General features: G+C 72.0%; 94 protein-coding genes, 2 rRNA genes and 2 pseudogenes (1 of these 98 running past the window's edge). 65 read left to right on the forward strand and 33 right to left on the reverse strand.

The window, feature by feature from the left end; genetic code table 11:
- The 3 genes from HHX33_RS10670 to HHX33_RS10680 form a co-directional block, all read left to right on the forward strand.
- Window positions 1–747 (forward strand): 23S ribosomal RNA (locus HHX33_RS10670); the annotation flags it as partial.
- Between the two features lie 87 nt (window positions 748–834).
- Window positions 835–951: ribosomal RNA gene (rrf, locus tag HHX33_RS10675) — 5S ribosomal RNA — on the forward strand.
- A gap of 363 nt (window positions 952–1314) precedes the next feature.
- Complete coding sequence (locus HHX33_RS10680; RefSeq protein ID WP_182874453.1) at window positions 1315–4242, forward strand: hypothetical protein; 2928 nt, start codon at window positions 1315–1317, stop codon at window positions 4240–4242.
- Between the two features lie 70 nt (window positions 4243–4312).
- On the opposite strand, the gene HHX33_RS10685 is transcribed toward HHX33_RS10680, so the two are convergent.
- Window positions 4313–5239: an MBL fold metallo-hydrolase gene (locus HHX33_RS10685; protein ID WP_310741299.1), complete on the reverse strand. Its 927-nt coding sequence runs from the start codon at window positions 5237–5239 to the stop codon at window positions 4313–4315.
- A 102-nt stretch (window positions 5240–5341) separates the two neighbouring features.
- On the opposite strand from HHX33_RS10685, the gene HHX33_RS10690 reads away from it, so the two are divergent.
- Complete coding sequence (locus HHX33_RS10690; RefSeq protein ID WP_182874454.1) at window positions 5342–5782, forward strand: single-stranded DNA-binding protein; 441 nt, start codon at window positions 5342–5344, stop codon at window positions 5780–5782.
- A 75-nt stretch (window positions 5783–5857) separates the two neighbouring features.
- On the opposite strand, the gene HHX33_RS10695 is transcribed toward HHX33_RS10690, so the two are convergent.
- Window positions 5858–7084 (reverse strand): DUF1015 domain-containing protein, encoded by a 1227-nt coding sequence (locus HHX33_RS10695; protein ID WP_259402347.1) that lies wholly within the window; start codon window positions 7082–7084, stop codon window positions 5858–5860.
- 174 nt (window positions 7085–7258) lie between these two features.
- Between HHX33_RS10695 and HHX33_RS10700 the strand changes: the two genes are divergently transcribed.
- Together HHX33_RS10700 and HHX33_RS10705 are read left to right on the forward strand one after the other, a co-directional pair.
- Window positions 7259–7597: a tetratricopeptide repeat protein gene (locus HHX33_RS10700; protein WP_225311584.1), complete on the forward strand. Its 339-nt coding sequence runs from the start codon at window positions 7259–7261 to the stop codon at window positions 7595–7597.
- Between the two features lie 2 nt (window positions 7598–7599).
- The gene (locus HHX33_RS10705) at window positions 7600–8613 is read left to right on the forward strand and encodes an HAD-IIA family hydrolase (protein WP_182874456.1); all 1014 of its coding nucleotides are present in this window, start codon (window positions 7600–7602) and stop codon (window positions 8611–8613) included.
- A 203-nt stretch (window positions 8614–8816) separates the two neighbouring features.
- On the opposite strand, the gene HHX33_RS10710 is transcribed toward HHX33_RS10705, so the two are convergent.
- Complete coding sequence (locus HHX33_RS10710; protein ID WP_182874457.1) at window positions 8817–9164, reverse strand: SCP2 sterol-binding domain-containing protein; 348 nt, start codon at window positions 9162–9164, stop codon at window positions 8817–8819.
- 265 nt (window positions 9165–9429) lie between these two features.
- On the opposite strand from HHX33_RS10710, the gene HHX33_RS10715 reads away from it, so the two are divergent.
- The 13 genes from HHX33_RS10715 (at window position 9430) to HHX33_RS10775 (ending at window position 23549) form a co-directional block, all read left to right on the forward strand.
- Window positions 9430–9696 carry a hypothetical protein gene (locus HHX33_RS10715; protein ID WP_182874458.1) on the forward strand — a complete coding sequence of 89 codons (267 nt, stop codon included), beginning with the start codon at window positions 9430–9432 and terminating at the stop codon, window positions 9694–9696.
- A gap of 106 nt (window positions 9697–9802) precedes the next feature.
- Window positions 9803–10612, forward strand: a complete 810-nt coding sequence (locus tag HHX33_RS10720) for a TlyA family RNA methyltransferase (RefSeq protein WP_117410447.1) — start codon at window positions 9803–9805, stop codon at window positions 10610–10612.
- A gap of 122 nt (window positions 10613–10734) precedes the next feature.
- Window positions 10735–11655: an NAD kinase gene (locus HHX33_RS10725; RefSeq protein ID WP_182874653.1), complete on the forward strand. Its 921-nt coding sequence runs from the start codon at window positions 10735–10737 to the stop codon at window positions 11653–11655.
- 259 nt (window positions 11656–11914) lie between these two features.
- Window positions 11915–13687, forward strand: a complete 1773-nt coding sequence (recN, locus tag HHX33_RS10730) for a DNA repair protein RecN (RefSeq protein WP_182874459.1) — start codon at window positions 11915–11917, stop codon at window positions 13685–13687.
- Between the two features lie 273 nt (window positions 13688–13960).
- A complete protein-coding gene (gene steA, locus HHX33_RS10735) occupies window positions 13961–15157 on the forward strand; it encodes a putative cytokinetic ring protein SteA (protein WP_259402357.1) in 1197 nt (398 codons plus the stop codon).
- A complete protein-coding gene (locus HHX33_RS10740; protein WP_165900947.1) occupies window positions 15154–16137 on the forward strand; it encodes a copper transporter in 984 nt (327 codons plus the stop codon). The genes steA and HHX33_RS10740 overlap by 4 nt, the downstream gene beginning before the upstream one ends.
- Window positions 16138–16265: 128 nt before the next feature.
- A complete protein-coding gene (locus HHX33_RS10745) occupies window positions 16266–17234 on the forward strand; it encodes a hypothetical protein (protein ID WP_310741301.1) in 969 nt (322 codons plus the stop codon).
- A gap of 55 nt (window positions 17235–17289) precedes the next feature.
- Window positions 17290–19104, forward strand: coding sequence for a murein biosynthesis integral membrane protein MurJ (gene murJ, locus HHX33_RS10750; RefSeq protein ID WP_182874461.1), 1815 nt, complete (start codon window positions 17290–17292; stop codon window positions 19102–19104).
- The gene (locus HHX33_RS10755; RefSeq protein WP_310741302.1) at window positions 19101–20210 is read left to right on the forward strand and encodes a glycosyltransferase family 4 protein; all 1110 of its coding nucleotides are present in this window, start codon (window positions 19101–19103) and stop codon (window positions 20208–20210) included. Before murJ ends, HHX33_RS10755 begins: the two co-directional genes overlap by 4 nt.
- 290 nt (window positions 20211–20500) lie before the next feature.
- Window positions 20501–21514, forward strand: coding sequence for a TerC family protein (locus HHX33_RS10760; protein WP_182874462.1), 1014 nt, complete (start codon window positions 20501–20503; stop codon window positions 21512–21514).
- 125 nt (window positions 21515–21639) lie between these two features.
- Entirely contained in the window at window positions 21640–22314 is a 675-nt protein-coding gene (locus HHX33_RS10765; RefSeq protein WP_396776064.1) for a phosphatidylserine decarboxylase, read from the forward strand.
- On the forward strand, window positions 22301–23152 hold the full coding sequence (gene pssA / locus HHX33_RS10770) for a CDP-diacylglycerol--serine O-phosphatidyltransferase (RefSeq protein ID WP_182874463.1): 852 nt from the start codon (window positions 22301–22303) through the stop codon (window positions 23150–23152). The genes HHX33_RS10765 and pssA overlap by 14 nt, the downstream gene beginning before the upstream one ends.
- Window positions 23153–23252: 100 nt before the next feature.
- Window positions 23253–23549 (forward strand): hypothetical protein, encoded by a 297-nt coding sequence (locus HHX33_RS10775; RefSeq protein WP_150934603.1) that lies wholly within the window; start codon window positions 23253–23255, stop codon window positions 23547–23549.
- Between the two features lie 10 nt (window positions 23550–23559).
- On the opposite strand, the gene menC is transcribed toward HHX33_RS10775, so the two are convergent.
- From menC to HHX33_RS10795, 4 genes are all read right to left on the reverse strand, one after another.
- A complete protein-coding gene (menC, locus tag HHX33_RS10780) occupies window positions 23560–24660 on the reverse strand; it encodes an o-succinylbenzoate synthase (RefSeq protein WP_182874464.1) in 1101 nt (366 codons plus the stop codon).
- A gap of 64 nt (window positions 24661–24724) precedes the next feature.
- Complete coding sequence (locus HHX33_RS10785) at window positions 24725–26143, reverse strand: gluconate:H+ symporter (RefSeq protein ID WP_182874465.1); 1419 nt, start codon at window positions 26141–26143, stop codon at window positions 24725–24727.
- A 59-nt stretch (window positions 26144–26202) separates the two neighbouring features.
- Window positions 26203–26847 (reverse strand): MBL fold metallo-hydrolase, encoded by a 645-nt coding sequence (locus HHX33_RS10790; protein ID WP_111699341.1) that lies wholly within the window; start codon window positions 26845–26847, stop codon window positions 26203–26205.
- A gap of 12 nt (window positions 26848–26859) precedes the next feature.
- Window positions 26860–27684: a maleylpyruvate isomerase family mycothiol-dependent enzyme gene (locus tag HHX33_RS10795; RefSeq protein ID WP_182874466.1), complete on the reverse strand. Its 825-nt coding sequence runs from the start codon at window positions 27682–27684 to the stop codon at window positions 26860–26862.
- 268 nt (window positions 27685–27952) lie between these two features.
- On the opposite strand from HHX33_RS10795, the gene uvrA reads away from it, so the two are divergent.
- From uvrA to HHX33_RS10855, 12 genes and pseudogenes are all read left to right on the forward strand, one after another.
- Window positions 27953–30793: an excinuclease ABC subunit UvrA gene (gene uvrA / locus HHX33_RS10800; protein WP_182874467.1), complete on the forward strand. Its 2841-nt coding sequence runs from the start codon at window positions 27953–27955 to the stop codon at window positions 30791–30793.
- A gap of 178 nt (window positions 30794–30971) precedes the next feature.
- Window positions 30972–31397, forward strand: coding sequence for a Rieske (2Fe-2S) protein (locus tag HHX33_RS10805; RefSeq protein ID WP_182874468.1), 426 nt, complete (start codon window positions 30972–30974; stop codon window positions 31395–31397).
- A 151-nt stretch (window positions 31398–31548) separates the two neighbouring features.
- Window positions 31549–33666: pseudogene (gene uvrC, locus HHX33_RS10810) on the forward strand (excinuclease ABC subunit UvrC); the annotation flags it as partial.
- Window positions 33667–33933: 267 nt separating this feature from the next.
- Window positions 33934–34803 (forward strand): RNase adapter RapZ, encoded by an 870-nt coding sequence (gene rapZ, locus HHX33_RS10815; protein ID WP_111699337.1) that lies wholly within the window; start codon window positions 33934–33936, stop codon window positions 34801–34803.
- Window positions 34804–35040: 237 nt separating this feature from the next.
- Window positions 35041–36075, forward strand: a complete 1035-nt coding sequence (gene yvcK / locus HHX33_RS10820) for a gluconeogenesis factor YvcK family protein (RefSeq protein WP_111699336.1) — start codon at window positions 35041–35043, stop codon at window positions 36073–36075.
- A gap of 63 nt (window positions 36076–36138) precedes the next feature.
- A complete protein-coding gene (whiA, locus tag HHX33_RS10825) occupies window positions 36139–37119 on the forward strand; it encodes a DNA-binding protein WhiA (protein WP_111699335.1) in 981 nt (326 codons plus the stop codon).
- Between the two features lie 206 nt (window positions 37120–37325).
- Complete coding sequence (gene gap, locus HHX33_RS10830) at window positions 37326–38330, forward strand: type I glyceraldehyde-3-phosphate dehydrogenase (RefSeq protein WP_138461199.1); 1005 nt, start codon at window positions 37326–37328, stop codon at window positions 38328–38330.
- Window positions 38330–39517, forward strand: a complete 1188-nt coding sequence (locus HHX33_RS10835) for a phosphoglycerate kinase (RefSeq protein ID WP_182874469.1) — start codon at window positions 38330–38332, stop codon at window positions 39515–39517. Before gap ends, HHX33_RS10835 begins: the two co-directional genes overlap by 1 nt.
- The gene (gene tpiA, locus HHX33_RS10840) at window positions 39518–40297 is read left to right on the forward strand and encodes a triose-phosphate isomerase (protein WP_111699332.1); all 780 of its coding nucleotides are present in this window, start codon (window positions 39518–39520) and stop codon (window positions 40295–40297) included. It begins immediately after the preceding gene.
- A gap of 147 nt (window positions 40298–40444) precedes the next feature.
- Complete coding sequence (gene secG / locus HHX33_RS10845) at window positions 40445–40675, forward strand: preprotein translocase subunit SecG (RefSeq protein WP_182874470.1); 231 nt, start codon at window positions 40445–40447, stop codon at window positions 40673–40675.
- Window positions 40676–40749: 74 nt separating this feature from the next.
- Window positions 40750–41097, forward strand: a complete 348-nt coding sequence (locus tag HHX33_RS10850) for an RNA polymerase-binding protein RbpA (protein WP_111699330.1) — start codon at window positions 40750–40752, stop codon at window positions 41095–41097.
- A gap of 304 nt (window positions 41098–41401) precedes the next feature.
- The gene (locus HHX33_RS10855; protein WP_182874471.1) at window positions 41402–42172 is read left to right on the forward strand and encodes an SDR family NAD(P)-dependent oxidoreductase; all 771 of its coding nucleotides are present in this window, start codon (window positions 41402–41404) and stop codon (window positions 42170–42172) included.
- A gap of 7 nt (window positions 42173–42179) precedes the next feature.
- On the opposite strand, the gene HHX33_RS10860 is transcribed toward HHX33_RS10855, so the two are convergent.
- Together HHX33_RS10860 and HHX33_RS10865 are read right to left on the reverse strand one after the other, a co-directional pair.
- Window positions 42180–43784: an amidohydrolase gene (locus HHX33_RS10860; RefSeq protein ID WP_182874472.1), complete on the reverse strand. Its 1605-nt coding sequence runs from the start codon at window positions 43782–43784 to the stop codon at window positions 42180–42182.
- A gap of 49 nt (window positions 43785–43833) precedes the next feature.
- Entirely contained in the window at window positions 43834–45231 is a 1398-nt protein-coding gene (locus HHX33_RS10865; RefSeq protein ID WP_182874473.1) for an NAD(P)/FAD-dependent oxidoreductase, read from the reverse strand.
- 195 nt (window positions 45232–45426) lie between these two features.
- Here HHX33_RS10865 and HHX33_RS10870 point away from each other — a divergent pair, with 195 nt between their 5' ends.
- From HHX33_RS10870 to HHX33_RS10880, 3 genes are all read left to right on the forward strand, one after another.
- Window positions 45427–46491 (forward strand): GNAT family N-acetyltransferase, encoded by a 1065-nt coding sequence (locus HHX33_RS10870; RefSeq protein ID WP_182874474.1) that lies wholly within the window; start codon window positions 45427–45429, stop codon window positions 46489–46491.
- Between the two features lie 421 nt (window positions 46492–46912).
- On the forward strand, window positions 46913–48394 hold the full coding sequence (locus HHX33_RS10875; protein ID WP_220501708.1) for an SMP-30/gluconolactonase/LRE family protein: 1482 nt from the start codon (window positions 46913–46915) through the stop codon (window positions 48392–48394).
- Window positions 48395–48486: 92 nt separating this feature from the next.
- Window positions 48487–49368 carry a transposase gene (locus HHX33_RS10880; RefSeq protein ID WP_182874475.1) on the forward strand — a complete coding sequence of 294 codons (882 nt, stop codon included), beginning with the start codon at window positions 48487–48489 and terminating at the stop codon, window positions 49366–49368.
- Window positions 49369–49422: 54 nt separating this feature from the next.
- Here HHX33_RS10880 and HHX33_RS10885 read toward each other — a convergent pair whose 3' ends face one another.
- The 9 genes from HHX33_RS10885 to tkt all read right to left on the reverse strand — a co-directional run bounded on the left by HHX33_RS10885 (window position 49423) and on the right by tkt (window position 65128).
- Window positions 49423–50655, reverse strand: a complete 1233-nt coding sequence (locus HHX33_RS10885) for an ROK family transcriptional regulator (RefSeq protein ID WP_111699324.1) — start codon at window positions 50653–50655, stop codon at window positions 49423–49425.
- Between the two features lie 115 nt (window positions 50656–50770).
- On the reverse strand, window positions 50771–51445 hold the full coding sequence (locus HHX33_RS10890) for an SLATT domain-containing protein (RefSeq protein WP_182874476.1): 675 nt from the start codon (window positions 51443–51445) through the stop codon (window positions 50771–50773).
- A gap of 3 nt (window positions 51446–51448) precedes the next feature.
- Window positions 51449–56620, reverse strand: a complete 5172-nt coding sequence (locus HHX33_RS37125; protein WP_182874477.1) for a pentapeptide repeat-containing protein — start codon at window positions 56618–56620, stop codon at window positions 51449–51451.
- A 164-nt stretch (window positions 56621–56784) separates the two neighbouring features.
- Complete coding sequence (gene pgl / locus HHX33_RS10900; RefSeq protein WP_138461195.1) at window positions 56785–57564, reverse strand: 6-phosphogluconolactonase; 780 nt, start codon at window positions 57562–57564, stop codon at window positions 56785–56787.
- A complete protein-coding gene (locus HHX33_RS10905; protein WP_182874478.1) occupies window positions 57561–58508 on the reverse strand; it encodes a glucose-6-phosphate dehydrogenase assembly protein OpcA in 948 nt (315 codons plus the stop codon). The genes pgl and HHX33_RS10905 overlap by 4 nt, the downstream gene beginning before the upstream one ends.
- Window positions 58505–60025: a glucose-6-phosphate dehydrogenase gene (gene zwf, locus HHX33_RS10910; RefSeq protein WP_220499091.1), complete on the reverse strand. Its 1521-nt coding sequence runs from the start codon at window positions 60023–60025 to the stop codon at window positions 58505–58507. The genes HHX33_RS10905 and zwf overlap by 4 nt, the downstream gene beginning before the upstream one ends.
- Before the next feature lie 214 nt (window positions 60026–60239).
- Window positions 60240–61865: a glucose-6-phosphate isomerase gene (locus tag HHX33_RS10915; protein WP_111699319.1), complete on the reverse strand. Its 1626-nt coding sequence runs from the start codon at window positions 61863–61865 to the stop codon at window positions 60240–60242.
- A gap of 7 nt (window positions 61866–61872) precedes the next feature.
- Complete coding sequence (tal, locus tag HHX33_RS10920; RefSeq protein WP_111699318.1) at window positions 61873–62976, reverse strand: transaldolase; 1104 nt, start codon at window positions 62974–62976, stop codon at window positions 61873–61875.
- Between the two features lie 10 nt (window positions 62977–62986).
- On the reverse strand, window positions 62987–65128 hold the full coding sequence (gene tkt, locus HHX33_RS10925) for a transketolase (protein WP_182874480.1): 2142 nt from the start codon (window positions 65126–65128) through the stop codon (window positions 62987–62989).
- A 198-nt stretch (window positions 65129–65326) separates the two neighbouring features.
- Between tkt and HHX33_RS10930 the strand changes: the two genes are divergently transcribed.
- Window positions 65327–66280 carry a heme o synthase gene (locus tag HHX33_RS10930; RefSeq protein WP_182874481.1) on the forward strand — a complete coding sequence of 318 codons (954 nt, stop codon included), beginning with the start codon at window positions 65327–65329 and terminating at the stop codon, window positions 66278–66280.
- A gap of 8 nt (window positions 66281–66288) precedes the next feature.
- On the opposite strand, the gene HHX33_RS10935 is transcribed toward HHX33_RS10930, so the two are convergent.
- Window positions 66289–67845, reverse strand: a complete 1557-nt coding sequence (locus tag HHX33_RS10935) for a N,N-dimethylformamidase beta subunit family domain-containing protein (RefSeq protein WP_182874482.1) — start codon at window positions 67843–67845, stop codon at window positions 66289–66291.
- A gap of 149 nt (window positions 67846–67994) precedes the next feature.
- Between HHX33_RS10935 and HHX33_RS10940 the strand changes: the two are divergent.
- The 3 genes and pseudogenes from HHX33_RS10940 to HHX33_RS10950 form a co-directional block, all read left to right on the forward strand.
- Window positions 67995–69212: pseudogene (locus HHX33_RS10940) on the forward strand (RNA-guided endonuclease InsQ/TnpB family protein); the annotation flags it as partial.
- Window positions 69213–69391: 179 nt separating this feature from the next.
- Window positions 69392–70756 carry a PrsW family intramembrane metalloprotease gene (locus HHX33_RS37130; protein ID WP_310741303.1) on the forward strand — a complete coding sequence of 455 codons (1365 nt, stop codon included), beginning with the start codon at window positions 69392–69394 and terminating at the stop codon, window positions 70754–70756.
- A 180-nt stretch (window positions 70757–70936) separates the two neighbouring features.
- Window positions 70937–72064: a lytic polysaccharide monooxygenase auxiliary activity family 9 protein gene (locus HHX33_RS10950; RefSeq protein ID WP_310741304.1), complete on the forward strand. Its 1128-nt coding sequence runs from the start codon at window positions 70937–70939 to the stop codon at window positions 72062–72064.
- Between the two features lie 368 nt (window positions 72065–72432).
- Here the strand turns inward: HHX33_RS10950 and HHX33_RS10955 are convergent, their stop codons facing one another.
- Together HHX33_RS10955 and HHX33_RS10960 are read right to left on the reverse strand one after the other, a co-directional pair.
- Window positions 72433–73152, reverse strand: a complete 720-nt coding sequence (locus tag HHX33_RS10955) for a SanA/YdcF family protein (protein ID WP_310741305.1) — start codon at window positions 73150–73152, stop codon at window positions 72433–72435.
- A 5-nt stretch (window positions 73153–73157) separates the two neighbouring features.
- Window positions 73158–74165, reverse strand: coding sequence for a COX15/CtaA family protein (locus HHX33_RS10960; RefSeq protein WP_182874486.1), 1008 nt, complete (start codon window positions 74163–74165; stop codon window positions 73158–73160).
- Window positions 74166–74338: 173 nt separating this feature from the next.
- Between HHX33_RS10960 and HHX33_RS10965 the strand changes: the two genes are divergently transcribed.
- Entirely contained in the window at window positions 74339–75049 is a 711-nt protein-coding gene (locus tag HHX33_RS10965; protein WP_182874487.1) for a GntR family transcriptional regulator, read from the forward strand.
- Between the two features lie 21 nt (window positions 75050–75070).
- On the opposite strand, the gene HHX33_RS10970 is transcribed toward HHX33_RS10965, so the two are convergent.
- From HHX33_RS10970 to HHX33_RS10980, 3 genes are all read right to left on the reverse strand, one after another.
- Window positions 75071–75982, reverse strand: coding sequence for an EamA family transporter (locus HHX33_RS10970; RefSeq protein WP_182874488.1), 912 nt, complete (start codon window positions 75980–75982; stop codon window positions 75071–75073).
- 90 nt (window positions 75983–76072) lie between these two features.
- Window positions 76073–76789, reverse strand: a complete 717-nt coding sequence (locus HHX33_RS10975) for an ABC transporter permease (RefSeq protein WP_182874660.1) — start codon at window positions 76787–76789, stop codon at window positions 76073–76075.
- A 56-nt stretch (window positions 76790–76845) separates the two neighbouring features.
- The gene (locus HHX33_RS10980; RefSeq protein ID WP_310741306.1) at window positions 76846–77775 is read right to left on the reverse strand and encodes an ABC transporter ATP-binding protein; all 930 of its coding nucleotides are present in this window, start codon (window positions 77773–77775) and stop codon (window positions 76846–76848) included.
- A gap of 313 nt (window positions 77776–78088) precedes the next feature.
- On the opposite strand from HHX33_RS10980, the gene HHX33_RS10985 reads away from it, so the two are divergent.
- The 9 genes from HHX33_RS10985 to HHX33_RS11025 all read left to right on the forward strand — a co-directional run bounded on the left by HHX33_RS10985 (window position 78089) and on the right by HHX33_RS11025 (window position 86648).
- Window positions 78089–78934, forward strand: a complete 846-nt coding sequence (locus tag HHX33_RS10985; protein ID WP_310738074.1) for a metalloregulator ArsR/SmtB family transcription factor — start codon at window positions 78089–78091, stop codon at window positions 78932–78934.
- Window positions 78931–80343 (forward strand): Fe-S cluster assembly protein SufB, encoded by a 1413-nt coding sequence (gene sufB, locus HHX33_RS10990; protein WP_182874490.1) that lies wholly within the window; start codon window positions 78931–78933, stop codon window positions 80341–80343. Before HHX33_RS10985 ends, sufB begins: the two co-directional genes overlap by 4 nt.
- Entirely contained in the window at window positions 80343–81467 is a 1125-nt protein-coding gene (gene sufD / locus HHX33_RS10995) for a Fe-S cluster assembly protein SufD (RefSeq protein WP_182874491.1), read from the forward strand. Before sufB ends, sufD begins: the two co-directional genes overlap by 1 nt.
- The gene (locus HHX33_RS11000) at window positions 81464–81790 is read left to right on the forward strand and encodes a non-heme iron oxygenase ferredoxin subunit (RefSeq protein WP_182874492.1); all 327 of its coding nucleotides are present in this window, start codon (window positions 81464–81466) and stop codon (window positions 81788–81790) included. Before sufD ends, HHX33_RS11000 begins: the two co-directional genes overlap by 4 nt.
- A 6-nt stretch (window positions 81791–81796) precedes the next feature.
- Window positions 81797–82549 carry a Fe-S cluster assembly ATPase SufC gene (gene sufC / locus HHX33_RS11005; protein WP_182874493.1) on the forward strand — a complete coding sequence of 251 codons (753 nt, stop codon included), beginning with the start codon at window positions 81797–81799 and terminating at the stop codon, window positions 82547–82549.
- A complete protein-coding gene (locus HHX33_RS11010; RefSeq protein WP_182874494.1) occupies window positions 82549–83814 on the forward strand; it encodes a cysteine desulfurase in 1266 nt (421 codons plus the stop codon). The genes sufC and HHX33_RS11010 overlap by 1 nt, the downstream gene beginning before the upstream one ends.
- Window positions 83815–83816: 2 nt before the next feature.
- The gene (gene sufU / locus HHX33_RS11015) at window positions 83817–84254 is read left to right on the forward strand and encodes a Fe-S cluster assembly sulfur transfer protein SufU (RefSeq protein ID WP_117410045.1); all 438 of its coding nucleotides are present in this window, start codon (window positions 83817–83819) and stop codon (window positions 84252–84254) included.
- 73 nt (window positions 84255–84327) lie between these two features.
- Window positions 84328–84720, forward strand: a complete 393-nt coding sequence (locus HHX33_RS11020; protein WP_396776039.1) for a metal-sulfur cluster assembly factor — start codon at window positions 84328–84330, stop codon at window positions 84718–84720.
- Between the two features lie 401 nt (window positions 84721–85121).
- A complete protein-coding gene (locus tag HHX33_RS11025) occupies window positions 85122–86648 on the forward strand; it encodes a DEAD/DEAH box helicase (RefSeq protein WP_182874662.1) in 1527 nt (508 codons plus the stop codon).
- A 144-nt stretch (window positions 86649–86792) separates the two neighbouring features.
- On the opposite strand, the gene HHX33_RS11030 is transcribed toward HHX33_RS11025, so the two are convergent.
- From HHX33_RS11030 to HHX33_RS11040, 3 genes are all read right to left on the reverse strand, one after another.
- Window positions 86793–87689 (reverse strand): carbohydrate ABC transporter permease, encoded by an 897-nt coding sequence (locus HHX33_RS11030; RefSeq protein WP_182874495.1) that lies wholly within the window; start codon window positions 87687–87689, stop codon window positions 86793–86795.
- Entirely contained in the window at window positions 87689–88603 is a 915-nt protein-coding gene (locus HHX33_RS11035; protein WP_182874496.1) for a carbohydrate ABC transporter permease, read from the reverse strand. The genes HHX33_RS11030 and HHX33_RS11035 overlap by 1 nt, the downstream gene beginning before the upstream one ends.
- 123 nt (window positions 88604–88726) lie before the next feature.
- Window positions 88727–89992, reverse strand: a complete 1266-nt coding sequence (locus HHX33_RS11040; protein ID WP_182874497.1) for an extracellular solute-binding protein — start codon at window positions 89990–89992, stop codon at window positions 88727–88729.
- Window positions 89993–90313: 321 nt separating this feature from the next.
- On the opposite strand from HHX33_RS11040, the gene HHX33_RS11045 reads away from it, so the two are divergent.
- The 7 genes from HHX33_RS11045 to HHX33_RS11075 all read left to right on the forward strand — a co-directional run bounded on the left by HHX33_RS11045 (window position 90314) and on the right by HHX33_RS11075 (window position 96110).
- Entirely contained in the window at window positions 90314–91279 is a 966-nt protein-coding gene (locus tag HHX33_RS11045; RefSeq protein WP_117410041.1) for an acetylxylan esterase, read from the forward strand.
- A 131-nt stretch (window positions 91280–91410) separates the two neighbouring features.
- A complete protein-coding gene (locus HHX33_RS11050; RefSeq protein ID WP_117410040.1) occupies window positions 91411–91674 on the forward strand; it encodes a phosphoribosyl-ATP diphosphatase in 264 nt (87 codons plus the stop codon).
- 67 nt (window positions 91675–91741) lie between these two features.
- The gene (hisG, locus tag HHX33_RS11055; protein WP_138461186.1) at window positions 91742–92587 is read left to right on the forward strand and encodes an ATP phosphoribosyltransferase; all 846 of its coding nucleotides are present in this window, start codon (window positions 91742–91744) and stop codon (window positions 92585–92587) included.
- Between the two features lie 95 nt (window positions 92588–92682).
- Complete coding sequence (locus HHX33_RS11060) at window positions 92683–93567, forward strand: ABC transporter ATP-binding protein (RefSeq protein WP_117410038.1); 885 nt, start codon at window positions 92683–92685, stop codon at window positions 93565–93567.
- Window positions 93568–93569: 2 nt separating this feature from the next.
- Complete coding sequence (locus HHX33_RS11065; protein WP_182874498.1) at window positions 93570–94307, forward strand: ABC transporter permease; 738 nt, start codon at window positions 93570–93572, stop codon at window positions 94305–94307.
- A 19-nt stretch (window positions 94308–94326) separates the two neighbouring features.
- Window positions 94327–95508, forward strand: a complete 1182-nt coding sequence (locus tag HHX33_RS11070; RefSeq protein WP_220501709.1) for a sensor histidine kinase — start codon at window positions 94327–94329, stop codon at window positions 95506–95508.
- A complete protein-coding gene (locus HHX33_RS11075) occupies window positions 95505–96110 on the forward strand; it encodes a response regulator transcription factor (protein WP_117410035.1) in 606 nt (201 codons plus the stop codon). The genes HHX33_RS11070 and HHX33_RS11075 overlap by 4 nt, the downstream gene beginning before the upstream one ends.
- Before the next feature lie 10 nt (window positions 96111–96120).
- Here HHX33_RS11075 and HHX33_RS11080 read toward each other — a convergent pair whose 3' ends face one another.
- The gene (locus tag HHX33_RS11080; RefSeq protein WP_310741307.1) at window positions 96121–97497 is read right to left on the reverse strand and encodes an EAL domain-containing protein; all 1377 of its coding nucleotides are present in this window, start codon (window positions 97495–97497) and stop codon (window positions 96121–96123) included.
- A 119-nt stretch (window positions 97498–97616) separates the two neighbouring features.
- Between HHX33_RS11080 and HHX33_RS11085 the strand changes: the two genes are divergently transcribed.
- The 5 genes from HHX33_RS11085 to HHX33_RS11105 all read left to right on the forward strand — a co-directional run bounded on the left by HHX33_RS11085 (window position 97617) and on the right by HHX33_RS11105 (window position 103453).
- On the forward strand, window positions 97617–98291 hold the full coding sequence (locus HHX33_RS11085; protein ID WP_182874499.1) for an acVLRF1 family peptidyl-tRNA hydrolase: 675 nt from the start codon (window positions 97617–97619) through the stop codon (window positions 98289–98291).
- A 134-nt stretch (window positions 98292–98425) separates the two neighbouring features.
- Window positions 98426–100024 carry an ABC-F family ATP-binding cassette domain-containing protein gene (locus tag HHX33_RS11090; RefSeq protein ID WP_182874500.1) on the forward strand — a complete coding sequence of 533 codons (1599 nt, stop codon included), beginning with the start codon at window positions 98426–98428 and terminating at the stop codon, window positions 100022–100024.
- Window positions 100025–100139: 115 nt separating this feature from the next.
- Window positions 100140–100355 carry a helix-turn-helix domain-containing protein gene (locus HHX33_RS11095; protein WP_030904785.1) on the forward strand — a complete coding sequence of 72 codons (216 nt, stop codon included), beginning with the start codon at window positions 100140–100142 and terminating at the stop codon, window positions 100353–100355.
- A gap of 198 nt (window positions 100356–100553) precedes the next feature.
- Entirely contained in the window at window positions 100554–101408 is an 855-nt protein-coding gene (locus HHX33_RS11100; RefSeq protein WP_182874501.1) for an enoyl-CoA hydratase/isomerase family protein, read from the forward strand.
- Between the two features lie 104 nt (window positions 101409–101512).
- Entirely contained in the window at window positions 101513–103453 is a 1941-nt protein-coding gene (locus tag HHX33_RS11105; protein ID WP_182874502.1) for an ABC transporter ATP-binding protein, read from the forward strand.
- Here HHX33_RS11105 and HHX33_RS11110 read toward each other — a convergent pair.
- The gene (locus HHX33_RS11110) at window positions 103450–104328 is read right to left on the reverse strand and encodes a sulfotransferase family protein (RefSeq protein WP_182874503.1); all 879 of its coding nucleotides are present in this window, start codon (window positions 104326–104328) and stop codon (window positions 103450–103452) included. The two genes, HHX33_RS11105 and HHX33_RS11110, sit on opposite strands and share 4 nt — an antisense overlap.
- 31 nt (window positions 104329–104359) lie before the next feature.
- On the opposite strand from HHX33_RS11110, the gene HHX33_RS11115 reads away from it, so the two are divergent.
- From HHX33_RS11115 to HHX33_RS11125, 3 genes are all read left to right on the forward strand, one after another.
- Window positions 104360–105322 (forward strand): S66 peptidase family protein, encoded by a 963-nt coding sequence (locus HHX33_RS11115; protein WP_244301985.1) that lies wholly within the window; start codon window positions 104360–104362, stop codon window positions 105320–105322.
- 52 nt (window positions 105323–105374) lie between these two features.
- A complete protein-coding gene (locus tag HHX33_RS11120; protein WP_259402348.1) occupies window positions 105375–106271 on the forward strand; it encodes a hypothetical protein in 897 nt (298 codons plus the stop codon).
- A gap of 75 nt (window positions 106272–106346) precedes the next feature.
- Complete coding sequence (locus HHX33_RS11125; protein ID WP_182874504.1) at window positions 106347–107336, forward strand: pirin family protein; 990 nt, start codon at window positions 106347–106349, stop codon at window positions 107334–107336.
- 3 nt (window positions 107337–107339) lie between these two features.
- Here the strand turns inward: HHX33_RS11125 and HHX33_RS11130 are convergent, their stop codons facing one another.
- The 4 genes from HHX33_RS11130 to HHX33_RS11145 all read right to left on the reverse strand — a co-directional run bounded on the left by HHX33_RS11130 (window position 107340) and on the right by HHX33_RS11145 (window position 112359).
- On the reverse strand, window positions 107340–109112 hold the full coding sequence (locus HHX33_RS11130) for a glycoside hydrolase family 15 protein (protein WP_182874505.1): 1773 nt from the start codon (window positions 109110–109112) through the stop codon (window positions 107340–107342).
- 28 nt (window positions 109113–109140) lie between these two features.
- Complete coding sequence (locus tag HHX33_RS11135) at window positions 109141–109728, reverse strand: snapalysin family zinc-dependent metalloprotease (RefSeq protein WP_182874506.1); 588 nt, start codon at window positions 109726–109728, stop codon at window positions 109141–109143.
- A 132-nt stretch (window positions 109729–109860) separates the two neighbouring features.
- The gene (locus tag HHX33_RS11140; RefSeq protein WP_182874507.1) at window positions 109861–111696 is read right to left on the reverse strand and encodes a glycoside hydrolase family 15 protein; all 1836 of its coding nucleotides are present in this window, start codon (window positions 111694–111696) and stop codon (window positions 109861–109863) included.
- Window positions 111697–111720: 24 nt separating this feature from the next.
- The gene (locus HHX33_RS11145; protein WP_111698739.1) at window positions 111721–112359 is read right to left on the reverse strand and encodes a YczE/YyaS/YitT family protein; all 639 of its coding nucleotides are present in this window, start codon (window positions 112357–112359) and stop codon (window positions 111721–111723) included.
- Between the two features lie 64 nt (window positions 112360–112423).
- Between HHX33_RS11145 and HHX33_RS11150 the strand changes: the two genes are divergently transcribed.
- Together HHX33_RS11150 and HHX33_RS11155 are read left to right on the forward strand one after the other, a co-directional pair.
- The gene (locus HHX33_RS11150; RefSeq protein ID WP_182874508.1) at window positions 112424–113905 is read left to right on the forward strand and encodes a PLP-dependent aminotransferase family protein; all 1482 of its coding nucleotides are present in this window, start codon (window positions 112424–112426) and stop codon (window positions 113903–113905) included.
- 651 nt (window positions 113906–114556) lie between these two features.
- Window positions 114557–115343 carry the 5' portion of an HNH endonuclease signature motif containing protein gene (locus tag HHX33_RS11155; RefSeq protein WP_182874509.1) on the forward strand. The gene runs 1076 nt beyond the window's last position, so only the first 787 of its 1863 coding nucleotides appear in the window; its start codon is at window positions 114557–114559; its stop codon lies off the right edge, out of view.

A 115343-nucleotide genomic window follows, 5' to 3' on the forward strand; every position in this document is an offset into this window, starting at 1 on the left:
GTGGAGTCATTGGTGAAATACCACTCTGGTCGTTTTGGACGTCTAACCCGCGCCCGTGAATCCGGGTGGGGGACAGTGTCTGGTGGGTAGTTTAACTGGGGCGGTTGCCTCCTAAAAGGTAACGGAGGCGCCCAAAGGTTCCCTCAGCCTGGTTGGCAATCAGGTGTCGAGTGTAAGTGCACAAGGGAGCTTGACTGTGAGACTGACGGGTCGAGCAGGAGCGAAAGCTGGGACTAGTGATCCGGCATCGGCGTGTGGAAGCGGTGTCGCTCAACGGCTAAAAGGTACCCCGGGGATAACAGGCTGATCTTCCCCAAGAGTCCATATCGACGGGATGGTTTGGCACCTCGATGTCGGCTCGTCGCATCCTGGGGCTGGAGTAGGTCCCAAGGGTTGGGCTGTTCGCCCATTAAAGCGGTACGCGAGCTGGGTTTAGAACGTCGCGAGACAGTTCGGTCCCTATCCGCTGCGCGCGCAGGAGACTTGCGAGGGGCTGTCCCTAGTACGAGAGGACCGGGACGGACGAACCTCTGGTGTGCCAGTTGTTCCGCCAGGAGCACGGCTGGTTGGCTACGTTCGGTAGGGATAACCGCTGAAAGCATCTAAGCGGGAAGCTCGCCTCAAGATGAGGTCTCCCACCACGAGAGTGGGTAAGGCTCCCTATAGACGATGGGGTTGATAGGCCGGAAGTGGAAGCGTAGTAATGCGTGGAGCTGACCGGTACTAATAGGCCGAGGACTTGACCATATTATGCTCGCGTTCACTATGTGATCTCAGAGACAGCAACCGGCACACACCCGTAAAGGTGTGGTGTGGTTGTGTGTTTCATGGGGTTACGGCGGTTATAGCGGTGGGGAAACACCCGGTTACATTCCGAACCCGGAAGTTAAGCCTACCAGCGCCGATGGTACTGCACCGGGGACGGTGTGGGAGAGTAGGACGCCGCCGGACAATTTTTTGAGGGGGGTCATCCCGTATGGGATGACCCCCCTTTTTTTGGTTTCCCGAACTTGAGTCCTCGTCGGCGGAGGTCTCACCGGATGAGGAAAGCTCCCGTCGGGGCTCATGCGGTGGTACCGGCGCGCTAGGCTGGCAGGTGCCGGGCCACCCACCACGCGGTGGCCTTCGTCGCGTAGAACGAGAACCGAAGGCTGCGGCGGACAGCGGTCTCAGCGGAGTCGCGACAGACATGACGTCTTCCCTGGAACTCCTCGGGTACAGGACGAAGCCCCAGAAGTCAGTCAGGACACAAGGGAAGACAGGAGCCCTGCGGCCGGCGAACCGGACGCGGTGAGCAAGCAACAGAGGACAGAAGTGAACAGAGAAGACGGGCGCGACGGCGCGGGCCGTGGCGGAGACAACCGCGAAGAGAACAGAGACCGGGCGGAGCGCACCGGAGGTTTCCGCGGCGACAGGGGGAGCGGAGGCTTCGGTGGCCGCTCCACGGAGCGGCGAGAAGGCTTCCGCAACGACCGCAACGACCGCAACGACCGCAACGACCGTGAGGACCGCGGGGGTCGCACCGAGCGGACTGACCGCGGAGAGCGCAGTGACCGCGGTGAGCGCCCGTTCCGTTCTGACAGGCAGGGTTACCGCCCCCAGGGCAGGCCGTCCGGTGGGCGGTTCGAGTCGCGTGGCCGGGATGACCGGCCCACTGGTTCCTACGGCGACCGCGACAGGCGCGGCGGCTATCGCGATCGCGACGACAGGAACGATCGCGACCGTCGCCCCTTCGGCGCCGGCGACAGTGCGGGCGGCCGTGGCGGGGACCGCGGCGGTTACCGCGACCGCGATGGGGGCCGTGACTTCGGGCGCGGCCGGGCAGAGCAGGGCGGAGAGGGCATCCGCCGGACCGAGGGCGTCGAGGGGCGCCAGGGCGGCCGTACCTACCAGGACCGGGACTCCTTCCGCACGGACAAGCCCAGGCGCTCGTACGGCGATCGTGACGACGCCCGAGGCGGATATGGCGCCCGGGAGCGTGACGAACGGGGTGGCCGGCCGTTCCGCTCCGATGACCGTGGCAGCAGGCCGTACGGAGAACGCCGCCCTGACCGCCGTGAGGGCGGCGGATATCAGGACCGTCCGCAGCGTCAAGGCGGCGGATATCAGGACCGTCCGCAGCGCCAGGGTGGCGGTTACCAGGACCGGCCGCAGCGCCAGGGCGGCGGCTTCGGGGGACGCTACGGCTTCCGCGACCGTGACTCCTCCGAGAACCGGGACAACCGTGGAGGCCGGCCGTTCGCACCTCGCAGTGATCGCGACGAGCGCGGCGGATACGATGCCCGGCCGCCGCGCCGTTCCGACGACCACGGCCGGCAGGAAGGTCGCCAGGAGAGCCGTCCGGGAGGCCGCGAGGACAGGGGCGCGGGCGGCTATCAGCGGCCGGACCGCCCCCGGCGTCCCTACGGAGAGGATCGTCCGCGACGTCCGTACGGTGAGGACCGGCCTCGGCGCTCTTTCGGCGACCGGGACCGGGGCGACGCCGGCGGCCAGGACAGGCCCAGGCGTCCGTACGAGAGCCGGCAGGAGGGTGGCGACGGTCCCCGGTACCGCGACCGCGACTCCTTCGGTGGCCGGCCACCGCGCCGCCCGGCGGAGGACCGGAACGCGGGGTCCTTCAGGGACCGCGACGACAGGCGCTCCGGCCGTGACCGTGAGGAGGGCGGACGGACGTTCCGCGGACGCGGGCCGGGCTCCGGCTCCGGCTCTGGCTCCTTCTCCGGCTCCGGCGATCGGGCGCGGCCTCCGTTCCGAGGCGAGCGGAGTGGTCCCCGCCCCTTCAGCAGGGACCGCGACGAGTCGCGGCCGTCCGGCGGCGACCGGGGCGAGGCGCGGCCGTTCAGCAGGGACGGCCGGGACGACCGGGGCGGCAGCCGCACCCGGTACGGCCGGCCGGACGACGAGAGGGAGAACACGCCGCGTGAGCAGCTGCCCGCGCTGGACCCGGACATCACGCCTGACGAACTCGACCGGGAGGCGCGTGCGGAGCTCGGCTCACTGCCGAACGACCTCGCCGACCTCGTGGCCAGTCACCTCGTCGCGGCCGCCCGCGCGCTGAGCGCGGAGGACCCCGAGAAGGCGTACGAGCACGCCAAGGTGGCCCGGCGGTTCGCGGGCAGGATCGGGGTGGTCCGCGAGGCGACGGGGATCGCCGCCTACCACGCGGGGCAGTACGCCGAGGCGCTCGGCGACCTGCGCGCCGCCCGCCGGATGACCGGCTCCGACGAATATCTGCCGATCATGGCTGACTGCGAACGGGGTCTCGGGCGGCCGGAACGGGCGCTCGACCTCGTCCGCTCCAGTGAGGCCGAACGGCTGGACCGCGCGGGCAGGATCGAGCTCGCGATCGTGGAGTCGGGAGCGCGCCGCGACCTCGGCCAGCACGACGCGGCCGTGATCACGTTGCAGCGTGTTCCCGAGTTGCGCGACCCCCAGCCGAAGCCGTGGTCGGCGCGGCTGGCCTTCGCCTATGCCGACGCCCTCGCGGAGGCCGGGCACGAGCAGGCGGCCACCGACTGGTTCGCCCGCGCGATGGGCTTCGACGAGGACGGCGAGACCGACGCGGCCGAGCGGTACGCGGAGCTGACCGGAGGACTCATCGAGGACCTGGAGGAGGACTACGACGAGTCCGACGAGTCCGAGTCCGACTCGGAGTCCGGCTCCGGCGAGCACGGCGGTCTCCCCGAGGACGAGGAGATCCGGGAGGCGGTCAAGGACGAGGACGACGAGGCGAGTCTTCCGGAGAACCTTGCCGACGAGAACCTCGCCGACGAGGCCGACGAGGACGTTCCGGACGACGACCTCGTCGCGGGCGACTCGGAGAAGGGCGACTCGGAGAAGGGCGACCTCGCGGAGCAGGATCTCGCGGCGGACGACATCGTGAAGAGCGAGGGCGTGAAGAGCGAGATCGTGGAGAGCGACGTCCCGGGTGACGACCGGCCAGGCGCCGATCTCTCCGACGACGGTTCTCCCTCCGCGCCGGGAACGACCACTGTGCCGGGGACGACCACTGCGGCGGGAACCACCACTGCGGCGGATGGGACGGCCACGGGGGCGGCCACAGCCGCCGGCGAGGCGGCCGTACCACCGGCCGGGCAGGGGCAGGGCGGTGCCGAGCCGGGTGAGCGGTCCGTGAGGGAGAACAGGGGCGAGGTCTCTGCCTTCGGCCCCGCCTTCATCGAGCCCGACTTCGGGGACGTGCTCGACGGCCCGGAGGACTCCGGGGAGCACGGCAAGCGCTGATCGTCCGTACGACGGGCGTCGTCGCCGGGGTAGGGCCCCGGGCGGCGGCGCCCGTCATACGCGTGGACGCTCATCGCGCAGGGCGCTCCAGCCAGTGGATGATTCCCGCCACGTTCGAGGCCGCCTCGCTCAGCAGTTCGAACCGTTCCGCGGTGGCGTCGTCGGCGCGCAGCGCGGCGTACCGCTCGCGTGTCCGGTCACGCACCATCGCCACGGCGTGATCGAACTCCATGCCGTCGGCGTGGGCGCGCCTGGTGAGATCCACCCAGACACGCAGTTCCTCCGCGGACCTCTCCAGAATCGACGGAACGTCCTCCACGGGGCCGTAGTGACTGAACAGCAGTCGCTGCGGCGTGAGAGCAGAGAACAACGCGATCGAGTCGAGCGCGACATCCAGGTCGAAATCCGGCGGCGGCGTGGCGGGCCGCAGGTCTCCGGTCTCGGGCAGGTAGACGCCCGCCGCGTCGCCCACGTAGAGGTCGCCGGTGAGTGAGTCCAGCAGGCCCACGTGGTGTTTGGCGTGGCCGGGAGAGTAGTGGCTGGCCAGGGTGCGGCCACCGCCGAGGTCGATCGTTCCGGTGTCGCCCAGCGCCCTGATGCGTGCCGCGTCGGTGGGCGTCAGGGCGCCGAACAACACGTCGAGCTTGTCACCCCACACCATCTTCGCGCTCGCCATCAGCCGGGACGGATCGGCGAGGTGGCGGGCCCCCTTCTCGTGTACGACGATCTCGGCCGAGGGATAGTAGGCCGCGATGTCCCCCACCCCGCCGGCGTGGTCGAGGTGGATGTGCGTCACGACGACGGTCGCGAGGTCGTCCGGCCCGACGCCGAGGGAGGACAGCGCATCCCGCACCACGGGAGCCGAGGTCGAGGTCCCCGTCTCGACCAGGCAGGGCCGGTCGCCGAGGATCAGGTAACCCGCCGTGATGCCCGAATAACCGGCCATCCGGGTGTCGATCTCGTAGACCTCGCCGCCGAGCGGAGTGACGTTGTCCACAGCTACCCCCCGGAACTGGAACCGATATTCACAGAACGACGTTCAGGTCCTCGTGGGCCCAGCCTAATCTCGCACAGTGATCCCTGACAGAGAGGAGATCACATGCACCGCAACGAGGTGGTGCTGGCCGGGCGGCTGTCCATGGAGCCGGCGCACCGCGAACTGCCGAGCGGGACCCTGCTGACCCAGTGGCGGCTCGCGGTTCGCAGGCCGGGTGGCGGGCCGGGCTACCAGCGCTCCGACGCGATCGAATGCGCGACGTTCGACGACGGGGTGCGGGACTCGGTGATCGGCTGGCGACTCGATGATCTGGTCGAGGTGGAGGGCGCCCTGCGTCGCCGCTGGTGGCGTGGCGGCAGCCGCTACGAGATCGAGGTCCGTACGGCGCGCCGCCTCCAGCCGGCGCCTCCGCGGAACAGGTCCCGCGCGGAGGCCGGGCCTCGGGATCCCGGCGCGGGTATCGAATCGGCTGCCGCCGGTGCCGGAGCCGGGCCCGATGGTCCAGGCGCGGGAGCCGAGCGTGACAGTCGCGGTGCGGGCTGACCCGGTCGCCGGGCCTCGGGGTCCGACCGCTGGGACCGGGAGCGTCCGGCCCCGAGCCGGCGGACGGCGACGGGGTCAGTCGGCGGCGAAGGTCCGCATGACCAGCCCCGTCCGGGGCTTGGGACCGAACGAGGTCGACTTGCGTGGCACGCGTTCGCCCTGCGTCGCGACAGTGAGCACGTCGTCGGTGGCCAGCGGATTGAGCAGCACCGCCGTGCCGCCGAGGCGGCGGGCCTTCTCCACGGCGGCGAGCGGGTCGTGATGCACGACCATCACCGACTGCTCGCTGTCGGTGATCCCCCACACCTTCGGCAGGAGGAACATCGTGAGCACCGAGGTGTCGAGCGCCCGCCACCGCGCGGACCGCTCGGCCGGCATGGCGTGCTCGACCTGCAGCGGGTCCGGGTCCGTCAGCAGATGGGCGGGGCCCTCGCCGGCGAGCACGAAGGCGGGCCCGGTCGCCCTGGCGAGCCCCGCGAGGGCGTCCTCGACGGAGGCGAACTCGTGAACCTGCCACGCGCCCTTGGCCCGTGCGGCCGCCTCCTGCAGAGGCAGCCCGGGAACGACCCGGTGGATGGCCCGCAGATCGGGCGGATACACCGTGGAGTCGACCAGGTAGGCCAGGCCGTAGTCCCAGGGGCCGGGCCCGAGGTGATCCTTCCGCAGGGCCTCGTACGTCGCGTAACGGTGGTGGCCGTCGGCGATCAGCGCCTGGCGCTCGCGCAGGTCCTCGGCGACGGCCTCGATCTCGTTCGGGTCGGTCACCGCCCACAGACGGTGGTGCACGCCCTCGCGGGTCCGGACGTCCATCGACGGGAAGCGCTGGGTCGCCACGTCGTCGACCAGCCGGGAGGCGGTGCCGCCACCCTCGTACAGCAGGAAGATCGGCTCCAGGTTGGCCTGGGTCGCCCGCATCAGCGCGAGGCGGTCGGCGACCGGCTCGGGCAGCACGTTCTCGTGCGGGAGGATGGCGGGCGACCCGACGCCCACCGCGCCGATCAGGCCCCGCTGCAGGAAGCCGACGCCGCTCTGCTCGTACACGTACAAGCCGGGCGGGGTGTCCACCGTCAGCACTCCGTCGGCCAGCCAGGCGGTCAGCGCCGCGCTCGCCTCGCCGTAGTGGCTGACTCCGGGAAGGATCAGCCGCACCACGTTGTTCGGATGACGACCGAGCAGTTCCCGCAGTTCCTCAGGGGAGATGAGATCGTACGGAGGCGAGGTGACGGCGGCCAGGTCGTCCACCGCGTAACGGACGCCGTGGAACGGACGCAGCACCAGTCCCGCCCGTTCAGAACTCTCCATACCGGGCATGTTGCCATAAGGCCCGGACTCCTCGACGCTGCGGTGCCCGGTTCATACGAAACGGAGTGCAGGAAGGCTTACCCGATGATCGAAGGACGAAACGAGTCCTATGCTTCTTCCAATGATCCGGGCGGTGCGCCTTCAGGCGGCGTCTACGAGTGGTTCAGGCGTGGCATGAAACTGCTCGAGGAGGGGAGCCCGGCCGCCGCGGCGGCCATCCTGGAGCACGCCGCCCAGGCCGAGCCCGGCTCGCGCAGCATCCGCGAGGCGCTCGCCAGGGCCCAGTTCAACTCCCGCCGGTACGACGAGGCCGCCGGAAGCTTCCGCTGGATCGTCGACGCCAACCCGACGGAGGACTACGCCTACTTCGGTCTCGGCATGGCGCTGTGGCGCAGCGGCGACATCGAGGCGGCACAGGAGCCGCTCGCGATGGCGGTCGCGATGCGGCCTCTGCGGCACTACGTCTCGGCGCTCAAGCAGGTCCGGGCGACGCTGCGGGCGAGGCGGGCGTGACGATGACCACCTCTTCCCCCACGTCCGGCGTGCTCGTCGACGACTACGACACGCTCCTGCTCGATCTCGACGGCGTCGTCTATCTCGGCAGGCACGCGGTCCCCGGCGCGCCGGAGGCCTTGCGCGAGGCCCGGGACCTCGGCGTACGGCTCGCGTACGTGACGAACAACGCGTCGCGCACGCCCGGCGCGATCGCCCAGCACCTGAGTCACCTGGGCGCTCCCGCCACCGCGGAGGACGTCGTGACGTCCGCGCAGGCGGCCGCCCGGCTGGTGGCGGAGCATGTGCCGGCGGGCGCGGCCGTCCTGGTGGTCGGCGGAATGGGACTGCGGATGGCGCTGCGTGAGCATGGGCTGCGCCCGGTGACGACGGCCCTCGACGAGCCCGCCGCCGTGGTGCAGGGCTTCGCCGACAACCTGTCCTACGGCTTGCTGGCGGAGGGAGCGCTCGCCGTCGGCCGTGGCGCCTGGTTCGTCGCGGCCAACAGGGACACCACCATGCCCACGGACCGGGGCAAGCTCCCGGGCAACGGCTCGCTGAGCCGCGTGATCGCCACTGCCACCGGCGTCGAACCCACCGTGGCGGGCAAGCCGGAGCCGCCGCTGCACCGCGAGTCCATGATCCGGACCCGGGCACAGCGGCCGCTCGTCGTGGGCGACAGGCTCGACACCGACATCGAGGGCGCGAACCGGGCCGGCGTCGACAGCCTGCTGGTGCTCACCGGCGTCGCCGGTCCTCTCGACGTGCTCACCGCCGCGCCCCACCACCGTCCGACGCACATCGCCGCCGACCTGTCGGGGCTGCACCGGCCCCCGGCCGGCGTGCGGCGCGGGACGACCGGGTGGACCTGCGGCGGCTGGACGGCCGCGTGGGAGGACGGGAGGCTCGCGCTCACCGGGGAGGGCGACTCCGTCGACGGCCTGCGGGCGGCGTGCGCCGCCACCTGGGAGGCGGTGGGCGACGGCCAGGCGGACGAGGACGCCGTGAAGGGGGCGCTGACGGCACTCGGCAGGTGACCCCGGAAGCGTCCGTCCGAGACCGCTGAGCGGGCAAAGACCGCCTTCCGGACGGCGCCGCCGGGTTCGGCCCAGGCGACGCCGGTTCGCGAAGACCGGAGTCCGCGAAGAGCGGGCCCGGGCGACGCCGGTCCGAGAAGAGCAAAATCCGAGAAGACCGGAGTCCGGGAAGAGCGGGGCCTGGGAAGGGAGCGCCGGAGGCGTCAGAGGAGCTTGCGGAGACGGAGGAGGTCGCCGAGGCTGGCGTCGATCTTGACACGGCCGCCGAGCAGCGCACGGCCCATGTCGAGCTCGCCGTTCACCATGGAGATCAGGTCCTCGCTCTTCAGCGTGAGCTTGACCTCGGCGGGCCTGCCGTCCTCCGGCGGCACCTCCTTGAACGGGTCGAGGCCGTTCCGGTGGAGGCGGCCGAAGAAGGTCACGCCGAGGTCGGAGATGCGGCAGGCGAGCCGGCGTTCGACGACGTGTTTGGCCCGGTCCTCCGCGCTTATGCCGTCGAACTGCTCGACGAGCTTGTCCAGCGCCGCCCGGCACTCCTCGACGGTCGCCATGCGCCTGCCTTTCTCCTCACGGACCGTGTTCTCCCGCGGGCCGCGTGCGGGCCACGGGTCGCTGATGCGATTCCTCCTACCACCGACAGTAGGCCCTCCACCGGCCACCCGCGCGGAATCGAGGCCGAGTCGCCGGTCGGCGGCACCGCGAAGTCTCCGAGGGACGGCCGGATGGGACGCGATCGTCGGCCGGGTCCGATAGCGTCGGGACGACCGGCAGCCGCAGGCGGCGGTGACGGGCAGCCGAGCGGAGCAGGAAGGGACCATGACGGACAGCGATATCGCGCCGGGGGAGCCACCCGCCTCGGGCACCGACGGCGTGCGGGCCGCGTTGTCGCCCCTCGGAGAGCTGGCGCAGACGCCGGTGTCCGTGCACGTGGGCGTCTTCGAACGGGTTCTCACCGGCCTTGAGACGGTGCTCGCGTCCGTCGAGGACTCCAACGGAGGGGAATCCGGCAGAGCGGACTCCCGCGTGGGGGGCCTGGGCGGGCAGCCGGCCGAGGCCGGGACGCCACGGGAGAGCCACCGGTGAGGGCGATCCAGGTGCCGGCGTCCGGCGGTGGCCGGAAGCCCGCCGTGTGTTCGAGCGCCATGCGTCTGCCCGCCGCACGGCGGGGCGCCGTGCCGGGGCGAGCCGGGTGAAGCGCGTCCGGCTGGACAGCGAGCTCGTGCGCCGCGGGCTCGCCCGGTCCCGCGAGCAGGCGGCGCAGCTCATCGACGCTGGCCGGGTGAGTGTGAGCGGACGTGTCGCGGGCAAGGCGGCCACCCAGGTGGACACCGCCGCGCCCATCGTCGTGGCGGAGACGCCGGAGGGCCCGGACTACGTGTCCAGAGGGGCGCACAAGCTGCTCGGCGCGCTGCGCGCCTTCGCGGGCCTGAGCGCCGAGGGGCGCCGCTGCCTCGACGCCGGCGCCTCGACCGGCGGGTTCACCGACGTGCTGCTCCGGCACGGTGCCGCGCACGTCCTCGCGGTCGACGTGGGGTACGGCCAGCTCGCCTGGTCGTTGCGTACCGACCCGAGGGTGACGGTGATGGAGCGGGTGAACGTCCGTGATCTGACCCCGGAGATGGTCGGCGAGCCCCCGACGCTGGTCGTCGGAGACCTGTCCTTCATCTCCCTGCGCCTGGTCCTGCCCGCGCTGGCGGCCTGCGCGGCCGCGGTGGCGGACTTCGCGATGCTGGTCAAACCCCAGTTCGAGGTGGGCAAGGACCGCGTGGGCGCGGGCGGCGTCGTACGCGACCCCGCTCTGCGGGCCGAGGCGGTGCGGGACGTCGCGGTCGCCGCCCGGTCGCTGGGCCTGACCGTCAAGGGAGTGACGGCGAGCCCGCTGCCCGGGCCGTCGGGCAACGTGGAATACCTGCTGTGGCTGGGGAAGGGACCGGGACACGACCCGGTCCCCGACCTCGACGCGGCCATCGGTACGGCGGTCGCGGAGGGCCCCCAGTGAGCGCGGGCGGCGAGAGCGGGCGCGGGCCGGAGAGCGGGCGCGGGCGGCGAGGCGTGGGGACGACGAGCACGGTGAGCGGCACGGTCAGCGGTACGGGGGGCACAGGAGGCACGGGAGACGTGGTGGACGACCGGGCGGACGCCAAGAGGACCGTCCTGGTCACGGCGCACACGGGCCGGGAGGCGGCGGTGCGCAGCGCCCGGCTGGTCATGGAACGGCTGATCTCGGCGGGTGTCAACGTCCGGGTGCTGGACGACGAGGCCGAGGAGCTCGGCTGCGCCCTGGCCGAGGTGGTCCCCGAGAACGGGGCCGCGTCGCAGGAGGCCGAGCTGATCATCGTCCTGGGCGGTGACGGCACCCTGCTGCGGGCCGCGGAACTGGCGCGCCCGGCCGGGGTGCCGCTGCTGGGGGTGAACCTCGGCCATGTGGGCTTCCTCGCGGAGGCCGAGATGGAGGACCTCGCGTCCGTGGTGGACCGGGTGGCGGAGGGGCGCTACGAGGTCGAGGAACGCATGACGATCGAGGTCGTCGTGCGCCTGAACGGCTCGGTGCTCGCGCGGACCTGGGCGCTCAACGAGGCGTCGGTGGAGAAGAAGGACCGCATGCTGGAGGTCGTGGCGGAGATCGACGGCCGGCCGCTGTCCCGATGGGGCTGCGACGGCGTGATCTGCGCGACGCCCACGGGGTCGACGGCGTACGCGTTCTCGGCGGGCGGGCCGGTCGTCTGGCCCGAGGTGGAGGCGCTGCTGCTGGTGCCCAACAGCGCCCACGCGCTGTTCGCCCGGCCGATGGTGGTGTCTCCCAGATCCACGCTGGCGGTGGAGATCCTGCCCGACACCAGCGCCGGGGTGCTGTGGTGCGACGGCCGCCGCCGCTTCGACGTGCCGCCCGGCGCCCGGGTGGAGGTCCGCAGGGCCGACGTGCCCGTACGGCTCGCCCGGCTGCTCGGCGTGGAGACCACCGGCGCGCCCTTCACCGACCGCCTGGTCGCGAAGTTCGACCTGCCCGTCCAGGGCTGGCGCGGCCGGGTGCGCTCCGGCTGACCACGACCGGCCGACCAAGACCGGCCGACCACGACCGGCCGGCCGCGGAACGGGTGACCACGGAACGGCCGGCCGCGGAACGGGTGACCACAGATCGGCGACGGAGTCGCGGCGGTTGATGGTGATTTGCCCGTTGACCAGCGGTTCCTTGTCCACAGATTCTCGTTCGGTTCGCGGTCCCGACTCGCCGTCCTCGAAAATCTTGACGAGTTACGCGTAGGATCTCTGGCGGGTTCGGTCGGCATTACGGGAGGGACCAGTGCGGCCACGGGTCGAGGAGGTCCGCATCCAGGGGCTCGGCGTGATCGACGAGGCCGTTCTGGAGCTGTCACCCGGATTCACCGTCGTCACGGGTGAGACGGGCGCGGGCAAGACGATGGTCGTGACCGGCCTCGGCCTGCTGTTCGGGGGGCGGGCCGACCCCGCCAGGGTGCGCCCGGGCGCCGACAAGGCGCTCATCGAGGGCACCCTCGTGATCGAGGCCGAGGGGCGGGTGGCCCAGCAGGTCGGCGACGTCGGCGGCGAGGTCGAGGACGGGCAGCTCATCATCTCCCGGTCGGTCTCGGCCGAGGGCCGCTCCCGCGCCTGGCTCGGCGGCCGTGCCGTACCGGTCGGGACCCTGACCTACATCGCCGACGACCTCGTGGCCGTGCATGGGCAGATGGACCAGCAGCGGCTGCTGCAGCCGGGCAGGCAGCGCGCGGCGCTCGACCGTTACGCCGGAGACGAGCTGGTCAAGCCGCTGCGCGCCTACGAGCAGGCGTACAAGCGGCACAAGCAGGTGGGCGACCTGCTCCGCGAGCTGACCGAGAAGGCCAGGGAGCGGGCGCAGGAGGCCGACGTGCTGCGGTTCGGCCTGGAGGAGATCGAGAAGGCCGAGCCGAGGCAGGGGGAGGACGTCGAGCTCAAGGAGGAGGCCGAGCGGCTCTCCCACGCCGACGCGCTGCGCACCGCCGCGACGACCGCCCACGCGGCGCTGCTCGGCGACCCCATGACGACCGCGCAGGACGTGCAGGACGCCGTGTCGCTGCTCGGCCACGCGAGGACGGCCGTGGAGTCCGTGCGCGACTTCGACCCCGCGCTCGCCGGGCTGGGCGAACGGCTGGCCGAGGCCGGTTATCTGGTCTCCGACGTGGCGACCGAGCTGGCGGCGTACGCCGAGTCGGTCGAGGCCGACCCGGCACGGCTCGCCGCGGTGCAGGAGCGCAGAGCCACGCTGAACGGCCTCATGCGCAAGTACGGTGAGGACGTCTCCGCCGTGCTCGCCTGGGCGCAGCGGGCCGCTGAGCGGCTGACGGAGCTCGACGGCGACGACGACCGCATCGAGGAGCTGACCCGGGAGCACGGGGAGCTCGGCGGGCGGCTCGCAGAGCTGGCCGGAGAGCTGACCGCCATCCGGACCGCCGCGGCCGAGCGTTTCGGCGAGGCGGTCACCAAGGAGCTGACGGCTCTCGCCATGCCGCACGCGCGGGTGAGCGTCGCCATCACCGCCGTCGGCGAGTTCGGGCCGCACGGCGTCGACGAGGTCGAGCTCCGCCTGGCCTCCCATCCCGGCGCGCCACCGCTGCCGCTGACGAAGGGGGCCTCGGGCGGTGAGCTGAGCCGGGTGATGCTGGCGATCGAGGTGGTCTTCGCGGGAGCCGACCCCGTCCCGACGTTCGTCTTCGACGAGGTCGACGCGGGCGTGGGCGGCAAGGCGGCCGTGGAGATCGGCAGGCGGCTGGCCAAGCTGGCCCGCACCGCCCAGGTGATCGTGGTCACCCATCTCCCGCAGGTCGCGGCGTTCGCCGACCAGCACCTCGTGGTCGAGAAGGCGAGCGACGGCCGGGTGGTCCGCAGCGGCGTGGTGGCGCTCGACCGGGAGGGCCGCGAGCGGGAGCTGTCGCGGATGCTGGCCGGCCTGGAGGACTCCGAGCTCGGGCGGGCGCACGCGGCGGAACTGCTGTCCATCGCCGCCGCCGACAAGGGCGCCTGGGAGAAGGAGGCGGCGAAGCCGGCCCGGGGCTCCGGCCGGCGGGCCGCCACCGGCTGACCTGGCATCCCGTACGCGCTGACCTGGCCGTTCCCGTACACTCGGCGGGGCGCGCCGGGGGTGGCGTTTGGATCAGGGCGCGCCGGGAAGCAGTCAAGCCCCGGGGCACGAGGGGGCGGAGGAACGGGGGACGGACGTCGTCACGAGACAGGTGCGCGGGCCAGGACGCCCCCGGTTCCGCACCTCGGCAACATCCCTGACTTGCGGTGACAATTCAGACGAGCCTTGGGGTGTGGAAGCGTGGCGGTCTCCGCCTCTGGCAGGATGGTCATGATGAAGGTCCCGAGCTTGAGCGTTCCGGGCCTCCGCCGCAGGAAGGTCGAGGGCCTTCCCGGGGTGTCGGCAGTGGCGAGAATCGACAGACGGACGAAGAGGCTGACCAAGCGCCTCCGGCCCGGTGAAATCGCGATTATCGATCACGTCGACATCGACCGGGTCAGCGGGGAGGCTCTCGTCGCGTGCGGCGTGGCCGCCGTGGTGAACGCGGCCGCCAGTATCAGCGGCCGCTATCCCAACCTCGGGCCGCAGATCCTGATCGACGCCGGCGTCCCGCTGATCGACAACGCGTCGCCGGAGCTGTTCGAGCGGATCGCCGACGGCGACGTGATCCGCGTCCACGACGGCATGGTCTACCTCGGCGACGAACTGGTCGGCAAGGGGGAGCCGCAGACCGCCGAGAGCATTGAAGCGGCGATGACCGAGGCCCGGGCGGGCCTCGCCGTCCAGATCGAGGCGTTCGCCGCGAACACGATGGAGTACGTCCGGCGCGAGCGCGACCTGCTCATCGACGGGGTCGGCGTCCCGGACATCCGCACCACCCTGGAGAACCGTCACGCCCTCATCGTGGTGCGCGGTTACCACTACAAGGAGGACATCGCGACGCTCCGGCCGTACATCCGCGAGTACCGGCCCGTGCTCATCGGTGTGGACGGCGGCGCGGACGCCCTCCTGGAGGCGGGCTACATCCCCGACATCATCGTCGGCGACTTCGACTCGGTCTCGGAGAAGGCGCTGCGCTGCGGCGCCGAGCTGGTCGTCCACGCCTACCGGGACGGCCGGGCGCCGGGGCTGGAGCGGGTGCACCGGCTGGGCCAGGAGGCGGTCGTGTTCCCCGCGACCGGGACCAGCGAGGACATCGCGATGCTCCTGGCCGACGACAAGGGCGCCACGCTGATCGTCGCGGTCGGCACGCACTGGACGCTCGACGAGTTCCTCGACAAGGGCAGGTCGGGCGCGGCGAGCACCTTCCTGACCCGGCTGCGGGTGGGCAGCAAGCTCGTGGACGCCAAGGGCGTGAGCCGGCTCTACCGCAGCCGGATCTCGACCCCCTCCCTGCTGCTGCTCGTGGCCACCACACTGGTCACGATCGGTGTGGTGATCTCGGTTTCGCCGATCGGCCAGGTGTGGCTGAACGGCCTTCGCGTGGCCTGGAACGGCTTCATCTTCTGGTTGGTCGGACTCTTCTCGTGATCGATTTCCGTTATCACCTCGTCTCCATCGTGGCGATCTTCCTCGCGCTCACGGTCGGGATCGTGCTGGGCAGCACCGTGCTGGAGCCCATGTTCTTCAAGTCGGCCGAGGAGATGACCGCGTCCCTGCGGAAGGCCAACGAGAGCAACCTGGCCCAGATCTCGCAGCTGCAGAGCCGCGAGGAGGGCTCGGACTCGCTGATCACCGCGCACCTGACCGACCTCGTACGCGGCCAGCTTCTCGGGGAGCACGTCCTGCTCGTCGAGGCGCCGGGCGCGCCGGCCGCGATGCGCGACGCCGTCGAGAAGCTCGTGACCGGCGCGGGCGGCGTCTACAGCGGCAGGATCAGCCTCACCGAGAAGTTCATCGAGGCGGACCAGGCGAGCCTCGTCGACGGGCTGGCGGCCACCCTCGCCCCGCCCGGCACGACGTTCCCCGACGGCGCCTCGCCGTACGACAAGGCCGCCGCGATACTCGCGAGCGCGGTCGTGACCAACGACCGCGGGCAGGCGGGCCGGACCAACGCGGCGGCCGCCGGAGTCCTGGAGGCGTTCCAGTCCGGCGACTTCCTCACGGTGAGCGGCAAACCCGAGGAGCGGGCGACGATGGCCATCGTGCTCGCGCCGGCCCAGCCGTACGACGGGGAGGACGCCGAGCGGGAGACGAACGCCGTCGTCTCGGTCGCGGCCGGCCTCGACAGCGGCGCTCTCGGCACCGTCCTCGCGGGCACCGCCAACGCCTCCGCCGCGGGCGGGGTCATCGAGGCCCTGCACGACACGGGAGGCGTGGCCTCCGCCGTCTCGACCGTCGACACTCTCGATTTCGCCGCGGGCCGGGTCGTGGTGGTCTACGCTCTGCGGGAGCAACTGACCGGCCGCTCGGGCGCGTACGGGATCGGCAGCGGGGCCACGGCGTTCGAACCTTCGGTGACGCCGCCCAGCCAGAGCCCGACCCCCACCCCGGCGGGCAGCCGGGGCTGAACCGCCACCCACGCGCCGTCCGTACGCCGGGCGGGCGAGGACGGAAGCCCGACCGGCCGGCACGACTTGAGTACGAAGCACAAACGGCACGACCAGCACGACCCAGTACGCAGAGAAGGGGAACAGCCGTGGCCATACGTCCCCAGGCCGGCACCCGCGCCGCCGCGGCGGCGGGCGCCGCCGTCGGTGCGGTGCTCGGCGCCGTCGCGGCCCGCGCGGCCTTCGCCGCCTTCCGGCGCAGGCCGCCCATCGGCGACGAGAAGACCGCCGACGAGTACTGGACGCGGGTCAACCACCGGGGAGAGCCGGTCACGCTGCTGGAGGGCCCGGCGTTCGCGGCCGGCGCCGTCGCCGCGGCCGCTCTCGCCCCCGGCCTGTCCATGCGGGCCCGCGCGGCGGTGGTGCTGGCCGGGGCGGGCAGCGGGGTCCTCGGTGCCTACGACGACCTGTTCGGCACGAACTCGTCCAAGGGCTTCAAGGGACACCTGACCGCCCTCGCGCGGGGCGAGGTGACCAGCGGCGCCGTCAAGATCCTCGGGATCGGCGCCACCGGCCTCGCGGCGGCGGCGCTCGCCCCGTCCCACGAAGACGTCCCGGCACGCTCCAGGCGGGGAGCGCTGGGATGGTCCGCCGACACGCTCGTCGACGGGGCGCTGATCGCGGGCAGCGCCAACCTGGCGAACCTGTTCGACCTGCGGCCCGGCCGCGCCGTCAAGGTGGGTCTGCTCGCCGGGGTCCCGCTGCTGGCCGCGTCGATCGCCGCGCCGTACGGCCCGCGCTCCCGGCAGGCCGCCGCGCTGACCGCGGTGCCGCTCGGCGCGGCGGTGGCGCTGCTGCCGGAGGACCTGGGCGAGCGGGCGATGCTCGGCGACGCCGGGGCGAACGCGCTCGGCGCGCTGCTCGGGCTCGCCGCCACGGCCCGGCTGAACCGGCCCGCGCGCCTGGCCGCCCTCGCCGCCGTCGCCGGGCTCACCGCCGCGTCCGAGAAGATCAGCTTCACCAAGGTCATCGCGGGCAACCCGGTGCTCAACCGCCTGGACATGCTCGGCCGCCGCGCTCCGCAGCCCGCTCCCGGCACGCCGAGGCCGCTCGGGTGACCTGGAGCTCCACCCATCGGCCAGGCCGTCAGGCGCGACGTACGGCGACCGAGCCGTGAGCAGACGGCTCGGAGCGGGGATCGCGGGGGCCGCGATCCTCATCGGGGTCATCACGGTCCTGGCGCGGGTGACGGGGTTCGCCAAGCAACTGGCCTTCGCGCGCACGGTCGGCACGAACTGCCTGGCCAGCGCGTACTACACGGCCAACAACGTGCCCAACATCATCTTCGAGGTCGTCGTGGGCGGCGCGCTCGCGGGCATGGTGGTGCCCGTGCTCGCCGGAGCGGCGGCCCGCGCCGCCGGCGACGGCACCGTGGCCAGCCCTGTGGTCAGCCCGGCAGGCGGCCCGGCCACCGCGGCCGGAGCCACGGCGATCGGCAACGCCACGGTGACCGGCAGGGCGGGCGGCGGAGCGACTGTCACGACGACCGGCACGGCGATCGGACCGGGCCGGGACCGGGCCCGCGACGAGGCCGGGTGGATCGCCTCGGCGCTGATGTCCTGGGTGCTGGTGCTGCTCGTGCCCCTGGGCGTGCTGACGGCGCTGGTCGCCGGGCCGGTGGCGGGGCTGCTCGCCCGGGTGCAGGGGTGCGACGCCGGTCAGGTCGCCGCCGTCGCCGCGCGCATGCTCGTCGTCTTCGCCCCGCAGATCCCGCTGTACGGCATGGCCGTCGTCCTGTACGGGGTGTTGCAGGCGCATCGCCGCTTCTCGGGCCCGGCGCTGGCGCCGCTGGTGTCGAGCGTGGTGGTGATCATCGCCTACCTGGCCTTCGGGCCGCTCAGCGGCGGCCACCGGGAGCCCGCCACCGTGCCCCGCCCGGCCGAGATCGCGCTGTCGGCGGGAACGACGCTCGGCGTGCTCGCCCTCGTCCTCACCGTGGTGTGGCCCACCTGGCGGCTCGGCCTGCGATGGCGGCCCACCCTCCGCTTCCCCGAGGGCGTCGCCGCGCAGGTGCGGCGGCTGGCCCTCGCCGGGCTGAGCGCGCTGGTCGCCCAGCAGGTCGCCGCGCTGATCGTGATCCCGCTGGCCAACCGGATCGGCGGGGGCGCCCTGCCCGCGTACAACTACGCCTGGGCCGTCTACCAGGTGCCGTACGCCGTGCTCGCGGTGCCCATCGCGACCAGCGCGTTCCCCGCGCTCGCCGCCCGGGCCCACGGCGGGGGCGAGGGCTTCGCGGCGCTGTCCGCGCGCACGACCCGGGCGGTCGTGCTGGTCTGCGGACTCGCGGCCGGCGCGCTCGCCGCGGTCGCCGAGCCGGTCGCGCACGTGTTCCTCGCCCGCGCCGACGCCGCCGTCGGCGCGGCGGAGTTCGCCCGGGGCATCGCGCTGTTCGCGCCCGGCCTGATCGGGTACGGGCTGACGGCCCATCTGAGCAGGGTCCTGTACGCCACGGGACAGGGCAGGGCGGCCGCCCGGGGGACGGTCACCGGGTGGCTGCTCGTGGCCGTGGCCCAGGTGGCGCTGGTCTTCCTGCTGCCACGGGGCTGGGGGCTGGGGGCGCTGGCGCTCGGCCAGGCGGCGGGCATCACGGTGGGCGCCGCGCTGCTGCTCGCCTCGGTCGTGCGGGCCCGCGGCCCGGAGGCCGTACGCGGAGTCGCCCGGGCCGGTCTCGCGGCCCTGCTGGGCGGGGGCGCGGGCTTCCTCGCCGGAGCGGCGGCCGCCCGGCTTCCCCTGGGCGACGGCGGGCCGTGGGGCGGCCTGCTGACGGCGGTTCCGGCGGGCCTCGCGGCGGTGGCCGCGGGGGTAGCCGTCGCCGCGCTCGTGGACCGCGCCGACGTGACCGCCGCCCTGTCGGCGGTGCGCCGGCGCGGGACGGACCGCGACCAAGACGCTCACCCGGGCGCCCATCAGGGGGAGGACACGACGTGAGCCGCATCGTTCTCGTGCTGGGATCGAGCGCCGGGGGTGTGGCCCGGCACGTGCGGATGCTCGCCGCGGGCCTGGTCACGCGGGGGCACCGGGTGCTGGTGGCGGGGCCGCTCGACACCGAGAAGGCCTTCGGCTTCACCGGAGGCGGAGCGGACTTCGCCGAGGTCCGGATCTCCGACCGGCCGCACCCCGCCCGCGACCCGCGGACCGTCCTCCGCCTGCGCGGGCTGACGCGCGGCGCGGACGTCGTGCACGCCCACGGCCTGCGGGCCGGCGCGCTGTCCGCGCTCGCCCTGACCGGCTCGCGGGGCTGGCCCCGCCTGGTGGTCACCCTGCACAACGCCGTCACGGCGGGGGGCGCGATCGGAGGGGTCTACCGGGTCCTCGAACGGATCGTCGCCCGCCGGGCCCACCGCGTCCTCGTGGTGTCACCCGACATCGGCGAGCGCATGCGGGCCGGGGGAGCCGCGCGGGTGGACCCGGCGGTGGTGCCCGCGCCGCCGCTCGCCGAGCCCGGCCGGACTCCCGGGGAGGTACGGGCCGAGATCGCCGCCCGCCTCCCGGCCGACGTGGCCGACCCGGCGCTGCGGCCGATCCTGCTCACCGTCGCCCGGCTGGCCCAGCAGAAGGGCCTGGAGACGCTGCTCGACGCGGCGGCCGGGCCGTACAAGGGCGACCCGGTCTTCGTCGTCGCGGGCGACGGGCCGCTGCGCGAGGAACTCCAGGCGCGGGTGGACGCCGAGCAACTGCCCGTCGTCCTCTACGGGTGGGCCGCGCCGGCCGACCTGCTCCAGGTCGCGACGGCGGTGATCGTGCCCAGCCGGTGGGAGGGCCAGCCGCTCAGCGTGCAGGAGGCGCTTCGGGCGGGACGGCCGGTCATCGCCACCCGCGTCGGCGGGGTGCCGGAGATGGTCGGCGACGCCGCTCTCCTGGTGCCCCCGCAGGACGCGGGCGCGCTGAGCCGGGAGATCGGCCGCCTGCTCGGCGACCCCGCGCTGGCCGCCCGCCTCGCGCAGGCGTCCGTACGGCGGGGACGGGAACTGCCCGACGAGGACGCGGCGCTCCGGTCGGTCCTCACGGCCTACGGGCTGCCGCCGGCGGAGTAGCCGGCCCGCCTTCGCGGCCTGGGGTGGCGCCGGGGTGAGACCTTCCTGGCCCGGCAGCCAGGGGAGACAGGCCCGGATGTGAGGAGGGCGTCTCCCCGGCGGCCACGGCGATGCGGACAAGGATTAGGCGCGGCCAAGGCTGATTCATATACTGGACCGGTTGGGGGGGAGTATCCCTTCGCGGCGGTTCCGTCATCACGGTGTATGCACCCGGGGCCGTCGGTCCGCTGAGCGCGTGCGGGCGGGAGAGACCTCCGGCAGTGTGTTCAGCGCGCGTGCCGGAGGTTGATGTGGTACATGCTCCTTGGTGGTTGTGGGCCCTGGTCATCGTGGGTCTGCTCGTCGTGATCGCCGTCGACCTGTGGATCGTCGACCGTGGTGAACCCCGCGAGTTCTCGATGCGCCAGGCCGGGATCTGGGTGGGCTTCTACGTATCCCTGGCGGTGCTGTTCGGCATCGGCCTGACGGTGTGGGCCGGCGCCGGCACCGGAGGTGAGTTCTTCGCGGGCTATCTGACGGAATACAGCCTCAGCGTGGACAACCTGTTCATCTTCTACGTGATCATGACCCGGTTCGGGGTGCCCCGTATCTACCAGCACAAGGTGCTGCTGGTCGGCATCGTCCTCGCGCTCGTGATGCGCGGGATCTTCATCGCCGTCGGCGCCGCCGCCCTCGACCGGTTCGGCTGGCTGCTCTACGCGTTCGGGGCCTTCCTCATCTACACCGCGTACACGCTGCTCAGGGATCACAACAAGAACGACGAGGAGTTCAACGAGAACATCCTGCTGCGCTGGGCGCGCCGGGTGTTCCCCACGACCTCCGACTACGTCGGCTCCCGGGTGACGGTGCGGGTGGACGGCAGGCGCATGGTGACGCCCATGCTGATCGTGATGATCGCCATCGGCACCACGGACCTGTTGTTCGCCCTCGACTCGATTCCGGCGATCTTCGGCCTCACGAAGGCGGCCTTCATCGTCTTCTCCGCGAACGCGTTCGCCCTGATGGGACTGCGTCAGCTCTACTTCCTGCTCGGCGGGCTGCTCCAGCGACTGGTCTACATCAGCTATGGTTTGGCGTTCATCCTCGGTTTCATCGGGGTTAAGCTGATTCTTGAAGCGCTCCATGAGAACGAGGTCTCCTGGGCTCCGCAGATCCCCATCTGGGTGTCTCTGGCGGTCATCTGCGTGACGATGGCCGTGACCACTCTCGCCAGTCTGGTCAAGGCCCGTCGCGATGAGAAAGCGGTACCTCCGGCGGCAGGCTCCCCGGCGGAGGCCTCCCAGGCGGAGGCCCCCCAGGGCTAGCGAAACGGGTACATAACCCTGTTTGCTTGTTCTCGTTGTGCCGCATATTGACCGCCGGATCGGTAATATCGATCGTTAGCTCGCACGCCGGTTCATAGTCGCCTGGAAGAGTACAAAGGTCACCTGTGTCCAACGAATCGTTGCCCCGCGGCCCTGTATCCGGGACCGCGGACAGTCCCCGCGGCCGGGTCCGGCTCGCCCGCGGGGTGTCCCCGTGGCTGGCTCCGACCGCCGCGGCGGCGGCCGTCACCGCCGTTCTCACCCGCAGGTCGCCCCGCTGGGCGCTGGCGGCGGCGCCGCTGGCCGCGCTCACCGGCGGAATGCTGTGGTTCTTCCGCGACCCCGAGCGCGCGCCGGGCGAGGGGCGGCTCATCTCGCCCGCCGACGGCGTCGTGCAGAGCATCGATCCCTGGCCCGACGGCCGTACCCGGGTCGCGATCTTCATGAGCCCGCTGAACGTCCACGTCAACCGGGCGCCCGCGGCCGGCACGATCACCTCGGTCGAGCACGTGCCCGGCGGGTTCGTGCCCGCGTTCAACAAGGACAGCGACAAGAACGAGCGCGTCGTCTGGCACTTCGACACCGCTCTGGGCGACATCGAGATGGTGCAGATCGCCGGCGCCGTCGCCCGCCGCATCGTGCCGTACCTGTTCGCGGGCGCGAAGGTCGTCCAGGGCGAGCGGGTGGGGCTGATCCGTTTCGGCTCCCGGGTGGACCTCTACCTGCCCGAGGGCATCGCGCCGGCGGTCACCGTCGGCACCCGAACCGTCGCGGGGGTGACTCGCATTGACAACGTCTGATCTCGGGTCCGGATTCGGCGCCGGAGCCGCGTGGCCGGTGGAGGAGGTGGACGACGAGCCGCGCGGGCCCGTCGGCAAGGCCTTCCGCCTGTCCGCCGCCGACTCCCTGTCGCTGGGCAACGCGCTCAGCGGCTTCCTGGCCGTCTGCGTGCTCGCCTGGTCGGCGATCAGCAGCCTGCAGGCCAACGTGAAGTTCGCCCCCGACCCCCGCTTCTTCGGCACGGCCGTCGTGCTGCTGCTCGTCGGCGCGACCTGCGACCTGTTCGACGGCCTGGTGGCCCGGAAGTTCCGCGCGTCCGCGATGGGCGCCGAACTGGACAACCTCGCCGACGTGATCAGCTTCGGCTTCGCGCCCGCCTTCATGGTGATGATCTGGGCCGGTTTCTCCGGGAAGCTCCCGCTGTGGCTGGTGCTGGTCGCAGCCGGCTCGGTCCTGCTCGCCGGCGTCGTACGGCTGGCCCGCTTCGCCTGCGTGAAGACCAAGAGCGGCGACTTCATGGGCCTGCCCATCCCCATGGGCGCCATGACCGTGGTGTCGATCGTGCTGCTCTTCCAGCCCAACTACCTCACGATCGCGGGCATCATGGCGGTGGCCTGGCTCATGGTCAGCCGCATCGAGTATCCCAAGCCGAAGGGCAACCTGGCCGCCGTCGTGCTGGCCTGGATGCTGATCAACGTGGCCTGCCTGACGATCTGGGCCGCCCAGCTCGCCGGGGGCGACCAGCTCATCAGGGTCGGCGCGACCATGCAGATCGCGATCGTGTCCGCCATCCCGCTTCGCGTCCTCATGTTCAAACACAAGCGGCGCAGGGAACGACGCTCGGTGAACGCGGGCTGACGTCGTCGCACGAACAGGGGCCCCGGTCGGCTGGGGCCCTTTCATCCGGGCCCGGCCAATCACGTGGATACAACGCCTATTCCATTGGAGCCCGGTCGCCATGCCTCGTGAGCACACCCGCACGTACTTCCTCGGCAAGCTGGCCAGGGAGCTGGAACTACGCGGGCTGGAGGCGTCCCTGCGCCCCGATCCGCCGTCGTTGAAGGTCCGGGACCCCGACGCGGCGCTGTTCTCCGAGACCGTGGACTGCGTCGCCATGCCGGACGGCTGGTTCTACCGCTGGTCGTGGGGCGACGTGGTGGAGAGCGCGGAGGAGCCCGCCCTCGCGGCCGACCGCATCGTGAAGGTGTTCACCACCGGCGAGCCGAGGCCGCACCCGGCCCTGGGCGACGCCTGAGAACCGCCGATCAGAACGGGATCCACTCCGTCGCGGTGGTGACCTCGTTGAGGACGTCCGGGATGGGCTCCACGCCCAGGCCCGCGCCGGCCGGCACGTCGAGGTGCCCGCCGCTCAGCTCGAACGGCGGGGTGACGTCGGTGCCGAAGTAGCGGCGGGACGCGGAGGTGTCCCCGGGCAGGGTGAACCCCGGCAGCGCCGCCAGCGCCACGTTGGCCGCCCGGCCGATCCCGGTCTCCAGCATCCCCCCGCACCAGACCGCGACGCCGTGGGCGCGGCACAGGTCGTGAATCCGCCGCGCCTCCAGGTAGCCGCCCACCCGGCCCGGCTTGATGTTGACCACCGAGCACGCGCCGAGGGTGATCGCCGCCGCCGCGTGGGCCGCCGACTCGATGGACTCGTCCAGGCAGATCGGCGTACGGAGGGTGCGGGCCAGCCGGGCGTGCTGCACGAGGTCGTCGTCGGCGAGCGGCTGCTCGATCAGCAGCAGGTCGAAGGCGTCCAGCCGGGCGAGGTGGCGGGCGTCCGCCAGCGTGTAGGCCGCGTTGGCGTCGACCTGGAGCAGCAGGTCCTCCCCGAAACGCTCCCTGACCGCGCGGACCGGCGTCACGTCCCAGCCCGGCCCGATCTTCAGCTTGACCCGTACGTATCCCTCCTCCACGTACGCCGCGACGGTGTCGAGGAGGTCGGCGACCGACCCGGTGATCCCGACCGAGACTCCGCAGGGGACCCGGTCACGGGTGGCGCCGAGGTAGTGGCCGAAGGACTCGCCGGTGATCCGCAGCGAGGCGTCGAGCACGGCCGCCTCCAGCGCCGCCTTGGCCATGCGGTGCCCCCGGATCGGCGCGAGGGCCGGGCCGACGGCCTGCGGGTCCGCCGTGCGGGGCAGCGCCGGGATCAGGAAGCGCCGCATCACGTCGGCCGCGCCGTCCACGTACTCGGAGGAGTACAGCGGTTCGGACATCGCCACGCACTCGCCCCAGCCCTCGGCGTCCGGGGTCACGACCCGGACCAGCAGGACGTCGCGGGTGGTCTCGGTGCCGAACGAGGTGCGGAACGGCGCGACGAGCGGCATCGCGATCCGGCGCAGCTCGATTCCGGTGATCTGCATGTGGGCCCGGCTCCAGGGGATGGACGGTGTGCGCCGACCACTATACGGACGCGCCGGAGAGGGCTCAGACGACCAGGCCGAGCAGGAGCACGCAGCAGAACGCCACCACGGAGATGATCGTCTCCATGATCGACCAGGTGCGTATCGTCTGGCCGACGGACATGCCCAGGTACTCCTTGACCAGCCAGAAACCGGCGTCGTTGACGTGGGAGAAGAACAGCGACCCCGCGCCGATGGCGAGCACGAGCAGCGCGACGTGCGCGGGGGAGAGCCCGGCGGCGAGCGGGGCGGCGATCCCGGCCGCGGATATGGTCGCGACCGTGGCCGATCCGGTGGCCAGCCGGATGCCGACGGCGATCAGCCAGCCGAGCACCAGCACGGGCACGTTCGCGCCCTGCGCGGCCTCGCCGATGACCTTGCCCACCCCGGAGTCGACCAGGGTCTGCTTGAACCCGCCGCCGGCGCCGACGATGAGCAGGATCCCGGCGATCGGCGGGAGCGAGTCGGCGATCGTCGAGGAGACGCCGCCGCGGCCGAGGCCCGCCGGGCGGCCGAGCGTGAACATCGCCACGATCACCGCGATCAGCAGGGCGATCAGCGGGGTGCCGAGGACCTCCAGCGCGGTGCGCACGGCGTCGCCCTTCGGCAGGACGATCTCCGCGACGGCCCGGCCGAGCATCAGCACGACCGGCAGCAGGATCGTGGCCACCGTGACGCCGAAGGACGGCCTGCCGCGCTCCCCGTCCCCGGGCCCGGGGGTCTGCTCGCGTTCGAGGCGCTCGGGCGGCGCGGGCTCCACCCATCGGGCGGCGAACCGGGCGAACAGCGGACCGGCCACGATCACGGTCGGGATCGCGACCAGCAGCCCCAGCCCGAGCGTGAGCCCGAGGTCGGCCTTGAGTGTGTCGATCGCGACCAGCGGCCCGGGATGCGGAGGCACCAGGCCGTGCAGCACGGACAGCCCGGCCAGTGCGGGAACCGCGATCAGCAGCAGCGGGCGCGAGCTTCGCCGGGCCACCAGCAGGATCACCGGGATCAGCAGGACCAGCCCGATCTCGAAGAACATGGGCAGCCCGATGAGCACCGCGATCAGCGTCATCGCCCAGGGCAGGGCGCGGTCGCCGGTGCGGCGGAGGATCCCGTCGACGATCTCGTCGGCTCCGCCCGAGTCGGCCAGCAGCTTGCCCAGCATGGCTCCGAGCGCGATCAGCACACCGACCCCGGCCACGGTGGAGCCGAGACCCGCGGAGAAGCTGTCGATCAGCTTCTGCGGCGCCATGCCCGCCACCAGCCCCAGCGTCCCGGAACCGATCGCGAGGGCGAGGAACGGATGCGCGCGCAGCTTAGTGATCAGCAGCACGATGACCGCGATGCCGGCCAGGGCGGCGAGGATCAGGCGGGTGTCGTGGCCGGTCCACGCGGCCGCGCCCGGCAGGGTCGCCTCAAGAGGGGTGGACGCGAGGCTGGTTATCGGGGAAGTCATCGGGGGCTCCTCAGACGGTCCGTGCGGTCACCGCTGCCCCGCAGGAGCCCCCCGAATCATCACCAGCCGCGGGCCCGCCACTCGGGCAGGTGCGGCCGCTCGGCGCCGAGCGTGGTGTCGCGGCCGTGACCGGGGTAGACCCACGTCTCGTCCGGCAGGCGGTCGAAGACCCGTTCCACCACGTCCGTGAACAGCTGCTCGAACCGCGCCGGGTCCTTCTGGGTGTTGCCGACGCCGCCCGGGAAGAGGGAGTCGCCGGTGAACAGGTGGCGGTCCTGGTAGAGCAGCGCGATCGAGCCGGGCGTGTGGCCGCGCAGGTGGATGACGTCCAGCGTCACGACCCCGACGGTCACCCGGTCGCCGTGCCCGACCTCCAGGGTCGTCTCCACCGGCAGTTCGGGGGCGTCGAGCGGGTGGGCGACGGTCTGCGCGCCGGTGGCACGGGCGACCTCCTCCAGCGCACCCCAGTGGTCGGGGTGCCGGTGGGTGGTCACGATGGAGCTGATCGGCATGTCGCCGATCAGGCCGAGCAGCCGGTCCGGTTCGGCCGCCGCGTCGATCAGCAGCCCGTCGCCCGTGTCCGTGCAGCGCAGCAGGTACGCGTTGTTGCCGAAGTCGCCGACCTCGATCTTGGAGATGGTCAGTCCGGGGACCTCGCGCACATCGGCGGCCCCGCCCTTGGTGACGTTTCCCGTGTAGCTCATCGTCGCTCCCTTCTATCGGGCCGGCGGCCAGGTGGCCGGCGGCTCGGCGGGCAGTCCCTCCGGGGCGGACTTCGGCCAGGGCGGCGCGGCCGGCGGGCTCCCGTCCGGGACCTGCCCCGGCAGCGCGCCGTCCTCTCCGGGGAGAGTGCCGGCCGGGGCGAGCCGCAGCCGCTCGCCGGTGGTCCTTCCCGCGAGCCAGGCGAGCAGTTCGCGGGGCGATCCCTCCACCGAGGGGCCGTCGCCGAGGTCCGTCCACACACCCGCGATCACGCCGGTCTCCGGTTCCCGCGCGACGACCACGCCCACCGGGCAGGTTCCGCCGAGCCAGCGCAGCGTGTCGTGGAGCTCCCGGCGCACGTACGTCTCGGGCCAGTCGGCCCATCCGTAGCCTGCCCCGAGGTCGGCGTGGTGCACCTCGATCTCCCTGAGCCGGCGGACGGGGACGTACCACGCGGGATGCTCGGGCGGCGTCATGGCGGAGACCGGCGCGGCCCAGGCGGCGGCGGGCATGCCCTTGACCGCCGCGGCGAACCGCTCGGCGCTGTCCCGCAGATCGGCGACCTGCTCCCCGGCCGGGCGCGCGGCGCCCGCCTCGATGCCGGCGTCGCGCGCCGCCGCGGAGGGGTACTGCGGCGTGCGGACCCCCGTACGCGCCCAGGTGAGCAGATTGACGCAGCTGTCGGCGTTGCGGGCGACGTGGGTGAGCACGTGCCCCCGGGTCCAGCCGGGCAGCAGCGACGGCGCGCGGAGATCCTCGTCGGTGAGGCGGGCGGCGGTCGCCAGCAGGCGCTCCGTCGCGTCGGCCAGCTCTCGCTCGATTTCATCGATGACGGACATGGAGGAAATCATGCCCCCGGCGCCTCCTGCCGTTCCGCACGGCCCGCCCGGGAAGAGCGGGGCGTCTCCGGCGGTTGTATGAACAGGGGTTTCGCGCGGAACGCGGGCGGGGGTTTGACGAAGCTCATACCCTGGTGACGGAGCGTGTCCCTGGACAGCACCCGGGACCGCCCCCTCCGGCCGCCGGACGACGTCCCCTGGAATTGTCGGTGGCTCTGGATAGCCTGCCCGTGCACCTCCATCAACTCATCGACTTATCGGGACCACCGTGGCTGACCGCCTGATCGTGCGTGGCGCACGCGAACACAACCTGAAGGACGTCTCGCTCGACCTCCCGCGAGACGCTCTGATCGTATTCACCGGGCTCTCGGGCTCCGGCAAGTCCAGCCTGGCCTTCGACACGATCTTCGCCGAGGGGCAGCGGCGGTACGTGGAGTCCCTGTCCGCCTACGCGCGGCAGTTCCTGGGCCAGATGGACAAGCCCGACGTGGACTTCATCGAGGGCCTGTCGCCGGCCGTCTCCATCGACCAGAAGTCGACCAGCCGCAACCCCCGCTCCACCGTCGGCACGATCACCGAGGTCTACGACTACCTGCGGCTGCTGTGGGCCCGCATCGGCAAGCCGCACTGTCCCCAGTGCGCCCGCCCGATCGCCCGCCAGACCCCCCAGCAGATCGTCGACCGCGTGCTCGAACTGGAGGAGGGCACCCGGTTTCAGGTGCTCGCCCCGATCGTGCGCGGGCGCAAGGGGGAGTACGCCGAGCTGTTCCGCGAGCTGCAGACCAAGGGATACGCGCGGGCCCGCGTCGACGGCACGATCGTGCGGCTGGAGGAGCCGCCGACGCTCAAGAAGTACGAGAAGCACGACATCGAGGTCATCGTCGACCGGCTCTCGGTCAAGGAGGGCGCGCGGCGCCGGCTGACCGACTCCGTCGAGACCGCGCTGCAGCTGTCCGGCGGCACGATCACCCTCGACTTCGTCGACCTCCCGGACGACGACCCCAACCGCGAGCGCTTCTACTCCGAGCACCTCTACTGCCCCTACGACGACCTGTCGTTCGAGGAGCTGGAGCCGCGGTCGTTCTCGTTCAACTCGCCGTTCGGCGCCTGCCCCGAGTGCACCGGCCTCGGCACCCGCATGGAGGTCGACCCCGACCTCCTCGTGCCCGACCCCGAGCGCACGCTCGGCGACGGCGCGATCAGCCCGTGGGCGAACGGCCACACCAGCGACTACTTCGTCCGCCTGATCGAGGCGCTCGGCAACGCGCTGGGCTTCGACCTCGACACCCCGTGGGAGCGGCTGACGAAGAAGGCGCGCAAGGCGATCCTGCACGGTCACGACGAGCAGGTGCACATCCGCTACAGCAACCGGTACGGCAGGCAGCGCTCCTACTACACCGACTTCGAGGGCGTCATCCCCTGGGTGCAGCGCCGGCACGCCGAGTCGGAGAGCGACGCCAGCCGGGAGCGGTTCGAGGGCTTCATGCGCGAGGTGCCGTGCCCGGCCTGCCAGGGCCGCCGCCTGAAGCCGGTCTCGCTCGCCGTGACCGTCGGGGACACCTCCATCGCCGAGCTCTCGGCGATGTCGATCGCCGAGTGCGCGCGGTTCCTGACCGGCCTGCGCCTCTCCGAGCGTGACATGCACATCGCCGAGCGGGTGGTCAAGGAGATCAACGCGCGGCTGGGCTTCCTGCTCGACGTCGGCCTCGACTACCTGACGCTCGACCGCGCCGCCGGCACGCTGGCGGGCGGCGAGGCGCAGCGGATCCGGCTGGCCACCCAGATCGGGTCGGGCCTGGTCGGCGTGCTGTACGTGCTGGACGAGCCGTCCATCGGCCTGCACCAGCGCGACAACCAGCGCCTGCTGGAGACGCTGATCCGGCTGCGTGACATGGGCAACACGCTGATCGTGGTCGAGCACGACGAGGACACCATCGCCGCCGCCGACTGGGTGGTCGACATCGGCCCCGGCGCGGGCGAGCACGGCGGCCAGGTCGTCGTGTCCGGCACGGTGCCGGAACTGCTCGCCAGCGAGGAGTCGCTGACCGGGGCGTACCTGTCGGGCCGCAAGGCGATCACCATGCCGGAGATCCGGCGCCCGCGCGACCGCAAGCGGCAGCTCGTCGTGAAGGGCGCCCGCGAGCACAACCTGAAGGGCGTCGACGTCGAGTTCCCGCTGGGCGTGTTCACCGCGGTCACCGGCGTCTCGGGCTCGGGCAAGTCGACGCTGGTCAACGACATCCTGTACGCCGCGCTGGCCAAGGAGCTGAACGGCGCGAAGACCGTGCCAGGACGGCACTCCCGGGTGGCCGGCACCGACCTGGTCGACAAGGTCGTCCACGTCGACCAGTCGCCGATCGGCCGGACGCCGAGGTCCAACCCCGCGACGTACACCGGCGTCTTCGACCACGTGCGCAAGCTGTTCGCGGCCACGGCCGAGGCGAAGGTCCGCGGTTACCTGCAGGGCCGGTTCAGCTTCAACGTCAAGGGCGGGCGCTGCGAGGCGTGCTCCGGCGACGGCACCATCAAGATCGAGATGAACTTCCTGCCGGACGTCTACGTCCCCTGTGAGGTCTGCCACGGCGCCCGGTACAACCGGGAGACCCTGGAGGTCCACTACAAGGGCAAGACGATCTCCGAGGTCCTCGACATGCCGATCGAGGAGGCGCTGGAGTTCTTCGAGGCGATCCCCGCCATCCGCCGCCACCTGCAGACGCTGAACGACGTCGGGCTCGGGTACGTACGGCTGGGCCAGCCGGCCACGACGCTGTCCGGCGGTGAGGCGCAGCGGGTCAAGCTCGCCTCCGAACTGCAGCGGCGCTCGACCGGCCGCACCGTGTACGTGCTGGACGAGCCCACCACCGGTCTCCACTTCGAGGACATCCGGCGGCTGCTCGGGGTGCTCAACCGGCTCGTGGACGCGGGCAACACGGTCATCGTCATCGAACACAACCTCGACGTCATCAAGACCGCCGACTGGATCGTCGACATGGGCCCCGAGGGCGGCTCCGGGGGCGGCACCGTCGTCGCCACCGGCACCCCCGAGGAGGTCGCGAAGGTCGAGGAGAGCCACACCGGCGCGTTCCTCAGGAAAATCCTGGGTGTATGAGAGTTCGTCTCATGATTCCTCCCTACTCTTTCCGCTCGGACGACGTCCCCCTGGAACGACCCGCTGAACCGGCCACGGGGTGAGGGCCGTACCTGGACACACAGGGGTGACGCGTCACGCAAGGGGAGAACCCGGGACGGACATCCGTCCCGGGCCGCGGTACGAGGGAAGGAAAAGCATGACGGATTCGACACGCCGGGCCGTGATCTTCAGTGCCGGAGGGGCCGGGCTGGCGGCGGTCCTGAGCGCGTGCTCGGGCGGCGACAGCACGGCCACGTCCGAGGCGGCTCCGGCGGACGGCCAGGCCGCGGCGGGCGGCGGGGAGATCGCGAAGACCTCCGACATCCCGGTCGGGGGCGGCAAGGTCTTCAAGGACCAGGACGTCGTCGTCACCCAGCCGGAGGCCGGCACGTTCAAGGCGTTCAGCGCGACCTGCACCCACAAGAGCTGCCCGGTCGGGAGCGTCGCGAACAACGAGATCGTCTGCCCGTGTCACGGCAGCAGGTTCAGCGCCAAGGACGGGTCCGTGACCAACCCGCCGGCGAACAAGCCCCTCGCCGAGAAGAAGATCACGGTGAGCGGCGACAGCATCACCCTCGCCTGAGCCGCGTGCGGGCCGGTGGCGGCCGTCGCGCGGGATCGCGACGGCCGCCGCGGCTCATGGCACCCCTGGGTGAACGCACCCCGCGAGGATGTTGATCTACAACGTAAAGGCAGCCTGCCGGAACGCCGCAGGGATCGCCGGGGCGGCGGGAATGTCGGTCGGGGCCAGTAGTCTTTGGAATGTGGCGGACCCGGCAACCTACCGACCGGCGCCCGGATCGATCCCCGAATCGCCAGGCGTCTATCGCTTCCGTGACCCGGACGGCCGGGTCGTCTACGTGGGCAAGGCGAAGAGCCTTCGACAGCGGCTCAACTCCTACTTCGCGGACTTCGCCGGCCTGCACCCCCGGACGCAGACCATGCTCACGACCGCGGCCTCGGTGGACTGGACCGTGGTCGGCAACGAGGTCGAGGCGCTCCAGCTCGAATACTCCTGGATCAAGGAGTTCGACCCGCGGTTCAACGTCAAGTACCGCGACGACAAGTCGTACCCCTTCCTGGCCGTGACGATGGGGGAGGACTTCCCCCGGGTGCAGGTGCTGCGGGGGGCGAAGAGGAAGGGCACCCGCTACTTCGGCCCCTACTCGCACGCGTGGGCCATCCGGGAGACCGTCGACCTGCTGCTGCGGGTCTTCCCCGTACGCACCTGCTCGGCGGGCGTGTTCAAACGGGCCGGGCAGATCGGGCGGCCGTGCCTGCTCGGATACATCGACAAGTGCTCCGCGCCGTGCGTCGGCCGGGTCACCCCCGAGGAACACCGCGCGCTCGCCGAGGACTTCTGCGACTTCATGGCCGGCAACACCGGGCGGTTCATCAAGCGGCTTGAGCGTGAGATGCGCGACGCCGCCGCCGTGGAGGAGTACGAGCGGGCCGCCCGGCTGCGCGACGACGTCCAGGCGTTGCAGCGGGCACTGGAGAAACAGACGGTGGTGCTCGGCGACGGCACCGACTGCGACGTGATCGCCCTCGCGGAGGACCCGCTCGAGGCGGCGGTCCAGGTCTTCTACGTGCGCGGCGGGCGCATCCGCGGCCAGCGCGGCTGGGTGGTCGACAAGGTCGAGGAGACCACCCCCGGCGAACTGGTCGAGCAGTTCCTGCTGCAGATGTACGGCGAGGCGACGATCCCCCGCGAGATCCTCGTGCCGGCCCGGCCGCCGGACGAGGCCGCGCTGGCCGAACTGCTGAGCGAGCAGCGGGGCTCCCGGGTGGACCTGCGCGTCCCCCAGCGGGGCGACAAGAAGAGCCTCATGGAGACCGTGGAGCGCAACGCGAAGGAGTCGCTGGCCCAGCACAAGCTGCGCCGGGCGAGCGACCTGACCACGCGCAGCCGGGCCCTCCAGGAGATCGCCGACGCCCTCGACCTCGACCAGGTGCCGCTGCGGATCGAGTGCTACGACGTGTCGCACATCCAGGGTGAGAACGTGGTCGCCTCGATGGTGGTCTTCGAGGACGGCCTCGTCCGCAAGAGCGAGTACCGCCGCTTCTCGATCAGGAGCGGCGAGGGCGACGTGGCCTCGATCTACGAGGTCATCTGCCGCAGGTTCAAGCGCTACCTGGAAGAGCGGGTGGCGACCGGGGAACTGGACACCGAGCCGGCTCCGGGGCCGACCCCAGGGCTGGGCGCGGCGCCGGCCGAGGACGCGACGGCGGGGCCGGGCGCGGAGGCGGACGGGGTAGAGGCGGACGGGGTGGAGGCGGCCGGGGTGGAAGCGGACGCCGACGCCGGCTTCGACGACGGCGCGCGCGAACCGGTCGTCGGGACGCCGATCGACCCGGAGACCGGCCGTCCCCGCAAGTTCGCCTATCCCCCCAACCTCGTCGTGGTGGACGGCGGCCCGGCGCAGGCCGCGGCCGCCCGGCGGGCGCTGGACGAACTCGGCGTCGACGACGTCGCGGTCTGCGGCCTGGCCAAGCGGCTGGAGGAGGTCTGGCTGCCCGGCGACGACCAGCCGGTGATCCTGCCGCGCAGCAGCGAGGGACTGTACCTGTTGCAGCGCGTCCGCGACGAGGCGCACCGGTTCGCCATCACCTACCATCGATCGAAGAGGTCGAAATCGCTCCGGGAGAGCGCGCTCGACCAGGTGCCGGGCCTGGGCCCGGCGCGACGGCAGGCACTGCTGCGTCACTTCGGCTCGGTGAAGCGGCTGCGAGAGGCCGGCGCGGAGGAGATCCAGGAGGTCCCCGGCATCGGCCCGGCGACCGCCGAGGCCATCGTCGCGGCGCTCCGCGGGCAGAGCCCCTCGCCCGCCGGACAGGGCCCCTCGCCCGCCGGACCGGGATCGTGAGCGGGCCGGGGACCGTCAGCGGGCGGAGGACCGCGACGGAGACCCGGCTGCTGGGAGCGCGACCGATCACAGAGTCGATTACGGGGCCGATTACAGGGCCGGATGCGGGGCCCGACAGGGGGTCGACCATGGGCCGGCGGTGCGGCACGGGCGGGCGGCGCCGGGGTGAGTCGCGGGTGCGTCGCGGGGCGCCGTGGTCCGGCCGGTTGATAGGTTGGGCTGGACATCGGGCGGCAGGGCGGTGAGCGGGCGATGAGCACGACTGAGCCGGCATTCGTGGTGATCACGGGAATGTCGGGGGCGGGGCGCAGCACCGCTGCGAAGGCCCTGGAAGACCTCGGCTGGTTCGTCATCGACAACCTGCCGCCGGGTCTGCTGTCCTCGCTCGCCGAGGAGGCGGGCCGGGTGAACATGGCCACCGACCGGGTCGCGGCCGTGGTCGACGTGCGCAGCCTCGCCTTCACCACCGACCTCAACGCCGCGATCAAGGAGCTCGACGGGCGCGGCGTCGGCGTCCGGGTGGTGTTCCTCGAAGCAAGCGACGAGGAGCTGGTCCGCAGGTTCGAGAACGTGCGGCGTCCGCACCCCCTGCAGGGCGACGGGCGGCTCGTCGACGGCATCGACCGCGAGCGCGGCATCCTCCGCGAGATCCGCGCCAACGCCGACCTGGTCATCGACACGTCCCTGCTGAACGTCCACGAGCTGCGCAAGAAGATCGTCTCGTTCTTCGGCGGTGAGGACCGCCCCGGGCTCAAGGTGAACGTGGTGTCCTTCGGCTACAAGTACGGCCTGCCGGTCGACGCCGACCTCGTGGTGGACTGCCGGTTCCTGCCCAACCCCCACTGGGTGCCGGAGCTCCGGCCGATGAACGGCCTCGACGCGCCCGTGCGCGACTACGTGCTCGGCCAGCCCGGCGCCAAGGAGTTCCTCGACGGCTACGAGGAGGTCTTCGGCGTGGTGGCCGCCGGATACACGCGCGAGGGCAAGAGCTACGCCACGCTCGCCGTCGGCTGCACCGGCGGCAAGCACCGCAGCGTGGCGATGTCCGAGCAGCTCGGCGCCCGGCTCCGGGAGCGCGGCATGGACGTCCAGGTCAGCCACCGGGACGTGGGCCGAGAGTGACCCCTCCCGGTCGCCGGCGTGCCGGGGACGTGCCCGAGACGGGCATCGCGAAGGCCGGGTGACAGCGGCCGGCCCGCTCCGGCGGCACCGGGACGATCGGGCGGGCGGGCGGCGCCGCGGAGGGCGTACGGTGGCGGGATGCGGCCCGAGCCGGATTCGGTTCGGCGCAGAGCGTGACCGATCAGCACGAACGCCGCGGCTCCGCGAGGCGGTGCCCGCGACGAGGTGAGGAGGACGATGAAGGACCCCGTCCCGGAACCGGCCGATCCCTCCGACCCCGATCACCCCCGTGATTCCCCCGCGTACGGCAGCACTCCCCGGAGCGGCGCGGCACCCGCGAGCAACGGACCCAAGGTCGTCGCGCTCGGCGGCGGCCACGGTCTGTACGCCTCCCTGTCGGCTCTCAGGACCGTCACCGACGATCTGTCGGCCGTGGTGACCGTCGCCGACGACGGCGGCTCCAGCGGCCGTCTCAGGCGCGAGCTCGGCGTCCTGCCCCCCGGCGACCTGCGGATGGCGCTCGCGGCCCTGTGCGGCGACGACGAGTGGGGCAGGACCTGGAGCGAGGTCGTCCAGCACCGTTTCCGCAGCGAGGGAGACCTGCACGGGCACGCCGTCGGCAACCTGCTCATCGTCGCCCTGTGGGAACTCCTTGAGGACCCCGTGGTCGGCCTGGAATGGGTGGGCCGGCTCCTCGGCGCCCACGGCCGGGTGCTGCCGATGGCGTCGGTGCCGCTCGACATCCAGGCGGAGGTGGAGCTGGACGGCGCCGTCACGACGGTGCGCGGGCAGGTCGCCTGCGCGCTGACGCCCGGCCGGGTGCGCTCCATCTCGCTGCTGCCGCCCGACCCGCCCGCCTGCCCCCAGGCGATCGAGGCCATCGAGGCCGCCGACTGGGTGGTCTTCGGGCCGGGTTCGTGGTTCACCAGCGTGCTGCCGCACCTCAAGGTGCCCGAGCTGGCCCGGGCGCTGCACGAGAGCAGCGCGCGGCGGCTGTTGATCCTCAACCTGGTGCCACAGGCCGGCGAGACCGACGGTTTCTCCCCGGAACGGCACCTGGAGGTGCTCAGGGAGCACGCCCCCGCCCTGCTCCTCGACGCGGTGGTGGCGGACGGTGCGGTGGTGAGCGACGCGAGGGCGCTGGAGAAGGCCGCGGGGGCGATGGGCGCCCGGGTGGTTCTGGCCGATGTGGCAGCGTCTGACGGATCTGCCCGGCACGACGGACCACGACTTGCCGCTGTCCTGGCCGAGATTTTCCGCGCGAAGCGGTGATTGCCTGCTCCCAAGGTGCGAGAGACTGACGGGCAGAGTCTGTTTGGGGGAGGACACGCGCAGATGGCCATGACGGGCGTGGTGAAAGACGAGCTGAGCCGCCTTCCGGTGCTCAAGCCCTGCTGCCGCAAGGCGGAGGTGTCGACGCTGCTGCGGTTCGCCAGCGGGCTGCACCTCGTGGGCGGGCGGATCGTGATCGAGGCCGAGCTCGACACCAACGCCACCGCCCGCCGGCTCATCAAGGACATCGGGGAGGTCTTCGGCCACAAGGCCGAGGTCCTCGTGCTGGCCCCCGCAGGGCTGCGCAAGGGCTCACGCTACGTCGTACGGGTCTACAAGGACGGCGAGGCGCTCGCCCGGCAGACCGGTCTCATCGACAACCACGGCCGGCCGGTGCGCGGCCTGCCCCGGCAGGTCGTGTCCGGCGCCACCTGCGACGCCGAGGCGGCCTGGCGGGGAGCCTTCCTCGCCCACGGCTCGCTGACCGAGCCGGGCCGGTCGATGTCGCTGGAGGTGACCTGCCCCGGGCCGGAGGCGGCGCTGGCCCTGGTCGGCTCCGCCCGGCGTCTGAAGATCCACGCCAAGGCCCGTGAGGTGCGCGGGGTCGACCGGGTGGTCGTGCGCGACGGCGACGCGATCAGCGCGCTGCTGACCCGGCTCGGCGCGCACGACAGCGTGCTGGCCTGGGAGGAGCGGCGGATGCGCCGGGAGGTGCGGGCCACCGCCAACCGCCTGGCCAACTTCGACGACGCCAACCTCCGCAGGTCCGCCCGGGCCGCCGTGGCGGCGGGGGCGAGGGTCCAGCGCGCGCTGGAGATCCTCGGCGAGGACGCCCCCGAGCACCTGGTGATCGCGGGCCGGCTCCGGGTGGAGCACAAGCAGGCGTCCCTGGAGGAGCTGGGCCAGATCGCCGACCCGCCGCTGACCAAGGACGCCATCGCGGGGCGCATCCGGCGGCTGCTCGCCATGGCCGACAAGCGCGCCCAGGACCTCGGCATCGCCAACACCGAGGCCAATCTCACCGCGGACATGCTCGCGCACTGACCCGCTCCCGGTCGCTTCACCGGGAGCGTTCCCCGGGCCGCCGCCTGCGGGAACGGAGCCGCTCACCGGCTGACAAGGGGGGGACACGCCGCCAAAACGCGGCCCCGTGGTCTACACCAATTTGGGTCCGATAAGGTCTGTCATTGAGGTTTAACACAGTCCTCGCGCCGGTACACCGGCGCACGACGTACGAGGAGATCGGATCCGTGAGCATCCGCGTAGGCGTCAACGGCTTCGGCCGTATCGGCCGCAACTTCTGGCGCGCTGTGGCGGCCAGCGGCAAGGACATCGAGGTCGTCGCCGTCAACGACCTCACCGACAACGCCACGCTGGCCCACCTGCTGAAGTACGACAGCATCCTGGGCCGCCTGCCGTACGAGGTCAAGTCCTCGGCTGACGAGATCACCGTCGACGGCAAGGCGATCAAGGCCTTCGCCGAGCGTGACCCCGCCAAGCTGCCCTGGGGCGACCTGGGCGTCGACGTCGTCGTCGAGTCGACCGGCCTGTTCACCGACGCCGCCAAGGCCAAGGTGCACGCCGACAACGGCGCGAAGAAGGTCATCATCTCCGCTCCGGCGAAGAACGAAGACGTGACGATCGTCATGGGCGTGAACCACGAGAAGTACGACGCGGCCGCGCACACGATCATCTCGAACGCCTCCTGCACCACCAACTGCCTGGCCCCGATGGCCAAGGTCATCAACGACACCTTCGGTATCGAGAAGGGTCTGATGACCACCGTCCACGCCTACACGCAGGACCAGAACCTGCAGGACGGCCCGCACAAGGACCTGCGCCGCGCCCGCGCCGCCGCGCTGAACATCGTCCCGACCTCCACCGGCGCCGCCAAGGCCATCGGCCTGGTCCTGCCCGAGCTCAAGGGCAAGCTCGACGGCTACGCGCTGCGTGTGCCGATCCCGACGGGCTCGGCCACCGACCTGACCGTCGAGGTCGGCCGCGAGACCTCCGTCGAAGAGGTCAACGCCGCGCTGAAGGCCGCCGCCGAGGGCCCGCTCAAGGGCTACCTCAGCTACACCGAGGACGAGATCGTCTCCAGCGACATCGTCACCGACCCGTCGTCCTGCATCTTCGACGCCGGCCTCACCAAGGTCATCGGCAACCAGGTCAAGGTCGTCGGCTGGTACGACAACGAGTGGGGTTACTCCAACCGCCTCGCCGACCTCATCGAGTACGTGGGCGCCTCCCTCTGATGATCGGAATCGACGAGCTCGACGTGAAGGGCCGGCGCGTGTTCGTGCGCGCCGACCTCAACGTCCCCCTCGACGGGGAGACGATCACCGACGACGGCCGCATCCGCGCGTCGGTGCCCACGATCAGGAAGCTGCTGGAGCGCGGCGCGAAGGTCGTCGTCGCGGCGCACCTCGGCCGGCCCAAGGGCTCCGTCACGCCGAAGTACTCGCTCGCCCCGGTCTCCCGGCGGCTGGCCGAGCTGCTCGGCGAGGACGTGGCGTTCGCCGCCGACACGGTCGGCGAGTCGGCCCAGAGCGTGGTCGCCGGCCTCCAGGACGGGCAGGTCGCCCTGCTGGAGAACCTGCGCTTCGAGCCGGGCGAGGAGTCCAAGGACGACGCGGTCAGGGGTGAGTTCGCGGAGCGGCTGGCCGCCCTCGCCGACGTCTACGTCGGCGACGGCTTCGGCGCCGTGCACCGCAAGCACGCCAGCGTCTACGACCTGCCCAAGCGGCTGCCGCACGCGGCGGGCGACCTGGTCCTCGCCGAGGTCGACGTGCTGCGCAGGCTCACCGAGGACCCGGCCAGGCCGTACGTCGTCGTCCTGGGCGGCGCGAAGGTCTCCGACAAGCTCGGCGTGATCGCCAACCTGCTGGCCAAGGTGGACCGCCTGCTCATCGGCGGCGGCATGGCCTACACCTTCCTCAAGGCCCAGGGCCACGAGGTGGGCAAGTCTCTGCTGCAGGAAGACCAGATCGACCAGGTGAAGGGCTTCCTCGACGAGGCGGCCTCCCGCGGGGTCGAGCTGGTGCTGCCGGTCGACGTGCTGGCCGCGACCGAGTTCGGGGCCGACGCCCCGCACGACGTCGTGGAGGCCACGGCGATCCCGGCCGACCGCGAGGGCCTCGACATCGGCCCGCGCACCCGTGAGCTGTTCGCCGCCAAGCTGGCCGACGCGCGGACCGTGTTCTGGAACGGCCCGATGGGCGTGTTCGAGTTCGACGCGTTCTCCGGCGGCACCCGCGCGGTGGCCGAGGCGCTCGTGGCGTCGGAGGCGTTCACCGTGGTCGGCGGCGGCGACTCGGCCGCGGCCGTACGCAGGCTCGGGCTGCCCGAGGACGGCTTCTCGCACATTTCCACCGGTGGCGGCGCCAGCCTCGAGTACCTCGAGGGCAAGACGCTGCCCGGACTCGCGGCGCTGGAGGAGTAGATGGCGCGCAAGCCGCTTTTCGCCGGCAACTGGAAGATGAACCTCAACCACCTCGAGGCCATCAACCTGGTGCAGAAGCTGGCGTTCTCGCTGAACGACCGCGACCACGACAGGGCGGAGGTGGCGGTCATCCCGCCGTTCACCGACCTGCGCAGCGTGCAGACGCTGGTGGACGCCGACAAGCTGCGCATCGCCTACGGCGCGCAGGACCTGTCCGCGCAGGACTCCGGGGCGTACACCGGGGAGATCTCCGGGGCGATGCTGGGCAAGCTCGGCTGCGCCTACGTCCTCGTGGGCCACTCGGAGCGGCGGCAGTACCACGGCGAGGACGACGCGCTGTGCAACGCCAAGGTCAAGGCCGCCTACCGGCACTCGCTGACGCCCATCCTGTGCGTGGGCGAGGGGCTGCCGGTGCGCCAGGAGGGCCGCCAGGTCGAGCACACGCTGGCGCAGCTCGACGGCGCGCTCGACGGCGTGCCCGCCGACCAGGTGAAGTCGATCGTGGTCGCGTACGAGCCGGTCTGGGCGATCGGCACCGGCGAGGTCGCCACCCCGAAGGACGCGCAGGAGGTGTGCGGCGCCATCAGGACGCGACTCGCCGAGCTGTACGGTGACGATGTGGCCGCCGCTGTCCGTATCCTTTACGGTGGCTCGGTGAAGTCGGACAACGTCGCCGGGATCATGGCGGAAGCCGACATCGACGGCGCCCTCGTCGGAGGGGCCAGCCTCGATGCGGGGGAGTACGTCAAGATCTGCCGTTTCGGCGAAGTCTCCGGCTAGCTGTGCCGTTCGGGGGGTGCGACTTGACAACAAGTCGTACCCTCGAAGGACACAAATGAATCGTCACGCTGATGGCGTCGTGCATCCGCACGTTGATGACGCCGTGCACTCGCGTCGTGCACGCCCGGATATAGGAACAGGTCTACGGTGATAATCGGAATCTCCATCGCCCTCATCCTGGCGAGCTCCTTGATGGTGCTGCTCGTGCTGCTTCACAAGGGCAAGGGCGGCGGCCTGTCCGACCTGTTCGGCGGCGGCTTCTCGTCGTCCTTCGGCGGATCGTCGGTGGTCGAGCGCAACCTCGACCGCCTGACCATCATCACGGGCACCGTCTGGTTCGTCTGCATCATCGCGCTGGGCCTGCTGCTCAAGCCGTAGCGACGGTCTCCGGCCACGCGTGACAGAGATTCACCTCCCCCCGTCCGCGGGGCGATCGAGCAAGGAGTTCATCGGTGGGTAGTGGCAACGCGATCCGTGGCAGCCGAGTCGGCGCCGGCCCCATGGGAGAGGCCGAACGCGGCGAGGCCGCCCCCCGTGTGCGGGTCCCGTTCTGGTGCGCCAACATGCACGAGACGCGCCCGAGCTTCGCCAGCGACGCGGCCGTCCCCGAGTTCTGGGACTGCCCGCGGTGCGGGCTGCCGGCCGGGCAGGACCAGTCGAACCCTCCGGCTCCGCCGCGCAACGAGCCCTACAAGACGCACCTCGCGTACGTGAAGGAGCGCCGCAGCGACAAGGACGGCGCGCAGATCCTCGCCGAGGCGCTGGAGCGGCTGCGCTCCTCCTCCCGTCCGATCTACTGACCGCCGAGTTCGCCCGGACGGCGTCGCCGGGGATCACCGATCCGCCAGCGACGGAGAAGTAGCCGGGTGTCCGGGGCCGCGAGAGCGGTCCCGGCGACCTGAGCAGGCCCGGAGCCTTCCACGGCTCCGGGCTTTCGCGTTCCCGCCAGGATCTTTCCGGCGAGACAGGAACCGCTTCCCGGGGGTCGGCCCAAGAAGACCACCGCGTGGATATCCGATGCCCCCGGCTCCGCACAGAATGTGGGGGATACCCGAGACGGCGCGCAGCCGTGAAACATGCCACCGGCCCGCTCCGGAGGAGATCATGGACATTCGCGGGAAGACGGTCCTCGTCGCCGGCGGCACCTCCGGGCTCGGTGAGGGAGTCGCACGACATTTCTCCGCCCGGGGCGCGAACGTCGTCATCGTCGGCCGGCGCGGCGCGCTCGCCGCCCGGATCGCCGACGATCTCGGTGTGAACGCCCTCGGGATCGGCGCCGACATCGGCGACGCCGAGGCGGTCGCCGCCGTCGTGGCCGCCACCCTGGACAGGTTCGGAACGATCGACGTCAACGTCAACACCGCCGGCATCCTCGCCCCCGTCGTCCTCGTCACCGAGGCCGGGCGGCCCAGCGACACGACCGTGCTGACGCGGCTCGTGAGCACCAATCTCATCGGCACCTTCAACGTCATGAGCCATGCGGCGGCCGTGATGCTGGGCAACGCCCCCGATGAGGACGGCGAGCGGGGCGTCATCATCAACACCTCCTCCGTCGCCGCCCGTGAGGCCACCACCGGACTGATCGGGTACGCCGCGACGAAGGCCGCCATCGAGGGCATGACCCTGCCCGCCGCCCGCGAGTTCGCCGGGCGCGGAATACGCGTCAACACCATCGTCCCCGGGGGCTTCGACACCCCCATGGTCGACGACTATGTCGACGAGGACACGAAGGCGGAGGGGGTCAGACAGTTCCTCAACCCTCGCCGGCTCGGAACCCCGGACGAATTCGCGGCGTTCGCCGCCCACATCGTCGAGAACAGGTATTTCAACGCCGCCAGTCCCAGGCTCGACGCGGGTTATCGCATGCCACCGTGACCATACTTCAGCCGTGCACCTGTTCGCCGTCGAGGAAGGTCATGATGACCTTGGTCGTCCAGATGTCCTTCCGGTCGAGGGCGAAGGGGTCGCGGTCGAGGACGACGAGGTCGGCCGGGCGGCCCGCCTCGATCACACCGGCGGGGGAGCGGTTGATCCAGGCCGATCCCTCGGTGTAGGCGGTCATGACCGTCCTCAGGTCGAGGCTCTGCTCCGGCAGGAACGGCGTCTGCGCGGTGGGGTACGTCGCGTGGACCGAGCTGCCGGGTTCGGTCCGGTTGACCGCCACGTGCATCGCCGCCAGCGGGTCGGCCGAGGAGACGGGCCAGTCGGAGCCCCCGGCGAGGCGGGTGCCGTGCCGTACCAGGTCGGCGAAGGGGTACTGCCAGGACGCCCGCTCCTCGCCCAGGTAGGGGATGCACAGCTCGTCCATCTGCAGGTGGTGGGTCGCCCAGAGCGGCTGGAGGTTGGCCGTCACACCAAGTTCGGCGAAGCGCGGCACGTCCTGCGGCGTGATGATCTGCACGTGCGCGATGTGGTGGCGGTTGCCGGGGTCGGTCCCGGTCAGCGCGTCGAGCGCCTCGCGTACGGCCCGCTCGCCGATGGCGTGGAAGTGCACCTGGAAGCCCTGGGCGTCCAGTTCCTTGACGTACCCGCCGAGCAGGGCGGGGTCGACGTACGAAAGGCCGGTTCCGCCGCAGCGGCAGTAGGGCTCGATGACGGCGGCGGTGAAGTTCTCCGGGATGCCGTCCTGCATGATCTTCACGGAGGTCGCCCGGAACCGGTCCAGGCCCTCGGCCATGGCCCGCCGCTCGACCAGGCCGGGAATCTGCTCGGCCCCGCGGGCGCGGTCCCACCACAGGGCGCCGACCACCCGCGCCCTGAGCCGCCCGGAGGAGGCCGCGGACAGGTAGGCGGGCAACTGGTCGTCCGACCCCGCGTACGAGCCGACGATGGCGTCCTGCCAGCCGGTGATGCCGAGGGAGAACAGGTGGGCCTGCGCGTCCATCAGGGCGGCGTCGACGTCGGCCGGGGTCGGGCGGGGGGTGAGCAGGCCGACGAGGTCCATCGCGCCCTCGTGCAGCACGCCGCTCGGCGTCCCGTCGGGGTCGCGCTCGATGCGGCCGTCGGCGGGGTCGGGGGTGTCGCCGGTGATCCCGGCGAGCTCCAGGGCCCGCGTGTTGACCCACGCCGCGTGGTGGTCGCGCTGGACGAAGTACGCCGGCCGGTCGAGGAAGTCGAGCTGGGACCGGTGGGGGAGACCACCGGGGAAGGCGGCCATGTCCCAGCCGCCGCCGTCGATCCACTCCTTCTCCGGATTTTTCGCGGCATAGGCGGCTATCTCGGCTTTGTAGGCGTCGAGGCCGTACACCTCGGACAGGTCGCACTTGGCCCGCTCCAGCCCGGCCTGCACCGGGTGGATGTGGGCGTCGGTGAACCCCGGCGTCAGCAGTCCGCCGCCGAGGTCGACCGGCTCGGCGTCCGGAGCCAGCCGTACGAGGTCGGCCTCGGCGCCGACGGCGGCGATGACTCCGTCGCGGACGAGGACCGCCTCGGCGAAGCCGTCCGGGGTGAAGGCGCGGCCGCCGCGGAAGAGGAGGGTGGAACTCACGGGTGTCGTGTCCTTCTTTCTGGTGAACAGACGTACGGGCGGAACGTGGTCAGTGGCCGGTGATCCTGTCGGCGATCCGGGCCAGCACGGACGTCCTGGTCATGCCCCCGCTCTCGCGGGCGTCGGCGAGCCGGTAGAGACGGTACATCGAGTGGACGCCGAGCCAGCGCAGCGGCTCGGGCTCCCAGGCGCGCACCCGCCGGTCCACCCACGGCATCCGGGTCAGGCCGGTGTCGCGGCGCAGCACGAGGTCGCGCAGCGTGCGCCCGGCGAGGTTGGTGGTGGTCACGCCGTGGCCCGTGTAGCCGCCGGCCCAGCCGAGGCCGGTCGCCGGGTCCAGGTGGACGGCCGAGCACCAGTCGCGCGGCACGCCGAGCACGCCCGACCAGGCGTGCGCCACCCGCGAGCGGGCGACGGCGGGGAAGAACGCGACCAGCAGGTCCCACAGGGCGTCCACGGTCCAGGCGTGGGTGTGCCCGCGCTCGTCGATCCGCGATCCGTAGAGGTACGGCCTGCCCCGCCCGCCGAAGGCGATCCGGTCGTCGGCCGTCCGCTGGGCGTACATGTAGTAGTGGGCCATGTCGCCGAGCAGTTCGCGGCCCCGCCAGCCGATCTCGTCCCAGACCTCCGCCGGCAGCGGCTCGGTGACGATCAGGGAGCTGTTCATCGGCAGCCAGTCGCGGTGGTGGCCGTCGATGCCGGCGGTGAACCCCTCGGTGCAGCGCAGCACGTGGTCCGCCCACACGGTGCCGTACGGGGTGACCGCCCGGCCCGGCGCGATGGCGGTCACCGGGGTTCCCTCGTAGACGTCCACGCCGAGGTTCCGTACGGCCGCGGCCAGCCCGCGGGCGAGCTTGGCGGGCTGGATCCGGGCGCAGTGGGGGGTCCAGGTCGCGGCGAGCGCGTCCGCGACCCTGAGCCGGTCGTCCATCTCGTCGCCGGACAGCAGCCGGACGTCCTCGGGGCCCCAGCCCCACTCGCGCTGACCGGCCAGTTCCTCGCGCAGCCGCAGCGCCTGCGCCGGGCCGCGCGCGACGGTGAGCAGGCCGCCCTTGACGATGTCGGCGTCGATGCCCTCCTCGCCGGCGACCCGGATCACCTCGTCGATCGCCTCGAACATCGCGCGTTGCAGCCGCCGGGCGCCGTCCGCGCCGTGGGTCTTCGCGTAACGCTCGGGAGAGCCGGCCAGCGCGCCGGTCAGCCAGCCCCCGTTGCGCCCCGAGGCTCCGAAACCGGCGAACTCCTTCTCCAGCACGACGACCCGCAGCGAGGGGTCGGCCTTCTTCAGGTAGTAGGCGGTCCACAGGCCGGTGTAGCCCGCGCCGACCACGGCCACGTCGGCCCGCGTGTTGCCGTCCAGGCGCTCGCCGGGCGCCGGGACCCCGGACGACCGGTACCAGAACGACACCTCACCGTTGACGAACTCAGGAGACAGGGGAGCGCTCATGCAGGACATCCTGCTATATCCGTTCTCTTGTCGCCATTCGACAACGGATGTCGTGGCAGATCCGGAGGAGTGGTGCGGATAACCATGGTCGTAACGTGCCATACCAAAAGGAAACGATCGGCTCACCGCCGTGTAGCAAGCGTGTAACAGCTCTCCGGCAGGCTGAGGGTCAGCGCAACGGAGGGAGCGGCACCGATGGGGTTCTTCCGGATCCGTACGACCGTGGACGAGCGGCCAGGACGGCTGGCGTCGCTGACGGCGGCCCTGGCCGACAGAGGCGGCAACATACTCGGTCTCTCGGTGCAGCCCGACACGGACGGCACGGTCGACGAGTTCGTCACGGAGATCCCGGCGTCCCCCGAGGCCGTACGCGAGGCGCTGGAGGCGGCCGGAGGGCGGCGCGTGCGGATCGTGCCCGCCACCGCGCACGAACTGACCGACGAGCCGACCCGTACGCTGCTGCTCGCCGCCCGGCTGCGGTCGGCGCCCTGGCGCCTGCCGGAGATCCTGGGCGAGCTGCTGCGCGCCGACGACGCCCGCTGGGTGTACGGCGCGGCCGCGGCGCGTCCCGGCGACCGGAACGAGGGGGAGACGCCGGAGCTTCCCGACCCCACGCTGCTGGTGGTGCCCGTGGCGCCGCGCCGGTCGATCCGGTTGCGCCGCGCCGGGCTCCCGTTCACCCTGACGGAGGCGGCCCGCGCCGCCGCGATGGTGAGGCTGGCGCAGCCGCCGGCCGAGCCGTCCGCGGCCGAGGGGCCGGTGCGGCTCGCCGACGGCGCGGAGGTGCAGGTCAAGCCGTTGACCCCGTTGTACCGCGAGGCGCTACGCGACCTGCACGAACGCTGCTCGCCCGAGACGCGCAGGTTCCGCTACTTCACCTCCAACCCCAACCTGCCGCCGCGCATGCTCGACCGGCTGTGCGACCGCGCCCGCGGGCAGTCGCTCGTCGCCGGTCACGACGGTCAGGTGGTGGCCCTCGCCAGCCTGCTGTTCACCGCGGACCCGGGCATCGCGGAGATCGCGCTGCTGGTGGAGGACCGCTGGCAGGGGAGGGGCCTCGGCGGCACGCTCGCCCGCATGCTCCTCACCCAGGCGCGGGACCTCGGCTTCGCCGAGGTGCGGGTCACCCTGCTCTTCGACAACATGCGCCTGCGCAGACTGCTGAGCTCCCTCGGCGCGTCGCTCACCCACACCGAGGACCCCGGTGTGATGGAGGGGCGGATCGCCGTGGGCGTGATGGCGGCGGCATCCCCGAGCTGACGTCCTCACGGGTGGTCCTCCTGGTCCGGTGTTGCTCAGGGCACCGGACCAGGACGGTCGCCGCCGCCGGCCGTGTGGCGGATCAGCCGCTTCCGGGCACCTCGCCGGACCGCTCGGGTCACACTGGCGCCCGTCCCGGCGCGCCCGGCGCGGGCTGAACGTTTCAGCGCCGTGGCCTGGGCGCCCTCCGGCCGCCGATCGGCTCGCCCGGTGCGAAGGCGGCCGCGTTCGCGCAGGCTGAGGGGGCCGCCGGTGCCGCGCGTGACCGGCCGCCGCGACAAAGACAACCACACCTCGTCTCACAGGGCGAACGCCCCACCGGGCGGCCGATCGCGACCGCCTGCTCAGTCGCTTAATTTCGGGACGGCACTCTGACACGCGGGCGGCAGCCGCCCGTCGCCGTTCCCGAAAGGACTTCCCTATGAGACGAAGTCTCGCCACCGTCGCGGCCACCGGGCTGGCCGCCGCGCTTGTCGCCGGTGGAGTCGCGACGGTGACGACGCCGGCCGCGGCCGCCGCCGGATGCAAGGTGACCTACAAGATCGTCAGCCAGTGGGGCGGGGGCTTCCAGGGCGACGTGGCCATCACCAACCTCGGTGACCCGGTCAGCAGCTGGAAGCTGGAGTTCGACTTCCCCGACTCCGGCCAGAAGATCACGTCCGGCTGGAACGCCACCTGGACGCAGTCCGGCACGCGCGTGGCCGCCACCAGCCTGTCGTACAACGGTTCCATCGCCACGAACGGCACGGCCAGCGGGATGGGGTTCACCGCGAGCATCACCGGCGGCAACCCGATACCCAACACCTTCTGGCTCAACGGCGTCATGTGCAGCGGGCCCGTGACCCTCAGCCCGACCCCCACGCCGACGGTCACGCCCACGGTCACGCCCACCGTCACGCCCTCGGCCACCCCCACGCCTTCGCCGACCCCGACCCCGACGCCTTCGCCGAGCGTCACCCCCACGGGCACGCCGCGCCCCGGCGTCGGACCGTGCACGCCGGGCGCGACCTACCCCAACCCGCTGCCGTCGTCGTCGGTGACCGCCACCAAGATCCGGGACGGGTTCAACTTCCTGGAAGGCCCGGTCTGGGACTCCGCCACCCAGACCCTGCTGCTGTCGCTCATGCGTGACGGCACCGGGTCGGAGAACGTCCAGCCCTCGGACGTGCTGCGGTTCACCGAGCCGAACACCTTCCAGACCTTCATTCCCAACTCCGGCAGCAACGGCCTCGCCCTCACCCGGGACGGCGGCACCCTGCTGGCCGCGACCCACGACCAGCGCAGCGTCTCCTCCTTCCACCTGCCCGACCGGAGTCGGGGGGTGGTCGCCAACTCCTACCAGGGCCGGGCCTTCAACTCGCCCAACGACCTCACCGTCGGCCCGGACGGCACCGTCTACTTCACCGACCCCGACTTCCAGCGCGCCAACCGGGCCGACCAGATGTCCGGCCGCACCGGCGTGTTCCGGGTGAAGAACAACGTCGTCTCGCTGATCGACGACACCATCCGGGAGCCGAACGGCGTCGCGCTCTCCCCTGACGGCAAGACGCTCTACGTCGGCGGCAACGGCACGGGCCGGATCTACAAGTGGCCCGTCAACTCCGACGGCAGCGTCGGCACCCGCTCCGACTTCGCGTCCCTGAACGGTTCGGACGGCGTGACCATCGACTGCGCCGGCAACCTGTACCAGGCCTCCTTCAACGACGGCAAGGTCCACGTGTACGCGCCGTCCGGTGTGCAGCTCGGCACCATCTCCGCCGGGCAGAACACCACCAACGTCGCCTTCGGCGGCCCCGACGGCCAGACGCTGTACATCACCTCGGGCACGCCCTCCCGCGGCGGGAACACCGGCAACTTCGGCCTCTACCGCGTCCGGCTGAACGTCCCCGGCTGGCCGTACTGACAGTCCCGGTGTGAGGCGTCCGGCCCCGGCCGGCGCCTCACACCGGAGGCGACACCTTTGAACGCCGGGGGGAACTGAGGTACACGTGGTCTGTGGACCTCGACGAGGCGGCGGACCGGCTCTACGGCATGGTGCCCGGGGAGTTCACCACGGCCCGGGACGCCCTGGCGAAGGAGACGAAGGCCGCCGGTGACGCCGCGCTGGCCAAGCAGATCAAGGCGCTGCGCAGGCCGGCCGTCGTCGCCTGGGCGGTCAACCAGGCAGCCCGGCGGGAGGGGCTGCTCGATCCGCTGCTCGACCTGGGGCGGCGGCTGCGCGAGGCGTGGCGCGCCCAGGACGCCGAGGCGCTCGCGGAGGCGGGCCGCGAACGCACCCCGCTCATCGCCCGCACCGTCCGGTCCGTACGGGAGAACGCCGAGGCGGCCGGGCATCCGCTGGCCCCGGGGGCCGACCTGGAGATCGAGCAGACCCTCGACGCCGCCGTGGTGGACGAGGACGCGGCCGAGCAGGTGCGCCGGGGCAGGCTGACCCGCCCCCTCAGCCACAGCGGCTTCACCCCGGCCCCCGTACGCCCGGCCGGGAGGGCCGGCCGCGCGGGCGAGAGCCGGGAGGCGGGGAGGAAGCCTCTGGAGGCGGAACGGCGGCGCGGGGAGGCGGAACGCGAGCGACGGGTCAGGGACCTCGAACGCGCGCTCGCCGAGGCCGAGAAGGCGGCGGCCGAGGCGGAGCGGAGCCGCGCCGACCGGGCGGCCGAGCACGCCGACGCCGTACGCGAGCACGGACGGCGCGCGGAGAGGGTGGAGACGCTGACGGCGAAGCTCGCCAGGGCGAAGGACAAGCTGGAGGCCGCCTCCCACCGGCTCGACGCCGCCCGGCGCGAGGAGGCGGGCGCGGAACGCGCCGCCCGCGCGGCCCGTCTCAGCGCCGACGAGGCACGCGAAGCACTCGACGCCGCACGGTCCGCCGAGGACTGAGACGACCCGGCATGCGCGCGGGTGCGGGTCGCGGTCCGCCGCCGCGGCCCGGCGTCATCGCAGGTGGGCGAGCGCCTCCAGCGGACTGGTCATGAGGGAGGAGAACGCCAGCTCGGCGGCGCCGATCAGCGTCGCGTCGTCCCCGAGCGCCGAGACGCGCAGCCGCACCCGCTCCCGCGAGATGAGCAGCACGTTGGCCTCCACCCGGCGGCGGACATGCTCCGCCGAGCCGGGGTAGACGTCCCGGAGCATGCCCCCGAAGATCACCAGGCCGGGGTTGAAGAGGTTGATCAGGTTGGCCACCCCGATGCCCAGCCAGTCGCCGATCCGTTCCAGCGCCTCCGCGGCCGCCTCGTCACCGCGCCCGGCCGCCGCCACCACGGCCCGCACCCCTTCGCGTCCGGTGAGCTCGCCGGACCGGCCGGCGGCGTCGATCAGGGCGTGCTCGCCGACCTCCGCCTCCAGGCAGCCGCGCGAGCCGCACATGCAGGGCCGCCCGTCGTACGGGTTGACCACCATGTGCCCAAGCTCGCAGCCGTAGCCGCCGTCGCCGCCGAGCAGCCTGCCACCGACGATGATCCCGCCGCCCACCCCGACGTCGCCGTGCAGGTAGACGAGGTTGTCGAAGCCCACGCCGGCCCCGCGCTCGTGCTCGGCCAGCGCGCCCAGATGGGCCTCGTTGCCCACCGCGACCGGCAGCCCGAGCCCGGCCGCGAGCTCGTCGCCGAACGCCTGGTCGACCCAGCCCATGTAGGGCCCGTACCGGACGGTGCCGTCGGCGGGCCGGATCATGCCGCAGTAGGCCGCGCCGACACCGGCGCACACCGAGCCCGGATCGGCCTCGCGCCGCAGTTCCCGGCCGAACTCCGCCAGCACGCCGACGACGTCGTCGAGATCGGCGTCGGCCTGTCGCCGCCTGACCGCCTCCCTGCGGTCGAGGATGACGCCGCCGAGCCCCACCCTGGCGGCGACCAGCCGGTCCACCCGGACGTCGAACGCCAGGACGTACACCCGGCCCGACTCGGGCCGCACCACCAGCGACGGCCGGCCCGCCCGGCGGGTGTCGGCGGGGAGCTCCTCGCGGACCAGGCCCGCGGCGGTGAGCTCGGCGGTCAGCGCCATGATCGTGCTGCGGTTCAGGCCCATCCGGCCGGCGAGCGCGGAGCGGGAGACCGGGCCGTTCAGGTGGACGTGCCGCAGCAGGGCGCCGAGGTTGCTGCGGCGGATCTCCTCCTGGGTCCGGCCGCCTCTCGGTGTCGGCGGACCCTGTGGGCTCCCGGCCCTCATCGGGCCGCGCCGCGGAGACGCAGGGCGGAGGCGCCCGTCGCCCCCGCCTCACCGAACCCTGCCACCCCGTGAGGTTACCAATCGGGGTCCCGCTCAGGAATATCCCCAAGCCGGCTCAGCGGTCGCCGGAGTGGTTGGTGAGCTGGGCCACCGCGCTCTGGAACTCGTTCACCCACTCGGAGGTCTCCTCCTGGGTGATCGAGGAGATGTCGGAGAGGAACGCCCGCAGCAACGCGAGGTAGTCGTGCACCGGGACCGGCCCCTGACCCACGGCGTCCCGGGCGTTGAGGTCGGCCCAGTCGAACTGGAAGTCCACCAGCCGCTGCTGGATCTTCTGCGCGGTCGTGATGTCGCGCATCCACCGCGACGACAGGCCGAGTATGCGGTCGAGGGCGACGCAGACGCCCGCGCCGGCCAGCAGGACGTATCCCCAGGCGAGGTTGCCGCCGCCGAGCTGCGCGCCCGCCGTCCCGCCCGCGGCCGCCGCGAGGGGCTGCAGGCCACCGGCCGCCGCCAGCAGGATGGCCAGCCCGCGCAGGACCTGCGAGGCCAGCCGCATGCGCACCCGGTCGTCCAGGTACCAGTCGGCGGTCTCCATCGCCCGGGCCTGCGCGCTCTCGTACATCCGCCGCAGCGCGCCACCGGGCTCACGCCACTCCTCCGGCGTCAGCAGCGGGAACGGGCGCGTGCCCAGGTCACGCTGCCTGCGCCGGGCGAGCGGGCCCGGCGGCCGCTCCGGCCGCAGGCCTCCTGGCCGGTCCCGGTCCGGGCCGGTCGTCTCGTCGGGCACGGCTCATCCCTTCCCGTACGGCTTCGCGAGCGCGGTCAGCGGGGTGTCGTCGTCCACCCGTCGCAACTCCGGGACGAACTCGTCGAGTTCCCCCGGCGCGAACGTGCACAGGCCGACGGCCCACCAGAACGCGCCGCCGGGAGTGCCGCGATACTTGTACGTCAGGCCGTCCGGGCTGAAGGCCGCCCACCCGTCCTGCAGCGCCAGCAGCGTCGCCACGGCCTCGCCCGCGACGGCGTCCCAGATCCGGATCGTGCCGTCGCTCCCGGCGCTGGCCACCTGCCTGCCGTCGGGACTGTGGCTGACGGACAGCACGAACCCCTGGTGGCCGCGGAGCACGTGCAGGAGATCGCCGGACTCCGCGTCCCACACCCGCACCGTACGGTCGTCACCCGCGCTGACCAGGCGCCTGCCGTCGGGGCTGAAGGTCATGGTCCGCACCTGGTCGTCATGTCCCTTCAGGAGGCACAACGGCTCCCCGGTCTCGGCGTTCCAGATTCCGATGACATGGTTGTTGCCGCTGCTGGCCAGCCGGGTGCCGTCGGGACTGTAGGCGATGGGAGCGACCACCCTGCCGGCGAGGCCGCCGAACGCGCGGAGCAGGCGCCCCGTCGCGCTGTCCCAGACGCATACCGGCTGGGCGTTTCCGGACACGGCCAGGCGACTGCCGTCGGGGCTGTAGGCGAGCGTCCTCCAGACGCCGGAGTGAGGGTCACCCGGCAGGGTGCGGACGAGTTCCCCGGTCGTGGTGTTCCACACGCGGACCGTGCCACCCGTGGCCACGGCGAGATGGAGGCCGTCGGCACTGTAGGCCAGGGCCTGCACCCACCTCGACTCCGCTCCGATCACCCGCACGCGGCGGCCGGCCGCGACGTCCCAGATGATCGTGACGCCGTCCAGGCCGCCCACGGCGATATGGGTGCCGTCGGGACTGTAGGCGAGGGCCACGATGTCCGAGTCGCCCGGGAGAACCCGGGTGAGGCGGCCCGTCGCGGTGTCCCAGAGGCGCAGAAGACCGTCGTCTCCGGTGGCCGCCAGCTGAGCGCCGTCGCGACTGTGGGCGACGGCGCGCATCCACGGGAGGGAGAAGTCCAGCGTGTCGGAGACGCCGGTGGCGGAGTCCCAGACACGGACGGCTCCGCTGTCGTCGCCGCTGGCGAACGCGGCGCCGTCCGGGCTGTGGGCGAGGGCCGTCACATTTCCAGAGTGTCCTTCGAGGACCAGACGGGTCTCGCCGGTCCTCGTGTCCCACACGCGGAGGGTCCCGGCGTCGCCGCCGCTCACCAGCCTCGCGCTGTCGGGACTGTACAGCAGGGCGTTCACCTGCCCGCCGTGCCCTTCCGCCGTCCACACGAGGGCGCCGGTCCGCACATCCCACACGTAGACCACGCCGTCGAACCCCCCGGCGGCGAGATACGTCCCGTCGGGGCTGTAGGCGACGGCGTTCAGCAACCTCGGGACGCGTTCCCACGAGCGGGCGAGCTTCCCCGTGGCGAGGTGCCATTCGCGGACGACGGGGTCGTCGCCGGCGGCGGCCAGGCTCGTGCCGTCGGGACTGTAGGCCATCGCGCACAGGCGATTGGGGGAGGTGAGGGTGCGAAGCAGCTCACCACTGGTCGTGTCCCAGACGCGGATGATCCTGTCCCATCCTCCGGTCGCGAGCCTGGTCCCGTCGGGGCTGTAGGCGACGGCGCTCACCCGGAGGGTGTGGCCGTCCAGCGAACGGATCGGCATCGCGGTGGTGACGTCCCAGATTCTGACGCTGCCGTCCTCTCCGCCCGTGGCCAGATGCGGACGCACCGGGCTGATCGCGATCGCCCGTGTGCCGCCGACGTGGCCCTCGAGGCCGCGGGTCGGCTGTCCGGTGGAAGCGTCCCAGACGGGGATCGCCCTGTCGGCCCGTCCGGCGACGAGGATGTCGCCGGACGGGCCGCCCCAGTCCATATCGGTGATCACGCTGCGTACGGGACCGAACTGGAGGGAGGGCGGCGGCTGTCCCGGAAGAGCCGCATCCGGATGGGCCCGGGCCATCTCCTCGGGCGCGTCCAGACGGGCGCCGACGAGCGCCGTGCGCCACCACCTGACATCGTCGACCGCCGCGCCCCTCAGATCGGCGCCGAGGAGCCGGGCGCGCGACAGGTTCGCGGTGCCGAGATGGGCCTCCACCAGCCGCACGCCCCTGCCGGAGACGCCGGTGAGGTCGGCCCCGATCAGGTTCGCCCCGCCGAGGTCGGCGCCGTCGAGACGGGCGCCCTCCAGGTTCGCGCCGAAGAGCTTGGCGCCACGCAGGTCCGTTCCGCTGAGGTCGAGACCCCGCAGGTCGGCCCCCGGCAGGTAGACCTTCGACCTGCCGTCGCTGACCGGGACGCGCAGCCTTCTCAGCAGGGTCAGGGCGTTCACCTTGGCGATCCCGACCGGGAAGTCGCTCTCGGCGAGAGTCTCGCGGGCCCAGGCGACCGATCGCCGGTGACCGGCGAGGGTGGCGACGAAGTCGGCCATGAGGTCGGAGACCAGGCGGGTGCTCATCTCTCCGGGTTCGTCGCCGTCGCGAAGGGTCTTGGCGACATGGTCGGCGACCAGCCACTCCATGACCGACCGGTGGACGAACGCGAACCGTTCGCCCTCCGTGCGCACCAGCAGTGTGCCCGAGCCGATCATGTGCGAGGCCTGCTCCGGGCTGATCTGCAGGTCCGCGAGGTGTCCGAGAGTGCTGGCGGCGCCGCCAAGCTCCGCCAGCCCCAGCGTGTCCTCGCCGGACTCCCAGAGCCGGAGCGCGAGTGTGCGTACGGCGTTCCAGCGGTCGGCGACCGACAACGCCCGCATCGCGCCGCGCGGCTGGGCCCGCTCGAACTCGAACTCCAGCCACCGCTGGAGCAGCTCGCGGTAGAGCCGGGCCGCGCTGATCTCTCCCTCGTGGTCGCGGATCTCACGCAACCGGTCCTCGTCCAGGCGTGCGATGAAGCTCAGCATCCGGGGGTTGCGCGACAGTCCCAGCAGGTCGCGGACGTCGCCCAGGAGGTCGAGACGGGCGCGGGCCCGCTCCTCGTCCCCTCCCATCTGCCGGGTGAGGAACTCCAGGATCTGCCCGTCGTCGAACTCCAGCAGCTTGACCAGGCGATGGCCGGGCACCCCGGAGAGCTGGGCGGACAACGCGGTCTCCACCTGCCGCTCGGACAGGAAGTGCTGGGTCCGGCTGGTCAGCACCACCTTCGCGCGTCCCCGCGCCGCCTGCACCAGCGACTTCAGGTGCTCGGCCGCCTGGTCGTAGGTGATCCGCAGGGCCAGTTCGTCGAAGCCGTCGAACAACAGCAGCACGCGGCCCTCCTCGATGAGGTAGCGCAGCCGCTGGAGGTCGATCACCTCCTCGCCTCCGGCCGTCAGGTGGGCGGCCAGCAGCTCGTCCAGGCTGTGTGCCTTCTCCAGCTCCCGGAGCTGGATCAGGATCGGGATCACCGGAGGCCGGCCCTCCTCCTGCACCAGCCGAGTCAGCTCGCGTAACAGGAACGTCTTGCCGTATCCGAAGTCGCCCAGGACGACGACGAACCTGCCCTCGTGGTCCGCGACCCACTCACGCAGCCGCGTCAGCAGGTCGACCGCCGGTTCGGCCGGCCCCGGCGTCGCGGCGGACCCGCCGCGCACGACCACGAAGCGCTGGGGTACGAACAGCCTCGACGGATAGACGTCACTTCCGGCCAGCCGCCTGGCCTGACGGCCGGCGTACGGGCGCAGCGCGTCCATGCCCTGGAACCTCGGCAGGTTCTGCAGCTGGAGCCCGCGCAGTTCCGCCCACCGGCGCAGCTCTCCCGGCACGGGCTCGCCGTCGTAGACGAGGAACGACGTCAGGTACGGGTCACCGGCCCGGTAGAGGGCGTCGACCTCGTCGTGGAACGCCCGGACCTCCTCCCAGCCGGGGCATCCCGTGTACACACCGACCGGGAACATGGACACGCGGTATCCGTCGAACCGGGAGACGCGCAGGTATGTCCGGGTCGTACCGTTGCGGACCTCGTCCACCTCGGCATCGGGGTGGCGCAACTCGCACACGCGGCGCACCCGTGAGAGCAGGTCGTCACGCCGCGGGAACTGCTCGAGGAACCGACGGCTGGCGTACGAGGTGCCGTCGTCCGGTCCGGGTCCGTCCCGCTCGGGGTCGGGGAAGGCGGCGTGCGCCTGCCGCAACGGCCGGTCGACGGCGAGCACGGACTGGTCGGGGTCGCGTCCGATCGCGGTGTCGGCCTCCCAGCGCAGCCGGTCGGGGTTGTAGCGCCGGCCGTGGACCCGCAGCCCGGACCGGGTGATCTCGACGAGCTGGTACTGGTTGGGCACGTCGTCCGGCCGGGCGCTCTGCCGCACGCCGGCGCTGCCGGAGCAGAGCACGGGCAGGAAGTCGGGCCCGAAACCCTCCACCCGGCCCTGGTGGGTGTGGCCGTGCAGCAGCATGTGCAGGCGAGGCGCGAGGATCTCGCGGAAGGCCGCCCGGTCCCGGAGGAAGGCGTCGTCCCTCTCGTTGTCGATGACCGGGTTGTGGTGCATCACGCCGATCCGCAGCCAGCCCTCCCGCTCGAAGGCGGACAGCAGCTCGGCGAACGCCCACAGTTGCGCCTCGCCGCAGTAGCCGTAGTGGTCCTCGTCGCGGTGGCTCTCGGCCATGGTCGAGTTGAGCCCGGCGATCACGGTCTTCAGTTCCGGCACCTCGAACAGCGTCCACGGCTGGTCACGGGCGAAGGAGACCCCCAGGACACCGTCGTAGAACCGGGTGAACATCTGGGCGTACGGCTCCCATTTAGGCCAGTACGGCGGGACCGGCTCGGTGCCGTCGCCCTGACAGTTCAGGAAATACGCCTCGCACTTCTTCCAGTTGACGTCGTGGTTTCCGGGCACCATGGCCACGCGCGACCGGCTCAGTCCGAGCCCGGAGGCGAGTTCGGTCAGAAAGTCATAAAACTGGTCGAATTCGGCCGGGCGTGCCCATTCCGCGAGGTCGCCAGAGGCGACGACGAGATCGGGGGAGACGCCGCGCTCCTCGCGCAAGCGCTTGACGTCGGCGAGAAGCCGTGCCGCGAGCGAGGAGTACGTCCGGTCCTGCTCGGTGACGCCCTCGGCGCCGTGCCGGTGGTGGGCGCCGAACTGGGTGTCCGACACGTGCAGCACCGTTATCGCGCGCCGCTCCGTCACCACACCTCCTGATGCGCGAATCGCTACCGGGCGGAAATTCTAACCACAATTGTCCCGCTGGCGGTGAGACTCCATAAATGAGGATTCGCGCCATCAGTTGCGCAAAAAGAAACGACCGGGCGGGGTAGGATACCCGGCCCGGCCGCTCTTTCGCGGATCAGGATTCAGGGTGAGGCGATCCGGCCGAGGCCCGGCGGGATCTTGGCGGCGGCGGCGCGGTCGAGCAGGAACAGCGTGCGCTGCCGCCCGCGCGCCCCGGCGGCGGGCACCTGGAAGGGCCCCGCGCCGGACAGGGCGAGATGGACGGCCTGTGCCTTGTCCTCGCCGGCCACCACGACCCAGGTCTCCCTGGCGGCCCTGAGCGCGGGGAACGTCAGCGACAGCCGGGTCGGCGGCGGCTTGGGGGAGCCGTGCACGGCCACCACCGAGCGCTCCTCCTCGTACACCGCGGGCTTGTCGGGGAACAGCGAGGCGACGTGGCCGTCCGGGCCCATGCCCAGCAGCAGCACGTCGAACGACGGCACCGGCCCGTGGTCCTCCGGCCTGGCCGCCTTGGCGAGCTCCACCGCGTACGCCTCGGCGGCCTCCTCGGCGGTCATCCCCGAGTCGGGGCCGGGCATGACGTGCACCCGCTCCGGGTCCACGTCCACGTGGTCGAGCAGCGCCTGCCGTGCCCCCGTCTCGTTGCGCTCCGGGTGGCCGGTCGGCAGGAACCGCTCGTCGCCCCACCAGATGTCGAGCGCCCGCCAGTCGATCGCGTCGTGCGCGGCCGTGGCCGCCAGTGCCGCGAGCGTCGCGATCCCCACGGTGCCGCCGGTCAGCACCAGGTGCGCCGAGCCGCGGGCGGCCTGCGTGTCCACCAGCCTCGTGATGAGGCGGGCGGACACGGCCTGGGCCAGCACCGTGGCGTCGCGGTGGACGATGACCCCGGGTACGGCGGTCACGCCCGCCCGCCCTTCTTCGCCCGACGATCCGCCTGCTCGTTCGTCTGGGCCAGGCGGCGGATCGTGGCGGCGTAGATGTCGTCCGGGTCGAGCCGGCGCAACTCCTCGGCGAGCAGTTCCGAGGTGGGGCGGCGGGCGAGGGCGACCCGGCGGTCCGGGTGCCCCGGCCGCGACAGCGTGGCCAGCCGGGCGTCGCCCCGGCTCACCGTCATCTCGCCGCCGCCCTCGATCAGCAGCCGTACCCCGGTCAGCCCCGGGCCGCCGGAGTCGGCGACCTCGATCGGCGCCTCCAGACGGTCGCAGAGCCAGGCGGCCAGCAGCGGCGCGCTGGGGTTGCCCGGCGAGGCCTCCACGACGCCTCTCTCGATCTTCCCGACGGGCTGGTCGAAGGCGGCGGCCAGGAGGCTCCGCCACGGCGTCAGCCGGGTCCAGGCGAGGTCCGTGTCGCCCGGGACGTAGCTGGCGTCCCGGGAGGCGACGGCGGCCACGGCGTCCTGGGCCGACCGGGCGTCGGTGATCCGGCGGTTGGCCAGGTGCCCGATGGGGTTCTTCGCGGGAACCTCGGGGCAGCCGCCCGGCCACCACGCCACCACCGGCGTGTCGGTGAGCAGCAGCGGCATGATCACGGAGTCGCCGTGCTCGGTCAGCTCGCCGTACAGGCGCAGCAGCACGACCTCACCCGGCGCCGACTCGCCGACGCGGATCTCGGCGTCCAGCCGGTTGGGCTCGGCGGGATCGCGGTTGATCACGATCAGGATGCGCGAGGGGTGCTCGCGCGCGGCGTCGGTGGCGGCGCGCAGGGCGTCGTACTGCCCGGCCTCGTCGACCACCACGACGAGCGTCAGCACCATGCCGACGGCGGGCGCGCCCATCTGGTGCCGCAGCCGGGTCAGCGTCGAAGAGATCTTCGACGCGGTCGTCTCGGTCAGGTTGAACGTCGTCACAGCCGCCTCCAGGCGCGTCCGTCCCTGGCCAGCATCGCATCGGCCGAGGCGGGGCCCCAGGAGCCCGACTCGTACCCCTCCGGCCTGCCCTGGGAGGCCCAGAACTCCTCGATCGGGTCGAGGATGCTCCAGGACAGCTCCACCTCCCGCTGGTGCGGGAACAGCGGCGGGTCGCCGATGAGCACGTCGAGCAGCAGCCGCTCGTACGCCTCGGGGGAGGACTCCATGAACGACTCGCCGTAGGCGAAGTCCATGTTGACGTCCCTGACCTCCATCGCGGTGCCGGGCACCTTCGAGCCGAAGCGCACCGTGATGCCCTCGTCCGGCTGCACCCTAATGACCAGCGCGTTGTGACCGAGGATCTCGGTGTCGTCCTGGCTGAACGGCAGGTGCGGAGCCCGCTGGAAGACCACCGCCACCTCGGTCATCCGGCGGCTGAGCCGCTTGCCGGTACGCAGGTAGAACGGCACCCCCGCCCACCGGCGGTTGGCCACCTCCAGCTTCACCGCGGCGTACGTCTCGGTGGTGGACTCGGGCGAGATGCCCTGCTCCTCCAGGTAGCCGACGACGGGTTCGCCGCCCTGCCACCCGCCGTCGTACTGCCCGCGGGCCGTGCCGGTGGACAGGTCGGCGGGCAGCCTGACGGCCCGCAGCACCTTCTCCTTCTCCCGGCGCAGCGCGTCGGCGTCGAAGGACGTGGGGTCCTCCATCGCGACGAGAGCCAGGAGTTGCAGCAGGTGGTTCTGGATCACGTCGCGGGCCGCGCCGATGCCGTCGTAGTAGCCGGCCCGGCCGCCGATGCCGATGTCCTCGGCCATCGTGATCTGCACGTGGTCGACGTAGCCGCGGTTCCAGATCGGCTCGTACAGGGTGTTGGCGAACCGGAGCGCCAGGATGTTCTGGACGGTCTCCTTGCCGAGGTAGTGGTCGATCCGGAAGACCGAGCTCTCCGGGAACACCGCGCTGGTGATCTCGTTGAGCTCGCGGGCGCTCTTCAGGTCGTGCCCGAACGGCTTCTCGATGACCACCCGGCGCCAGGACCCGTCGGGGGCCTTGGCGAGGTCGGTCCGCTTGAGCTGCTCGACGACGACCGGGAAGAACTTCGGCGGCACCGACAGGTAGAAGGCGTAGTTGCCGCCCGTGCCCCGGGTCTCGTCGATCTCCTTGAGCATCATGGAGAGCACGTCGAACGCGCCGTCGTCGCCGAACTCGCCGGGGCAGAAGTGGATGCCCTCACTGAGCTGCTTCCAGACCTCCTCGCGGAACGGCGTCCGCGCGTGCTCCTTGACCGCCTCGTACGTGACCTGCGCGAAGTCCTCGTGCGCCCAGTCGCGGCGGGCGAAGCCGACCAGGGAGAAGCCCGGGGGCAGCAGCCCCCGGTTCCCCAGGTCGTAGATCGCCGGCAGCAGCTTGCGCTTGGCGAGGTCCCCGGTGACGCCGAACAGCACCAGCACGCAGGGCCCGGCGACCCGCGGCAGCCGCCGGTCGCGCGGGTCGCGCAGCGGGTTGACCTCCATGGTCAGGTCGGTCGTGGCGGTGGTGGTGGCGGCCTGCGCGGCGGTCACCGCCGCGTGCTCCGCCACCGGCAGCGCCACGTCGTGGACCTGCTCGACGGCCCGGTCCTCCTGACCCGGCGCCGCGCCGCGGCCGTCGTCGCCGGCCCGGGGCTCCTGTTGCTCCGTCATGTCTCCTCCCGGGGGACGGGCCCGTCGCCGGTAACGCATCGCATGGTCAGAGCTCCTCGGCCACGGAGAGCAGGTGCCTGACTCCGGCGACACGGTCGGTCAGATGCAGGCGTACGGCCGGCCTGCCCCGGGAGGTCAGGGCCCCCAGGTCGCCCAGCGCCTGCGCGAGCTGGAGCCTGCCCAGAGTGTACGGCTTGCCCGGAACCTCGATGTCGTCGGTCACGGCACCGGTGACCTGGAGGAACACCCCGGCCGACGGCCCGCCCTTGTGGTACTGGCCGGTCGAGTGCAGGAAGCGCGGTCCCCAGCCGAACGTGACGGCGTGGTCGGTCCGGTAGTCGAGCAGCGCCCGGAGGGTGGCGACGTCGGCGCCGGCCCACGTCTCCGTCATCTCCTCGAAGGACGCCTCGCCGACGACCGCCGCGTCGAACGCCGCCTCCCGGTCGAGGTAGGCCATGATCGCCAGGTAGCCGCGCTCGGGGATCGACCGCAGCAGCCAGGTGAGGACGTCGGCCAGATTCTTCAGGTCGCCGGGCACGTCGCCGTACACCTCGACCGGGCCGTCGGTGAGCATCGGAGTGCCGGTCGGCAGGGGGCCGTCTCCGGCCTCCTCCAGGATCCGGGTCGTGTTCTCCTTCGACTCGGCGACGTTCGGCTGGTCGAACGGGTTGATCCCGAGCACCCGGCCCGCGACCGCCGTGGCGTACTCCCAGACCAGGAACTGCGCGCCGAGCGGCCCGTCGACGGTCGTCCCGCTGTCGGGCCCGATCGAGACGAGGAACTGGTCGTCGGCCTCGGCCGCCTCCGCGCCGACGACGGGCAGGACGCCCTTGCCCTCCTTGCCGGTCGACTCGGCGATGAGCTGCTCGATCCAGTCGGGCAGGCCGGTGATGTCGGACATCGCGTCCCGCAGGATCAGCTTGTCGCGCCCGCGCAGGGCCTGCGCGCCGAGCAGCGCGCCGAGGTCGAGGCCGGGGTTGCCCTCGTCCTGGGCGAGCAGCGGCGCCACGGCGGCGGCGTCGTCGAGCAGCTTCGCCACGTCCGCGCCCGCCAGGGCGCTCGGCACCAGGCCGAACGCGGTGAGCGCGCTGTAACGGCCGCCGACGTTCGGGTCGGCGAGGACCACCGGGTAGCCGGCCTCGTTGGCCGCCCGCTCCAGCGGCGAGCCCGGGTCGGTGACGACCACGATCCGCTCGGCCGGGTCGATGCCCGCGTCGCGGAACGCCTGCTCGTAGACGCGCCGGTGGCTGTCGGTCTCGACCGTGCCGCCGCTCTTGCTCGCCACCACCACGACCGTGCGGTCGAGCCGGTCGGCGAGCGCCCGCCGCACCTGGTGCGGGTCGGTGGTGTCGAGGACGGTCAGCGGGACGTCCTCGGTGGCGCAGATCACCTCGGGGGCGAGGGAGGAGCCGCCCATCCCGGCCAGCACGACGTGGTCCAGGCCCGCGGCGCGGGCCCGCTCCACCAGCTTCGCGATCTCCGGCAGCAGCTCCCGGCTCGTGTTCGGCAGGCCGAGCCAGCCCAGCCGGATGGCGGCCTCGGGCTGCGCCTGCGGCCCCCAGAGGGCGGGGTCGCCCGCGGCGAGAGCCGCGGGCACCCCCTCGGCCACGAGCTTGTCCCTCACAGCGGCGACGGCGTCCGCCTCGTCGCCGAGGGTCACCTCGATAGTCATATGAAGATCAGGCCTTCCGCAGCTCGCCGTCGACGGTCTCCAGCAGCTCGCCCCAGGACGTCTCGAACTTCTCGAGGCCCTCCTCCTCCAGCGCGCGGACCACGTCGTCGTAGTCGATGCCGGCCTGCTTGAGCGAGGCCATGACGTCCCACGCCTGCTGGTAGAAGGGGCGGATGGTGTCGCCGGAGATCCGGCCGTGGTCGGCCGACGCGTCCAGCGTCTTCTCGGGCATCGTGTTCACCACTCCCGCGGTGACCAGTTGCTCGACGTACAGGGTGTCGGGGAAGTCGGGGTTCTTCACGCCCGTGGACGCCCACAGCGGACGCTGCGGGTGCGCGCCCGCCGCGCGCAGCGCCTGCCAGCGCGGGGAGTTCATGACCTCCTCGTACGCGGCGTACGCCAGGCGGGCGTTGGCCACCGCGGCCCGGCCCTTCAGCTCCGCCGCCTCCGGCGTGCCGATCTTGTCGAGGCGGGAGTCGATCTCGGTGTCCACGCGGCTGACGAAGAACGACGCGACCGACTCGATCGTGGCCAGGTCGAGGCCGTTGGCCTTCGCCTTCTCCAGCCCGCTCAGCCAGGCGTCGATCACCTGGCGGTACCGCTCCAGCGAGAAGATCAGCGTGACGTTGACGCTGATGCCCTCGGAGATCGCCTGCGTGATGGCCGGCAGGCCCTCGACCGTCGCCGGGATCTTGATGTGCACGTTCGGCCGGTCGACCAGCCACCACAGCGCGCGGGCCTCGGCGATGGTCGCCTCGGTCCGGCGGGCCATGCGCGGGTCCACCTCGATCGACACCCGGCCGTCGACGCCGCGGGTGGCGTCGAAGACCGGCCGCAGCACGTCGGCCGCCCATCGGATGTCGAACGTGGTGATCGCCCGTACGGCCTCCTCGACCGTCACCCCGCGCGTGGCGAGGTCGCGCATCTGCGCGTCGTAGGCGTCGCCCTTGCTGAGCGCGGAGGCGAAGATCGTGGGGTTTGAGGTGACCCCGGTCACGTTCTTGTCGCGGATCAGGGCGGAGAGGTTGCCGGAGCGCAGCCGCTCCCGGCTGATGTCGTCGAGCCAGATGGAGACTCCGGCGTCGGACAGCCGCTTCAGGTTCTCATTCATCCTTCGTCCCTCAGTTTCCGGTCGTCTCGCCCTTGTCGGCGCCCGTCTTGGCCAGGCTGGCCTTGGCGGCGGCGACGACGCGGTCGGCGGTGAGGCCGAACTGCTCGTAGATCGTCTTGTACGGCGCGGAGGCGCCGAAGTGGTCGAGACCGAGGACCTCGCCCGCGTCACCCACGAACTCGCGCCAGCCGAGCGGGATTCCCGCCTCGACGGCGACCCTGGCACGCACGGCGGGGGGCAGCACGGTCTGCTTGTAGGCCGGGTCCTGCGCCTGGAACCACTCCACGCACGGCATCGAGACGACACGGGTCGGGATGCCCTGCGACTCCAGGATCGTGCGGGCCTCGACGGCGAGCTGGACCTCGCTGCCGGTGCCGATGATCACCACGGCCGGCTGGCCGTCCGACGCGTCCTGCAGCACGTAGCCGCCCTTCGCGACGGCGTCGGGGTCGCCCGCGCCTTCCAGGGTCGGGACGTTCTGCCGGGTCAGGGCGAGGCCCGCCGGCCGGTCGTCGTGCTCCAGGATCGCCTTCCAGGCGGCCGCGGTCTCGTTGGCGTCCGCCGGGCGGACGACGTCGAGGCCGGGGATCGCGCGCAGCGCCCACAGGTGCTCGACCGGCTGGTGGGTCGGGCCGTCCTCGCCGAGGCCGATCGAGTCGTGCGTCCAGACGTAGGTCACCGGCAGCTTCATCAGCGCGGCGAGCCGCACCGACGGGCGCATGTAGTCGCTGAACACGAGGAACGTGCCGCCGTACGGGCGGGTGCCGTTGTGCAGCGCGATGCCGTTGAGGATCGCGCCCATGCCGTGCTCGCGGATGCCGAAGTGGAGCGTCCGGCCGTACCTGCCGCCGGGGAACTCCTTGGTCTGGTACTCGTCCGGGATGAAGGACGGCTCGCCCTTCATCGTGGTGTTGTTGGACTCCGCCAGGTCGGCCGAGCCGCCCCACAGCTCCGGCAGCACCGGCGCGAGCGCGCTCAGCACCTCGCCGGACGCCTTGCGGGTGGCCACCTGCGAGCCGATCTCGAACGTCGGCAGCGCCTTGTCCCAGCCCTCGGGCAGCTTCCGGCCGGAGATGCGGTCGAACAGCTCCGCCCGCTCGGGGTTGGCCGCACGCCAGCTCTGGTACGCCTCGTCCCACTCGGCGCGCAGCGCCCGGCCGCGCTGGACGACCTCGCGGGCGTGCTCCAGCACCTCGCCGGGGACGTCGAAGCTCTTCTCCGGGTCCATGCCGAGGACGCGCTTGGTCGCGGCGACCTCGTCGGCGCCCAGGGCCGAGCCGTGGATCTTGCCGGTGTTCTGCTTGTTCGGCGCCGGCCAGCCGATGACCGTGCGGAGCTTGATGAAGGTGGGCCGCTCGGTCTCCGCGCGGGCCGCTTCCATCGCCGCGTACAGCGCCTGGACGTCCTCCTCGTACTCCCCGGTGGCGGTCCAGTCGACCTCCAGGACGTGCCAGCCGTACGCCTCGTAGCGCTTGGCGATGTCCTCGGAGAGGGCGATCTGGGTGTCGTCCTCGATAGAGATGTGGTTGGAGTCGAAGACCACGGCGAGGTTGCCGAGCTTCTGGTGGCCGGCGAGCGCGCTGACCTCGTGGCTGATGCCCTCCTCCAGGTCGCCCTCGGAGGCGAAGCACCAGATCATGTGGTCGAACGGCGACGCGCCCTCGGCCGCGTCGGGGTCGAACAGGCCGCGCTCGCGGCGGGCGGCCATGGCCATGCCGACCGCGTTGCCGATGCCCTGTCCGAGCGGACCCGTCGTGGTCTCCACGCCGAGGGTGTGGCCGTACTCCGGGTGACCCGGGGTGAGGCTGCCCCACTGACGCAGCGACTTCAGGTCGTCCAGGGTCAGGCCATAGCCGGACAGGTAGAGCTGGATGTAAAGCGTCAGGCTCGAATGCCCGCAGGAGAGGACGAATCTGTCACGTCCCGCCCACTTGGGATCCGAGGGGTCGTGCCGCAGGACCCGCTGGAAGAGAAGGTAGGCGGCGGGGGCGAGGCTCATCGCGGTGCCGGGGTGACCCGATCCGGCCTTCTCCACGGCGTCCATCGCCAGGGCACGTACGACGTCGACCGTCTGCCGGTCAAGGTCACTCCACTCAAGGCTTGCGCTGCTCAACTGCTCGATCCCCTCTGGTTTTCGCGCCGGTTCTGGCATTTCCCGCCCACACCGGACCCTAACGGGTCGGCAGTAATACCGTTTGGTAGGCACCTCCGGTACACGCCCGCGACTTCGCCCCCGGTTCGGGGACCACCCGCTCCGGCGACTACAGTGATTGCTCAAGTGCCGGCCGCTGCCCGGAGATCCGCCCTAATCAGAAGGTTACGCGTTGACCTCGCACGTGTTGGAAGCGCCTTGACGGTCCTGACGAACAAGCAGGCGGTGGCCCCCCTCGGGCCCACCGCGACGGCCACGGCTCCCCGCTCCGCCGGGGCGCTCGTGAAGGCCTACGTGGCGCTCACCAAGCCGCGGATCATCGAACTGCTGCTGATCACGACCCTGCCGGTCATGTTCCTGGCGGCGCGCGGGCTGCCCGACCTGTGGACGGCCACCGCCACGATGATCTTCGGCACGCTCTCGGCGGGCAGCGCGAACGTGCTGAACTGCTACATCGACCGGGACATCGACCGCACGATGCGGCGGACCCGCAGGCGGCCGCTCGCCAAGCACGACGTCTCCCCGGCGGGCGCGCTGGTCTTCGGTGTGATTCTCGGCACGTTGTCCACCCTCGGCCTCGCCTTCACGGTGAACGGGCTCGCCGCCGCCCTGTCGCTCGGCGCGATCCTGTTCTACGTCTTCGTCTACTCGCTGGTGCTGAAGAGGCGTACGTCACAGAACATCGTGTGGGGCGGCATCGCCGGGTGCATGCCGGTGCTGATCGGCTGGGCCGGCATCACCGGCGGGCTGTCGTGGGCCCCGGTCGTGCTGTTCGGCGTGGTGTTCTTCTGGACGCCGCCGCACACCTGGACCCTCGCCATGCGGTACCGCGAGGACTACGCGGCGGCCGAGGTGCCGATGCTTCCGGTGGTGGCCACCGAACGCCGGGTCGTGCAGCAGGTCGTCGCCTACACCTGGGCCACCGTGCTGTGCTCGCTGCTGCTGTGGCCGGTCGCCGGCACCTCCCTGTTCTACCCGGCCGTCGCGCTCGTGCTCGGCGTGGTCTGCCTGGTGGAGGTCCACCGCCTCCTGGGCCGGGTGAACGCCGGCCGCACCGGCGTCGACCTGCGGCCGATGCGGTTCTTCCACTGGTCGAACATCTACCTGGCGCTGCTGTTCCTCGCCGTCGCGATCGACTCGCTGCTCGTCTGAGCGGCGGCTCAGCGCCGGTAGGTCCTCCGCACGTTGTCGTCCGGCGCGGGCATGCGCCCGGCCGCCGGGCCCTCGGCGAAGCCCTTCAGCAGGTTGGTCGTCGCGGTCGTGACGAAGGCCCGCGTGCGCGCGCCGATGCCGTGCGCCCGGGGCAGGTCCCGGGTGCCCGCCATGAGCGTCTCGGCCCACCGCATGGTCCCCGAGGCGAACACCCCGGCTCCGCCCGGGGCGGTGTAGTAGGCCGCGTCGGCGAAGCTGGGCCGTCCCACGCAGGTGACGGGCGAGTGGGCGAGGATCTGCAGCGGTCTCGGCGTCGGCACGTCCGTGTTCACCCGGTCGTACTCCACCCCCACCAGGTGGGGGAAGGCGTCGCCGCGGCGCGCGCCGGTGCCGGCGAAGATCCAGTGATCGGGCTCGTGCACCACGAAGGGCGCGTCGACCGGATAGCCGTCGTAGTAGACCCCGACGAGCGACGACTCCGGGTCGGCCTTCGGCGCCGCCCGGAAGTCGGTGGTCGCGAGCGACGGGCGCCTGCGGACCAGCGGGTCGAGGTCCACCGCGGTCTTGTAGCAGACCACCGTCCGGCCGTCGTCCTCCAGCCGCACCCGGCGGTAGCAGGTGTTGGCGCCCAGGAAGGCGAGGTTGACGCCCGCGTCGCGGGCCCCGGCCACGGTCTGGCGCACCCCGGGCGTCCAGTACTCGTCGTGGCCCAGGAAGATCACGGCGGAGGCGCCGGACAGCACGTCGTGGCCGTTCTCCAGGTCGCCGTGCGTCGTGTAGGCGAGGGGCAGGCCGAGCCGTTCCGCCAGCGCGACCACCGGCCGCTCGTGGACCAGGAACTTCTCCATCCCGGTCGCGTCGTACGGCCGGTCGAAGCTGACCGCGAGTGACCGGCTCTCGTACCTGCCGTCCTCCCCGTAGTACAGGCTGTAGCCGCCCCACCGGTTGTACGCCTGCCAGGTCGGGGTCGCGTGGACGAGGACCGTACGGCCGGCTCCGGAGGCCGAGCGCACGACCAGCGGCACGTACCGCTGGTGGCCGCGCTCGGAGTCCAGGCGCAGCAGATAGACCCCCTCCGGCCAGCCCTCGGTCGGCACCGTCATGCTCCGCCGCCAGCCGGCGCGAACGGTGCGGGTGTCCCCGGCGACCCTGCCGCGGCCCTGGTCGCGTCCCCGCGTCCACGCCGAGCGCCACACCCGGCGGGCCAGAGCGCCTCCGTACCAGCCCATGCGGTAGGCGGTGACCCGGAAGCGGTCCCCGGTCGTGGACACGTGCAGCCCGGCGGTCTCGCCGGGCAGCACGCTCGCGCGGTCGCAGTAGCCCTCTATCGCCTCGTCGGGGCCGGTCCGGCGAATCCGCCAGTCCGGGTCGCCGGCCATGAGCCGTTCCGGTGCGGGCGTGCGGGACGATCCAGGCGGCGGGGCGGCTGTTCCCGGGGACGTGGCCTGCCCTGATCCCCTGAGCTGTACGGCGGGCTCGCAGGCGGCGACCGAGCCGACGGCCGCCGCGGCCGCGACGCGCAGGAAGCCGCGCCGCCCGAGCCCGCCGCGTGGTGCGACGTTCATCAAGATCCTCCGTGGAGGCCCCCGCCTTCGGGCGGGGGAGGAATCGGGCTCCCTGCGGAGCGGGGCAGGGGTAGGCGGTTCGCTGCAAGTGGGAGTTCCATGCGAACGAACATGCGATTTTCGCCCGGGCGGGCGGCATGATGTGCGGCATGGCGCAGATCGTGAAGCGGGCCTACCGGTACCGCTTCTACCCGACTCCGGAGCAGGCGTGCGAGCTTGCCCGGACGTTCGGGTGTGTGCGCTTCGTCTACAACAAGGCGCTGGAGGAACGGAGTCGCGCTTACACCTTGGAGGGCCGCCGGGTCTCCTACGCGGAGTCCTCGGCCTTGCTGACGGCGTGGAAGCGCACCGAAGAGTTGGCGTTCCTGGGTGAGGTGTCCTGTGTGCCGTTGCAGCAGGCCCTGCGGCACCTGCAGGCAGCGTTCGCGAACTTCTTCGCCAGGCGGGCCATGTACCCCACCTTCAAGTCCCGCAAGAGGTCGCGGGCGTCGGCCGAATACACCCGCTCGGCGTTCCGCTGGCGGGACGGCCGGCTCACGCTGGCGAAGATGGATGGTCCGCTGGACATCGTGTGGTCGCGTCCGCTCCCGCAGGGGGCGGAGCCGTCCACGGTGACCGTGAGCAAGGACGCGGCCGGGCGGTGGTTCGTGTCCCTCTTGGTCGAGGAGACGATCAGCCCCCTCGCCCCCACGGGGGACGTGGTTGGGGTGGACGCGGGGATCACCAGCCTGGTGACCCTGTCCCGCCCGATCCCCGAACTGACCGACGAGGACGGAAAGGTCGCCAACCCCCGGTATGAGCGGGCCGGTCGTAGGCGCCTGGCCAAGGCCCAGCGCGCGCTGGCGCGCAAGGCGGCGGGCAGCGCGAACCGGGCCAGGGCCCGGCTGAAGGTCGCCCGCGCCCACGCCCGGATCGCCGACCGGCGCCGGGACTTCCTGCACAAACTCAGCACTCGGCTCGTCCGCGAGAACCAAGCGGTCGTGATCGAGGACCTGGCCGTCCGCCACATGGTCAAGAATCACTCGCTGGCCCGCGCCATCTCCGATGCGGGCTGGCGGGAGCTGCGGTCGATGCTGGAGTACAAAGCCAGGTGGTACGGGCGGGAACTGGTCGTGATCGACCGGTGCTTCCCCTCCTCCAAGCTGTGCTCGGTCTGCGGGGCACTGCAGAAGTCGATGCCGCTGGATGTCCGGGTCTGGGAGTGCGCCTGCGGCGCGGTTCATGACCGGGACGTCAACGCCGCCAAGAATGTCCTCGCCGCTGGGCTGGCGGAGAGGTGAAACGCCTGTGGAGCTGGTGTGAGACCTCAACGAGAGTCCTCTCGGACGGGGCGATCGGCGGTGAAGCAGGAAACCCGACCGGCGACGGTCGGAATCCCCTCCCTTTATGAAGGGGAGGATGTCAAGATCGTCTATTGTGCCCCCGGTTCCGCTCCGTACGGCCGATCCTCCCACTCGACATGCGGGATAATTCCCGGCACGGGATCTTTGGGATCTCCTGGGACCGGAGGGGGACCGCAGCGGCCGTGTTCGGTTACAGTCGCAAAGTGGCAGGCCTCGACCCTCGCGCCGTCCTGAAGGAACGCCCGTCCGTCGGTCTGATCGCGGGCCTGGTCATCGCCGGGTTCTGCGCCCTGGTGTCGTTCTCCTTCGACATCATCAACGGCGACCCGGTCCAGTTCTTCATCGCGCTCGGGCTCGCGGTGGCGCCGGTGCCGCTGCTGCTCGCGGGCGTGCTCGCGCTGGACCGCATGGAACCCGAGCCGCGCAGCAACCTGGCCTTCGCGTTCGCCTGGGGCGCCGGCATCGCCGTGCTGCTCGCCGGGCTGCTGAACTCGCTCAACCTCGTCTACGTCGCCCACCAGCTCGGCGACGTCGGCAACGCGCGGAACCTCGTCGCCACCTTCGGCGCGCCGCCGGTCGAGGAGACGGCGAAGGGCCTGGTGCTGCTCGGGCTGCTGTGGTTCCGCCGGCACGAGCTCGACGGCCCGACCGACGGGATCATCTACGCGAGCATGGTCGGGCTGGGCTTCGCCATGTCGGAGAACGTCAGCTACTACATCGCGGCGCTGCAGGAGAACGGCGCCCAGGGGCTCGCCGCCACGCTCGTGCTGCGGGCCGTGCTCTCGCCGTTCGCCCATCCGCTGTTCACCTCGCTGATCGGCATCGCGGTCGCGTACGCCGCCCAGCGCCGGGGCGCGGTGGGGGTCATCGTGATCGTCATCGGCTGGATCGGGGCGATGCTGCTGCACGGCCTCTGGAACGGCCTCGCCACCTTCGGCGGGCTCGGCGGGCTGGCCATCGCCTACCTGCTGCTGATGCTGCTGCTCGTGGTCGAACTCGTCGTGATCTTCCGGGACAGGCGGCGGATCGTCGGGCTGATCCAGCACTACCTGCCGCCGTACGAGCGCAACGGGCTGATCAACCAGGCGGACATCTTCATGCTGTCGTCGCTGCGCCGCCGGAGGCACGCCCGGGCCTGGGCCAAGGCCCTCGGCGGCCGGGCGGGGGCGCGAGCGATGATCGACTACCAGCTCGCCTCGACCGAGCTCGGGCTGCTGCACGCCCGCGCGGCCAGGGGCGGGGTCGACGAGGAGACCTTCCGCGCCCAGCAGCGGTCGCTGGCGGACCTGATGGCCTACGCCCGGATGTCCTTCCCGCTGCCGGAGCGTCATCAGGCGGACGCGGCGCGCGGGGTGCCGCCGCCGGGGTACGCCCCCGGCGCGCCGCCCCCGGGCCGATGGCCGGGCGGCCCCGCCGTGCCGCCCTGGTACGGACCGCCCGGTCCCGGCGGCCTTCCCCCCGGCGGTCATGCCCCCGGCGGTCTTCCCCCCGGCGGTTACGGGCAGCAGCCGCCGCCCGGCGGTCCCGGAGGGTACGGCCCGCCGCAGGGCGGACCCCGGCCGAACTGATCTACCGGCCGCGGTTGGCCCGGGCGCCTCACGCGTGTTTCAATCATGGTGCGCGGTGGCCACTGATGGGTGGGCTCAGGAGGGCGTGCGGAGATGCCGCACGCGTTCTTCTCGTACGACAGCTCAAACGGCGCGACCTTCCTCCCCGAAGGCGTGCCCGCCCATCAGAGGAGAACCCCTGTGAGATTCCTGCCCCTGCGAACTCCGCGGTTGAGATCCGGGCGCAACCTCGCCGTCCTCGCCGCAGTGGCGGCCCTGCTCGCCGGCGTCGTCGCGATTGTGACCCAGACCGCCGCCGAGGCCCACGGCGCGCTGCAGGCCCCCGCCAGCCGCACCTACGCCTGCTACACCGACGGCCTGACCGGTGGCCAGATCATTCCCAAGAACGCCGCCTGCAAGGACGCGGTGGCGGCCGGCGGCACCCAGCCCCTCTACGACTGGTACGGCGTGCTCCGCTCCGACGGCGGCGGCCGCACCCGGGGCTTCATCCCCGACGGCCAGCTGTGCAGCGGCGGTTTCAGCAAGTACGCCGCCTACGACGCGGCCAGGACCGACTGGCCGACCACCACGGTCAGGGCCGGCGCGACGTACGACTTCGTCTACGGCGCCTGGGTGCCCCACCCCGGCGGCTTCAAGCTCTACGTCACCAAGGACGGCTACGACCCCACCAAGCCGCTGACCTGGGCGGACATGGAGGAGCAGCCCTTCCTGACGGCCGACCCCGAGCCCGCGGTCACCAACGGCGCGTACCGCTTCTCCGGGAAGCTGCCCAACAAGAGCGGCCGGCACATCATCTACGCCGTCTGGTACCGCTCCGACAGCCAGGAGACGTTCTACGGCTGCTCGGACGTGGACTTCGTCGGCGGCAACCCGTCGCCGAGCGCGTCCCCTAGTGCGTCCCCCAGCGCGTCGCCCCGTGTGAGCCCCAGCGTGAGTCCCAGTGTGAGCCCCAGCGCCAGCCCGAGTGCCACGCCCAGCCGGAGCCCCTCGGCGTCCCCGACGACCGGGAACCCGTCCTGCACCGCCACGGTGAAGCTGACCAACACCTGGCCGGGCGGCTTCCAGGGTGAGGCCACGATCAAGAACACCGGCACGAGCCCGCTGAACGGCTGGTACATCCAGTGGCAGCTGTCCAACGGCGCGACGGTCACCCAGGCGTGGAACGGGACCTCCATGCAGAGCGGGCCGTTCGCGATGATCCACGCGCCGACGTACAACAACTCGCTGGCCCCGGGGGCCTCGGCCACTGCCGGGTTCCTCGGCTCCGGGTCGGCCGCGCCGACGATCAGCGACATCAGCTGCGGCTGAGCGGCGCGCGACGGTGAACTGAGTCGGATTCGCGGGAGACACCCGGGGAGGCCGCCGTGACGGCCTCCCCGGGCGTCGCGCGATGGGTGGGCGGAGGAGGGTCCGCCTCGTACCCGCGGTGCGATAGCCACTTGTGGTGTGGCCTCACCTCCCGTACGGATAGGTGGGAGCGCTCCCACGTGCCCCGGACCCTAACGCCCTCCTCCGTCACCGGCCAGCGGCCCGGGTCCGCCCGCCGCAATCGGCCCAGGTCGCCGGAGGCGGCCGGATGAAAGTTTCGCGGCACGACGTCAGGTCACAATGCGCGGCGTCGCCCGCCGCCGCGCGGAGCGGACCGAGCCGTACCTCTCAGGAGAGGAGCCGCTCCGTCAGCGGGCCAGCGCGCGGTCGAGGGTGACCTCGCGCCGGCCGAGGAACCGCGGCGAGGAGCGCAGGACCAGGCCGTCGAGCAGGCCCTTGGCGGCGGCGGGGAACTCCCGCATCGCGTAGACCACCGTCTCCGTCGGCCAGTCGCGGCTGGAGTCGTCCCCGACGCCGAACGCGTCGAGCCCGGCGGTCCGGCACAGCGCGACGGCCCGGGGGAGATGGAACACCTGAGTGACCACCACGAGACGCGACGCCCCGAAGATCTCCTTGGCCCGGACGCAGGAGTCCCAGGTGTCGAACCCGGCGTAGTCGAGCACGATCCGCTCGCCGGGGACGCCCCTGGAGACCAGGTAGTCGCGCATGACCGTCGGCTCGTCGTAGTTCTTGCGGCTGTTGTCGCCGGACAGCAGCAGGGCCCGCACCCGGCCCGCGCGGTAGAGGTCGGCAGCGATGTCGAGCCGCGTGCGAAGCATGGGGGAGGGGCGGTCGCCCATGACGCCCGCGCCGAGCACGAGCGCGGCCGGCATGGCGGGCACCGAGGCGGTCCACCGCGTGCCCGGCTCCGCCGTCACCCGGTGCGCCGCGCTCGTCAGCCAGGCCCAGGTGATCGGCGCCAGCGGCAGCACGCTCAGGGCGACGAGGGCCTGGAAGCCCCGGCGCCGGGCCGTACGCGACCAGGTCCAGGGCGCCAGGCGGGGCGAGGGGCGGGGTAGGCCTCCCACCGCGGTCACACCGCCGCGTGGTGGAGCTCCGGCCGTTCGGCCGCGGAGACGGGAACAGGACCCCGGGTGCGCATGAGGAACACGACGCGGAGCGCGCAGATCCACACGAGCGTCGCCCCGAGCACGTGCAGCAGCACCAGGGCCGCGGGCACGGCGAGGAAGTACTGGACGTACCCGACCACGCCCTGCGACAGCTCCACGCCGAGCAGCACGAGCGCGGCACGCCGGGCGCGGCCAGGGGAGTCGGTCACGTGCAGGGCGAACAGCAGGGCGAACGTCAGCCCGACGACGAGGTAGGCGACGTCGGTGTGCAGCCGCACCACGCTCTGGATGTCGAAGCCGAACCGGGAGGCCGCCTCGTCCCCCGAGTGCGGGCCGGTTCCGGTCACCACGACCCCCGCCAGCAGCAGCGTGAAGGCGGCGGCGACCAGCACGTACCCGAGCGTGCGGATGTCCTTGTGGACCAGCCGCTGCCCCGGGGCGTCCCCCTCGGAGGCCCGCGCGTACAGCACGACGGCGGCGGCGGTCATGCCGATCGAGAAGAGGAAGTGGACGCTGACGGTCACCGGGTTGAGCATGCTGTGCACCACCAGGCCGCCCCACAGCGCCTGCACGACGACTCCGGCCGGCTGCAGCAGCGCGAGCCGCAGCAGGACCGGCCTGCCGCGTTCGCCGCGTCCCAGCCTCCAGGCGGCGACCACGCACGCGGCCGCGACCGCGAGCACCAGGAACGACAGCAGCCGGTTGCCGAACTCGATCGCCATGTTGACCGGGGCGTGGGTGTCGATCCGCGCCGGCACGAAGCTGCCGGGCGTGCAGCGCGGCCAGGTCGGGCAGCCGAGGCCCGAGCCGGTGACGCGGACGGCGGCGCCGGTGATCGTGATGCCGACGTTGACCACGATCGCCGCGAGCGCCCACCGCCGCATCGACTCGGCCGTCGGGAACACGATCGAGCGGTACAGGGCGAGCACGGCGGAGCGAATCCGGTCAGTCGTGGGCTTCACGACATTCATGGTAGGCGGCCCGGGGGGTGGTCCCCTCCCCGCCCCGGGGGCCCGTGCCTGCGCGAAGGGCCGCTCCCCGGAGCCCGTACGCGTAGATCATCGCGGGCGGGGAAACGGTACGATCGGCCGTGGAGCGTGAGGAGGGCGGTGGCCGGACGATGTCCGGGGCGGGGGGAAGGCAGATGCGCGGAGAACCGGTACGCGGGGAGCCGGGCCGCGGAGAGCCCTGCGACGCCGGCCCGGCGGTCCCGGCCACCCGGCAGAACCTGCGCGAGCAGGTGGCGCAGGCGCTGCGCGACGCGCTGGTGGCCGGGGAGATGCGGCCGGGCGTCGTCTACTCGGCGCCCGCCCTGGCGGCGAGGTTCGGCGTCTCCGCCACACCTGTGCGCGAGGCGATGCTCGACCTCGCGAAGGAGGGCCTGTTCGAGGCCCTGCGCAACAAGGGCTTCCGGGTAGCCGAGGTGTCCGAGCGGGACCTCGACGAGATCATCGAGATCCGGCGGCTGATCGAGGCGCCCACGGTGGCCCGGCTGGCCCGGGAGGGCCGCGCCGCCGAGGCCGAGGAGCTGCGCCCGCTCGCCCGGGAGATCGTGGCCGCGGCGGCCCGCGGCGACCTGCTCGCCTACGTCGCGGCGGACCAGCGGTTCCACCTGGCGCTGCTGGGCCTGTCGGGCAACGCCCGGCTGGTGGAGACGGTCAGGGACCTGCGGGCCCGGGCCCGGCTCTACGGGCTGCGCGGGCTGCCCGACACGCGGATGCTGGTGGCCTCGGCCCGCGAGCACCTCGACCTTCTCGACGCCGTCGTACGCGGCGACGTCCCGGCGGCCGAGCGCCTGACCCACCACCACATCCAGCAGGTACGCGCGATCTGGTCGGCCGACCCGCCGCAGTAGGGCCCGGCGGCGGCGGACGGTTCAGCCGCCGGCGCGGGTGGCGCCGATGGAGGCGACGACCACGCAGCCGATCGCCGCCCACTCGCGGCCCTGGAGCACCTCGTGCAGGACGAACAGGCCGACGAGCGCGGCGACGGCGGGTTCCAGGCTCATCAGGATCCCGAAGACCCGCTTGGGCATCCGGCGCAGGGCCTCCAGCTCCAGCGAGTACGGGATGACCGAGGAGAGCAGGCCGACGCCGGCCCCGAGGAGCAGGACCTCGGGCCGCAGCAGGGCGTCGCCGCCCGCCACGACCCCGACGGGGGTGACGAACACCGTGGCCACGATCATGGCGAGGGTCAGCCCGCTCGCGCCGGGGAACCGGGCGCCGGTGGCCGCCGAGAACACGATGTAGGCGGCCCAGAACGTCCCGGCCAGTGCGGCGAACCCGATGCCGGCCCAGGTCGCGGAGCCCGCCTCGCCCCAGGGCGCGAGCAGGATCACGCCGGCGGCGGCCAGCGCCACCCACAGCAGGTCCAGCCGGCGGCGGGAGGACACCACGGCCAGGGTGAGCGGCCCGATGAACTCGATGGACACCGCGATCCCGATCGGCAGCCGGGCCAGGGCCTCGTAGAACGACAGGTTCATCAGGCCGAGGCTGAGCCCGAAGGCGACGCCGACGCCGAGGTCGCGCCGCGACAACCCGCGCACCTTCGGCCGCACCACGGCCAGGAGCATGACGGCGCCGGTGGCGATGCGCAGGAACACCATCGCCGCGGGAGGAACCTGCCCGAACAGGTTCTTGGCCAGCCCGGCCCCCACCTGCACCGACAGAATGGCCAGCAGCACCAGCCCCGGCGGCGGCACCGCGTCCGACGCCGCCCGCAGCGCCCTGCCGGCCCGTGGCCCCGCGCGATACGGCTCGGCTGCCCCGGACAGCGATTCAGCCGTCATGCCCAACCCTCACCCGTCACCCCGATCAGCGCAAACTCCGCAATCATACGTGTAGACAGATGATGCAGAACGGGCGACGGACCCGCCGGACTACTCCCAGCGGAAGGTGCGGGCGGCCAGGGCGAGGGCGGCGACGGCCCAGCAGAGCAGCACGAGCAGCGGGCCGCCGGGGAAGCCGCCGCCGTCGCTGAGGACGCCGCGCAGGCCGGAGGTGAGCGCGCTGATCGGCAGCAGTTCCAGCACCTGCCGCACCCCGCCCGGGAACCGGTCCAGCGGGAACAGCACGCCGCCGAGCCCGAGCAGCACCAGGTAGACGAGGTTGGCCCCGGCGAGTGTCGCCTCCGCCCGCAGCGTGCCGGCCATGAGCAGGCCGAGGCCGCTGAAGGCCGCCGTGCCGAGCAGCAGGAGCGGCACGGCCCACAGCGGGCCGCCGTGCGGCGACCAGCCGAGGGCCAGGGCCACCACGGTGATCACCACGATCTGCAGCACCTCCACCGCGACGACGGCGACGGTCTTGGCCAGCAGGAGCCCGGTCCGCGACAGCGGGGTGGCGCCCAGGCGCCGGAGCACGCCGTACCGCCGCTCGAAGCCGGTGGCGATGGCCTGGCCGGTGAACGCGGTCGACATGACCGCGAGCGCGAGGATGCCGGGGGCGACGAAGTCGACCCGCCGGCCGCCGCCGACGTCCACGAGTGGGGCCGCGGAGAAGCCCGCCAGCAGCAGGATCGGGATGATCAGGGTGAGCAGGAGCTGCTCGCCGTTGCGCAGCGTGGCCCGGATCTCCGCGCCCGCCTGCGCGAGCACCATCCGGTGCAGCGGCGCGGCTCCGGGCCGCGGGGTGAGGTCCAGCGTGGTGATCGCGCTCACCGCAGCTCCCTGCCGGTCAGTTCGAGGAAGACGTCCTCCAGCGTGCGCCGCTCGATGCGCAGGTCCTCGGTGGTCACGCCCTCGGTGGCGCACCACGCGGTGACGGTCGCCAGCAGCTGGGGGCCGACCTGTCCCTCGATGATGTAGTGCCCCGACGGCGACTCCTTGGCGGCGCTGCCCGGCGGCAGCGCCGCGAGCAGTTCCTCCACGTCGAGGCCGGGGCGGGCACGGAACCTGAGCTGGCGCTCGGCGCCGGTCAGCTCCGACGGTGTGCCCTCGGCGACCACCCGTCCGTGGTCGATGACCACCACGTGGTCGGAGAGCCTCTCGGCCTCGTCCATCTGGTGGGTCGTCAGCACGACCGACACCCCGGCGTCGCGCAGCGCGGTGACCAGGTCCCAGCAGGCGTGCCTGGCCTGCGGGTCGAGCCCGGCCGTCGGCTCGTCCAGGAAGACCAGCTCGGGCCGCCCGACGACGGCCGCCGCGAGCGACAGGCGCTGCTGCTGGCCGCCCGACAGCCGCCGGTACGGCGTGCGCGCGTGCGCGGTCAGGCCCAGCAGGGCGAGCAGGGCGTCCGGATCGAGGGGGTGGGCGTAGAACCGGGAGACCACGCGCAGCCATTCGCCCGCGCGGGCGGCCGGCGGCACCCCGCCCGCCTGCGGCATGATGCCCAGGCGCGGCTTCAGCGCGGGATCGGCCGGGTCGAGCCCGAGCACCCGCACGGTCCCGCCGTCCGGCCTGCGGAACCCCTCGCAGATCTCGATCGTGGAGGTCTTGCCCGCGCCGTTCGGGCCGAGGATGGCGGTGACCGCGCCCCGGGCGCAGGTGAAGGCCAGCCCGTCGACGGCCGTGGTGCGGCCGTACCGCTTGACCAGTCCGTCGATCTCGACCGCCGGCGCGCCGTCACCCACCGCGCCGTCACCCACCGCTGTCACCCACGCCGCCGGGCGTGCTGCCTACCCCGGTCACGCGACCGGCCTCCCCTCACAGACGCGACCGCGCGGCGGGACGGAAATCCGGACCCCGCTCCACGCCGTCGACTGCATCGAGTTTAGGGAGCGGCGGGCGCGCTCTCGTCGGCGGACGCCGCTCGCGAACGTCCGCGGAGTAAAGAGCACGGAAAACCTTCGCGGCGCCGTCGTCGCAGGTTAGGTAAGCCTTGCCTGCGTGAGAAATTGCATGCCCGCCGACCCCGTCTTGGGTTTGTCGACCGGGAAGGAATTACGGCACACTGATGTTGTGAAAAACGTGCAGGGGCGACAGAGCGTGGAGAAGGCCGTGGCGACGCGGCCGTTCTCGGCGTCCGCGTCCCCCGCGCGTGAGGCCGCCGCCATCGGCGCCGGCAGGGGCGACATCAGCGCCGAGCGGGGCACCCGGGCCAGGGTGGCCCGGCTCATCCTGGAACACGGGCCGGTGACCGCCGCGGCGCTCGGCGAGCGGCTCGGGCTGACACCGGCCGCGGTACGCCGTCACCTCGACGCGCTGCTGGCCGACGGCATGATCGAGCCGCGTACGGCCCGCCCCCGCGGTCAGCGGGGACGCGGCAGGCCGGCCAAGATGTTCGCGATCACCGACGCGGGCCGCAGCGCCTTCGTCCACGCCTACGACGACCTGGCCGGCAGCGCGCTGCGCTTCCTGGCCGAGCGCCTGGGCGGCGAGGCGGTGTCGGAGTTCGCGCGGGCGCAGGTGTCCGGGCTGGTCGGCAGGCTGGAGACGCTGATGCGCGAGGTCCCGGCCGAGCAGCGGGTCCGCGTGCTGGCGGAGGCGCTGTCGACGGAGGGATACGCGGCGTCCGCGACCGAGACCGGCAAGGGCGGCGAGCAGCTCTGCCAGCATCACTGCCCGGTGGCGCACGTCGCGGCGGCGTTCCCGCAGCTGTGCGAGGCGGAGACCGAGGCGTTCGCCCGGCTGCTCGGCACTCCGGTGCAGCGGCTGGCCACGATCGCCAACGGCGACGGTGTCTGCACCACCCACGTCAGTTCACCCGCGCTGGCCGCGCGGCACGGCCGTACCGATCCGCCGGTCGCACCCGCACCGGCCGCACACATATCGAGCACAACGACGAGCAAGGAGTCCGGCAGGTGACTGTCACCGACCGCCCGGAGCTGGAAGGCCTCGGGAATTACAAGTTCGGCTGGGCCGACGCGGACGTGGCGGGGGCCACGGCCCGGCGTGGGTTGTCCGAAGAGGTCGTCCGCAACATCTCCGCGCTCAAGAACGAGCCGGAGTGGATGCTCGACCTGCGCCTCAAGGGCCTCCGGCTGTTCCACAAGAAGCCGCTGCCGACCTGGGGCTCCGACCTCACGGGCATCGACTTCGACAACATCAAGTACTTCGTGCGCTCCACCGAGAAGCAGGCCGCCTCCTGGGACGAGCTGCCGCCCGACATCAAGAACACCTACGACAAGCTCGGCATCCCGGAGGCGGAGAAGCAGCGCCTCATCGCCGGCGTCGCCGCCCAGTACGAGTCCGAGGTCGTCTACCACAAGATCCGTGAGGACCTCGAGGAGAAGGGCGTCATCTTCGTCGACACCGACACCGGCCTGCGCGAGCACGAGGAGCTCTTCAAGGAGTACTTCGGCACGGTGATCCCGGTGGGCGACAACAAGTTCGCCGCGCTCAACACGTCCGTGTGGTCCGGTGGCTCGTTCATCTACGTGCCGCCGAACGTGAACGTCGAGATCCCGCTGCAGGCCTACTTCCGGATCAACACCGAGAACATGGGCCAGTTCGAGCGGACGCTGATCATCGTGGACGAGAACTCCTACGTCCACTACGTCGAGGGCTGCACCGCGCCGATCTACTCGTCCGACTCGCTGCACTCGGCGGTCGTCGAGATCGTCGTGAAGAAGGGCGCCCGCTGCCGCTACACGACGATCCAGAACTGGTCGAACAACGTCTACAACCTGGTCACCAAGCGCGCCGTGGCGTACGAGGGCGCGACCATGGAGTGGATCGACGGGAACATCGGCTCCAAGGTCACGATGAAGTACCCGGCCGTCTACCTCATGGGCGAGCACGCCAAGGGCGAGACGCTGTCGGTCGCCTTCGCCGGCGAGGGCCAGCACCAGGACGCGGGCGCCAAGATGGTGCACCTCGCGCCGAAGACCTCCTCGACGATCATCTCCAAGTCCGTCGCGCGCGGCGGCGGCCGCACGTCCTACCGCGGCCTGGTGCAGATCGACGAGGGCGCGGCCGGCTCGGCCTCGACCGTCAAGTGCGACGCGCTGCTGGTCGACCAGATCAGCCGGTCCGACACCTACCCGTACGTCGACGTCCGCGAGGACGACGTCTCGATGGGCCACGAGGCCACGGTCTCCAAGGTGTCGGAGGACCAGCTGTTCTACCTGATGAGCCGGGGCCTCGGCGAGGACGAGGCGATGGCCATGATCGTCCGTGGGTTCGTGGAGCCGATCGCCCGCGAGCTGCCCATGGAGTACGCCCTGGAGCTCAACCGCCTGATCGAGCTGCAGATGGAAGGAGCGGTCGGCTGATGGGCCTGGAGACCAAACCGCTGTCGACGCTGCACGAGAAGGCGTCGTACGACGTGGCGGACTTCCCGGTGCCGACGGGCCGCGAGGAGGAGTGGCGCTTCACGCCGCTCGCGCGGCTGAAGGGGCTGCACGACGGCACGGCCGCCGTCACCGGCGGCGTCGTGGTGGACGTCGACGCCGCGCCCGAGGTGCGCGTCGAGACCGTCGCCCGCGACGACGCCCGGCTCGGCCGGGCCTACACCCCGGCCGACCGGGTCAGCGCGCAGGCGTACTCGTCGTTCGAGAAGGCCACCGTCGTCACGGTGCCGAGGATGACGGCCGCCTCCCGGCCCACCGTGATCACGCTGCGCGGGTCCGGGGCCGGCGCCGCCGCCTACGGGCACATCCTCGTGTCGGTGGAGCCGATGGCCGAGGCCGTGCTGGTCCTGGACCACCGCGGCAGCGCGGTCTACGCCGACAACGTCGAGTTCGACGTGGCCGAGGGCGCGACGCTGAAGGTCGTCAGCCTGCAGGACTGGGACGACGACGCCGTGCACGTCTCCCACCACCACGCGAGGCTCGGCAAGGACGCGACGTTCCGGTCGTTCGTGGTCACCCTCGGCGGCGACCTCGTACGGCTGTCGCCCTCGGTGTCGTACACCGCCCCGGGCGGCGACGCCGACCTCACCGGGCTCTACTTCGTGGACGCCGGGCAGCACCTGGAGCACCGCCTGCTGGTGGACCACAGCGTGCCGAACTGCCGCAGCAACGTGACCTACAAGGGCGCGCTGCAGGGCGACGCCGCCCACGCGGTCTGGATCGGCGACGTGATCATCCGGGCCGAGGCCGAGGGCACCGACACCTACGAGCTCAACCGCAACCTCATCCTCACCGACGGCGCCCGCGCCGACTCGGTGCCGAACCTGGAGATCCTCACCGGCGAGGTCGCGGGAGCGGGCCACGCGTCCGCCTCCGGCCGCCTCGACGACGAGCACATCTTCTACCTGCAGGCCCGCGGCATCCCGTTCGACGAGGCCCGCCGCCTGGTCATCCACGGGTTCTTCGCCCAGCTGCTGGAGAAGATCCAGCTTCCGGAGCTGCGCGAGCGCGTGCTGTCCGCGGTCGAGGCGGAGCTGGCCCGATGAGCGGGGAGCCCCGCTGGGAGAAGGTCTGCCAGGTCGCCGACATCCCCGACGGGGGCGTCGTCGGCCTGGAGGTCGAGGACACGCCGGTCGCGCTGGTGCGGACCGGCGGCGAGGTCTTCGCCCTGCGCGACGTGTGCTCGCACGCCGAGGTCCGCCTCAGCGAGGGCGAGGTCTACGACAACACGCTGGAGTGCTGGCTGCACGGCTCCTGCTTCGACCTGCGCAGCGGCAAGCCCACCGGGCCGCCCGCGACCAGGCCCGTCAACGTCTACCGAGTCAAGATCGAAGGCGACGACGTGTACGTCTCGCTCTCGAAGGAGTAAATACCAGTGTCCACCCTTGAGATTCGTGACCTGCACGTCGCCGTGGGCGACAAGGAGATCCTGCGCGGCGTCGACCTGACGGTCCGCAGCGGCGAGACGCACGCCATCATGGGCCCGAACGGCTCGGGCAAGTCCACGCTGGCGTACGCCGTCGCGGGGCACCCCAAGTACACCGTCACCTCCGGCACCGTCCTGCTCGACGGCGAGGACCTGCTGGACATGGCGGTGGACGAGCGCGCCCGCGCCGGCCTGTTCCTGGCCATGCAGTACCCGGTCGAGGTCCCCGGCGTCAGCGTGTCGAACTTCCTGCGCTCGGCGATCACCGCGGTCCGCGGCGAGGCGCCGAAGCTGCGCGAGTTCGCCAAGGAGCTGAAGTCGGGCATGGACGCGCTGTCCATCGACCCGGCGTTCGCCCAGCGCAACACCAACGAGGGCTTCTCCGGCGGTGAGAAGAAGCGGCACGAGATCCTCCAGCTGGAGCTGCTCAAGCCGAAGATCGCGGTGCTGGACGAGACCGACTCGGGCCTCGACGTCGACGCCCTGCGCGTGGTCTCCGAGGGCGTCAACCGGTTCCGCGCCTCCGGCGACACCGGCGTGCTGCTGATCACCCACTACACCCGCATCCTGCGCTACGTGAAGCCGGACTTCGTCCACGTCTTCGCCGGCGGGCGCGTGGTGGAGGAGGGCGGCCCCGAGCTGGCCGACAAGCTGGAGGCCGAGGGCTACGAGGCGTACACCACGAAGGCGGCGTCCGCCTGATGAGTGCCGTGTCCGGCTTCGACGTGGAGAGGATCAGGAAGGACTTCCCGGTCCTCACCCGCGAGCTTCCCGGAGGCAGGCCGCTGGTCTACCTCGACTCCGGCAACTCCTCCCAGAAGCCGGCCCAGGTGGTCGAGACCATGCGCGACCACCTGACCTGGCACTACGGCAACGTCGGCCGGGCCCTGCACGTGCTCGGCAGCGAGTCGACCGTCGCGTACGAGGAGGCCCGCGACAAGATCGCCGCGTTCGTCGGGGCGCCGTCGCGGGACGAGATCGTCTTCACCAAGAACGCCTCCGAGGCCCTCAACCTCGTGGCGTACGCCTTCGGCAACCCCGTCGGCGAGGACGAGCGGTTCCGGATGGGCCCCGGCGACGAGATCGTCATCTCGGAGATGGAGCACCACTCCAACATCGTGCCGTGGCAGCTGCTCGCGCAGCGCACCGGCGCGACGCTGCGCTGGTTCCCGGTGACCGACGAGGGCCGCCTCGACGTCGAGGGCCTGGAGGAGCTGGTCAACGAGCGGACGAAGATCGTCTCGATCACGCACCAGTCGAACGTGCTGGGCACGGTCAACTCGGTCTCGCCGATCCTGGCGCGGGCGCGCGAGGTCGGCGCGCTGATGATGCTCGACGCGTCGCAGTCCGTGCCGCACCAGGCCGTGGACGTGGCCGAGCTGGGCGTCGACTTCGTCGCGTTCACCGGTCACAAGATGGTGGGTCCCTCCGGTATCGGCGTGCTGTGGGGCCGGCGTGAGCTGCTCGAGGCGATGCCGCCGTTCCTCGGCGGCGGCGAGATGATCGAGGCGGTCTGGATGGACCACTCGACGTACGCGCCGGTGCCGCACAAGTTCGAGGCCGGGACGCCGCCCATCGTCGAGGCGATCGGGCTCGGCGCGGCGGTCGACTACCTGAACGCCGTCGGCATGGACCAGATCAAGGCGCACGAGAAGGAACTGGTGGCGTACGCCCTGGAGGCGCTGCCGGAGATCCCCGGCCTCAGGATCATCGGGCCCCGCACGCCCATCGCCCGCGGCGGCACGATCTCGTTCACGCTGGAGGGCATCCACCCCCACGACGTGGGGCAGATCCTCGACGACGTGTACGGGATCGCGGTCCGGGTAGGTCATCACTGCGCCCGGCCGCTGCATCTCAGGTTCGGCATCCCGGCCACCACACGGGCGTCTTTCTACCTGTACAACACGACGGCCGAGATCGACGCACTGGTCCGCGGCCTCCACCACGTGCAGAAGGTGTTCGGCTGAACATGATCGCTGAATCCATGTACCAGGAGCTGATCCTGGAGCACTACAAGCATCCCCAGGGGCGCGGCCTGCGTGAGCCCTTCGACGCCGAGGTTCACCACGTCAACCCCACCTGCGGCGACGAGCTGACGCTGCGGGTGAAGGTGGCCGACGGCGGCAAGGTGCTCGACGTGTCCTACGACGGCCAGGGCTGCTCGATCAGCCAGGCCGCCGCCTCGGTGCTGCACGAGCTCGCCACCGGCTCCACGGTGGACGAGTCGCTGTCGGTGGTGGAGGAGTTCACCCGGCTGATGCAGGGCAGGGGCCAGGTGGAGCCCGACGAGGACGTGCTGGGCGACGCCGTGGCGTTCGCCGGCGTGGCGAAGTTCCCGGCCAGGGTCAAGTGCGCGCTGCTGGCCTGGATGGCCTACAAGGACGCGCTGATGCGGAGCCAGGGATGACCGGACACCCCACCGGTGTTGACACCCTGGCTGGGCGCACAGACCGGCCCGGGAGAAGAGCTGAGGAGACGACGTGAGCAAGCCCACCGAGACCCCGACGGGAACCGTGACCGAGACCGCCGAGCCCGGCGCCTTCGACGGGTCTCCCAGTCTGGACGACCTGATGGAGGCGCTGAAGGACGTCGTCGACCCCGAGCTCGGGATCAACGTGGTCGACCTGGGCCTCGTCTACGGCGTCAACCTCGACCCGGCCGGCGAGGGTGAGCGGCCGATCGCGACGATCGACATGACGCTCACCAGCGCCGCCTGCCCCCTCACCGACGTCATCGAGGACCAGGCCAACTCGGCGCTCGCCGACCTGGTCTCCAACGTGGTCATCAACTGGGTCTGGCTGCCGCCGTGGGGCCCGGACAAGATCACTGACGAGGGCCGCGACCAGCTCAGGATGCTCGGCTTCAACGTCTGATCCGTCCCGCTGCCCGTCCATGGCGGCCTTCCGCCGGGAGGCCGCCCGCCGGTGCTCATCCCGCCGCGCGGGTCCGCGTCGCCCCGCGCCGCGCGGGAATGCCGTAGAGTGATTCTTTGCTCCATCTTGTGCGACGCGAGTCGAGTGTCCGCGGGAAGCCGCCGCCAGGCGGCCCACCGCACCGGACGCCGGCTTGTGGTTCTCTGGGTGCACGGTTTCAGGGCGCACGGTTCTCCGGGCCCAGGGCCGCCGGTCAGTCATCGGCGTGCCGCGCCCCGATCGGTACGGCTCGCCGTACGTCATGGGTCGTCCTTTCGCAGAAGTGACGCCCCGCGTGCTCCGGCACGTTCTCAACCCGCCCACGTGGCGGGATCTCCTACGAAAGGCACGATTACGTGACCATGCTTGACCTCGGTGACGGCGCGACCGCCGGTATCACCGAGAACCCCGTTGAGTTCGCGGATCTGGGACTGCCCAGGCCGCTCGTGACGGGGCTCGCCCGGCAGGGCATCACAGCGCCGTTCCCGATCCAGCAGGCGGCCATTCCCGACATCCTCGCCGGACTCGACGTCCTCGGGCGGGGCCGGACCGGCTCCGGCAAGACCCTCGCGTTCGGCCTGCCCACGCTGGCCAGGATCGCGGGGGAGCGGGCCCGCCCCCGGCGGCCCCGCGCCCTCGTCCTCGTGCCCACCCGCGAGCTCGCGCTCCAGGTGGCGAACGCCATCGAGCCGCTCGGCCGGGGGCTGTCGCTGCGCACCAGGACCGTCGTCGGCGGCATGCCGATGGGCCGTCAGATCGAGGATCTGCGCCGCGGGGTCGACGTCGTCGTCGCCACGCCCGGCCGCCTCACCGACCTGATCGAGCAGGGCGAGTGCGACCTCGGCGAGGTCGAGATCACCGTCCTGGACGAGGCCGACCACATGTGCGACCTTGGGTTCCTCCCGGTGGTGACCGCGCTGCTGGCGCGCACGCCGGCCGACGGCCAGCGGCTGCTGTTCTCCGCGACGCTCGACGGCGACGTGGACAAGCTGGTCCAGCGGTTCCTGACGGACCCGGTCGTCCACTCGCTGGACCCGGCCACCTCCCCCGTCGACACGATGGAGCACCACCTGCTCCAGGTGCACCGGGAGGAGAAGACGGACGTCACGGCGGAGATCGCCAACCGCGACGGGCGGACCATCCTGTTCGTGCGGACCCAGCACGGCGTGGACCGGGTCGTCAAGCAACTGGCCCGGGCGGGGGTCCGCGCCGGCGGCCTGCACGGCGGCAAGCGGCAGAACCAGCGCACCCGCATCCTCGACGGGTTCCGCCGGGGCGACATCGGCGTGCTCGTCTGCACGGACGTCGCGGCCCGCGGCATCCACGTGGACGACGTGAGTCTCGTGCTGCACGTGGACCCGCCGGCCGACCACAAGAGCTACCTGCACCGCGGCGGCCGTACGGCCCGCGCCGGCGAGCACGGGGTGGTTCTGACGCTGGTGCTGCCGAGCGAGCGCCGCGCCACCGAGTCGCTGACCCGCAAGGCGGGGGTCGTCGCATCCCGGCACCGGGTGGCTCCGGGCGACCCGATCCTGGCCGACATCGCCGGGGCCAGGCGGCCGAGCGGCGACACGGTGCCCGTGTGGGAACCGGAGGTGCGTACGCCGCTGCGGTCCCGGCCGGACGACCAGTCCCGGGCCGGCCGCCCCCGGCGCTTCGGCGACCGTTCCCGCGGCGGTGGCGGCGGCGGTGGCACCGGGCGTGCCGGTGGCGACCGTTCCTTCAACGGCGAGCGTTCCTACGGCGGCGACCGGCCGCACAGTGCTGACCGGCCGCACAGCGGTGACCGCTCCTACGGCGGTGGCGGACGTCCCCGCGGTGGCAGTGGCGGCGGTGGCGGCTACAGCGGTGGCGGGCGCGGCGGCGGCCGCCGGTACACCGGCCGCTGACGCGCCTCTGACCCAGGCCGCCTGACCCGGGCCTTCTGACGGCGCCTTCTCCGACTGGCCCTCCCGAGGGGAGGGATCGCGATCCGGATGCTGATCGCGATCCCTCCCCTCGGTGCTTTCCCGGTGCGTCCCCGGCGGCGTCGCTCAGCCCTTGAGGCCGCTCAGCACGATCCCCCGGGTGAAGTAGCGCTGGAAGACCAGGAAGAAGACGATCGACGGCAGAGAGGCGAGCAGGCCGCCCGCCATGATCGCTCCCTGGTTCTGCGCCCCAGTGAAGTAGGAGTTGAGGCGCGCGAGCGCGACCGGGATGTTCGCCATCTCGTCGCTCTGCACGAGGATCAGCGGCCAGAGGAAGTTGTTCCACTCGGCGAGCACGATGAAGATCGACATCGCGGCGAGGGCGGGGCGCAGCAGCGGCAGCACGATCCGCCACCAGATGCGCCACTCCCCGGCCCCGTCGACCCGGGCCGCCTGGACGAGCTCGTCCGGGATCGAGTGGAGGAACTGCACCAGGAAGAACAGCACGAACGCCTTGGCCAGCGCCGGGACGACGTAGCCCTGGTAGGTGTCCAGCCAGCCCAGGTTCCGCATGATGACGTAGTTGGGCACCAGCGTGGTCTGCCAGGGCACCATCATCGAGGCGACGATCATCAGGAAGATCAGCCGTCTGCCCGGCACCCGGTGCTTCGTGATCACGTACGCCGCCAGCGAGGCGATCAGCAACGAGCCGGCCGTGATCGCGACCGTGATCACCAGGCTGTTGAACATGAACCGGCCGAAGCCGAAGTCGACCTGGAACCGCTGGAAGATGCCCTGGAGATGGCCGGGGTTGACCGCGGTGGGGGAGTAGCCGGGGTCGTAGAAGTTGTCCAGGGTGGGGTGTTCGGGCACGAACGACGGCGGCTGCCTGTCGATCTCCGTCACCGGTTTGAACACCGTGATCACCATCCAGTAGAACGGCGCGATCATGGTGAGCGACAGCAGGTAGAACGGCAGGCGCAGCAGGACGCCGCGCCGGGCGCCGCCGGGCCGGACGGTCATCAGAGCTCCTTCAGGGCGCGGCCGATGCGGAGGTTGACCATGCTGAGCGCGAAGATGATCACGAAGAGCACCCACGCGATCGCCGAGGCGTAGCCGAGCTTGAAGTGCGTGAAGCCCTGGTCGTAGAGGTAGGGCACGATCATCAGGCCCGAGTCGAGCACGCCGCCGATGTTGTTGGTGCCCCGGAACACGATGTAGACGGCTTCAAAGACCTGGAACGCCCCGATCAGGCCGGTCACGACCACGTACGTGGTGACCGGGCGCAGCAGCGGCAGCGTCACCCGGCGGAACTGCTGCCAGGGCGTGGCGCCGTCGATGCGGGCGGCCTCGTAGTACTCCTGGGGGATGGTGTTGAGCCCGGCGACGTACAGGACCATGCCGTAGCCCATCCCGCCCCACACCGACATGAGCACGAGGATCGGGATCGTGAGCCAGGGCGTGGCCAGCCACTCGACTGCCCGGCCGCCGAACCATCCGGCGACGGTGTTGGCCAGGCCGAAGTCGCCCGGATTGAAGATCCACTTCCAGAGCAGCATGAGCGCGATGGACGAGGTCACCGAGGGCAGGAAGAAGACGGTCCGCATGACGCGGTGCGGCCAGCCCGACCCGCTGAAGGCCAGCGCGAGACCGAGCGACAGCAGCGTGCCGATGCCGACGGACGCCACCACGTAGAGGAACGTGTTGCCGAGGGCGTGCCGGAACCGGTCGTCGTCGAACAGCAGGCGCCGGAAGTTCTCCAGCCCGGTGAACTCGGGGGCGGTCACCCCGTCGAACCTCGTGAAGCTGAGATAGAGCGAGTTGGCCAGCGGCCAGACCAGGAAGCCGGCGAACAGGGCGAGGAACGGCAGCAGCATCAGATAGGACGTGCCGTGGCGGCGCCATCGGTGCCGGGAGACGGCGGCAGGGGTTGCCATCAGATTCTCCAGTCGGAAGGGGGCCGCCCCGCGGTCCGTACGGACGCGAGGCGGCCGGTGAGGGGTGCCGCGGCCGGTGAGAGGTCAGGTGTCACCGGCCGGTCCGCGGCCGTGGGCGGGCGGTCAGCCGGCGTTGCGCTCCATGACCTTGGCGGCCTCGCCCAGGGCCGTCTTCATGTCGGCCTTGCCGAGGATCGCCGACTGGAGGTGCTTGGCCACGTCGCCCGCGCTCTCGTCCCAGCCGGGGCATCCGGGGGCCGCGGCGCCGGTGCTGATGATCTTCGCGAACACCTCGGACTGCTGCGGCTGGAACGGAGAGTCGGCCACCTTGTCCGGACGCGGCGGGAGGTAGGAGACGTTGCGGGCCTTCGACTCGGCGTTCACCGCGTCGACCGCCTCGTCGGTGTAGAGGTACTTCACGAAGTCGGCCGCCTGCTGGATGTGCTTGCTGTAGGACGTCACCCCGACCGCCCGGCCGCCGATGAAGGTCGTCGGGCCCGCCGGGCCGGCCGGCAGCGGGGCCACCGCCCACCTGCCCTTCAGCTTGGGCTTGGAAGTGTCGATGACGAGGGCGTTCCAGTTGCCGCCGTAGACCATCGCGGTGCCCGCGTCCAGCGCGTCCGAGGTGGTGACCGTGTCGGTGGGCGCGCCGTACTTGTGGTGCAGGTCGATCCAGAACGACAGCGCCCGCTCGGCCTCGGGGGTGCCGAGCGAGGGCTTGCAGTCCGGCGTGTAGAAGCTGCCGCCGGCCTGGTAGAGGAAGTTGAAGTAGCCGATCCAGTCGAGGTTGCCCCAGTCGATGCCGAACGGCGTCCTGACCCCGGCGTCCTTGAGCTTCCGGATGTCGGCGGTCAGTTCGTCCCAGGTCGCGGGCGGCTCCTTGATCCCGGCCTTCTCGAACAGGTCGGTGCGGTAGTAGAGGGCCTCGGTGGACATGTCGAGCGGGATGCCGTAGACGGTGCCGTCGGGGGAGACGGCCGACTTCCACTGGGCGGGCTGCGCCTGCGCCTTGAGCTGCTCGACGCCGTACTTGCGCAGGTCGACCATCCCGCCGCGCAGGCCGAACTGGATGGTCCAGGTCATGCCGCCGGAGACGACGTCCGGCCCGCTGCGGCTGGTGGAGGCCGCGAGCAGCTTGGCGTACGCGTCGTCCCAGCTCAGCGTCTGCACCTTGATCGTCACATTGGGGTGCGACTTCGTGTACAGGTCGGCCGCCTTCTGGAAGGCCGCGCTCTCGTCGTCGCCTCCGGTGGACCACCACGTGATCGCGGCGGGGGCGTTCGCGTCGGCCTGCCGGGTCTCCGGGGTGCCGCTCGTCGCGCAGCCCGCGCCGAGGGTGATCAGGCCGGTGATGAGGGCGGCGCGGGCGGCCGCTGTCGTTCGTCGCATGGGGTCTCCGATCTCACGGACGGTGATCGATTGACATGTCGTGCCCCCGAGAGGCGGCCGCCGCGAGACCGTGCCGTGCGGACGCACCTCACACGCGTGGAATTCGTGCAGAGTCCAGCACTAAACCGGATTAGTTGCAAGAGGGTCTTTCAGTCCGTCAATCCGGGCTTTACAGGTCATCAGGCGTGATTACGCAGGTGATCGCCGTATCCGATCAGGAGATTCGTTCCGGTTGGCGACCCTTAACCGGGTCAGAACCCTGAAACGAGGCACTTGTGTAGCCTTGACCGGCGTATGCCCCACCAGTCCACGGGAGCCCCCATGTTCGTTGACATGCCCCTCGACCACCTGCGTGCGTACCTGCCCGAGCGCCGGGAGCCGGCGGACTTCGACGACTTCTGGGACCGGACGCTCGCCGAGGCGCGCGAGCACGACCTGAACGCCGTCTTCGAGCCGTACGAGGCGGACCTCGCGCTGGTGGACGTGGCCGATGTGACGTTCGCCGGGTTCGGCGGGCATCCGATCAAGGGGTGGTTCATCGCGCCGGCGGGCGCGTCCGGCCCGCTGCCGTGTGTGATGGAGTTCATCGGGTACGGCGGCGGCCGCGGCCGGCCGCACGACTGGCTGCTGTGGCCCGCCGCGGGCTACGCGACCTTCGTGATGGACACCCGCGGGCAGGGCGGCACCTGGCGCTCGGGCGACACGCCCGACCCGGTCGGCGGCAACGGCGCGCAGATCCCCGGCAAGCTCACCCAGGGCGTGTTCGACCGGCACGACTACTACTACCGGCGGCTCTACACCGACGTCGTGCGGGCGGTGGAGGCGGCCAGGTCGCATCCCCTCGTGGACGCCGGGCGCGTCGTCGTGACCGGCGGCAGCCAGGGCGGCGGCATGGCGCTGGCCGCCGCGGCGCTCGTGCCGGACCTCGCGTACGCGTTCGTCAACGTGCCGTTCATGTGCGACATCCGGCACGCGGTGGAGATCACCGACGAGGACCCGTACGGCGAGCTGGGGCGGTTCTGCGGCATCCACCGCACCCGGGTCGAGGAGATCTTCGCCACGCTCGGCTACTTCGACGGGCTGCACTTCGCGGCGCGGGCCCGCACGCCCGCCCGGTTCTCCGTCGCCCTACGCGACGGCGTCACCCCGCCCTCCACCGTGTTCGGGGCGTACAACCACTACGCCGGCCCGAAGGACATCACCGTGTGGCCGTTCAACGGCCACGAGGGCGGGGAGTCGCAGCAGGCCCTGGAGCAGCTCCGGCTGGCCCGCAAGATCCTCGGCTGAGTCCGGCCGGACGCGGGCGTGATCTCGCCCTGTGATCTCGCAGGGTGGACGCGGGGCGCGGACTCCCCGCGTCCGCAACTACCCTGGGGCCGATACCCTGAACGGGCAGGCCCACGATTCCGAGAGAGACCATGAAGACCTTCGAAGAGCTGTTCGCCGAGCTGACAGACAAGGCCCGGACCCGGCCCGCGGGGTCCGGCACCGTGGCCGCGCTGGACGCCGGTGTCCATGCCATCGGCAAGAAGGTCGTCGAGGAGGCCGCGGAGAGCTGGATGGCGGCCGAGCACGAGTCGGCGGAGCGGGCGGCGGAGGAGATCTCCCAGCTCCTCTACCACGTCCAGGTGCTCATGCTGGCCCGCGGGATCGGGCTGGACGAGGTCTACAAGCATCTGTAGCCGCCGCGGCGGCCCCGGATGTCCTGAATCTCATCGACCTCGTCCTGCCTGGAAGGATCTTTCACTCATGCTGCGCATCGCCGTACCGAACAAGGGCGCGCTCTCCGAGGGCGCCCAGACCATGCTGAAGGAGGCGGGCTACCGCCAGCGCAGGGACAGCAAGGAACTCGTGGTCGTCGACTCCGAGAACTCCTGCGAGCTGTTCTTCCTGCGCCCCCGCGACATCGCCGTCTACGTCGGCGAGGGCACCCTGGACGCCGGCATCACCGGGCGCGACATGCTCTTCGACTCCGGGGCGCCGGCCGAGGAGGTCATGCCGCTCGGGTTCGGGCGGTCCACGTTCCGCTTCGCCGCCCCGGCCGGCGCCCACTCCGGCGTGGCCGGCCTGTCCGGCCTGCGCATCGCCACCTCGTACGCCGGGCTGCTCGGCAAGTACCTGGCCGACCAGGGCGTGGACGCCCGGGTGATCAAGCTCGACGGCGCGGTCGAGACCGCGATAAGGCTCGGCGTCGCCGACGCGGTGGCCGACGTGGTGGAGACCGGCACGACGCTGCGCAACGTCGGGCTCGAAGTCTTCGGGGAGCCGATCGCGCACTCCGAGGCCATCCTGATCAAGCGGGCCGGGGCGCCGGAGGCTAACGGCTTCCAGCAGCTCATCCGCCGCCTGCAGGGCGTGCTGGTGGCCCGCGACTTCGTCATGATCGACTACGACATCCGGGCCGAGCGCATCGACGAGGCCATCTCGATCACCCCGGGCATGGAGGGGCCGACCGTCTCCCCGCTGCACCGCGAGGGCTGGGTGGCGGTGCGGGCGATGGTCCCGCGCAAGGGCCACCAGCAGGTCATGGACCAGCTCTGGGAGATCGGCGCCAAGGCGATCCTCGTCACCGCCATCTTCGCCTGCCGCCTGTGACCCGTGGGGCCGGCCGCACGCGATGACATTTGTCATCGCGGAGGCCGGAGGCATCCCACTGCCGCGTTTCCCGGCACGCTTCTAGTTTTGTCGGCATGAACGCCATCTCCTTCACGGACGTCACCAAGAGGTACGGCGACGTGCTCGCGGTCGACGGCCTCGACCTGGAGGTCCCGGCCGGCAGCACGGTCGCGCTCCTCGGGCCGAACGGGGCCGGGAAGTCCACCTCCATCAACATGCTGCTGGGCCTGCTGAGGCCCTCGGCGGGCGAGATCCGGGTCTTCGGCGAGCCGCCGGAGACCGCCGTCGCCCACGGCGAGATCGGCGCGATGCTCCAGGAGGGCGAGCTGATCCCCGAGCTGACCGTGGCCGAGACCGTGGACTTCGTCCGCCGGCTCTACCCGAACCCCCTGCCGCGCGAGGAGATCCTCCGGCTCGCCGACCTCACCGAGCTGGCCGGGCGGCGGGCGAACCGGCTCTCCGGCGGGCAGACCCAGCGGGTCCGCTTCGCCCTGGCGGTCGCGGGCGGGCCGAGGCTGCTGCTGCTCGACGAGCCGACCGCGGCCATGGACGTCGAGTCCCGCCGTACGTTCTGGGAGAACATGCGCCGATACGCGGCGCAGGGGCGCACGATCCTGTTTGCGACGCACTACCTGGAGGAGGCCGACGAGAACTCCGACCGGGTCGTCGTGATCGCGCGGGGGCGGGTCGTGGCCGACGGCACCGCCGCCGAGATCAAGGCCGGGGTGGCCGGGCAGACGGTGAGCTTCCGGCTGGGCGACCAGCCGGCCGCCGGGCTGGAGAGCCTGCCGGGCACGACCGGCGTGGAGCTCCAGGCGGGCCGCGTCACGCTGCGCACCACCGACCTCGACTCGACGGTCGAGGCGCTGTACCGGAAGACCACCCTCGACGTGCGCGATCTCCAGGTCCACGGGGCCGATCTGGAGGACGCCTTCCTCGCTCTCACCAAGGAGTCGTGACGATGCCGCACTACCTGAAGGTCGAAGTGCTGCGCATGCTGCGCAACAAGCGGTACGTCATCTTCGTCGTCGCCTTCCCGCTCGGCTTCTACCTGCTGTACTCGAACCTGTGGGGCGCGCAGACGGACGAGACCACCGGGATCAAGGGCAGCGTGCTGCTGATGGTCAACATGGCGGCGTACGGCGCGCTCGCCTCGTCGGTGATGTCCACGGCCGTGCCCTGGGCGCAGGAACGGCACAGCGGCTGGCTGCGGCAGCTCCAGATCACCCCGCTGCCCGCCTGGGCCATCCTCGCGACCAAGCTCGTCGCGTCCCTGCTGCTGGTGCTGCCCGCGCTGGTGCTGGTGGGGCTGGCCGCGGTGCTCACCCAGCACGTGTCGCTGCCGGCGGGGCAGTGGGCCGGGCTGCTCGCGTTCATGTGGATCGGGACCATCCCCTTCGTGGCGCTCGGCCTCGCCATCGGCTCGATGCTGCGGCCGGACACCGCCCAGCCCGTGGCCATGATCTCCATGTTCGGCCTGGCCCTGCTCGGCGGCCTGTGGTTCCCCACGTCGCTCATGCCGGAGGCCATGCGGAACGTCGCCAGGGTGCTGCCGTCGTACGACTACGCGGGCATCGGATGGCGCATCGTCGCCGGGCAGGCGCCGTACGGGCCCGACGTGGCGGGCATCGTCGCCTGGGCCGTCGCGTTGGGAGCCGTCGCGGTGTTCGTCTACCGACGCGCCGTGGTCCGCGCCTGATCCGGAGAGGGGCGGCGCGATGAGCCGGCTGGCCAGGATCTTCAGCTTCGGCGGACCGGACGACGGTCCGTACCGCCTGCGGCGGCTGATCGGCATGTCGCTCGGCCTGATCTACCTGTTCTACCCGGTGGCCGAGGTGATCGACGGCAGGGTGGGGACGGCGCAGGCGGTCTGGCGGATGGTCGCGCTCGCGGCCTTCGTGAGCGTCTACCTGACGGTCGTGCTGGGCCCGCGCGGCCTCGGCCACCGGCCCCGGTGGATTTTCCCCCTGCTCGGTCTCGCGACCCTGATGGGGGCCGCCTTCCCGCTGGTGTTCCACAGCGAGAGCTGGCTGACCCTGCCGGTTTACCTGGCCGTCGTCTACGCGATGGCCCTGCCGCCCCGGCGCGCCGTGCTCGGCATCGGCGCCATGGCGGCGCTCCTGATCGCCGACGGCCTGGTGATCGGCGCCGAGGACGGGCTGCTGTGGATGCTCGTGCTGCAGACCGCCACTCTCGGCGTGCTGTTCATGAGCGTCCGCAACACCCGCGTCCTCATCGGCAAGCTCAAGGAGGCCCAGAGCGAGGTGGCCAGGCTGGCCGCCGCCGAGGAGCGGCTGCGGATCGCCCGCGACCTGCACGACCTGCTGGGACACGGCCTCTCGCTGATCGTGCTGAAGAGCGAGCTCGCCCGCCGGCTCGCCGAGCAGGGGTCGCCGAAGGCGGCCGGGGAGGTGGCCGACATCGAGGCGGTGGCGAGGCAGGCGCTGCTCCAGGTGCGCGAGGCCGTCACCGGCTACCGCCGCAGCTCGCTGCCGGAGGAGATCGACGGCGCCCGCGCCGCGCTGGCCGCCGCCGGGATCGCCCTCACCGCCCGCACGTCCGGCGCGCCGCTGCCCGAGGACCTCGACGGCCTGTTCGGCTGGGCCGTGCGCGAGGCCACCACCAACGTCGTACGGCACGCCAGGGCCACCCGCTGCGAGATCACCGTGTCGTACGGCGAGCGGGGCGCCGTGCTGGAGGTCGCCGACAACGGCCGCGGCGGGCCGTACCGGCCGGGCAACGGCCTGACCGGGCTCGGCGAGCGGGCGCGCGCCGCGGGCGGCGACCTGGAGGTCGAGAGCGGCGGGCGGGGGTTCCGGGTGCGGATCAGGGTCGCGCCGCCCCCGGACCTCACCCGCCCTCCCACTCCGGAGATCGCCGCGGATAGGTTGGCCGAATGATCAGGGTCGTGCTGGCGGAGGACCAGAGCATGGTCAGGGGCGCGCTGGCCTCGCTGCTCGGTCTGGAGCCCGACATCGAGGTGGTCGGGGAGGCGGCGAACGGCGACGAGGCGGTCGAGGTCGCCGAGGCGACCCGGCCGGACATCGCGCTGCTGGACATCGAGATGCCCGGCAGGGACGGCATCGCCGCCGCCGAGGAGCTGCGCCGGCGGGTCCCCGGGTGCCGGGTGGTGATCCTCACGACCTTCGGCAGGCCCGGCTACCTGCGCCGGGCGATGGAGGCCGGGGCGGTGGCGTTCCTGGTCAAGGACAGCCCGGCGCGCGACCTGGCCGCCGCCATCCGGCGGGTGCTCCGGGGAGAGCGGGTGATCGACCCCGGGCTGGCCGCCGCGGCGCTCAGCGCAGGGCCGAACCCCCTGTCGCCGCGCGAGCGGGACGTGCTGTCGGCCGCCGCGGACGGCTCGACCATCAACGACATCGCGCTGCGGCTGCACCTGTCGGAGGGCACGGTGCGCAACTACCTGTCGGCGGCCATCCAGAAGACCGCGGCGCGCAACCGCATCGAGGCCGTCCAGAAGGCCCAGGCGCAGGGCTGGCTCTGACCCGGCCGGGTCAGCGGGCGGCCTGGATCTCGGCGACGTGGCGCAGCAGGTCGCTGATCCGGACCACGCCCATGCACCGGCCCACCTCGTCGACCACCACCAGGTCGTCGTACGCGCGGGTGTTGTCGCGCCCGGCCACCTGCATGGCCGCGATCGCCGGGGTGGTCTTCGCCACGATCTTCGGGGGGTCGGCCAGGCGGCTGGCCGGCTTCTTCGCGTGCAGCGCGTGGCCGTACGCCCCGGCCATGAACAGCAGGAACCGGCTGCGGTCGACGCTGCCCTGCGGGCGCTGGTACTCGTCCACCAGCACCACACTGGTGATCGAGGGCTCCGCGCTGAGCACGCCCACGACCTCCTCGGCCGTCGAGCCGGCCGGCAGCGTCACCGCCGGGAGCAGGAACTCCTGCACGCGTGGTCCCAATCCATAGCCGCCCGGCCCGGTGAGGCCCGGCGCGGCCGGGACGGCCTCGGCCTCCGGCACCGGCAGCGGCACGTGGACGCGGTTGTGTCCGTGGGAGGGCCGCCAGTCGAGCGGCGCGAGCAGAGGGCCCTGAGCGAGCCTGATGCCCCAGCCGCGCACCGCCGCGAGCTGCGTCTCCTCGCGTACGCCGGGAGCGAGCACGTGCGCCCCGGCGCCGCGGGCCAGGCGGACGAGCGACTCCACGAGCGCGCCGCGCCGGGGGTCCCGCGCTCCCCGCGCCACCAGATCGCCGGAGAGCGCGATCACGTACGGCGCGGCGTCGGCGAGCAGGTCGAGCGGCAGCGGGGCCGTGCCGAGCTCGCCGAAGGCGACGAGGTAGCCCACCGCGCGCAGGCCGTCGATCCCGGACAGCAGGGCGGTCCGCCCCACGGCCGCGAGGTCGCCCTCGATCATCAGGATGACCTCGCGCGGACGGCGGTTGCACATCCGCAGCGCCTCGTGCAGCGGCGCCGTGCCGGCCGAACCGGCCGCGACGACGGTGGCGGAGATCGGCAGCACCAGCGGCAGCGCGGTCTCCTCGCGGGCCGCGGCCAGCACGCCGTTCACCGTGTCCGCCACACCCCCCACGCCGCCCGCGACGCCGCCGGGGTCCTCGGGGACCACCTGTACGGCGATCGCGCCACCGGTGTCGAGGTCGACCACCGGCAGGAACAGCGGGACGGCCGGGCGGAGCGGAGCGCCGTGGTGGGTGCCGTGGTGGCTTCCGTGGTGGCTTCCGTGGTGAGTTGCGTGGGGAGTCCCCGGGGCGAAGGGCGAGGGCAGGGGCCCGGTTGCGGAGGCGGCGGGGGTGTACCGCCGCACGAGGCCCGCCGGGTGGTGTCCCTGCGGGTCGTCCGGGTGGTACGCCGACGGGGCGCCCGGGACGGACGCGGCGACCGGCGACGCCGGGGAGGAGGGGAGCGTCACGGGGTGAATTGTGGGACGACTCCCGGGGGTCGTTGACGCTTACAGTGGGAAATTCACCTACATTTCCCCATCAGTTGGAGGGAATCCGGCAAACGACCACACCGGTAGTCTGATCAGCCATGACGGGACGGCCCGCCGCCGGAGGCGGCAGATGGGTCTCGGTGGCCCCCGAGCGGCTCGCGGGCTGGATCGCGCGCTTCGCCGCACGGCACGGCCCGATCGAGGCGGTCACCCTGCCGGACGTCGTGCGTCTCGACGCGGCCGACGGCGCGGTCGCCGAGTGCCATGTGCCGTTCCCGCCGCTGCGCCCGCCGCCGGGCCTGGCGCCTCCCGGACTCCCGGCCCCGGCGGCGGCGCTGGTGGCCCACGCCTGCCGCGAGCGGACCGTCGGCGTGCTGCTGGCCCGCCTCGGCGGGCACGCCGCCGGCGTCTTCACCGGCACCCGCCTGGTCGCGGCCAAGGCCGGGTCGCGTCAGGTCCACGGGCGCAGCGCGGCGGGGGGATGGTCCCAGCAGCGCTTCGCCCGGCGCAGGGACAAGCAGTCGGCCGAGGCGCTGCGGGCCGCCGCCGACGTGGCCTTCCGGCTGCTGACGCCGCGGCTGGCCGACCTGGAGGCGCTGGTGCTCGGCGGGGACCGGCGGGCGATCGACGAGATCCGGGAGGACCGGCGTCTCGCGCCGCTGTTCGCCCTGGAGGCCGGGCCGTTCCTCACCGTTCCCGATCCCCGGCCGGCGGTCCTGGAGGGCGCCCCGGACCTGTTCCGCGCCGTGCGGATCCGGCTGCTCGACCCCTGACCGGCGGGTGGGCGGGCACTCGCCGCAGCCGGCGGCGGCGACGGCGGCACTACACTTGAGCCCATGAGCGCTCCCGACTGATCGCTCCCGGCACCGGTCCTGTCCGCATCATCCACGGGAGTGTCCCCTTCATCATGATCATCGCCACCGACGTCGAACTTCGCGCGGGTTCCCGCCTGCTCATCGAGGGCGCCTCGTTCCGGGTGAACCCGGGCGACAAGATCGGGCTGGTCGGGCGCAACGGCGCCGGCAAGACCACCCTCACCAAGGTCCTCGCGGGCGAGGGCCTGCCCGCCACGGGCTCGGTCACGATCTCCGGCAGCGTCGGCTACCTGCCGCAGGACCCCCGTACGGGAGACCTGAGCGTGCTGGCGCGCGACCGGATCCTGTCGGCCCGCGGGCTCGACGAGGTGCTGCGCGAACTGCGCGAGGCCGAGGCCGGGATGGCCGCCGACGACCCGCGCGTGCGCGACCGGGCGGTGCGCGCGTACGGCCGGCTGGAGGACCGCCTGCACGTCCTCGGCGGTTACGCCGCGGAGTCGGAGGCCGCCTCGATCGCCTCCAGCCTCGGGCTGCCCGACCGGGTTCTCGGCCAGCCGCTGCAGACCCTCTCCGGAGGGCAGCGCAGGCGGGTCGAACTGGCTCGAATCCTGTTCAGCGGGGCGGAGACTCTCCTGCTCGACGAGCCCACAAACCACCTCGACGCGGACTCGATCGGCTGGCTTCGCGAGTTTTTGCGTTCCCACCAGGGCGGCTTGGTGATCATCAGCCACGACGTCAACCTTCTTGAAGCGACGGTAAACCGGGTGCTCCACCTGGACGCGAACCGCTGCGTCATCGACACCTACAACGTCGGCTGGAAGGCCTACCTGACCCAGCGGGAGACCGACGAGAAGCGGCGCAAGCGGGAGCGCGCCAACGCCGAGCGGCAGGCGTCCGCCCTGCTGTCCCAGGCCGACCGGATGCGGGCGAAGGCCACCAAGGCCAAAGCGGCCCAGGACATGGAGCGCCGCGCCCGGCGGCTGCTCTCGGGCGTGGAGGGCGAGCGCCGGTCGGACCGCGTCGCCAAGCTGCGCTTCCCCCAGCCGGCGCCCTGCGGCAAGACGCCGCTGACGGCCCGCGGCCTGTCCAAGTCGTACGGCTCGCTGGAGGTGTTCACCGACGTCGACGCCGCCGTCGACCGGGGCTCCCGGATCGTCATCCTGGGCCTGAACGGCGCGGGCAAGACGACCCTGCTGCGCCTGCTCGGCGGCATCGAGAAGCCCGACACCGGCGAGGTCCTGCCCGGCCACGGGCTCAAGCTCGGCTACTACGCGCAGGAGCACGAGACCCTCGACGCCGGGCGCACGGTGCTGGAGAACATGCGCTCCGCGGGCCCCGACCTCGCCGACGTCGAGCTGCGCAAGGTGCTCGGCTCGTTCCTGTTCACCGGAGACGACGTGGACAAGCCGGCGGGGGTCCTGTCCGGCGGTGAGAAGACCCGTCTGGCGCTCGCCACGCTGGTGCTGTCGAGCGCCAACGTGCTGCTGCTGGACGAGCCCACCAACAACCTCGATCCGGCCTCCCGCGATCAGGTGCTCACCGCCCTCGGCTCCTATACGGGCGCGATTGTGCTGGTCACCCATGACGAGGGCGCCGTGGAGGCGCTGAAGCCGGATAGGGTGATTCTGTTGCCAGACGGAGTAGAAGACGCATGGAGCGACGAATTTTCCGATCTTGTGGCGCTTGCCTGATCTTAATTTGAGCGGGTAGGGATCTTTTCCCGCGGAGTAGGTAGCCGATCCCGTCGAAATGACTGATCATGGGCTGAAGTAACGCTGCGGAAGTCTGGCACTACAGGAGGTACTCGTGGCCGAGACTCTGAAGAAGGGCACCCGGGTGACCGGGGCCGACCGGGAAAAGCTGGCCAGCGATCTCAAGAAGCGCTATTCCGCGGGTGAGAGCATCCGCGCTCTGGCCGCTTCCACTGGCCGGTCGTACGGGTTCATCCACCGCATCCTGAGCGAGTCCGGAGTGACTCTGCGCGGGCGCGGCGGCGCGACCCGGGGCAAGTCCAAGCGCTAGATCCACCTCAAGACGCGCGACCGCAGCCGCTCGTTCCTGTGAGAGTGAGTGGTCGGGTCCAGCTAACCAGAACGTCGTTCGGTAGGCTCGGGCACGACCGCGGGTCGAACAGGAGCGCGGACGCCCGGCACGGGCGGTGCGCCGCACCGGACCGGCCGTGCGAGGCGACGTGGCTCCTCACCGAAGGCAGGAGCAGGCATGGCGGAAGCGGCAGTGGGGGGGGATCCGGAGCGCGCCCGCGAGACGGGCGGCGGCTCCGATGTGTCGACGGTCTCGGCGGCCGCGCCGGCCGAGATCGGACTGCGCTGCGAGGTGGACGGCGAGATCGCGACCGTCACCCTGGACCGGCCGGACAAGCGCAACGCACAGACGTTCGCGACCTGGTCGGCTCTGGCCCGGATTGGGGACACCCTTCCGGAGCGGGTGAGAGTGGTCGTGGTCAGAGGCGAGGGGCCGTCCTTCTCAGCCGGAATCGACCTGCGCATGTTCACGCCCGAGGGGGTACCCGGGCAGGAATCTTTCGCGAGCGCCGCGGCGCTCGGCGACACCGAGCTGGAACGGCTGATCGTGGAGGCACAGAGGGGTTTCCTGTGGCTGCGCAGGCCGGAGATCGTGTCGATCGCGGCCGTGCAGGGTCACGCCATCGGGGCGGGTTTTCAGCTCGCACTCGCGTGTGACCTGCGGGTCGTCGCGGACGACGTGAAGTTCTGCATGAAGGAACCCGCGCTGGGGCTGGTTCCCGACCTGACCGGGACCAAGCCCCTGGCCGACATCGTCGGGGTTCCCCGCGCCATCGAGATGTGCCTGACCGCCCGTGTCGTCGGGGCCGAGGAGGCCGTACGGCTCGGCCTGGCCGAGATCGCGGTGCCGGCGGGCGACCTCGGCCAGACCACCCGTGACCTGGCCGCCGCGCTGCTGGCCACCGACCACGCCGCCGCGACCGCCACCAAGCGCCTGCTGAGGGCCGCGCCGGGGCGCACCCTGGAGGAGCAGGCCGCCGCCGAGCGGGCCGAACAGGTGGCACGCATCCGCGCACTGTTCGCTTCGGACTGACAGGCAGTGTTCGCTCCGAACTGACGGGCACTGTTCGCTTCGAGCTGACGGGGGAATCGGGGGAGTCCTCCCATCGCTGCACGGCCTGGGAGTATGTACGGCATATGTCGATGATGAACGGGGGCTACGGCTTCCAGGTGATGCGGTCCCTGCGGCGTGACAGCTCCGTGACGAAGGAGCGCATCGCGCCGGGGACCGTCCGGCGCATCGCCGGGTACGCGCGGCCCTTCCGGGCGCAGATCGCCGGTTTCCTCGCGCTGGTGGTGGTCGACGCGGTCATCGTGGTCGCCAACCCGCTCCTGATGAAGGCGATCATCGACGACGGCATCATCCCGAAGCGGGTCGAGGTGGTGCTGTGGCTCGCCGTCACGATCGCCGCGCTGGCCGTCGTGGACGCCGGGCTCGGCCTGGCGCAGCGCTGGTTCTCCGCCCGCATCGGTGAGGGCCTGATCTACAACCTGCGCACGGAGGTCTACGACCACGTCCAGCGCATGCCCGTGGCGTTCTTCATGCGGGCCCAGACCGGGGCGCTGGTCTCCCGGCTGAACACCGACGTCATCGGGGCACAGCGGGCGCTGACCAGCACGTTGTCGTCGGTGGTTTCCAACGTGATCAGCCTGGTGCTGGTGCTCGGCACCATGATCGTGCTGTCGTGGCAGGTCACGCTGGTCGCGCTGGTCCTGTTACCGATCTTCATCTTCCCCGCCAAGTGGGTCGGCCGCCGGATGTCGGCGCTGACCCGCGAGCAGATGCAGCTCGACGCCGAGATGAGCTCGGTGATGACCGAGCGCTTCAACGTGGCCGGGGCGATGGTCGCCAAGCTGTACGGCAGGCCGGACGACGAGGCGGCGTACTTCGCCGAGCGTGCGGGCCGGGTCCGCGACGTCGGCGTGATCGTCGCGATGTACGGCGCGGTGTTCCGCATCGCGCTGGGGCTGGTCGCCGCGCTGGCCACCGCACTCGTCTACGGCCTCGGCGGCACGCTCGCGATCTCCGGGGCGTTCGCGCTCGGCACCCTGGTCGCCCAGTCGTCCCTGCTCATGCGCCTGTACGGCCCGCTGACCAGCCTGTCGAACGTGCACGTCGACGTGATGACCGCGCTGGTGAGCTTCGACCGGGTCTTCGAGGTCCTGGACCTCAAGCCGATGGTCGCCGAGAAGCCCGGCGCGCGGCCGATCCCCGGGGGACCGGTGACGATCGAGTTCGACGACGTGCGCTTCCGCTACCCGGCCGCCTCCGACGTCTCGCTGGCGTCGCTGGAGTCGGTGGCCCGCCCGGACACCGGTCCCTCCCAGGAGGTGCTGAAGGGCGTGTCGTTCACCGCCCGCGAGGGCGAGCTGGTGGCGCTCGTCGGCCACTCGGGCGCGGGCAAGACCACCATCACCTCGCTGGTCTCCCGGCTGTACGACGTGGACGAGGGGGCCGTGCGGATCAACGGGCTCGACGTCCGCGACGCCACCCTCGACGGCATCAGGGACACGGTCGGGGTGGTCATGCAGGACGCCCACCTGTTCCACGACACGATCGGCAGCAACCTCCGCTACGCCCGTCCCGACGCCACCGACGAGGAGGTCTGGGAGGCCCTGCGCGCGGCCCAGATCGCCGACCTGGTCAAGAACCTGCCCGAGGAGCTGGAGACGGTCGTCGGCGACCGCGGATACCGGCTGTCGGGCGGGGAGAAGCAGCGCATCGCCCTGGCCCGCCTGCTGCTCAAGGCGCCCCGGGTCGTCGTGCTCGACGAGGCCACCGCGCACCTCGACTCCGAGTCCGAGGCGGCGGTGCAGCAGGCGCTGAAGACGGCCCTGCGGGGACGGACCTCGCTGGTGATCGCCCACCGGCTGTCGACCATCCGCGAGGCCGACGCGATCCTGGTCATCGAGGACGGCCGGGTGGTGGAGCACGGCCGGCACGAGGATCTGCTGAAGCGGGGCGGCGCGTACGCCGAGCTGTACCGCACCCAGTTCACCGGCTCGGGGTCCAACGGCTCGGGGTCCAACGGCTCGGGGTCCAACGGCTCAGGGGGCTCAGGCGGCTCGGGACGCTAGCGGTATCCGAGACGGGCCAGTTCCTCCCTGGCCACCTTCTCCACCAGCTCGGCGTCCTCGCCGGACAGGCGGGTGCGCCAGCCGCCCGGCCGGGGGATCGTCGCGCCGTACAGCGCGATCATCGAGACCTTGGTCTCCAGGAAGGACGACACCGCGTCGATCGCCTCACCGGGCGCGGCCACCAGGTCCTCGTACCTGAGCGTGAGCAGGTGCTCGGCGGGCAGTTCGCGGCGCAGGGCCGCGCTCAGCCGTACGGCGCCGCGCCAGCGCAGGGCGCACTTGCCCGCGGCCGGCATCTCGGCCCAGCGCTGCCGGTGCTCGGCCGAGCGCACGCCGAGGAACGGGTTGGGAAACTCGGCGTCCTCGCTCAGCATGTGCGGCTTGACCCAGGCCATGCAGGCGGGATCGGCCAGCATGTCGGCGACGACGTCGCGGCCGTCGCGGATGACCTGGATGAACCGGGCGTCCGGAAACGCCCGCAGCAGCACCGGCGTGCTGTAGATCAGGTCGGGACTGGCGTCGCCGAACCGCGACAGCGCGTCCGGCCCGACGCAGGGCCCGGCGCCGATGATGCCGCCGGCCTCCCGGCAGGCGGTCGTGCACTCCGCACAGGAGGCCGGGACGACCTGCCAGGCCTCCGCCAGCACGTCGCGCAGCACCCGGGGCGCCCCGCCGCTACGGGCGATCGAGGGCCTCCGGGCGAAGGCGTAGACGACCCGGGTCACCGGGCCCCTGCCCATGGTCACGTGGAAGCCGGGGGAGCGCTTGAGCGCACGGCCCAGCAGGTCCGCGCCGGAGTGCGGGGCCGCGATCACGAACACCGGGCGACGGACCTTGACGCCGTTGACCACGAGGATGTGCGTCGGAGGTCGCATAGATACCGCTTAGTCTGACACCCTTTGAAGGGTGAGCGAGCGCATCCGCGGCGGGGCGGGGGGTGTCGCCTCGGTAACGGTACCGGAGGCGCCCCGGCGGCTGCGGCCGGGGGACACCGTCGCGCTGGTCGCGCCAGCCGGGCCGGTTGATCCCGTACGGCTGGAGCGCGGCGGGGCGGTCCTGGAGGAGCTCGGCCTGCGGGTCGTGCACGGAGCGTCGGTGCGGGCCCGGGAGGGCTACCTGGCGGGGCCCGACGCCGCGCGCGCGGCCGATCTCCAGGAGGCCTGGTGCGACCCCGAGGTGGCGGCCGTCATCTGCGCGCGGGGCGGCTACGGCACGACCCGGCTGCTCGGGCTGCTCGACTGGGACGCCATGGCGGCGGCCGGGCCGAAGATCCTGCTGGGGTCGAGCGACATCACCGCGCTGCACCGGGCCTTCGCCGACAGGCTCGGCCTGGCGACGCTCTTCGGGCCGATGCCGGCCTGCGCGACGATCAGCGACCCCGGGGGGCCCGAACCGGTCACGTTCGCCCACCTGCGGCAGGCGCTGTTCGAGGGCGGCACGCCCGCCCCGATCACGGGTGACCGCGTCGTCGTGCCGGGACGGGCCGAGGGACGGCTCACCGGGGGCAACCTCGCCCTGCTCGCCGCCCTGTGCGGCACGCCGTACGCGATGCGGGGGGAGGGCCGGATCGTCCTGCTGGAGGACGTGACCGAGGAGCCGTACCGGATCGATCGGATGGTGACGCAGTTGCTCCAGGCGGGCTGCCTGGACGGCGCGGCGGGGATCGTGCTCGGATCATGGGTGGACTGCGGCGACCCGCTGCCGGTGCTGGCCGAACGCCTGGCGCCGCTGGGTGTGCCGGTCCTCGCCGGGCTGCCCGTCGGACACGGATCACCACAGCTGAGTATGTGGTTGGAGACGAATGTGGCTATTGTGACCGAATCGTGTTCCGTCGCGGGCGCAATCCGCGACTCCGACGCGGCAACCTGATACGCGCCCGGAGGCGCCCGGGCCGTGGTGAAGGGATGGTGCGTTGGGACTCTTGCGGCGACTGCTCAGCCGGACGCGACCGGACCATCCCGCCCCGAGAGCCGTCGAGGACGTCGATCTCGACTCGCTGCTGGGGCTGGTCGCCGAGACCATGGGCTATACCTGCGGGTTCGCCGCCGACGGCACGTCGCTGACGCTGTCCTCCCCCGAGCGCGAGCGGGTGGTTAACCTCGTCGGCCTGCGCCGTGAGGCCGCCCGGCGCACCCGCGAGGACTGGCCCATGCTGGTCTCCGAGCACCTGGCCCACGCCGTGTCGGGGGAGCCGTTCGACGCCTGCAACCTCAAGCCGATCAAGCCGCTGCTGCGCACGCGGGTCCACGCCGCCGACGACCCGGCCTTCCCCGACCCCTCCCGGATCATCGGCCGCCACCTGAGCGCCGACCTGATCGAGGTGCTGACGATCGGCGCCCGCCCGGTCCGCCCGGAGGAGGCGTTCTGCTGGCCCATCCCCCCAGGTGAGGCGCTCGACGTCGCGGTGGGCAACGCCCTGGCCGACGAGCGGCCCACGGTGTCCCGGCTGGACCTGGGCGGCACCGAGGTCACGTTGCTGACCGCGCCCAGCGCGGCCGCCCACCTGCGCCGCCTGCCCGCCCACACCCACGTGCCCGAGGACGGCATGCTCGCCGTGCTGCCGCACCGGGGGTTGATCGCCGTGCATCCGGTGGCCGGCATCGGCGTGGTGCGGGCGATCGAGCGGCTGCGCCTGTTCGCCCACCGGGAGCACGCCGGCCACGCCGACGGGCTCAGCCCGCACGTGTACTGGTGGCGCCGCGGCAAGCTGACCCGCATCCAGGCCGACCTGATCAGTCACGACGGGCAGACCCGGCTCGTCGTCGCGCCGCCGCCGGAGTTCGCCCGGCTCCTCGCCCGCATCGCCGGCCGGTCCTGAGCCGCTGGGGAATGTCCCGCGGCCGGGCATGGTTCAACGCGTCAGAAGTTGAACTTTCAACCAGGAGAGGTGGCCATGCCCGCCGTCACCGCAGACACCCTGACCCTGCCTCGCGTCGCCGCGCCCGATCCGGCCGTCGCCGGACCCCGCCCCGTACGGTCCGTGACGACCGCGCCCAGCGGCTTCGAGGGCGAGGGCTTCCCCGTACGGCGCGCGTTCGCCGGGGTGCCGCAGTCGCTGCTGGACCCGTTCATCCACATGGACCAGATGGGCGAGGTCGAGTACGCCCCCGGTGAGCCGAAGGGCACGCCGTGGCACCCGCACCGCGGCTTCGAGACGGTCACCTACATCATCGACGGCGTCTTCGAGCACCAGGACTCCAACGGCGGCGGCGGCACCATCACCAACGGCGACACCCAGTGGATGACCGCCGGGTCCGGCCTGCTGCACATCGAGAAGCCCCCGGAGCACCTGGTGGTCTCGGGCGGGCTCTTCCACGGCATCCAGCTGTGGGTCAACCTCCCCCGCGCGCACAAGTTCCACCTGCCCCGCTACCAGGACATCCGGGGGCGGGAGGCGGCCCTGCTCGCCTCCGCCGACGGCGGCGCGCTGCTCCGGGTCATCGCCGGAGACCTGGACGGGCACGCCGGCCCCGGCGTCACGTTCACCCCGATCACGATGGTGCACGCGACCGTCAGCCCGGGCGCCCGGCTCGACCTGCCGTGGAACCCGGACTTCAACGCCCTCGCCTACGTGCTGGCCGGTCAGGGCTCCGTGGGCGCCGAGCGGCGGCCGGTCCGCAAGGGGCAGCTCGCCCTCTTCGGCCCGGGCGGGTCGCTGACCCTCGCCGCGGACACCGCCCAGCCGCAGGCCGAGCCCGCTCTGGAGGTGCTGCTCCTCGGCGGACGGCCGATCCGCGAGCCGGTCGCGCACTACGGCCCGTTCGTGATGAACACCCGCGCCGAGATCATCCAGGCGATGGAGGACTACCAGGCGGGACGCCTGGGCGTCATCCCCGCCGAGCGGGTCCCGCACGCCGACGGCCCGCTGTCCGGGACGCCCTGACGGCTAGCTTCGCAGAGCCAGCGCCGTACGGATCAGGTGGATGTGGCTGAAGGCTTGGGGGAAGTTGCCGAGTTGGCGGTGGGTGCGGGGGTCGTATTCCTCGGCGAGGAGGCCGACGTCGTTGGTGAGGTTGACGAGGTGCTGGAAGAGTTGGTCGGCCTCGTGGTGGCGGCCGGTGAGGGCGCGGGCTTCGGCGAGCCAGAAGCTGCAGGCGAGGAAGGCGCCTTCGCCGCCGGGGAGGCCGTCGACGGGGTTGTGTTCGGCTGGGTTGTGTTCGGCGGTGGGGTAGCGCAGGACGAAGCCGTCGGTCATGAGTTCGCGTTCGACGGCGTCGATGGTGCCGGTGACGCGGGGGTCGTCGGGGGGCAGGAACCCGACGATGGGGATCTGCAGGAGGGCGGCGTCGAGCTCCTGTGAGCCGTAGGACTGGGTGAAGGTGTTGCGGACCGGGTCGTAACCCTTCTCGCAGACCTCCATGTGGATGCGGTCACGCAGCGCTCGCCACCTCTCCACGTCGCCCTTCCGGCCCAGCTCCTCGATCACCCGGACCATGCGGTCGGCCGCGACCCAGGCCATGACCTTCGGGTGGACGAAGTGGCGACGCGGCCCGCGCACCTCCCACAGCCCCTCGTCGGGCTGGTCCCAGTTGTGCTCGAAGAACCTCATCACCGCGGTGATCATCGCCCAGGCGTGGTCGTCGGGCGGCATGCCCTGCTTGCGCGCCTCGTACAGGGCGCTCACGACCTCCCCGTAGATGTCGAGCTGGAGTTGCGTGGCAGCGCCGTTGCCGATCCGCACCGGCCGGGACCCCTCGTACCCGGACAGCCAGTCGAGCGTCGTCTCCGGCAGCCGGCGCTCGCCCGCCACGCCGTACAGGACCTGGATGTCCTCCGGGCGGCCGGCGATGGCGCGCAGCAGCCAGGAGCGCCAGGCGTCGGCCTCCTCGACGTACCCCGAGCCGGTCAGCGCGTCGAGCGTCATGGCGGCGTCGCGCAGCCAGCAGTAGCGGTAGTCCCAGTTGCGCACCCCGCCGAGGTGCTCGGGCAGGGAGGTGGTCGGCGCGGCGACGATGCCGCCGGTCGGGCTGTAGGTGAGGGCCTTGAGCGTGATCAGCGAGCGGACCACGGCGTCACGCCACGGGCCCCGGTATCCGCACCGGGACGACCAGGCCTCCCACATGGCCACGGTCTCGCCGAGCTGCTCCAGGGGATCGATCCGTTCGGGCTCCGGGTGGTGGGAGGGGTGCCAGGTGAACACGAACGGCACCCGCTCCCCGGCGGACACGGCGAAGGTCGCCTCGTGCCGGTAGTCGCCGCCCTGGAGGTGGACGGGAGAGTGGATCCAGACCGAATCGGGGCCGCCGACGGCGTGCAGGTGGCCGCCCGTACGGCGGACCCAGGGCACGATGCGGCCGTAGTCGAAGCGGATGCGGATCTCGGTGCTCATCTCGACCGTGCCCGACAGGCCCTCCACGATCCGTACGAGATCGGGGTTGGCCGAGCGGGGCGGCATGAAGTCGATCACCTTGACCGCGCCGGTGGGCGTCTCCCAGACGGTCTCCAGGACGAGCGTGTCCCCGGCGTACGCCCGGCGGGTCGCCTCCTCGTGGCCCGTCGGGGCCAGGCGCCAGAAGCCGTTGGACTCGTCGCCGAGCAGGCGCGCGAAGCACGAGGGGGAGTCGAAACGCGGCAGGCACAGCCAGTCGACCGAGCCGTTCCGGCCGACGAGGGCGGCCGACTGCATGTCGCCCACGAGGGCGTAGTCCTCGATCCGCATGCCCGCCACGCTACCCGGGAGGCGGTACCTACGCCGCCGGAGCCAGGCTCGCGGCGTCCGGCCGGTCGACGAAGAGCGCGCCGGATCCGCCGAGCAGGGCCGATCCGGCGAAGTTGGCGTTGACCGCGCTGCGCTCCGCCGCGCTGGGGTTGGCGTTGGTGCAGCTCACCGGGGCGCTGGAACCGGACATCAGGTCGGAGCACAGGCCGGTGCGCCGGTCGGGCAGGCCGAGGATGTGGCCGATCTCATGAGTGGCGATGCGCAGCGGGTAGTAGCCCTCGCTCGTCGCCTCCCTGCCCATCCAGATGGTGCCCCGGCCGAGGCTGGTGCGGCTCGTGCGCGGCCAGCCGTCGTCGGCGAGCACGGTGAAGTCGGCCGGCGTGCCGGCCACGAGCCGGACGTTGGTGACACTCGCGTTCCACACCTGGGCCGCCTGGTCGACCACTGTGCGGAACTCGGCGGCCCGGCTCGCGTCGTAGCGGAGCACGCGCACCGCGCTCACTGTGCTCACTCCGCTCACCCCGCTCGCCCCGGCGTGGGCGGACGGCAGGGGCGACAGCAGGACGAGGCCCAGGACCAGGGCCGGGAGGGCGCGGAGGAACCGTGACAGGCGCATCGAGATCTCCTCGATCGGGGGTTGCCACCGCGAGGCACGCCTCGGGTGGGGCTGCCGTCAACGTACGCGCGGCGAAGCCCGGCGGGGACAGGCCACTTTCCCCCTATCACTCCGGTATAGGGCGCCTGGCCGTCAACCCGTCTCGGGACGTCCGGCTGTGGTCGGCGGCGGAGTGCCGTGAAGCGGGCGCGCGGCCGCGCCGCTCAGCGCCTGGGCGGTGTGGATCAGGTGGATGTGGCTGAAGGCTTGGGGGAAGTTGCCGAGTTGGCGGTGGGTGCGGGGGTCGTATTCCTCGGCGAGGAGGCCGACGTCGTTGGTGAGGTTGACGAGGTGCTGGAAGAGTTGGTCGGCCTCGTGGTGGCGGCCGGTGAGGGCGCGGGCTTCGGCGAGCCAGAAGCTGCAGGCGAGGAAGGCGCCTTCGCCGCCGGGGAGGCCGTCGACGGGGTTGTGTTCGGCTGGGTTGTGTTCGGCGGTGGGGTAGCGCAGGACGAAGCCGTCGGTCATGAGTTCGCGTTCGACGGCGTCGATGGTGCCGGTGACGCGGGGGTCGTCGGGGGGCAGGAACCCGACGATGGGGATCTGCAGGAGGGCGGCGTCGAGCTCCTGTGAGCCGTAGGACTGGGTGAAGGTGTTGCGGACCGGGTCGTAACCCTTCTCACAGACCTCCGCGTGGATGCGGTCACGCAGGGCGCCCCACCGCTCGAACGGCCCCGTACGCCCCAGTTCGGCCGCCCCTCGGGTCATGCGGCTCATGGCGAGCCAGGCCATGACCTTCGAGTGGACGAAGTGGCGGCGCGGCCCGCGCACCTCCCACAGCCCTTCGTCCGGCCGGTCCCAGTTGCGTTCGAGGAACTCGGCCCCCTTCACCAGCAGCGCCCAGGTGTAGTCGTCGGGCGCCATGCCCTGCTTGCGGGCCCGGTAGAGCGCGTTGACCACCTGGCCGTAGACGTCGAGCTGGAACTGGCCGGCGGCGCCGTTGCCGATGCGGACGGGCCGGGCGCCCTCGTAGCCGGGCAGCCAGTCGAGCGTCGTCTCCGGCAGGCGGCGTTCACCGGCCACGCCGTACATGATCTGGTGGTCCTCGGGTCGGCCGGCGATGGCGCGCAGCAGCCACACCCGCCAGGCGTCGGCCTCCTCCACGTATCCGGCCCGCAGGAGCGCGTCGAGCGTCATGGCGGCGTCGCGCAGCCAGCAGTAGCGGTAGTCCCAGTTGCGCACCCCGCCGAGGTGCTCGGGCAGGGAGGTGGTCGGGGCGGCGACGATGCCGCCGGTCGGGCTGTAGGTGAGGGCCTTGAGCGTGATCAGCGAGCGGACCACGGCGTCACGCCACGGGCCGCGATAGCCGCAGCGCGCGGCCCAGTCCTGCCACAGCCGGATGGTCAGGCCGAGTTCGGCGAGAGGGTCGATGGACTTTTGCCGCGGCTGGTGGGAGGGGTGCCAGGTGAACACGAAGGGCACCCGCTCCCCGGCGGAGACGGTGAAGGCGGCCTGATGCCGGTAGTAGCCGCCCTGGAGGTGGACGGGGGAGTGGATCCAGACCGAGTCGGGGCCGCCGACGGCGTGCAGGTGGCCGCCCGTACGGCGGACCCAGGGCACGATGCGGCCGTAGTCGAAGCGGATGCGGATCTCGGTCGTCATCTCGACCGTGCCCGACAGGCCCTCCACGATCCGTACCAGGTCCGGGTTGCCCGACCGGACCGGCATGAAGTCGAGAACCCTGGCCGTCCCGGTGGAGGTCTCCCAGTCGGTCGCGAGCACCAGGGAGTCCCCGACGTACGCCCGCCTGGCGGCCGTGTCCCGTCCTGCGGCGGCCAGGCGCCAGAAGCCGTTGGACTCGTCGCCGAGCAGCCGGGCGAAGCACGAGGGGGAGTCGAAACGCGGCAGGCACAGCCAGTCGACCGAGCCGTTCCGGCCGACGAGGGCGGCCGACTGGGTGTCCCCGACGAGGGCGTAGTCCTCGATCCGCATTCGCTCACCTCCCCGCGCGGCGCGTCATGACGGCTGCGTACCCGGTGACCGGGTGGTGACCCCGGCCGGGGCCCACAGCTTCATGAAGACCTGCGTCAGCGGGCCGATCGTCAGGGCGAACACGATGGTGCCGATCCCGGCGGTGCCGCCGAGCAGCCATCCGGCGGCGAGCACGGTGAGCTCGACGATCGTGCGGGCGAGCCGGATCGACAGGCCCATCCGGTGCAGGCCGGTCATCAGGCCGTCGCGCGGCCCCGGGCCGAAGCCCGCGTGGATGTAGAGCCCGGAGGCGGCGGCGATGGCCACGATCCCACTCAGCAGGAAGATCCACTGGACCGGCCACACGGCGGGCGTGGGCACCAGCCACATCACGGCGTCGGCGCTCGTGCCCACCACCAGGACGTTGCTGATCGTGCCGAGGCCGGGCCGCTGCCGCAGCGGGATCCACAGCAGCAGCACCAGCGCGCCCACCAGGTTGATGCACATGCCGATCGACCAGCCGGTACGGACCGAGAGGCCCTGGTGGAAGACCTCCCAGGGGTCGAGGCCCAGGCCGGACTCGACGAGCAGGGCGATCCCGCCGCCGTAGAGCGCCAGGCCGACGTAGAGACGGACGAGCCGGAACGGGAGCGAGCTGGGGCGCGAAAGGGAGAGTTCGGTCATAGTGGGCTCAATGGTGCAGGCCACTGGCTTGTCATAAAAGGGCCAATCAGCGAAATTGGTCCGCATGGACCGGTATGTCAGCGCTCCCCAGCTCGCCCGGCTCGTCCGGGTCCCGCCGAGCTCCCGCCCGTACTACCGGGCGCTCGCGGACGCCGTACGCGGCCTGATCCTCGACGGGAGGCTCGCCGTGGGGGTGCGCGTGCCGCCGGAACGGCACCTGGCCGAGTCGCTCGGCGTCAGCCGAACCACCGTGACCACGGCGTACGACCGGCTGCGCGAGCAGGGCTACCTGGAGAGCAGGCAGGGGTCGGGGAGCCGCACCGCCCTGCCGGACCCCGGTGCCCTGGGCGTGGACAACCCATGGCTCGCCTCAGACGAGGACGGGCTGCTGCCGCTGCACGCCGCCGCCCCGCCCGCGATCTCCCTCCTCGGCGAGGCCGTGGAGGAGGCGGGCCGGGCCTACCACCGGTACGCGCTGGGCTCGGGCTACCACCCGCTCGGGCTCGCGCCGCTGCGGGAGGCGATCGCCCGCCGGTACGGCGAGCGGGGGCTGCCCACCCGGCCCGAGCAGATCCTCGTGACGGGCGGGGCGCAGCAGGCCGTCCACCTGATCATGTCCCTGATCGCGGGGCCGGGGGACCCGGTGCTGGTCGAGTCGCCGACGTACCCGCACGCGATCGACGCGGCCCGGCTGCGGTCGGCCCGCCTGGTGCCGGTGGGCGTCCAGGAGGACGGCTGGCACCTCGACCTGGTGAGCGGCGCGATGCGCCAGTCGGCGGCCCGCCTCGCCTACGTCATCCCCGACTTCCAGAACCCCACGGGTCACCTCATGGACGACGCCGGCCGCGCCGCGCTGGTCGGGGCCGCCCGGCGTCACGGCACGACGCTCATCGCCGACGAGGTCTGGGCCGAGATGGCCCTGGACGCCGCCGTACGCGCGACGCCGCTGGCCGCGTTCGACACCGACGGGCGGGTGATCAGCGTGGGATCGGCGTCGAAACTGTGGTGGGGCGGCCTGCGGGTCGGCTGGATCCGGACGACCGCGGCGATGGTGCGGCGCCTGGCCCTGCTGCGCGCCGCCGTGGACATCGCGAGCGCCGTCTTCGACCAGCTTGTCGTGGCCTTCCTGTTCGAGCGCATCGAGGAGGCGCGGGCCGAGCGCCGCCGCGCGCTCGGCGCCTCGCTCACCGCGCTCACCGGGGTCCTGCGCGAGCGGCTGCCGGGCTGGGCCTTCACCCCGCCGCCCGGCGGCGGGTCGCTGTGGGTGCGGCTCGACACGCCGTCGGCGAGCGCGGTCGCGGAGGCCGCCGCCGCCCGGGGCGTACGGCTGTCCCCTGGACCGTGGTTCGGCGTGGACGGCACGCTGGAGCGATACGTGCGGCTGACGTTCACCCAGCCCCCGGCCGTGCTTGAGGATGCGGTACGCCGCCTCGCCTCCTCCCCGGCCACTTCTCCGGGCACCTCGCACGTCGTCTCCGGCATGGCCTTCCTCGGGGGCTCTCCGGCCGGCCGCCCATCCCGGGAGCCGCTCACGCCGACCCTGTGACCACCGTCTGGCAGGCTATTTCGCCACCAATTGGAAAGAAGCCTGGCAGGGGTCGCATTTTCGACAATTGGGAATCCGCCTGTGGCTCCAGCAATTCCCGGTGCGGGGGTGTTCATGACCGGCTGATGTGGAAGAATTCATACAGGGTTTCGAATCTATCGGGGAGGTGTGATGGATCTGTTCGACGTTGATCCTGAGCGCCCCTCTCGTTCGAGCGATATCGGTGCCGACGACTGGTGGGAGCAGCTCACCGCCCGCTCGCCCCTGTGGTCCACCAAGGATTCACTCGCCCGCGAATATGTGCCGATTGTCGACCCTGCGGCGCGGAAGCATGCGAGCCGGTTCGACGACTCGGCGGAATCGCCCGGGCCCGCTCGTCCATTCACGACTCGTGGTGATACCGCGTCTGGTGCCGAATCCGCCCACGCTGAGAACGCGCGTGGTGTCTCCCCAGACGGTGCTTCTCCTGACGGCACCGGGTCTGCCGGCAGCGGTGATCCCGCTGGTGCTCTCGGCGATGCGTCTGACGGTGCCGCTGGCGCCGGCCAAGGTGATGCGGGCCAGGGTGATGCGGGCCCTGATCGGGATGCCGGTGCTGCTTCTGGTGGTGCTTGTGGTGCGGGGTCGTCGTCGTGGGTGGCGGTGGCTGCGGTGGGTGAGGCGGCACGGGTGGTGGCGCTGGTGCCGGTGCCTGAGTCGGCGGAGGTGTGCCTGGCCGAGGCCGAGGGGCTGCTGGCGGCCCGCGACCGCATCACCTCCGCGCTGGCCGCCCGGGTGGGGCGGGTGCATCGGGCGGGGGAGGCGAAGAACCATGGGCACGCCTCCACCCGGTTGTGGCTGCGATCCACTGGCGGGATGACCATCCCCGGAGCCGGCCGATTGGTGACGATGGGCATGGAGTTGGGTCGTCTGTCGCGGGCGCGTGAGCGGTTCGCGGAGGGCAGCCTGGCGGAGGGGGTCGTGGAGGCGATCTGCACGGCCACCTCTGGGTTGACCGATGAGCAGGCGACGACGGCTGAGGGGATCTTGCTGGAGTTGGCGGGTTCGGCGGGTGCGGCGGAGGTGGCCAAGGCGGGGCGGTATCTGCGGGCGGTGCTGGACCCCGACGGCCACGAGAGCGATGAGCAGGCCGATTTCGACCGCCGGTTCTTCCGGGTGCGGCGGCGCAGGAACGGCGGGCTGGAGGGAGAGTTCTACCTCCCGGTGGAGGCGGCCGCGCGGTTGCAGCACCTGCTGGACGTCTACGCCAGGCCCAAGGCCGAGGGCGACGACCGCACCCCGAGCGTGCGGAACGCCGATGCGTTCATCGCGTTCCTGGAGAACAAGATCGCGACTGAGCTTCTGGTGCTGGTCACCGCCGAATCCCTCCCCGACGATCCCCCAGCCGGCGAACCCTCACGCGACCCCATAGCCGATCCCTCGGGCGACCACCCCACCA

Origin of the sequence: Microbispora sp. H10670, assembly GCF_014161385.1 — a bacterium.
Taxonomy (GTDB): domain Bacteria; phylum Actinomycetota; class Actinomycetes; order Streptosporangiales; family Streptosporangiaceae; genus Microbispora; species Microbispora triticiradicis.

Excerpts from the sequence above, each read along its gene's own strand:
- HHX33_RS10690 (WP_182874454.1), top strand. The coding sequence starts at position 5,342 with ATGCACCGCAACGAGGTGGTGCTGGCCGGGCGGCTGTCCATGGAGCCG.
- HHX33_RS10695 (WP_259402347.1), bottom strand. The coding sequence starts at position 7,084 with ATGGAGAGTTCTGAACGGGCGGGACTGGTGCTGCGTCCGTTCCACGGC.
- HHX33_RS10700 (WP_225311584.1), top strand. The coding sequence starts at position 7,259 with ATGAAACTGCTCGAGGAGGGGAGCCCGGCCGCCGCGGCGGCCATCCTG.
- HHX33_RS10705 (WP_182874456.1), top strand. The coding sequence starts at position 7,600 with ATGACCACCTCTTCCCCCACGTCCGGCGTGCTCGTCGACGACTACGAC.
- HHX33_RS10710 (WP_182874457.1), bottom strand. The coding sequence starts at position 9,164 with ATGGCGACCGTCGAGGAGTGCCGGGCGGCGCTGGACAAGCTCGTCGAG.
- HHX33_RS10715 (WP_182874458.1), top strand. The coding sequence starts at position 9,430 with ATGACGGACAGCGATATCGCGCCGGGGGAGCCACCCGCCTCGGGCACC.
- steA (WP_259402357.1), top strand. The coding sequence starts at position 13,961 with ATGAAGGTCCCGAGCTTGAGCGTTCCGGGCCTCCGCCGCAGGAAGGTC.
- HHX33_RS10775 (WP_150934603.1), top strand. The coding sequence starts at position 23,253 with ATGCCTCGTGAGCACACCCGCACGTACTTCCTCGGCAAGCTGGCCAGG.
- menC (WP_182874464.1), bottom strand. The coding sequence starts at position 24,660 with ATGCAGATCACCGGAATCGAGCTGCGCCGGATCGCGATGCCGCTCGTC.
- HHX33_RS10785 (WP_182874465.1), bottom strand. The coding sequence starts at position 26,143 with ATGACTTCCCCGATAACCAGCCTCGCGTCCACCCCTCTTGAGGCGACC.
- HHX33_RS10790 (WP_111699341.1), bottom strand. The coding sequence starts at position 26,847 with ATGAGCTACACGGGAAACGTCACCAAGGGCGGGGCCGCCGATGTGCGC.
- HHX33_RS10795 (WP_182874466.1), bottom strand. The coding sequence starts at position 27,684 with ATGTCCGTCATCGATGAAATCGAGCGAGAGCTGGCCGACGCGACGGAG.
- HHX33_RS10805 (WP_182874468.1), top strand. The coding sequence starts at position 30,972 with ATGACGGATTCGACACGCCGGGCCGTGATCTTCAGTGCCGGAGGGGCC.
- rapZ (WP_111699337.1), top strand. The coding sequence starts at position 33,934 with ATGAGCACGACTGAGCCGGCATTCGTGGTGATCACGGGAATGTCGGGG.
- yvcK (WP_111699336.1), top strand. The coding sequence starts at position 35,041 with ATGAAGGACCCCGTCCCGGAACCGGCCGATCCCTCCGACCCCGATCAC.
- whiA (WP_111699335.1), top strand. The coding sequence starts at position 36,139 with ATGGCCATGACGGGCGTGGTGAAAGACGAGCTGAGCCGCCTTCCGGTG.
- HHX33_RS10835 (WP_182874469.1), top strand. The coding sequence starts at position 38,330 with ATGATCGGAATCGACGAGCTCGACGTGAAGGGCCGGCGCGTGTTCGTG.
- tpiA (WP_111699332.1), top strand. The coding sequence starts at position 39,518 with ATGGCGCGCAAGCCGCTTTTCGCCGGCAACTGGAAGATGAACCTCAAC.
- HHX33_RS10855 (WP_182874471.1), top strand. The coding sequence starts at position 41,402 with ATGGACATTCGCGGGAAGACGGTCCTCGTCGCCGGCGGCACCTCCGGG.
- HHX33_RS10865 (WP_182874473.1), bottom strand. The coding sequence starts at position 45,231 with ATGAGCGCTCCCCTGTCTCCTGAGTTCGTCAACGGTGAGGTGTCGTTC.
- HHX33_RS10870 (WP_182874474.1), top strand. The coding sequence starts at position 45,427 with ATGGGGTTCTTCCGGATCCGTACGACCGTGGACGAGCGGCCAGGACGG.
- HHX33_RS10875 (WP_220501708.1), top strand. The coding sequence starts at position 46,913 with ATGAGACGAAGTCTCGCCACCGTCGCGGCCACCGGGCTGGCCGCCGCG.
- HHX33_RS10885 (WP_111699324.1), bottom strand. The coding sequence starts at position 50,655 with ATGAGGGCCGGGAGCCCACAGGGTCCGCCGACACCGAGAGGCGGCCGG.
- zwf (WP_220499091.1), bottom strand. The coding sequence starts at position 60,025 with ATGGAGGTCAACCCGCTGCGCGACCCGCGCGACCGGCGGCTGCCGCGG.
- HHX33_RS10915 (WP_111699319.1), bottom strand. The coding sequence starts at position 61,865 with ATGACTATCGAGGTGACCCTCGGCGACGAGGCGGACGCCGTCGCCGCT.
- tal (WP_111699318.1), bottom strand. The coding sequence starts at position 62,976 with ATGAATGAGAACCTGAAGCGGCTGTCCGACGCCGGAGTCTCCATCTGG.
- tkt (WP_182874480.1), bottom strand. The coding sequence starts at position 65,128 with ATGCCAGAACCGGCGCGAAAACCAGAGGGGATCGAGCAGTTGAGCAGC.
- HHX33_RS10935 (WP_182874482.1), bottom strand. The coding sequence starts at position 67,845 with ATGAACGTCGCACCACGCGGCGGGCTCGGGCGGCGCGGCTTCCTGCGC.
- HHX33_RS10960 (WP_182874486.1), bottom strand. The coding sequence starts at position 74,165 with ATGAATGTCGTGAAGCCCACGACTGACCGGATTCGCTCCGCCGTGCTC.
- HHX33_RS10965 (WP_182874487.1), top strand. The coding sequence starts at position 74,339 with ATGCGCGGAGAACCGGTACGCGGGGAGCCGGGCCGCGGAGAGCCCTGC.
- HHX33_RS10970 (WP_182874488.1), bottom strand. The coding sequence starts at position 75,982 with ATGACGGCTGAATCGCTGTCCGGGGCAGCCGAGCCGTATCGCGCGGGG.
- HHX33_RS10975 (WP_182874660.1), bottom strand. The coding sequence starts at position 76,789 with ATGGTGCTCGCGCAGGCGGGCGCGGAGATCCGGGCCACGCTGCGCAAC.
- sufD (WP_182874491.1), top strand. The coding sequence starts at position 80,343 with ATGGGCCTGGAGACCAAACCGCTGTCGACGCTGCACGAGAAGGCGTCG.
- HHX33_RS11000 (WP_182874492.1), top strand. The coding sequence starts at position 81,464 with ATGAGCGGGGAGCCCCGCTGGGAGAAGGTCTGCCAGGTCGCCGACATC.
- HHX33_RS11010 (WP_182874494.1), top strand. The coding sequence starts at position 82,549 with ATGAGTGCCGTGTCCGGCTTCGACGTGGAGAGGATCAGGAAGGACTTC.
- sufU (WP_117410045.1), top strand. The coding sequence starts at position 83,817 with ATGATCGCTGAATCCATGTACCAGGAGCTGATCCTGGAGCACTACAAG.
- HHX33_RS11025 (WP_182874662.1), top strand. The coding sequence starts at position 85,122 with ATGCTTGACCTCGGTGACGGCGCGACCGCCGGTATCACCGAGAACCCC.
- HHX33_RS11030 (WP_182874495.1), bottom strand. The coding sequence starts at position 87,689 with ATGACCGTCCGGCCCGGCGGCGCCCGGCGCGGCGTCCTGCTGCGCCTG.
- HHX33_RS11035 (WP_182874496.1), bottom strand. The coding sequence starts at position 88,603 with ATGGCAACCCCTGCCGCCGTCTCCCGGCACCGATGGCGCCGCCACGGC.
- HHX33_RS11040 (WP_182874497.1), bottom strand. The coding sequence starts at position 89,992 with ATGCGACGAACGACAGCGGCCGCCCGCGCCGCCCTCATCACCGGCCTG.
- HHX33_RS11045 (WP_117410041.1), top strand. The coding sequence starts at position 90,314 with ATGTTCGTTGACATGCCCCTCGACCACCTGCGTGCGTACCTGCCCGAG.
- HHX33_RS11050 (WP_117410040.1), top strand. The coding sequence starts at position 91,411 with ATGAAGACCTTCGAAGAGCTGTTCGCCGAGCTGACAGACAAGGCCCGG.
- hisG (WP_138461186.1), top strand. The coding sequence starts at position 91,742 with ATGCTGCGCATCGCCGTACCGAACAAGGGCGCGCTCTCCGAGGGCGCC.
- HHX33_RS11060 (WP_117410038.1), top strand. The coding sequence starts at position 92,683 with ATGAACGCCATCTCCTTCACGGACGTCACCAAGAGGTACGGCGACGTG.
- HHX33_RS11065 (WP_182874498.1), top strand. The coding sequence starts at position 93,570 with ATGCCGCACTACCTGAAGGTCGAAGTGCTGCGCATGCTGCGCAACAAG.
- HHX33_RS11070 (WP_220501709.1), top strand. The coding sequence starts at position 94,327 with ATGAGCCGGCTGGCCAGGATCTTCAGCTTCGGCGGACCGGACGACGGT.
- HHX33_RS11075 (WP_117410035.1), top strand. The coding sequence starts at position 95,505 with ATGATCAGGGTCGTGCTGGCGGAGGACCAGAGCATGGTCAGGGGCGCG.
- HHX33_RS11085 (WP_182874499.1), top strand. The coding sequence starts at position 97,617 with ATGACGGGACGGCCCGCCGCCGGAGGCGGCAGATGGGTCTCGGTGGCC.
- HHX33_RS11090 (WP_182874500.1), top strand. The coding sequence starts at position 98,426 with ATGATCATCGCCACCGACGTCGAACTTCGCGCGGGTTCCCGCCTGCTC.
- HHX33_RS11100 (WP_182874501.1), top strand. The coding sequence starts at position 100,554 with ATGGCGGAAGCGGCAGTGGGGGGGGATCCGGAGCGCGCCCGCGAGACG.
- HHX33_RS11105 (WP_182874502.1), top strand. The coding sequence starts at position 101,513 with ATGTCGATGATGAACGGGGGCTACGGCTTCCAGGTGATGCGGTCCCTG.
- HHX33_RS11110 (WP_182874503.1), bottom strand. The coding sequence starts at position 104,328 with ATGCGACCTCCGACGCACATCCTCGTGGTCAACGGCGTCAAGGTCCGT.
- HHX33_RS11125 (WP_182874504.1), top strand. The coding sequence starts at position 106,347 with ATGCCCGCCGTCACCGCAGACACCCTGACCCTGCCTCGCGTCGCCGCG.
- HHX33_RS11130 (WP_182874505.1), bottom strand. The coding sequence starts at position 109,112 with ATGCGGATCGAGGACTACGCCCTCGTGGGCGACATGCAGTCGGCCGCC.
- HHX33_RS11135 (WP_182874506.1), bottom strand. The coding sequence starts at position 109,728 with ATGCGCCTGTCACGGTTCCTCCGCGCCCTCCCGGCCCTGGTCCTGGGC.
- HHX33_RS11140 (WP_182874507.1), bottom strand. The coding sequence starts at position 111,696 with ATGCGGATCGAGGACTACGCCCTCGTCGGGGACACCCAGTCGGCCGCC.
- HHX33_RS11145 (WP_111698739.1), bottom strand. The coding sequence starts at position 112,359 with ATGACCGAACTCTCCCTTTCGCGCCCCAGCTCGCTCCCGTTCCGGCTC.
- HHX33_RS11150 (WP_182874508.1), top strand. The coding sequence starts at position 112,424 with ATGGACCGGTATGTCAGCGCTCCCCAGCTCGCCCGGCTCGTCCGGGTC.